Below are 91,227 nucleotides of genomic sequence, written 5' to 3'. Positions count from 1 at the left end.
AGACCAGCGTGCACGAGGATACTCAGAAGCAGGGAGCTGGCACCGGCCTTGCGCCACATCTGCACGAACTTGTTGGGCGGCGGCCCCACTTCGATGTGGGTGAGCGCCGGGGGATGGTAAACCTCTCCCTCGTGGTGCTCTGCCACGACGGGGACAGGGCCGTCGTCGGTCCCTTCTAGAGAAACGGCGATGGCTGCGCTCGGCACGGGCATCACGGGCGAAACTCCGGATGCTGGAGCTGGCACCGCAGGCACGGGCATGGCAACAGGGACGGCAGCGCTGGCGGGCTTGGGGGCGGCCGGAACGGCTCCGGTGGAGGGAGCGGGCGGAGGCATCATCGCCGGCATGGGCATCGTCGGCACATATCCTGGTGGATAGCCGGGCATCTGAGGCGGATAGCCTTGGGGCGCCGGGTAGCCCTGAGGGGGATAACCCTGGGGCATCGGATAGCCCTGAGGATAACCGGGCATCTGTGGCGGATAGCCCTGGGGTGCGGGGTAACCCTGCGGGTAGCCCGGCATCTGTGGCGGATAGCCTTGAGGAGGTGGATAGCCCTGCGGATAGCCGGGCATCTGCGGCGGATAGCCCTGCGGAGGCGGATAACCATGAGGCAACGGCTGCGTGGCACCTGGGTTTCCTGGTGGTGGCGGATTCTGCGGCGTTCCTGGAGGCGGAGGATTCATTGCGGTAATGGGCTAATAGTCTATATACGCGGTAGCCCCACCTCCCTACAAGGTTAATTTGTGTCCAAAATTAACGGGTTATGGATGCTTTTGGTCCGGTTTTGGGGCGGGCTTATGGGGGCAGAGGGCGGCTGGGCGCAACGTAAGCCCCCCAAGCCAAGGTGGATCCTCAGGCTTTGATCACGCCCTTGAGCACCTTCATCTGCGACGCGGCGCGTTCTTCCACGAAGGCCATCGCTTTTTTGACCTTGGCCTGAGCCGCGGGGTAGTCTTTGTGGATGCTCATGAGGATCTCGAACATCTTGGTGGCGGGCGTGGAGTCGAATTCGGGGGCCCATTCTTCGAGGCCGATGTCCTTGAACATCCAGCACTTGGGCGAGTGGAACTCGGAGAAGGTGTGCATCATCGGCGTGCCATTGGCCAGGGCCATGATGGGTGTGTGCGGCTCGTGGCAGATGACGGTGTGGGCACGGGCGTAGAAGGAGCAGGCTTCGTCCACGTTCCAGAACTCGTCGAAGTTGACCACGTAGGGTTTCAGATCGTCGGACAGGGTGTCGTAGATGAACTTCTTGTTGTACTCCATCTCCTTGCGCGCCTCGGGGGCGATGACGACTTTGAACCCGGTTTCCTTGACCCACATGGCGATAAGGTCCTGATAGACTTTCGCGCGGCGGGTGTCGTCGGCGATGTTTTCCGGGGTGGGGTGCAGCGGGTTGAGCTTCTGCGGGCGCTTGTCATCCACGCCCGGGCTGGTGGGGGTGTGGGTGCGGAGCTGGATGGTGATGAACTTTTTCTCTTCCAGGCCGTGCTTCTTCATGCGTGCCAAGGCTTTCGCCTCATCGCGCACGTCGATGCCGAAGCAGCCGTCGGGGCCGAACTCGAGGACGGGTGGTTTGACGCCGGTGTCTTGGAGGAGCTTGAGTGTTTTGGAATCGCGACAGTAGATGTAAGCGGCGCTGTTCAGCAGCGCGATGCGCTTGTCTGCATCCTTGCCGGTGACCATGTCCGGGAAGTACGACTGACCCTGCAAGCCCCAAGGCTTGCCGATCTTCTGGCAGTAGATCATGAAGTCGGTGCTCTGGCCCATGCCGGGGCCTTGGAGGAAGAAGTCGCTGCGATTGATGGCCTGCTGCACCGCTTCACCCTCTTTGGAAAGATAGCCCTTCACGATCTCCAGCTTGGGAAAGCGCTTCATCAGCATCGCATCCACCGCCTCATTGGTGTTCGCGGCCCAGAGGATGACTTTCGCTTCGGGGAGATATTGCTCCAGAAAGCGAAGTGTGCCTGGGGTGTGGCCGATATCGCCGATGTTCTTCGTGGCCCAGCCGCAGTGGAGGAGGACGGTTTTCTGCGGGGAGGTGGCGGTTTGCGCGAAGGTGGAGAGGGCAGGGGAGCCGAGGGCGAGGGCGGAGGTGCGGAGGAAGGATCGGCGGGTAGGCATGGGGTAGCTAGATAGAGAATAAAGGTGCGGAAGGTGCCTTCAAAATGTAACTTGGATCGTATAAGGTGTGCGAGTGACACCAAAGAGAATGTTTCGCAGTGTGGCTATAAGACTCTTTAGCCTGCATGTTCTTTATTGTTGTCGTGTAATATTTTTTTATGGTTACGACTGGAATCCGTAACTGCCGAGCCGCAGCTAACTCAAGACACACCCAAGGGGATTGCATGATAAATGGTGACGAAATCAAAAAAAAGACATCCGCTTGACGAAGCGCTGAAAAAAGAGTGCATTGATGACCGCCTCTGGGATGCCAAAGCAAATCAATAAAGGGCTCACAAAATGGCTCAAGGTGGATCATGAGATCGCTAAGAACCCCTCGAGTGATGTAGCCGTCCCGGAGCGTATAACTGACAAAGGCTCTCATGGCTTGGACGCTATAATTTGGAAGTGATAAAGTGCGGAGACGACTACTACAAGGGCAGTCAGGCCGCCATAAAATGTCATTGACCAGTTGAAGGCGGCATGGAAAACTCGCTGCCGATGTGAGCGAGTTGCACGCTCTGTGGTGATCGGCATGCCTACGCCATCTAAAAGTCTGGAACCTGCACTCCTGGATTGGATGCCATCCTGGAGATCCTTCATGCGAATACGGACCTTCTCTTGATAATAGTAACTCTGAGCATCCGCGATCCAGAAGAAAGCGATCACCATCATAGCGCCAACAAATAGTGATGGATCAAGTGACTGCTTGGTGAAACTTGCAATCAGGGTTATGGAAGAACCGAGGACTGTCGCACACAGTTTCTTCAGTTCGAAGCAACTTTTGCTCATCTCAAGCGCCACGGAATGAAGCTGGTTGATGCTTTGTGTGTCCAGTTCGTTCTGTGTCATATTCTGTTTCGTTTGTATGAGAGGCCACATGCTTTTCAGTGGCAAATTTTCACCTCAAAAATTATTCCTGCCTGCGCTGTAGATTCGCCACGATGCGCATTACGCCATCCGCGACACTTTTGGCGGCTTCATCTTGGTTGGACCAAGTTGTGAGTGGCTTCCCGTCGGTCGGGAGCGCCAGAAGATGACCAAAGGGCGCTTCCATCCAACCGCAGGGCCGGAGTATAACCGGAACAACGACTGATCGCCCTGCTGCGTGCTGATCGAGTGCTTGCCTCATCTCAATATCGTAACAATAGTCAGAAGCTAGGAAACTGGAACTCACAAAAAGCAGGATTATATCGGATGAAGCTAGGTAACTTGTGATTTCACTTTTTACAGTTGAGCCTCCGAGAAGCTTGCGGTCCCACCATTTGCGAATCTTGCTCATTCTGTCGTATAGAACAAGGTGTTCGCGCACTAGGCTCATCAAAGATTCATCAGCGTGTGAATACGACAGAAAAATGTCGTACGGCCTAGAGGGTATTTCAGGAGGCTCCGGAATAAAGGTGACAGTGGGCATGCCATGGGGTGAGTAATCAATGGAATGAGGAGCCAATACTGCCGCATTCCCCACTTCGCTCGATATTGGGTTACCCAAATGTGAATAGCGTTGCTGAAGCAATGCTTGAAATTTTTGCACTGGTTCGTTTTCAGCAAGCCTTGAATCGTCGCACAATTCCATCAAGAGCCTGTATTGAAGATGTGCCGGGAAAGCCCGCAGATTTTCAATTAGCGCTGTCCGTTTGTTCGAGGCTTGAAATGGATATGTCGCATGTGGAATGTCCACATTGTGATCCACAGCAAAAGCGTTGCAGTGCAATAGAATTTGTGGCCCCGTGAGCCCTTTATAAGTTTCAGCGATCACGTCAGCTGCTCGGCTCAGAAATGACACAGGTAAACTATGTTCCATAAACGTATGCGTGGGCACAATTCAGATGTCGTCAAGTCATCCTTCCTGGAGGTGGGTGAGAATTCATTTTTTAAACACACTTCGTGAGAGTGGTTCGGCGACCACTAAACTCTCCCATCTTACTGCGCCGCCAGCGCCGCAGCAGCCTTCGCTTTCGCAATCTCCGCCTTCTTCAAAATCTCTTCCGCATTTTTTGCGTTCATCCAGGGCTTTGTCGGGGCTGCGTTCTTTGCTGAAGCGGGATTTGGCGGCGGCGCTGCGGTCTTTGAGGGCGGAGTAGATGTCGCCGCCGAGGAGGGAGGAGATGTCCACTTTGATCTTTTCGCGGCCGGCTTCCTGCTCATTGATTTCGTCGCCGTTGATGGGGCCGGCCTGATACTTGGGGAACATGATGGCTACTTCGGGGCAGACGCGGGAGCAGGCGGGGCAGTTGGTCTTGCAGTTGTCGTTGTTTTGCACCTGGATCTTGTGGTCCTCGCTGACGCCATAGACATCGAAGAGGCAGAAGCTGAGGCACTGCATGCAGTTGGTGCAGCGGGAGTAGTCGATCACGGGGAACCAGGGCTTCCATTTGCCGGGTTCGTTCATGGTTTTCTCGCCGCGGGATTTGTCCACCAGCGCAACGATGGCGTCGGGCTCCAGGCCGGTGATGTCGCAGGTGTCGATGGTGATCTTGCCTGTGGCGTCTTCCAGCGCGGGGGCTTTGCCTTCAAAGGCGCCGAGCACGAGGAGGTTTCGCTCGTCATGTGGCATAGCAGGGGCGCTGGCGCCCTGGCCGCTGCGGGTGACGGTGTAGCCTTTGTCGAGCAGGGCCATCATGACCTTGGCACGAGACTCGGCGGGAAGCTGGATGCTGCCATTTCCTTCGTAGAGGACGACGCGGAGGGGGCGGTGGGTGTGGGTGATCATGGCTCTGAAAAGGTCAAGGGGTCAAGAGACGGTCAAGGGGGCGTCAAGAAATGGTCAAAGGATCAGGCGGCGGTCACAGGGGCGGCGCTCAGAAGCGCGTCGGCGATTTCCTGGGCGGTCTGGGTGCGCATGTTGAGGATCTCGGTATCGGCGGGGAGGGGGGAGCCGGCTTGCTGGAAGAGGCCTTTGACGGCGCGGGGGTAGCAGGCCGCGATACGGAGGCTGCCGCAGGACGCGATGGCCTGGAGGCGGGGATCGCGGTGGGCGGCCATTTCGCAGAGGTCGGAGACGGTTTCAAAGCTGGCGCTGGAGTCGCAGAGCTTTTGCAGGACTTCGTTTTTGACGCCGGAAGGAACGACCTGGGCGTAGGCGCAGCGGCAGTAGAGGATGGTGGCGGAGGTGCTCAAAAGCAGTGAAAAAAGTGGAGCGTGATTGTGGGCGCAGGGAAGGGGCTCTGCAACCTTCGGAAATGATGTTGGATGAGAACACTGAACGGTCTGAAACACCGCAGAGATTCGGTTAACGCAGAGAAAGAATTCAAAAAATCAAAGAGGCTTGCTGAAAACGGTGGCTGCGCTTTCGAGCGTTAGATCACGTTTGCTTGCTGGCCCGCCTGCGGAAAGCGGCAGCTGCGCTCATTCTTCGCTGCGCGACCACACTCCAAATGGCGCCTTGTCGTTCGTTGAAAAACACAAAGCCGACCCGGAGGCCGGCTTCATGCCCTGACTGAATGTTTTTTTCCGAGCGCTACGAGGTGGTCTTGCGCTCGACGTTGAGGCCCATTTTGCGGTAGAGGGTTGCGATGGAGACGCCGAGCATGCTGGCGGTCTTTTCGCGGGAGCCGCTGTTGTACTTGAGGGTTTCCTGAATGAAGGCGCGCTCCTGGCCTTTGATGAAATCATCCAGCGTGGAGCCGATGGGGAGCTTGGTGATGCCCTCAGAGGTGGAGGGGGTAGGCACTTCGATCTGCTGGGTGACTTTGGCTGGCAGGTCGGAGGGGCGGACGCGGTCGTTTTCCGCGAAGGCGCAGGCGCGCTCGATGGCATTGCGCAGCTCGGAGACGTTGCCGGGCCAGGTGTACTTTTCCAAGAATTCGATCGCGCTGGTGTCGATGGTCTTGGGCTTGGCATCGGTGCGGTCGGCGAGGTCTTTGAGGAAGTGCTCGACGAGGGGACGGACATCCACGCGGCGCTCGCGAAGCGGCGGGATTTTGAGGGGGACGACGGAGAGCTTGTAGAAGAGGTCTTCGCGGAACTTGCCGGCCTTCACGGCATCTTCGAGGGATGTGGTGCTGGAGACGACGAGGCGGAAATCCGCGGCGTTGGAGCTGTTTCCCCAGCCTTTCTTGGACTGGGCTTCGTCGAGAAAGGTATTGAGCTGGGCCTGGATGCGGGCTGGGAGCTGATTCACCTCGGCGAGATGGATGGTGCCGCCTGAGACGCGATTGAAGATGGCGGTCTGGCCGAAAAGCTCGGTTTCCAGTGCATCCTCCGGCATGGCGCTGCACTGAAGCTCCTTATAAGGAGCACTGCTGCGGCGGCTGGCCTCGTGCAGGGCGCGGGCGACCATGTGCTTGCCGACGCCGAATTCACCTTCCAAGAGGACGGGGCTGTCGTTGTTGGCGACGCGACGCACGATGTCAAAAATGCGCTGGATGGCTTCGCTGTGGCCGATGAGCTTGGATGCTGAAGCGGAGCGGAGCGTGGCGCTGGGAATGCTGGTAGGAGTGGCGGCGGCGATGCCGTTGCGCTGCAGGGCCTGGTTCACCGTTTTGATGAGATCCCCGAGGTCGAATGGCTTGGTGAGGTAGTCGAATGCACCGAGACGCATGGCCTCCACGGCGGTCTCGACACTGCCGTGGCCGGTGACCATGATGACGGCGGTGCTGGGAAACTGATCGCGGCACATGCTGACGAGGTCGAGGCCGTTTACATCGCCGATGCGCAGGTCCACGATGACGAGGTCGGGCTGGTTGGAACGAATGGCTGCGATGCCGTCAATGCCGGTGGTGCAGCCGAAAACCTGATGACCGGCCGCTTTGCAAAGCTTGGTCATGAGTTCCAGAATGGCGGCTTCGTCGTCTATGATTACTAGTTTAGCCATATTATTATCGTAAAGTGAGAGGCATGGTTGATTGTTAATTAAGCTAAACGGTTCTCAGGATTGCGTCAATTTAAGATTCTCAAAAAGGAGAATGACGGGGTGCATGAGGTGTTTTGTCCTGCTTTTGGCAACCTGCTCTACCCTGCAGGTGGATGCTTTTGGTCTCCTCGGAGAGAAGGAGGAAGGCGTTCAATCCTTGGATTCCCACACGGGATCATTGGCGGCGAAACATTTCGCCAAGGCGGGGGTTCTTCTTTCGCGGTTTGAATTCAGCAAAGAGGAAAATAAAGTCTATTTTCAGGGAAACTCTTGGTATTCAGCCGTGTTTTACCCTTTGTAGTCAACTTAAACAAGACTTTCACATGACATCTAAATCCAACCGTATTACATGGCTCTGGGGAGCCCTCACTCTCACTGCTGCGGCGCTGCAAGCGCAGGACGTCAAGCCTGCGGATCAGCCACCCGCTTCACCTCAGGCTCCGGCCGCTACTGCACCCTCGCCATTGCCTCAGGCCGCGCCACCGCCTGCAGCAGCGCCGAGACCGAGCGCACCGCCGGCTCCTCAGCGTCGCCCGGACGCCCAGCCGAGTAACAGTGGCCCACGCCCCGAAGGCATGCGTGACGGGCAGCGTGGTCCGGTGAATCCCCCGAATTCGGGAAATCGCAATCCTGATAACGGACCGGGTCGCGACGGTTTCCGCCGCCCTCCAATGGATGGCCAGCAGGGAGATGGCCAACGCCGTCCGCAAGGCGACGCCCAGCCGCAGCCACAGAGCAACCCGCAGCACCGCCAACATGGGGACAATCAGGCGCAAGCGGGGCGCCCAGAGGCAGGCCGACATCCCCAAGGCCCGGGCTCCAGTGAGGGGCAAATGCATCGCGGACCCGGCTCGCAGCAGTTTGGAGCGCAGCGTGGTGGAGAGCATCGCGGACCTAGTCCGCAGCAGTTTGGAGCACAACGAGGTGGAGAGCATCGCGGACCTGGTCCGCAGCAGTTTGGAGCGCAGCGTGGTGGCGAGCACCGCGGACCTGGTCCGCAGCAGTTTGGAGCGCAGCGTGGTGGAGAGCATCGCGGACCTGGTCCGCAGCAGTTTGGAGCGCAGCGTGGTGGAGAGCATCGCGGACCCGGCCCGCAGCAGTTTGGAGCGCAGCGTGGTGGACGGCATCATGGACCGGGGGCCCAGCGTTTTGGAGCGCACCGTGGTGGACGTCATCATGGACCTGGTCCGCAGCAGTTTGGTTCTCAGCGTCGTGGTGAGCAACCCAGGCCTGGTCCGCAGCAGTTTGGCGCGCCACATGGTGGTGAACATCGCGGACCTGGTCCGCACAATAGCGCACCACGTGGGCGTGAGCATCGGGGGCCTGGCCCGCAGGGGATCGTAGGGGGGGCACCTCATCATCCCCAGCATGATGGCATGCGTGGAGGGGAACATCGTGGACCCGGCCCGCAGCAGATTGGAGCGCAGCGTGGTGGAGAGCATCGTGGTCCGGGCCCACAGAATTTTGGGCGTCCGATGAATTCGCCACAGCATGAAGGCGGACGTGGGGGCGAGCACGACCGGGGCCCAGGACCGAGGGACGTCGCAAACTTCGGTCCTCCTGGGCAAGGCGGACAGGGCCATCACGGCTCAGCACCCTCCAATCATGAGCATGGCCCGCGCGGGCCTGTGGCGATGAACCATGGGCATGAGACGCAAGCGCAGCCACCGGTAAATCATGCGCCAGGTCCTCGCGGTCCGGCGCCCATGAACCATGAGCACGGTCGTCAGGGGCAACCGCAAATGAACCACGCACCGGGCCCTCATGGTCCTCCTCCGGCAAACCATGAACGCGGCCGCGAAGGTCAGCCTCGTGACCGCAGCGTGTGAGCGGGTGCGGATTGGAAAATAAATCTGTGAAAGGCGGCTCGGGCAACCGGGCCGCTTTTTTGTGCGCATTGAAGGAGGCATTCGCTTCTCGTTTGTTGTGTTTGTGCAAACGAACTCCATAGTCGGCACCGCCGGACAGGACCTCAGACGGCCTGCCAAGACATTCACCGCATGAGCCTGGTCAAAAAACTCGTCAAAAAGTTCGCCCCAAACTCGCAGATTGCTGCGAACGGAGAGCCTGACCCGGCAGCGCTGCCCTGGTGGTCGCCGGACAGGTGGTCACATCTTTGGAACGGGCAGCCGCAGGTGTCTGCGGCTGCGGCTGCCACGGCGAATACCATGCTGCCGGTGCTGATCGAGGTCTTTGCCGCATTCAGCAAGCTGGACGGCAACATTGAAGAGGAGGAAGTCGAGTCCAGCCTGGGCTACCTGCGGTATGACTACCCCGAGGCGATCTATGCCGACATGCGCCGCCTTTACTTTGAGGCGCTGCAGGAGCCGCAGGACCTGACACAGCGCGCCAAGGAGCTCAGCCACAAGCTCACGCAAGAGCAGAAGATCCTCCTCGGCGTGCAGCTGTACCTGCTGATCTCCCGTGCGCAGCAGAATCAGCGGCAGATGGTGGAGTTCTATCTGTTCATGACGAATCTGGGCATCGCCGCCCAAGCCATCGACATCGTTTATCAGCTCAATGCGGGGGACAAGCCGCCGGAGGAGGGGTTTTCCACGAAGGGCGGCCAGCCACTGGACACGCTGCGGATCGGCGCCACGAAGAACTGCGATGTGCTACTGCGCTCGCTTTCGGATGACTGCTCGGTGGTGGCGTTTCGCTTTCAAAATCTGGTGCTGCTGAAAAACACGGGCAGCATTTCCATTCTGGTGCGCAGCCGCCGGCAGCCGCCGGGTGAGTTTTCGCGTTTGTATCCAGGCGAGCGCGTGGTGATGGAGGATGTGACGCTGGATTACAACGACCTGATCACGTACTTCAATTCCAAGAAGACGCTGTCAGGAACGCAGATCTACCTGACGCTGACCGAAAGTGGCAGCGCGGAGATAGCTCCGCAGCGCACACGCGGCACCAACCTGCGCCTGAGCTTTGGCCTGGGCGTGACGGTGGAGGCGCTGCGCACCACCAAAGCGACGCTGAACGGAGTGCTGCTGAGCAGTGGCACGGTGGTGGAGGCAAGCATTGAAGACAGCATCATCGCGCACGGGGAGGTGGAGATCGCACTGCGGGATCTGCGCGTGCGAGCGCAGGAGTTTGGCGGCCAGTTTCGACTGGAGGGCAGCCGCAATACCTATCTGGTCTCCAACAAGCCCGAGCTGCTGGATGAAGGGGACATTCTGCTCTCCGAGGATACCGATGGTGAAATCCTGCTGCGGATTGAGTGCAACTACGCGCAGAAAACCGGGGTGCTGGAAGTGCTGCGTTCCTCGCGACCGCTCTACATTGGTCTGATTCCCGTGCGTGACCGCATCACGCTGAATGATGGCGACACCATAACGCTGGGGGAGGGGCAGTACCTGCGCTGCCATTTTGCAGACCGCATCATTGAAGAGGAGCGCAATACGGTGCGGCAGATCGAAGTGCGGGAGCTCAGCCACCGATTTGACGGACGTGACACGGCGCAGGATGGCGTGAGCTTCCTGGCCCGCCGTGGTGAAATGATCTGCGTCATGGGGCCGAGCGGCTGCGGCAAGAGCACGCTGCTGCGCATCCTCGGCGGCCAGCTCAAGCCCAAGGGCGGCGAGGTGCTGATGAATGGCATGGCGCTGTACGACAACCTGCACAATCTCACGCCCTACATCGCCTACATTCCGCAGGAGGATGCCTTTGATCCTTTGCTGAAGGTGCAGGAAAATCTGGATTTCTCCGTGGCGGTGCGCTGCCCACATTTGAAAACGGAAGAGCGGCGCAAACGGGTGGACGCGAAGCTGGCGGAACTCGGCCTGGCCGATCTGCGCGACCGGCTGGCGGGCACACCGCAGCAGAAGTTTCTCAGCGGTGGTGAACGCAAACGTCTCAACGCCGGTCTCGACATGATCGGCATTTCGGACGTGTATCTGTTCGACGAGCCGACTTCCGGCCTGTCCTCCAAGGACAGCGAGCATGTGCTGGAGATCATCCGCAGTCTGGCGCGCAACAAAATCGTCATCACCTCCATTCATCAGCCGAGCTCGCGCCTGCTGCAGATGTTCGACAAGGCGCTGCTTTTGGACAAGGGCGGAAAGCTGGCCTACTTCGGCACGCCGCAGGGCATGATCGAGTATTTCTGGCGTGTGTACCATACGGAAACGGGCCAGGCTGGCGATGCGGATGCGCAGCCGCCGGACAAGCTTACGCCGGACTTTGTTTTTGACGTGCTCGAAACACCGCTGCGAGACATCAGCGGGGACATCATCCATGAGCGCAGCGCGGACGGACATCTGGTGGCGGCGCGGCGTTTCCCGCCGAATTTTTGGCGGGACTCGTATCAGCGGCATCTCATCATGGAGAGCATGGCCAAACAGAAGGCGGCGCCGGGGAGCACCAGCCTCATCGCAAGGCCAAAGAGGGATGAGAGCCAGAGCGCCAGCCGCATGCGAAACACTCCCAAGCCGCCGAAGCATACCTTTCGCGAGGAAAGCATTCTCTTCTTCACCCTGCTGAAGCGTGCCTTTCTCAGCAAGCTGCGCAATCGCACCAACCTTCTGACGACCCTTCTCGAAGCCCCGCTGCTCGCCTGGCTCATCTCCAGTGTGCTGAAGTATTCAGAAGAGAAGCACTACACCTTTGCCACGGCCTTCCACATCCCGACTTACCTCTTCATGAGTCTCGTGGTGGCGATGTTCCTCGGGCTGACCAACAGCGCCGACGAAATCATCCGAGACCGCCATACGCTTAGCCGGGAACGAAACCACAACCTGCGCACCTTTTACTACCTCAGCGGCAAGATCATCTCGCTCTCCACCTTTGCGCTCGCGCAGTGCGTGATTTATTTGCTCATCGGCAACTGGGTGCTCGAGATCCGGGACATGTTCCTGATTCACCTATGGTGGATGTTCCTCACCTCGCTCACAGGCGTGTGTCTGGGCTTGTTCATTTCCAGCATCGTGAGTGACAACCGCACGGCGGTGAATGCCATTCCGCTGCTGCTCATTCCCCAGATCATTCTCGGCGGGGCGCTGATCAAGTACGAGGAGATGAACAAGAACCTGGACCTCGTGTACTCCGTGGGCAAATGGCTCAAGAAATCTGGCAATGACGAGGAAAACGCCAGCAAGCTCAAGGTGCCCTTCATCTGCCAGTTCATGCCGCTGCGCTGGTCCTACGAGGGCATGGTCATCTCGCAGTCCAAGCTGAACCCGCTGACGCGTAACCAGGACTTTCTGGACGAACGCATCCAGTCGCTGCTGCCACCCTCCGGGGCGGACATGAGCGACAGGCAGCGTCATGAACTGGAGCTGACCAAGCAGTCGCTGGCGGTCGTGTCAGGACTCTATGCCGAAAACCCTCGGGAAATCTCCAAACGTCTCGGCTCCATCCGGGATGCCGTGCTCAGCGGCCGCATCGAGCCGCCGATGCTCGACAGCATGCTGCAGCAAAACGACGGCGTGAGCGCCGAGGAAATCTACGTGAACCGCAAGGTTCTCGATCTGGTGACCAAGGCCGAGATGGAGCGTGAGGACTACCGCCGCAAAGCCAGCCCTAACGTCTTCTTTGGCACACGTAAAACCTACCTGGGGACCAAGTACAACACGCTTTGGATCAACAGCATCGTCATCCTTTTCTCCCTGGCGCTCATCATTACCGCGGTGGAGATCAGCTTGAGGAGACAGCTGACGAAGGTGTAGGAGGGCGGCTTTTTACCTGCCCGGGAGCTGTTCGTAGCAGGCGGCGTCGGGTTCCGAAGTGTAAACGAGACCGGCCTTCTGGCGCAATTTCTTCCACCGTGCGTTGGAAGCATCCGCTTCATCGTCCATAAACGCGTGGGCAGACACCTCGATCTGCTAAGCCACTGCATGACTGCAGAGAATGCGAACGCCAACAACGAATGCGAGTTTCATGGTGATGAGTTCCGTGGGGTGGCCGGACAGAACTCATCATTCAACCATGCGGCCGGACCGCAAGACGCTTGATTTCAGGTTGGCGCGGCGGGGCCGGAGACACTTACCTGGCCGCTTTCTTCAAAGCGGCGGTGACATTCTCCACCGTCAGCAGTTCGGGCAGGAGCAGCGGTGCTTTTTCACCTGGGATGTAGAGGACGTTCACCGGAATGGCGCCACGACCGAGGGCTTCGAAGGATTTTTTGATGATCTCATCCTCGTTGGTGTAGTCAGCACGCATTGTGACGACGCCGAGGCTTTTGAAGAGGGCCTGAAGCTTCTCATCAAAGTAAACGCGCTTGTTCACCTGGCAGGTCAGGCACCACTTGGCGGTGTAGTCGATGTAGACCGGTTTTCCTTTGGTGAGATAATCCTGAACCGAAGCCTCCGTCCACGGCTCCCACATGAGGCCGAATTCAAACACGGTTTTCGGCTGGTTTTTCTCCACTTTTGGATGCGGCCACCCGAGTGAGAGTCCTCCGACGACCGCGAGCAGGGTCAGCAAGACAGCCTTGGCGCGTGTGCCTGCCGGCTTGTGAGGCAGGGACCAGCGTCCGTAAATCCAGCAGCCAAGCGCCACAAGCACGAGGCCGAGCATAAGAAAGAGCAGGGGAAGGCCATCGATCATGCCAGTCAGCACCCACAACATGTAAATGACGGTGCCGAAGAGCAGAAAAGACATGCCCTGCTTGAAGCTTTCCATCCAAGCGCCCGGACGTGGCAGGGCAGAAACGAGCTTTGGAAACGCAGAAAGCAGCAGGAAGGGGCTGGCAAGGCCGAGACCGATCAAGGTGAACAGCAGCATGGCCTGTGGTGCGGGAAGCTTGACCGCCACGCCAAGCGCGGTGCCCAGAAATGGAGCGGAGCAGGGAGTGGAGACAACGGTGGCAAGCAGGCCGGAGAAAAAGGATCCGCCGAACCCGTGCTTTGCCTGCAGGTTGGCTCCGACCCCCACAGCAGAGGCACCGATCTCGAAGACGCCCGCCATATTCAGGCCGAAGATGAGGAAGAAGGCGGCGAGCGAGTAATTGACACTCGGAGACTGCAACTGAGTCCCCCAGCCTTTGCCCAGGACAACCACGAGGGCGCCAAGCACCCAGAAGGAAAGAAGGATGCCGAGGGTGTAAACAAGGCCATGCAGCACGACTTTTTTGCGATCCGAGCCTGCCTGCTGCACGACACTGACGACCTTGATGCCCAGCACAGGAAACACGCATGGCATGATGTTCAGGATCAGGCCGCCGACGAAGGCGGAAAACATGATGAACAGAAAGCTCTGCGGGGCCGCGTCAGCCGCCGGCGCGGCCTCAGGGATTACGGCTACGGGAGCCGTTTTTTTTTCCGCGCTGGGCGCGACGATGCTGACGCTCATCCCGGCTTCTTCCGTGAAAGGCAGGCAGGATTTGTCATCGCAGACGAGGCCGTCCACCTTCACCTGAATATCCACCTTGGAGCCAACGGCAGCATTTGCCGCTGGGATGATCTTTGCAGGCAGCTCCACGGTGCCTTCGTAGCCCTCGCTGGGGGAGCCATCGACCGCTTTAAAGGCATGCACGGCAGGCCAGGGGAGATCCTCGGCCTTCCAACCTTCAGGCAGCGTCCAGATCAGTTTGGTTGGCTTGCCGACGACTTCGGGGGGCAGCTTTTTGCCGTAGATGTGGAAGTTTTTTTCGATCTCCACCTTCACTGTGACCTGCAGCGCAGTCTCGGGGGCGGCGGTGGTGGATTCCGAAGTCAACTTGGCGGCGACCGGTCCCTTTTTTTCGCCGCCGCCACCCAACCCGAGAGGATCAAACGGAATGCTCTGGCTGAAGGCAGGGAGGGCGAGCAGGCACAGGCAGAGGATGAGCAGGGACTTCATGGTGGGAGACTTCATTGGCAGGTAGGAGAACGCGCCGGGCGGGTTATTCCCATCACGGCGCGTTATGCAGAACGAATATGTCAATACGGCTTAGAGCGTCTTGTGGCTGCCATCGCAGAAGGGCGGGTTTTTGGTGTGCTTGCAGTTGCACAGCCAGACCTTCTTCGCCTCGGGCAGGTTGAACTTCTTCGGTCCAAATCCGGTGCCCTTATGGCTGCCGTCACAGTTCGGCTGATGTCCGCTCAAGCCGCAGGCGCACCACCAATGGTCTCCAGCAGGCAGTTCGACAGCGACGGGTTGTTTATCGTGGATTTTGGGAAGTGGTGTTTCCATGGGGGAAGCTTGGCAGTGGAGAGAGTGGGCGTCAAGGAGGTGCCTAGATCACCGATTCCAGCACCTCACGCACAAGGGCTGGGCCACGATAGACGAGACCGCTGTACACCTGCACGAGCGAGGCGCCTGCTTTCATCTTCTCTTTTGCATCGGTGCCGTGGACGATGCCGCCCACACCGATGATCGGGATCTGCTCCTTGAGCAGCATGCGGAAGGCCTGCAGAACAAGGTTGGAGCGCTCGCGCACGGGGGCGCCGCTGAGACCGCCAGCTTCTTTCTCGAGGCGATGGCCGGCGACGGCGGTGCGATCGATGGTGGTGTTGGTGGCGATGACGCCGTCGATGTGCTGTTCATTGAAGACACGGGCGAGCGCTTCGATCTGCATGTCATTGAGATCGGGGGCGATCTTCACCAGCAGCGGCACGGTTTTGCCGTGTTCTTTCTTCAGTGCAGCCTGTTCGTTTTTCAAAGCAGCGATCAGTTCGCGCACGGCTCCCTCGGCCTGCAGATCACGCAGGCCTTTGGTGTTGGGGGAGGAAATGTTGACGGCGATGTAATCGGCCACGCGATAGGCGGCCTTGAGGCAGATGAGGTAATCCTTCACGGCGTCCTCATTTGGTGTGTCGAAATTTTTGCCGATGTTCACTCCAACAACGGCTTTGGTACGGCGATTTTCGAGCTTCTTCACCGCGGACTGAATGCCGGGATTGTTGAAGCCCATGCGATTGATCAGGGCCTCATGCTCGGGCAGACGGAAGAGGCGTGGCTTCGGATTGCCGGGCTGTGGCCGAGGCGTGAGCGTGCCGACTTCCACGCTGCCAAAGCCGAGTGAGCCCCAGGCTTCCACGGCGCTGGCCGATTTGTCCATGCCTGCGGCGAGTCCGAGAACGTTGGGAAAAGTGAGGCCCATCACATCGCGTGATTGCGGCGTGCCGCTGACCACGGACTTCAGCATGCCAAGACGATGCGCGATGATCATCATCTTCACTGTAAACGTGTGCGCCCGCTCGGCATCGAGCTTGAACAGCCAAGGTTTAAGAACGGGATAAAAGGATTCGATCAAGGTCATGCGTCTGGCGGAAGAATGGATTTCACAAGCGCTGCCACGGCTTTGCCGAGACGTCCATGGGCTGCTGCATCCAAATGAATGCCATCGCTGCCGGGCTCGATCAGTGTCTGGGTATTGAGAAAGCCGCAGCCGAGTGAGCTGGCGAGTGCCTCATAATACTTGGGGAGTTTGCGGCTGTCCTTTTGCCCGTTGGGAAACTTCGCGGCCACATCCGGCAGGTGCAGCTGATCGCCGACAGCAGGCGGGCAGAGAAGCAGGAGTTTGGGGGCTTTGTTGCCGATGCCTGAATCGCTGCCCAAGATCATCTGGGCCAAGATTTTGACTCCGGCGGCGATTTCCCCGGGGGATACGCCATAAACGGCTTTGAGGTCATTGGTGCCGAGCATGAGCACCACGAGATCCAGCGGCTTGTGGGATTCCAGGATCGCGGGAAGGACGGCTTTGCCGTTGCGTGCGAGGGCGAAGGGATCGTCATGCACCGTGGTGCGGCCGTTCTGGCCTTCTTCGATCACACGGAAGCTGGTGCCGAGTTCGGCGGCCAGAATGCCTGTCCAGCGTACGTTATGAGGGTGGCGTTCGGGGAAGGGGGCGGAAATGCTTTCGGGCATGAAGCCCCAGGTGTTTGAATCGCCAAAGCAAAGGATGTTTTTCATCAGGCTGGCATGTTTGGCGTGGCCTGAGGCCGGGGCAACTGGTCTCAACAAATGTGAATAACTCATCAAAATCCAGCTTGCGCGCCTTTTCGTCTGTGTTAGACATCCTGCCCCCCGCTCCAAAAGCGGGGTTTTGAGTTCCCCCCGACTCACCCTCTTTTACTACTCCTGTATGCGCGTCCGTACCTCCGTTAAACCTCTCTGCGAACTTTGCCGTGTAATCCGCCGCAAAGGTGTTGTCCGTGTTGTCTGCAAAAATCCACGTCACAAACAGCGTCAGGGTTGATCCTCATTTTTTAAATCCCAACTCACTGAATTATGGCACGCCTGCTTGGAGTCGAAATCCCGAACGAAAAGAAAATCGAATACTCACTGCCTTACATCTACGGCATTGGTCTTCCTGTCAGCCGCAAGATTCTTGCGGCCACCAACATTGACCCCAACATCCGTGCAGGTGAGCTGAGCGATGAACAGATCGCCGCGATCACGCAGACCGTTCAGGCGATGAAGATTCCGATCGAAGGCGACCTTCGTCGTGAGCTGCAGATGCACATGAAGCGCATCCTGGGCATCAACTGCTACCGCGCCCATCGTCATCGTCGTGGTCTGCCAGTGCGCGGCCAGCGCACCCACACCAACGCCCGCACCCGTAAAGGCCCGCGTAAGACCGTCGGTGCTCAGAAGGCGAAGTAATCTGAATTTTAAGCAAAGCACGTTCTACACACCATGGCTGACGAAACGACCCCCGCCGCACCTGCCGCAGCAGCTCCTGCTCCTGCCGCACCTGCAACCCCTGCTGCTCCTGCCGCACCCGCAGAACAGCGTCCCTCCACCAGTGGTGACAAGCAGGTCTCCCAGAGCGTCTGGCTCGAGATCGGTGGCGAAAGCGCCGAGCAGCAGAAGGTCGTCAAGGCCAAGGGCTCCAAGAACGTTTCCCAGGGCATCGTCCATGTGTATGCCACCTTCAACAACACCATCGTCACGATCACTGATCGTATTGGTGGCGTGATCGGCTGGTCCACCGCTGGCAAGATGGGCTTCCGTGGCTCCCGTAAGGGTACCGCATACGCCGCCCAGGTCGTTGCTCAGGACGCCTGCCGCCAGGCCATGGGCCATGGTCTTCGTGAAGCTGAAGTCCGCCTTCGCGGCCCAGGCTCCGGTCGTGAGTCCGCCGTGCGTGCCGTGCAGGCCCTCGGTGTCGAAGTGACCACCATCAAGGATGTGACCCCCATCCCGCACAACGGCTGCCGTCCGCCGAAAGCCCGTCGCGTCTAATCTCTCAGCTTTTTTCTACCACCTACTATGGCTCGCTACACTGGTCCTCGCGAAAAAATCAATCGCCGCTTTGGCATTGCGCTTTTCGGTCCCTCCAAATCCCTCGAAACCCGCAATTTCCCACCAGGACAGCACGGCGCTCGCAACACCCGCCGCAAGACTTCCGAGTACGGCACCGCCCTCGCTGAAAAGCAGAAGCTGCGCTATCAGTACGGCCTCATGGAAAAGCAGTTCCGCCGCTTCTTCGCAGAAGCTCAGCGCCGCAAGGGCGTGACCGGTGAGAACCTGCTGCAGATGCTCGAACTGCGCCTCGACAACGTCGTGTATCGCATGGGCTTCGCCAACACCCGTTTCGCTTCCCGTCAGCTCGTCAGCCACCGCCACATCACTGTGAACGGCAAGGTCGTGAACATTGCCAGCTATCAGGTGAAGCCCGGTGACGTCGTCGCCGCCCGCGCCAGCAGCCAGCGCAGCCAGCAGCTTGTCGGTCGTTTCCTCGAAATGACCCAGGGCACTCCTGCTTCCGACTGGATGACTGTTGATCGCGACAAGATGAGCGGTGTGGTCAACCGCGTGCCAGTGCGCGAAGAGATCAACCCGATCGCCAACGAGCAGCTCGTCGTCGAACTCTACTCCCGCTAATCCTTCCGGATCAGCTTCAAATTCTCAAAAGGGACGCTTTCGAGCGTCCCTTTTGCTTTTCCATCCAGCACCCTTAAGCTTTCCCCATGACCCCGACCCGCCTCGAACTCATCGGCAAAGAAGTCGCCCTCGTTTGGAACGATGGCACCGAGCAGTACATCCCCATGGAAAAGCTCCGGGCTGCCTCGCCGAGCGCCGAAAATACTGGGGAGCGCGATCTGCTGGGCAAGAAGATCGGCGGCACCGATCAAAAGCACTTTCCCGGCGTCACCGTGAAGGACTGGCGCATGGTGGGAGGATACGCGATTCAGTTCGATTTTAGCGACGGGCACAACACCGGGCTATATACCTTCGACTACTTGCGGGCTTTGGATGGGGTGGAATGATTGGGGCTTGAACAGGTCTTATAGGACCTAGGCGACCTATTGATCATTCTCCCACTACACTCACCAGGATGCTGCGCGTATGCGGCGCCCGGCGGTGCTCGAAGAGGAAGATCCCCTGCCAAGTGCCCAGGGCGAGGCGGCTGTTGACCACAGGAATGACTTCGGAGGTTCGAGTCAGCGCCATGCGCAGGTGGCTTGGCATGTCGTCCGGGCCTTCATAAGTATGGACGAAATACGGTGTGTCTTCCGGCACCAGATGATCAAAGAAACTGTGCAGATCGGTGCGCGCTGAGGGATCGGCATTTTCAAAGATCACCAGGCTGGCGCTGGTGTGCTGCACAAAAACCGTGGCCATGCCTGTGCGGATGCCGCTGGTGCGCACGATTTCCTGGCAGCGATCCGTAATTTCGTAGGTGCCTTTGCCACGAGTGGAAAGCGAGAACTGTTCAGCGTGGGCGGCCATGGGAGAGAAGGGGATGCTGGGGATAGATACGAAGATGCCATGTGACTCATCATCACATGGCATCTGAATTTTCGCCGAGATGTGCGGATTACGCCAGTTCGGCCAGCTTGGCCTTCACGGCTTCAAAGTTCGGCAGATCCTTTGGAGTGGCGGTCTGTTCGGAGTATTGAATGGTGCCGCTCTTGTCGATGACGAAGGCCGCACGGGCGGAAGTGTCGCCGATGCCTGCGAGTCCAGGGAAGAGCACTTCGTAGGCCTTGGTGGTTTCCTTGTTCAGGTCGCTCACCAGAGTGATGCCGATTTTTTCCTTCTGCGCCCAGGCTTCCTGAGCAAAGGGGCTGTCCACGCTGACGCCGATGACTTCGGCGTTCAGGTCGCTGTAGGAGCCGAGGCCGGCGGTGATGTCGCAGAGTTCCTGAGTGCACACGCCGGTGAAGGCGAGGGGGAAGAAGAGCAGGACGGTGTTCTTGCCGGCGGGCAGCGAAACATCGCTGAGACCAGAGGCGGATTTGGATTTCAGAGTGAAGCTGGGAGCTTTGGAACCGACGGGGAGTGCCATGGAGGTTGTGTGGGTGTGGGTTGCGTTCAGGCCGGGTGGCCAGGAGTACGGACATCAAGGCCAGACTGGCCCTCAGGTCAAATCTATCGTTGCTAACTGCTGGGACGGATGCTCGCGGTTTATGCCAGCGGCAGCAGCTCCTTGATCGGCTCGCCGAAGGGAAGAATGGGCATCGGGCGGCCCTGAAAATCATCAAACGTGTCATTCGGGTCGATGCCCAGATGCTGGTACACGGTGGCCCATAGGTCGTTCGGACTCAGGGGGCGTTCGATGGGAAACTCGGCCCGCGGATTCGTTGCACCGATGATTTGACCCGTTTGCATGCCGCCGCCGCTGACGATGAATGACATGGCATTGGGCCAGTGGTCGCGGCCGGGCTGGCTCACGCCTGTCTGGGTGCCGATCTGTGTGTTGATGCGGGGAGTGCGGCCAAATTCGCCGGTGATGATGACGAGGACGTCCTTGTCCAGTCCGCGCTGGTGAATGTCTTCGATCAGCGCGGACGCTGCCTGGTCATACACCGGCATGCGCCAGCGGGCGTCTGCATACATGTCGCAGTTTACGGCATGGCTGTCCCAGTTGTAGGTGCAGTTTTTCGGGATGGTGGTGGAGAAGGGATTCTCCCACACCATCGTCACAAAGCGGCAGCCTGCCTCCACGAGGCGGCGTGCCATGAGGCCGCGCTGGCCGTAGGTGCTGTAGCCGTAGCGCTCGCGAGTTTGCGGCGACTCTTTGGTCAGATCAAAAGCATCCCGAACGGAAGGAGTGGTCAGCATGCCAAAGGCGCGCTGGCTGAAGCTGTCCATGGCCTGCATGAGGCCGCTGCGGTCCATCTCGCGCTGGAGGTTGTCCATTCCCTGCAGCAGATGCATGCGGTCGTCCATGCGTGAAGCCATGTCCGGTGTCAGGCCGATATTTTCGACTTTAAAGTCCTTCGCACTGGGATCTCCCACGACCATGAAGGGCGATGAAGACGGGCCAAGGTAGGCGGGCCCCATTGAAAATACATCGATGCTGCTGCGACCGCGGTCCACCCCCGCCACGCAGGTGGGCATGGCCTGCCCGGCGCGCTGGAGCTTGCGCGTGATGATGGACTGCACCGAGGGGGCGTCATTGACGAAACCCACAGGCAGCGCGGGATTGCGTCCGGTCATGAAGCGCTTGTGCCCGCCGCCGTGATCCGCGAACTCATGATGCACGCTGCGGATGATGTTAAACTTGTCCGTGATCTTCGCCTGCTTTGGAAACAGCTCGCAGATGTGAGTGCCCGGCACCTTGGTGCGGATGGGATTGAGGACACCGCGGTATTCCACGGGTGCATTCGGCTTCATGTCATAGCTCTCCAGCTGAGACATGCCGCCCGGCAGCCAGACGAAGATGACTGATTTGTCCTTCAGCCTCTTTCCGGCAGCCTTGGCGATCGTCTCAGCGCGCAGCGTGTCAGCCAGGCTCCAGCCCGTGAGCCCCAGCGTGCCCATGCTGAGAAAACTGCGGCGCGACATGGGGCCTGCGCAGCACTGCGGATGGGCTGAGGTGTGGAGTGGCATGGTGAGACGTGGACAGGTGGATATACGCCGCAGGCAAGGCATGAACTTTCACGACGCGGTTATTGGGCCTGTCATCTACTTGCTCAGCAGCTTCATGAAACGCTGCATAGCCGGAGAGGCTGCGCCTGCTGCATGGGCAAAAACATGCGAGATCTTTGGTGCATCGCGGATGGGCACCACCGCTGCCGCGCCATCCACCACACGGCGCAGAGAGGCTGGCAGCAGGGCGATGCCAGCACCCGCCGCCACCATGACCGCCACCGCCTGAGCGCGTGGAGACTCCAGCACGATGCGTGGGCGGAAGCCCGCGCTGCCGCACACCCGGCGCAGATACGCGGCAAAGGCGGGCGCGGCCTCGCAGGACACCGCCACCAGCGCCTCGCCTGCCAGTGCGCGCAGGTCCATACGCTGTCGTTTTGCCAGAGCATGGCCAAAGGGTACAAAGGCAGCCAGGGCCTCCTGCCGCCATGGCAGAAGATCGATGCCCGGCGTGCGCTCCTCCGGCGACAGGCCGATGAAGCCGCCATCCAGCGTACCTTGGCGCAGCGCCGCCAGCTGCTCTGCCGGCGGCAGATCCTGCACCAGCAGCTGCACCTGCGGATGCATTTCCCGGAACGTGCGCAGCACCTCCACCAGCTCCGGGCTGAGCACTGCGCTCACAAACCCAAGACGCAGGCGCTCCGTCTGCCCGGAGGCAAAGCGCCGCGTCGTCTCCCCTGCGCGGATAAGCTGCGGCATGACGCTGCGCGTTTCCTCATAAAACACCGCACCCGCCGCCGTCAGCGCCACCTTGCGTCCGCTGCGGTCAAATAACACCGTGCCCAGCCGCTGCTCCAGAGCGCGGATGTGCCGGGAGAGCGGCGGCTGCGCCAGATGCAGCCGCTGTGCCGCACGGGTAAATGACAGCTCGTCCGCCACGGCGGTGAAGCACTCCAGTTCGCGCAAAGAGAAGTCCATACCGAAAAGGTATCATAAACCAACAAAAGCGGTAGTTTTGTCATTGAGTGCTGTGGCTTACCTCAGCCCATGGCCATCAGCGACACCATCAAACGCGGCACCCTCCGTGCCCCCCACCGAAGTCTCCTCCGCGCCACCGGCGCCATCCAGTCTGAGAGCGACTGGGACAAGCCCTTCATCGCAGTGGCGAATTCCTTTGTGCAGATCATTCCCGGCCACGCGCATCTCGATGTCGTGGGGCGCAAGGTGCGCGCCGCCATTCGTGCTGCTGGCGGTGTGCCGTTTGAGTTTAACACCATCGGCGTGGACGACGGCATCGCCATGGGGCACGGCGGCATGAACTACTCCCTGGCCTCGCGCGAGATCATCGCCGACTCCATCGAGACCATGCTGCGCGCCCACTGCTTTGATGGCGTGGTCTGCATTCCCAACTGCGACAAAATCGTGCCCGGCATGATGATGGGCGCAGCGCGGGTGAACATCCCCACCGTCTTTGTCTCTGGTGGTCCGATGGCGGCTGGGCGCAACCCGCTCACCGGTCAGGCGCTGGATCTCGCCTCGGTGTTTGAGGCCGTGGGCAGGCATTCCAAAAACGACATCACTGAAGGCGAGTTGGGCGAGATCGAGCGCAGCGCCTGTCCCACCTGCGGCTCTTGCTCCGGCATGTTTACCGCCAATTCCATGAACTGCCTCTGCGAGGCGCTGGGGTGGGCGCTGCCAGGAAACGGCTCCATCCTGGCCGTCGATCCGCAGCGCGATGCGCTCTTTGAATCTGTGGGTCGCGCCATCGTCGATCTCGTCGCGCGCAACATCCGCCCGTCCGACATCCTCACACGTGCTGCGTTTGAAAACGCGTTGGTGCTGGACATGGCCATGGGAGGCTCTTCCAACACCATCCTGCACACGCTTGCCATCGCACGCGAGGCTGGAATGGATCTTCGCCTGGAGGACATCAATGCCATCTCAGAGCGCGTGCCGCAGCTCTGCAAAGTCGCGCCTTCGGGTCTGCACCACATGGAGGACATCGATCGCGCCGGAGGTATCTCCGCCATCCTGCGCACGCTGAGCACTCGCCCCGGCCTGCTGCATTTGAATGCTATCACTGTCACCGGCCACACGCTCGGCGAGACCATCGCCCACGCTGAAGTGCGCGATGCCGATGTCATCCGCCCGCTGGAGAATGCCTACTCGCAGCGTGGTGGGCTGGCGATTCTCTTTGGCAATCTGGCTCCCAACGGTGCCGTGGTGAAAGCCGCTGGCGTTGCCCCATCCATGATGACCTTCAGCGGCCCCGCCGTGATCTTTGAGTCCGAGGAGTCCGCACGCATCGGCATCCTCGTCGGTCAGGTGAAAGCGGGCGATGTCGTCGTCATTCGCTACGAGGGCCCTCGCGGCGGTCCCGGCATGCAGGAGATGCTGGCCCCCACCGCCGCACTCGCGGGCCGTGGTCTGGCGGAATCTGTGGCGCTCATCACCGATGGGCGCTTCTCGGGTGCCACACGAGGCGGAGCCATCGGTCACGTCTCACCGGAGGCCGCAGCGGGCGGCCCCATCGCACTCATTGAGCCCGGAGACATCGTGGAGATCGACATCCCTCAACGCCGCCTCTCCCTGCGTGTGAATGAAGCCGTGCTGCAGCAGCGCGCCAGCCAGTGGAAACCACGCCCTCATACCGACCTCGGCCGAGGCTACCTGGCCCGCTACGCCAGCATGGTCTCCAGCGCGGACGAGGGCGCGGTGCTGAAGGTGGTGTAATAGGTTTTGGAGCGCGGGCTGCGGTTGCAAACGCACAGCAGCGCCTCTCACCCAAACTTCAATTGCTGCAGGAAGTAATACAGCGCCTGCTTCCACTCCGGGGCATCATGGCCGTGGTCGGTCACATGCCACACATGGGGCACGCCTTTGCCCTTGAGCCATGAGTGAAAATCCTGGCTGATGTGGATGAGGTCGTCCTTGCTGCCACAGGAGAGCCAGAGCAGGTGCAGATGCTTGGCTGCGGCGGCCGTGGGCATTAGGTCCTCCGATTTGCGGGTGTTCGGTGCGGAGGAAAAGCCTCCCACCCAGGTGAAGAGTTCAGGATGGCCCAGTCCGAAATTGAGCGACTGTCCCCCGCCCATCGAGAGACCTGCCAGGGCACGATGCTCGCGGTCTGCCAGCACCGCGTAGCGTGCCTCGATGGTGGGGATCACGTCTTCAATCAGATCGCGCTCAAAGAACGAAAACGCGGGCGCGTGCTTGAAGACATCGCCCGTGGGATGGTCGTCTTTCTGCGCGCGACCGTTGGGCATCACCACGATCATGGGCACCGCTTTTCCGTCGGCGATCAGGTTGTCCAGCAGCACCTCCGGCTGGGCAAAGCGCTGCCACTCGGTCTCATCGCCACCGATGCCGTGCAGCAGATAAAGCACGGGCAGTTTTTTCTCCGGCGTGTATCCCGGTGGGGTGTACATATTCATGTGCCGCCGCGTGCCCACGCTCTTCGAGTCATACTCGATCATCTCCAGCTTTCCATGCGGGATGCCCTCCCGCCGCGCATCCCACCCGCTGGGTGGCGGAGGGAAGGCGGGTTTGTCATCCTCATGCAGCACAATGGGGCTCCAAGCCTTGCGCGGCTGTCCAGGCGGCTCCTGCGCAGGCAGAGACGTCAGTATTAATAGCAGGGCGCAGGCCGCGGGCTTCATCGCGTTTTACTTCAGGCTCATGATGAAGGCTTTCACATCGGCGAACTCCTGCGGCTTCAGGATCAGGTTCATCGGCGGCATCGGCGAGATCGGCGTGGCGGTGTAGCCTTCGGCAAGCTTGGCATTCGGATTGACGAGGCTCTCCAGAATGTAGGCTGCATCCTTCCGCGTGGCGATGCCGTCCAGCGCAGGCCCGACTGCACTGCCCTGGCCTTTGAGCATGTGGCAGTTTTTGCAGGCAGCCACGGGGTGCTCCCAGAAGATCTTTTCACCGCGCTTCACATCGCCGACGAGTTTCGATTCATCGTCTTCTGCTTCGGGAATCATCTCCACCAGTTTAACGTCATCAAAGTAGGTGTCGCCTTTGCCCACGTGCAGGAGGTTGATACTCGCCTTGTTGCGGTTCTTGCTGTTGAAGGTAACTTCCACCTCCGTCCAGTCCTGCGTGCGTTTGAGGCTGCTGGTTTCCGCGCGGCCGATGTGGTCATTCAGGCTGGCCTTGCCACGGAAGCCATGGGTCTTGATCCAGGCGCTGAGTTTGTACTCGGTATTGGGCTTCAGCGCCACATCGGCAAAGAAGCTGGTGTCTGCTTCATCCCGGGTGATCACGCGGAAGGCGTTTTTGCCGCTGTGCACCATCTTCGGATCGGAGACGATGGTCCACTCCGCGCCGGCGTTGCCGGGCTTTTTGCCGTAGTCGCGGTGCATCCAGCCAGTGGGTGTTTTGGCGCCGTCTGCCACTTCTTCGAAGCCGGCGTTTGGCAGGAGGTTGGGGCCTTCCTTGTAGTTCAGCGCCTGGTGTTTCTTGCCCAGCATCTTGGCGGCCTCGGCCAGCCATTCGTCGTTCTTTACCACAGGATCCGCCGCAAGCTTTTTCACCAGCGTCTGGATTTCTGGCGTGGTGGGGAAGTCTGCAAGTTTCACAAAAGCGGCGAGGCGAGTGTGAAGGTCGGGATCGCTGATGACACCGGCACCGAAGAGCAGGGACTGAGCCTTGGCATCGTCCCCCAACGCACGAACTGCATTGCGTCGCAGTCCAGCGTCCTTGCTGAGCAGCGCGGCTTTGTGAATGGATTCGTCCAGAAGCCCCATGCCTTTTAGCGTCCAGAGCGCATGAATGGCGGCAGGGCCGGCATCAGGCTCGGTCACCGTGCGCTGCAGGCCGCGGTCGATGTGAGTAACGTCCACAGTTTCCGCGCTTTCCACCATCTGCCGCTGGGCGGTGAGCCGTGCATACTGTGTGCTGGCGTTCAGGGCGGGCTTTTCGGCCTGCGGATTCGTACCCTTGGCCACGATGCGGTAAATCCGCCCGCGGCTGTGATCGCGCAGATCGTTCTCATGCGCGCCGCCCTTGCCCGTGGTGGCCACAAAGCCGCCTCGCTCCATGCTCGGAGTGGGATTGTGCTGGATGATGAAGTTTTGGAAATCGGCGACCCAGACGGCGCCATCGGGGCCGACTTCGGCGTGGACGGGGGAGTTCCATTCATCGCTGCTGGCGTAAATGTTCATGAAGTCCAGCGCCTTCCAGCCTGCGCCGTCCGGCTGCACATCAAAGAGGGACACCACCTTCATCGTCGGCTCGCACACCATGGCCTTGCCCCGAAAGCGCTTGGGCAGGTTGCCGCTGTAGATGAAATTGCTGCCGGCCGCTGCGGTGTAGCCGCCAAAGACATCGACCTGGCGGAAGTTGGGCGTGATGGTGTGGCACATTTCGACCACGTTGATCTTCTTAGCCGTCATGCCGCGTGAGTTTTCTGGGAAGGCCGTAGCCGGGATGCCGCCGAAGAAAATGGGCGCGCCATTGGCCGTGCCGCCGAACTGGTCTCCTTCAGCGTTCATGCTATGCGCCCAGGCGTTGTTGGTGAACTGGTGGAGGAACTCGATGGCGCTGCCGTCCGCTTTGAACCGATACGTTCCCATGGCGAACTGGTGCTTCTTTCCACCCACGTAACCTTCGATGCCGCTGTAACCCACGCAGCCGTAGAGCCAGTTGTCGAAGCCGTTATGGAGGTTGCTGGCCTGTGCATGCGTGTCGCGGATGCCCCAGCAGTCGATCACCGTCTCGCGCACATCGGCCTTGTCGTCGCCATTGGTGTCCTTGAGGAAGATGAATTTCGGCGGCTGGCTGACAATGATGCCACCGCGTGCGAAGACCATGCCGGTGGGAAGGTTCAGCTTGTCGGCAAAGACGGTGAACTTGTCAGCCTTGCCGTCGCCATCGGTGTCTTCGCAGATCTTGATGCTGTCCTGGCCTTCGCCGCTGTCTGTCACGCCGTGCGGGTAGTCGCGTGTTTCCACCACCCAGCAACGGCCGCGCTCGTCCCAGGCGAAGGCGATGGGTTTGGCGATGTCCGGTTCGCTGGCAAAGAGCTTCAGTTCGCAATCCGCCGGCACCTGCGTGCGCTCCATGCTGCCCTTCACGCTCATGGGCAGCTGCAGCGTCAGAGGTTCCGGGCGCTTTTCGTAGTTGGCCACCTGGGGGTGCTTTTTGCGTTCTTCGGGATCGCGCTGCTTGAGGTAAGCTGAGTAGGCGGCCTTGCGCTCGACGCTGAGTTTGGAAAGGATGCCGTCGCGGCTCAGGTCACTGCCGGGTTTAAGAACGAGGTCATAGTTTTCGGCAGGCAGTGGTTCTGTGGCGTAGTCGAACCAGATGGCGTCACGTCCAAGACCGCTCATGGCATCGTGCAGCTGACCCACGGCATTCTGTTCCTTGCCAGCGGCATCAAGATAAAGAACGCGGATGGGGCCAGTTGGTGCCGCATGGGCTAAAACGGCGGAGGTGAGGAGGAGCAGGAATGCTTTCATGGTTGGATGTCTGAATTATCACTCGAAACAACGGAGTCTGGCGAGGCAGATATGCGGACAACTTTTGGGAGGAATCGGACAGAAGCTCTGTCCGTGGCCATCTGGATTTGCGAGGCGTGCCGAGGGTGCACATCTGCATTCAAAGCCTTCGATATGCGTTGATCACTCCTTTCTGCCACGCCATGGATGCCTCTCTCGGAGCGAGAGGAGTGAGGCCCAAAAATCACGCAATGCGCATTTGGCTTTTCCCCCACCGGCGGCATGATCCGGTTCCGTGACTGACACCAAACGACTGCGCCTTTTCCTGCTTATCGCTCCGCTGCTCAGCGGCATCCTTTTGACGTTCGCCTTTCCGGGCTGGAACTCCAATCTCGTCGTCTGGCTCTGGCTCTTTCCACTGCTTGCCGTGCTCTGGCCATGGAAAGATGCGGAGCATGTGAAAGTGCGGCCTTTCTGGCGTGGCTACCTCGCGGGGCTGGCCTTTTTCCTGATCAATCTCAAATGGGTGCATCATTCCGCACGGGTCAGACTGGGAGGAGCGCGCGATGATTCATGGGTGGGCCTGCTGCCAGAGCTGACGGGGTGGGGAGCGTTGATCGGACTCGCTGGTTACTGCGCTGTTTACTTTGGTCTGTGGGCCTGGTTCACCCACCGCTTCGCACGACCGCGTCTGAGCACCTTGACGAAAGACGCATGGTGGCCCAGCACGCTGCATTCGCTGGCGTGTTCGTTTCTTGCGGCGGCGGCGTGGGTTGGCTGTGAATGGCTGCGCAGCACCACCGTATTCACTGGCTTTGGCTGGAACGGCCTCGGCGTGGCCATGCACGGCATGCTGCCGCTGATTCAGGCGGCGGATCTTGTGGGCGTCTTTGGCCTGTCATTCCTGCCCGTCTTCGTGGCATGCACCGCCTGGAATACGCTCACACGCCTCGTCCTTGCTTATCGTGGCGAGGGCACCTGCAAGACACGGCTTGACCTCACTCTGGCTTTGATCCTCCTCCTGATCGCTGGCACCTACGGCATTCTCAAGCTGAAGGAGGAAAAGGAAAAAGAAGCCACAGGCATCACCGTGCGCACCGTGCTGGTGCAGCCCAATGTGGCACTGGTTGATGCTGGCAATCCAGACCTGGCGCAACGCAGCTACCAGCATCTCGACCAGTTTACCCGCATGTATGGGACGGCGAAGGAGGGCAAGACAACCACTGATCTCATCATCTGGCCGGAGAGCGCCCTGCCGGTGAATTTGGAGGACCGGTATCACTATCTGCCCCAGGACTGGAACAAGCACTACTTCAGTGACATGCTCCAGGCCGGAGACTTCAGCCTGATGTTTGGCACCGAGCTGTTTGAAAGCGACAGCATCGGCCACGTCTCCGCCGTGCTGATGCGGGGAAGTCCTGACCATCGGCAGGACTACAACAAGGTGCATCTGGTGCCATTCGGTGAATACCTGCCGCTGAAGAACATCCCGCCCTTTTCCTTTTTCCAAAGCATGTTTGAGGGAGCCTTCACCCCAGGCACCAAAACCGAGCCTCTGCTGCTGGAGCAGCCGCAGGTGCAGATCATCCCGCTCATTTGTTTTGAAGACACGGTGGGCCGTCTCTCACGCAAATTTGCGCGCGAAGCTCCGCAGATGATCGTGAACATCACCAACGACGGCTGGTTCCTGCAAAGCGAAGAGCCCGAGGTACACATGATCAATTCGCTCTTCCGTGCCATTGAGCTGCGCCGCCCCATGGTGCGAGCCACCAATACCGGCGAGACCTGCTTCATCGACACCTGCGGCCACGTCCTCTCAAAGCTCACCGATCCTGAAACCGGCAGCTTCTTCATCACAGGCACTCTGCCCGGCGAGGTCAAAGTGCCGCGTGTGGGTCACCTCACGCTTTACGCACGATTTGGGGACTGGTTCGCGATCATGCTGCTGGGCATTTGCACGCTGGTGTGGCTGTTGCGCAGAAAGAAACCTTCTGCTGCGTAGCTGGCAGGAGTCAGTCAATCCCCCCGCCACCACGAACGCCATGATGAGCGTGTTTTGGGTTCTGCGGGGATCTCCGGCTGGCTGGGAATCAGGGCATCCTGGGCAGCCACGGCAGGCGGAGTGTCGAAGCTTTCGGCAAAATCCTTCTTGATGGTGAGAAGCGGACTGGGTTTTGCTTTGGTGGTCACGGTATTCTGCGTCGGCGCGCGTGGCCGCAGAATGATCTCGGCTTCTATTACGGGGTGCGTCAATGCAGAGTGTGACGGAACAACGCTGTGAGGCGGAGGCAATTCGAGCTCACTCTCCCAAGGGTTTTGCTGGGCAGCGGCAAGGGGCGGATCGAAAGATGCCTCGCCTTCGCCGGGAGCTGCGAGGTGAACATCAATTTCCTTGGGGGCATCCGCGACCGTTTCCGCGGCCAATGACGGTTCTGTTGCTCGGAACGGCTCAGGCTCCGGGGATTTTACTGTTGGAGAAAAACCTTCCACCACGGACGGCGTCAAATGGACCACAGGCTCGATCGAGGGAATGACATTGATCTCATCCGGAAATGCTGCGCCTTCAAAGACTGCGGCAGGTGGCAGTTGCTCGACCGGTTCCTCCTGCACGGGGGCGGCAAAGAACATGCTGCTGGTCGGGGACGGGCAGGAAAAAGGAGCGGCAACGTTGAGGCTGGGCAGCGGTTCGACACCGAGGGCCCATGAAGAATCCTCAGAAGGAGGAACAGAATACACTGACGAAGGAGCCGAATAGACGGGAGAAGGCGCAGAGAAGACGGGCGAAGGAGCTGAATAGACCGGCGGTGGAGGCGAATAAACGGGAGTGGAGGTAAAATAGACGGGTGGAGGAGGGGAAGGGGCTGGGGGCTCCGCCTGCTCCTCATTTTCCAGGGCCACCACAGGCACATGCCACTCCACCGGGTCTGCAAGCTGGGCAAAGGAGTGGTCTGCTGGAGAAAGGGCAGGGAAGTCTTCCAACTCATCGAGCAGGAACGCAGGTGGCTGGTAATCGTCCTCCGGCGCAGGAGCGGGATCAACGACTGCGGATAGATCGACAGCCGGGGCGAGTTCGTCCCGGGAAAGCTGTTGGGAAAGCCATTGCTCAACCTGGCTCTGTGCGAGGTTTTCAACGGGTGGCACTGGGACAGGATCCGGATCAGGCGGAGGCAGTGACGCCCCCGGCTGGCTCGCGGGCCTTTTTTGCTGGAGAAGGGCAAATGCGGCGATGCCTGCGGCCAGAAGCAACGGGGTTTTGCCAACGCGTGTTGCAATGACGCCACCCACTGCCGTAGCCGTCAAAATCGCCAATGCGCCAGGCTGTTGACTGGTGCATTGCGGCTGGTCTGACGAGGAGTCTTCTGCGGCCGTACTCATCCTTGGATGCCGACGAGGTTACTGCACCGCAGGTGATGCGGCAAGACGCAACTGCTCAAGAGGAGCAGCCGAGTTATTTGTTGGCATCGCCTCCACCGGCGACCGCCACATTCGCATCCTCGGGAGGAAGGAAGGCTTTGAAGCGGTTTTTGTCGATGGCCTTCATGTAGGCCTCCATCGGTGTGACGTAGCCGTCACGCAGCTTCTGCCAGATGGCTTCGTCCATGAACTGCATGCCCTGGGCTTTGCCACCAATGATGACGTCGTAGAGCTTCTGCGTGGCACCTTCACGAATGATGGCGCCCACGGCGGGATTGGACACCATGATTTCATTCACGGCGGCACGGCCTCGGCCGTCGGATTTCTTCATGAGCAACTGGGCCACCACGCCTTTGAGGGAGGCGGCCAGCATGGTGCGCACCTGGCTCTGCTGGTCCGAAGGGAACACGTCAATGATACGGTCAACGGTCTTGCGGGCGTTGTTCGTATGCAGAGTGCCGAAGACGAGCAGTCCGGTCTCAGCAGCCGTGAGGGCGAGCGAGATGGTTTCAAGGTCGCGCATTTCCCCCACCAGCACGATGTCAGCATCTTCACGCAGCGCAGCGCGGAGGCCGTCTGCGAATGACGGAGTCTGGATGGGCACCTCACGCTGGGTGATGATGCTCTTCTTGTTGCGGTGCACAAACTCGATCGGTTCCTCGATCGTGATGATATGACGGCGGAAGTTCGTGTTGATGTAGTCGAGCAGGGCGGCCAGCGTGGTGGATTTGCCCGATCCGGTCGGACCGGTGACCAGCACCAGACCGCTGCGCATGTGGCCGAATTCCTTGACCACCGGCGGAATCCCAAGCTGCTCGAGGCTGGCGATCTTGGTGGGGATGATACGAAACACAGCGGCGTAGCCATGCTGCTGACGCAGGTAGTTGCAGCGGAAGCGGTTGTCCGCGTCCATCTCGTAGGCGAAGTCAAGGTCGCCCTTTTCCTTGTAGCGATCCCAGGCGCGCGGCTCGCAGATTTCACGCATCATGGTCTCCATGAGGCGCTCTTCGAGGATCTGGTCTGAGATGGGCTTGATGCTGCCATGCACGCGCACTTTGGGCGGCTGCTTCTGGCTGAGGTGGAGGTCGGAACCGCCCAGTTCAATGAGCTTTTGGAAATATTGATCGATGATTGGCATGAGACGTACGCAGTTGGCGGTGGGCGTGGAGGATCCTCAAGATTCAAAAAACTTTCTCATAATGACCTTGTCCTCGGCGCGGGATTCACATTCTTCACGGCTGATCTGCCCAGACGAGTATAGATTTCGCAATGAATCATCCATCGTGATCATGCCGACACCTTTGCCAGTCTGCATCACGCCCGCGAGCATGTAGGTTTTGCCTTCACGGATACAATTGCCGACGGCGGGATTGTTGACGAGAACCTCGAGCGCCATCACACGGCCGTTGCCATCAAGTTTTGGCACCAGCTGCTGGGAAAGGATGCCGCGGAGGGATTCAGACACCATGATGCGGATCTGATCGCGCTGATCGATGGGGAACACATCAAGCACACGGTCCAGTGTGCGGGCGGCGCTGCTGGTGTGGAGGGTGCCGAGCACCAAGTGGCCCGTTTCAGCGGCGGTGATGGCCAGCGAGATGGTTTCAAGGTCGCGCATTTCACCGATCATGATGACGTCCGGATCTTCACGCAACGCACCGCGCAGCGCGGCGGCAAACGAGGCTGTGTGCGTGTGCACCTCACGCTGATTCACATGGCAGCCTTTGGGCTCGATGACGTATTCGATCGGGTCTTCGAGAGTGATGATGTGGTCCTCACGCTCTTGGTTGATGGAATCGACCAGAGCTGCGAGGGTGGTGGACTTTCCGCAACCGACCGGACCGGTGACGAGAATGAGGCCGTTGTGGAAACGGGTCAGTGTTTTGGCGGTGGGGGGCAGTCCAAGATCTTCGACTGATTTGATCTGGGTTTTGATCACACGGAAAACCATGTCGATCCCGAGACGTTGCTGTACGACGGAGGAGCGGAAGCGGCCATAGTTTGGCGAGTAGGCGAAGTCCACGTCCCCACGAGATTCGAGGTGCTTGATCTGGGCTTCACCGAGGAAGCCGTAGGCGAGGCGGCGGGCGTCTTCGGGAGTCAAAATCGCAGCATTGTCCCAGATGGGCTGCAGGTTGCCATAGCGCCGCCAAACAGGCTGGGCACCGGTGGCCAGATGCAAGTCGGACGCATCGTACTCCATGCAAAAGCGCAGGTAGTCGTCCACTGAGCCTAGGACTGGAAGTAAATCTTGTGGGGGTTGGTTGGGTTCGGACATGAAGATTAATGGACACTAGACTGCTTCGGCATGTGGGTCGTTCGGAGAAACTTTCTGACGAAGGTATGATTCAAACAACTGGGCGCCGTAATTGAATGCTGATTTACGGGCCAAGGCAAGAAGGGGGCTGAGGAGCAAAGCGAACATGCCGCGATTTTTAGCTCCGGCGAAATGACCGTCCTGCCTGCCGCCGGATCCGCCTGAAGGCCACAAACTTTTCAGCAGCACAACTCCGGCCACTGCGGCGGCGCCGAGCCATACGGCACGATGCTTCTCCACGCTGCGGGTAAAAATGGCCTTTGGGCTCCATTCTTCCGCCGCATGAGAGGCATGATAGACCAGAGACGCACGGGCGTCGTCCAGATCACGCAAAGCCTGCTGCTTCGGGGTCAGTCGTTCTTGTTGCTGGCCAGCCATTCGCGATCGCGGCGGAATTGGTTAAAAGTTTCCTCAAAGAGCTGCATGCCATGCAGCCTGGTTTTGAGTCCGGCGAGCAGAAGCAGACCGATAAAAAGATGGATGGCGGCACCTCCCAGAGCCACCCGCGTCCAATGCCAGCCGTTGGATTCAGCGATGATCCACACCAGCGCCGGAGCGGCGAGAATCCAGCCGATGACGAAAGCAACCAACGCCAGCACGAACATGACGGTGATGCCCGAGAGACGGCTGCCAGCTTCCTTGCCTTCGATGTGGAACAGGCGGCCACGTGCCTCGAAGTACAGGGCCACGGCGCGCAGCAAACCTGCTGCGCTGGCGCGTTCACCGGGAGCGGGTGGAAGGCCTGGATTCATGACAAAAGGATCGCGATGGAGAGTCAGCGACGCACAATCGCACCTACCACAAAACCAATGCCAAACGCAGTGAGCAAAGCCTGGAGCGGCTTTTCACGGGCAAATTTTTCGGCCTCGGCGCGCAGATCTTCAAAGCGGACGCGGGCCTCATTGAGGGTGTTGTCGGCAAACTCGCCGGCTTTCTCTTTGATGTCGGTGGCCTTCTGCTCGGCTGAACTGCGAATTTGCTGCGCACGGGCCTCCGCTGCAGAGCGGAATTCAGAGGCTTTCTGGGCGGCAGCGGCGCGCAATTCTTCAGCGGCTTTCAAGGCGCTGGCTTTCGCGGCCTGAAAGGGATCTTGCGGCGCACTGGCGCCGAAGGGAGATTCTGCGGTGGGGTTCTCAGTCATGAAGCGAAAGGGGGTGAGGGCTGCAACCGCAGCACGAATGGAGCGTGTTGCTTCGCACTAACGAATTAATACGTTTCTCGCCACGTTGGCGAGTGGAAAAAACGCCACAGTGATTTCTTCCTTCAGGCGCCGCGAGCGTTGTTCCGCAGGTGGCTTTTCCGCATGGCAGGCGCTGGTCTGCGCCGTGCGAGCAGCAAGCCGCGCTGAAGCACGGCGTTCTGCTGTTTGCTCAAGGACAGTTCGGCGCGGGCTGAGGCAAGCTCCGACTCCAGCGCCTGGATCCTCAGGGTTTCCATGGCTGGCAAGGCTGGAAGTGAGGGCGGCTGCAGAGGCGGCGGCTTGGGCAGGGCTGCAGCCACAGTCGCGGGAGAGGGAGCCGATGGTGCGGGTTTTGCCGCCAGAGCTGCCTCCAGCTCGGAAATCTTGGCGAGAGCTTCCGAAAGCGCCGTCTGGTGGGTCTTTTCGAGCTCCGCGAGAGCTCGTACGCCGCCTTGGTCAGCCTGCGCCAGCCGATGGGAAAGATCGCTGCGGAGGGCATCGAACTGCCTCTGGTTTTTGGCCCTCCAGGACATCGCGTCGTGGTGGATGGAGGTGATCTCAATCTGCTGCAGGGCCGTCTGCTTTTCCATTTTCGCGCTTTCGACGCGCATGCGGCGGTTGGAGCGGGAGAGCAGCCAGATGCGCACCAAGGACAGCAAAAACAGGCCGACTAAGATGCTGAAACCTATGATCAACATCTGAACGTCCTGAGGCATGTCACTCTTCATGAATATCTATTCAGCAAATATTGTTCCAAATCAATCAGGTGTGCAGTCCTTCGCTTTGGCGAAATTTCAACGGCGAGGTGCTATCTATGCAAACGAGAGTGTCAGGAGATGTTCAGTGCTGGGACAGGCAGAACGGCTTTCTCCACCGGTAGAGCGGCAGCCTCTTCCAAGGTCGCGGCGATGGCAGCCGGAGGACTGATCAAGGTGATGGCGGGTTTGGCGGTCTTGGTGGCGGTTTCCGTGCGCTGCTGAATGTCCAGGTAACGCTGCTCAGACTCCATCAGCCGTTTGGAAAACTCCGCGCGAAAGGCGTCAAACATGCGCTGGAGTTCGCCACGCCAGGCATTGGAATCTGAGCGCACCGAGAGGATTTCCTGATGCTGGATCAGGACTTGTTTTTCCATCTTGGCGGTGCTTTCGACCAGACGGGAGTTGGTGCGCAACAGAAACACAATCCGTACCATGGCGATCAGCAGAAGGCCGCTGACTATGGACAGGCTCAGCTTGAGGGTGGGAGCATCAAGAGCGATTTGGGATAGGTCCATATCCCACTGACGGGAGCATGTTTCGTTCCAAAATCAATCCTCCGCGCTCAGTTTTTCTTACGTCCTGCCTTCGCAGGCTTGGCGGTGTCCGGCTGCTTCCATGCACCGAGTGGCAGCACATTAGCCCTGGCCGCCCATGAGTCCCAGGCCGCCGCCATTGATTTAACCCGATCAGGCTCGCTGAGCGCGAGGTCGTGCTGCTCCGCCCGATCTTGATCGATGTTGTAAAGCTCCCAAGGCTTGTTCTCCTTGGCCACAAGTTTCCATGGCCCGGAACGGTGGGCGCGGTTGCCCTCGTGCTCCCAGAAGATCGAACGAGGCAAAAGGCTGCCGCCCTTTAGCAGTGGGAGCAGGCTCACGCCTTCCATGGGCTGGATTTCCCGGCCATTCACTTCCGCGGGATATCTGGCGCCGGCCACATCGGCGCAGGTGGCCATGAGATCAATGAGATGACCGGGCTGCGCTGCGATCTTGCCGTGGCGTGAGGCAGAAATTGCGGCAGGCCAGTGGGCGATGAGAGGGGTGGAAATGCCGCCTTCATGCACGAAGTGCTTGTACTCCCGGTGCGGTGTGTTCGAAACATTGGCCCAGGCTTCACCATAGCCGATGTAGTCATTCGGACCGCCTGGGGAGATTCCCACGCCCTGCTTCACCGGTTTGCCATCCCGCGTCTGCTTGGGAATGACGTCGAGGCGGATGGCGTCCTGCGCGATGACAGGAAAAGTCTTTTCATTGAAAGCTGGCGGCTGTGCCTGACGGCCGATGCCTTCCTGACAGCCACCATTGTCCTGCAGAAAGAGGATGAGAGTGTTTTGCAGAACGCCATTTTTTTCCAACGTGCCCACCACACGGCCGATGCCCTGGTCCATGCGGTCAATCATGGCGGCAAACACCTCCATGCAGCGTGCCTCCCAGGCCTTGTCCTTGACCTGGGTCCAGTCACCCTTGGTGGGGGAAATATCGGCATCTTTCGCGATCAGCCCCATTTGCTTCATGCGCAGCAGGCGTGCCTGCCGGACGGATTCGTATCCCGCATCGTACTTGCCGCGGTATTTGGCCACGTCTTCTTCCAGTGCGTGCATGGGCCAGTGGGCCGCGGTGTAGGCCATGTAGAGAAAGAAGGGCTTCTCTTTCTGATCACGGACATGCTCATCGATAAACCGGATGGCGTGATCGCTGATCGCATCCGTGTAGTAATACTGCTTTGGCTGGTATTGCGGATCGGCAAAGGGGGAGATCATCGTGTCATCCCGTGTCAGCGTGCCCGGATCATAGAAGCTGCCCGCACCGGTGATGGTGCCGTAGAAGCGGTCAAAGCCGCGCTGCAGGGGCCAGTTGTGCTTTGGTCCTTCCGGCACCGCGTGCTTCGTGACATGCCATTTGCCCACGGCGTAGGTGCGATACCCCGAAGGCTTCAGAACTTCGGCGATTGTCACGCTGCGTTTGTTCAGATCTCCGCGATAGCCATCATGGCCGCGATCTTCCATCATGTGGCCAATTCCTGCCTGGTGCGGATACAACCCTGTAAGCAGAGAGGCTCGTGTGGGGCAGCAGCGCCCGGTGTTGTAAAACTGGCTCAGCCGCACGCCGCCCTCTGCCAGACGGTTCAAATGGGGCGTCTGAATCTCTCCTCCGTAGCAGCCCAGGTCGGAGAAGCCCATGTCGTCTGACATGATGAGGATGATGTTGGGCGCAGCGGCATGCAAAGAGACGGCGGCAAAGATCAGGCTGGAAAGCAAAAGGCGCGATAACATGGCAACCCCAAACGAGATGCCGCAGCCGATCTCACACGCGAATCACAATCTTCCCGAAATGCCTGCCGCTGGCGATTCTTTGAAAGGCTGCGGTGGCCTGGCTGAATTCAAAGACTGAATCGATCACTGGCTGCATTTTCACGCGTGACATCTCAGCAAGCATCTCGGCAAACATTTCGCGGGAGCCGACGTAGATGCCGTCCAGGCGGATGCCTTTGCGCAGAATCTGTACGGTCTGCACCTCCGCGCTGGTGCCGGTGAGCACACCGATGAGTGCGATGTGCCCTCCGAAACGCGTGGCCTTGAGAGACCGGTTCAGCGTTTCCGCGCCGCCGATCTCGATGACCTTGTCCACGCCGAGGCCGCCGGTTTGTTTCACCGCCCATTTGTCCCAGTCGGGATCGGTTTTGTAGTTGTGCACGGCATCGGCGCCGAGTTCGAGGAGGCGCTTGGCTTTGAGGTCGCAACTCGTTGTGGCGAGGACACGAGCGCCGGCCAGTTTGGCGAATTGGAGTGCAAAGATCGAGACGCCGCCTGTGCCGAGAATGAGCACGGATTCTCCCGCCTTCAACCGGCCCCGGCAGTGAAGAGCGTCCCAGGCTGTGACGGCGGCGCAGGGCAGGGTGGCTGCCTCCTCCAGAGAGAGGTGGGAGGGCACCGGGAGCAGACTTGCGGCAGCGATGACCGCGAGTTCACGCAGCAGGCCGTCCACCGCGCCGCCGAGCGCCTGAGACGCATGATGCTGACTGTACTCGCCATCCAGCCAGCTCGGCATGAAGGGACACACCACGCGGTCGCCCGGCTGGAAGTCGCTCACACCTTCGCCAACCTCCGCCACCTCACCAGCACCATCAGAGCAGGGGATGCGGGGCACGGGGCCAGTCACGCCCTTGATGCCCATGACGTTCATGTAGTCCCGATAGTTCAGGCAGGTGGCGCGGATCTTGATCAATACTTCTCCGGGGCCCGGCTTGGGATCGGGCAGGTGCACGGCGTGCAAGGAAGTGAGGCCGCTGGTCCCGGTGATTTGATACGCATTCATGGTTGGAAATGGATTTTGGAGGCTAACCAAAGCAGGCGTTGACTCAAGTGCTTCGCACGCGGTCCTATGCGCAGTCGTAGTGGGTTGCCGTTGTCTCTCGGTCTTTCATGGTCACGGCTTCCCCGCTTTCAAAATTGGCGCAGGGCTGATCTTGAGCACCAGCGGACGGTGGTCGCTTGCCTTGTTCACGTCGCGGTCGGAATAGATGTAGCTCTCGCGATAGTCGATGTGGGGGCGGAGCAGGCGGCTGGCGAAGCAGTAGTCCAGGCGTGAATACACGTCTGCAATGTCCCAGAAATGAGTCCAAACCTCGCCATTTGCATCGCGCAGCAGGACGTCCTGCATGGCGGTGTCACCGGTGCGCGGACCGCCCATGACCTCCGCCACGGCGGGTTCGTTGCGGTGCTCATTGAAGTCACCGTAGGCCAGGATGAAGGCGTCCGGCTCGCGGGCAAAGATGGAGTCGATATGCCGGCGCAGCAGCAGCGCTTCATTGCGGCGCATCATGGCCTGATCGGCGTCCGCGACTGCGCGCATGGACTTCAAATGCACTCCCAGCAGATGGAGGTCAAAGGTGGGAGTGATGGAGATCGTCACATCCAGAATGCCCCGCTGAAACGGCAGGGTGTGCTCGCCCAGCTGGTAGGTCAGAGCATTTTGCGAGTTACGTGCCTTGATGGGCAGGCGCGAAAGCAGAGCGAGCCGGCGTGTTTCGTCGCCCCCATGGGCCATCTCCGTGTGCGGCAGGTCCAACCCCGCCTGAAGAAGCCGCTGCTGAAACTCTTCAAGGTCCTCCGAAGTTCCGATTTCGCAGACCCCGAGGATATCGGGATGGATGGCTGCCAGGATTCGCACCACCCGCACGCGCTCGGCTTCTGGTTTGGTGGTGCCAGATGGCTCGGCGACCGGGTCTGCCGTCACCCAGTTTTTCAAATTGTAGGAGCAGAAGGTGAGACGCTCCGGCTCGGCTGCGGCCAGACAAGCCACCAGGGCAAAAAAAACGGCGGGTCCGATGACCCGCCGCGTGAACTGTGGAGGTGGCAGCATGCCAGCAGCGGGATGAAGCCGACTAGGAATCTTCGACGTTGGCCACGGGCTGGCGCTTCTCCTGAGGTGGGGTGATCTTCGGGCGCTCTGCTTCTTCCTGGGCGTTTTGGAGTTCGTTTTCGAACTCGGTACGTGCTTTCTTGAACTCACCCATGCTCTTGCCCAGACTGCGGGCAAAGGTGGGCAGTTTTTTCGCGCCAAACAGCACGAGAATCAGGATGGCGATCATGACGATCTCCATGTTTCCAAGGGATCCGATAGCGAGGTTGATAGGGGTGTTCATAATGGTACTAGGTTTGCATTGTTCGTAGTGACGTGCAACGCGGACTTTCAGTCGTTCCCAGTGGGGCCATCGTCCTTTGCGCGGAGGTGAAAACGACCGGGCTGGAAAGCTGCGGCGTTGTCTTCAAAACCTTTAACGCACAATCTTGACCTAGGTTAGCAAAAAATCTTCAATTTTTGCGTGAATAAGCAGCCTCCCAGCCCCGGTGACTGCCCCTGATCGGTCTGGTCTTAAACTGAACGTTTGCCGATTGCACACGCCCGCTCGCCGCGTACCCATTTGCTCACCATGATTCACAACGTTTATTTTTGGCTCAAACCTGACCTTTCCGCGGAACAAATCGCCACTTTCGAGACGGAGGTAATGCATCTGCTGGAGATCGACTACCTCGTCCATGCCTGGGTCGGAAAGCCGGCAGACACGGAAAAGCGCCCGGTTTGCGATCACTCCTTCAGCTACTCCCTCACGCTGCATTTCAAAAACTTGGAGGACCATGTGTTTTACCAGAAGGACTGTCCGAAGCACAAACGCTTCGTTGACGCGTGCAAGACGTTTTGGGAACGAGTGGTGATCTACGACAGCTCGCCGATTCATTGATATTCATTTTCCACGGCAATGTCTTACACCTTTCCGAAATCCGCCGAGCTTTTCGCCCGGGCGCAGAGCAGCATCGCAGGCGGCGTCAACAGCGGCATCCGTAAGATGGAGGTGCCTGTGCCTCTCTACTTCGACCATGGCAAGGGCTCGCGCCTGTTCGATGTCGATGGAAATGAGTACATCGACTTCCAGATCGGGCAGGGGGCTATCCTCTATGGACACGCGCCGACCGGCATGGCTGACGCCATTTCCGCGCAGGCTCACAAAGGGACGCACTGGGCGGCGCAGAGCGAACTGGAGATCGAGGTGGCCGAGAGGCTGCAAAAGATGATCCCGGGCGCGGAGCGCGTGCGCTTTAACAACAGCGCCACCGAAGTGGTGCTCTCGGCATTACGTCTGGCGCGTGCGCATACGGGGCGCTCGCTGATTTTGAAATTTGAAGGCCACTACCACGGCTGGGGAGATGAAGGCCTTGTGGGCTATGCTCCTCCTCCGGACAAATGGGGAACGGAGGAAGACCCCACGCGTCTGCACCCCAGCAAGGGCGTGATCCCCGAGGTGCTGAACACCTTTGTCGTGGCACGCTGGAATGATCCCGCACACCTGCGCCAGCGCGTTGCGGAGCATCATGATCAAATCGCCGCCATCATTTTCGAGCCCGTGCTGTGCAACACTGGCTGCATGCCTGCCGCCCCGGGCATGCTCGACACCATTCGTGAATTGTGCGATGAAAACGGCATCGTCATGATCGCCGATGAAACCATCACCGGTTTCCGCTTTGGCGCCGGCTGTGCGCAGACGCATTATGGCTTCGTTCCGGACCTCACCATCCTGGGCAAGGCGATCGGCGGCGGTGTGCCCTTTGCCGCACTGGTGGGCAAAGAGAAGTTCTTCGCCAAAATCATGAGCGGGGAAGTCGTGCACGCTGGAACTTTGAATGCGAACCCTCTCTGTCTTTCCGCCGCGAAATGGTGCCTCGATCAGGTTATCGCGCTGGGCGAGAAACACCCTGCGGGCTTGATCGCTCTGGGTGAGCAACTGATGGCAGGCCTGAACAAGCTGGCCGCGCAGCACAACATTCCGCTGCAGCCCCAGGGGCCCGGCCTGGTTTTTCATGCCACCATGCTGAAGCAGGGCGCGCCCGCCGGACCCATCACCAGCTATCGTGACTACGTTCTGCGTCAGGATGCTCCGCGCTGGGCGCACCTGCGCCGCTGCCTGCTGGAGGAAGGTGTGCGCGCCATCGAGCGAGGCCTTTGGTTCATCAGCCTGGCGCACACGCAGGCGGATATCGAGGAGGCGCTTCAGCGCGCCGCCCCTGCCTTTGCCCGCCACGCGGCGGAGTGGAAAGCCCCATGCTGATCTCCGAGACCTTTTACTCTGTGCAGGGCGAAGGCTCGCTCGTGGGCGTGCCTTCGGTTTTTGTGCGCACTTCCGGCTGCAATCTTCGCTGCATCTGGTGCGACACTCCCTACGCTTCGTGGAAACCCGAAGGCACCGAGATGAGTATCGCGGAAATCATGGCCATCGTCGAGCGCGAGCCGACGCGCTACGTCGTCGTCACCGGCGGCGAGCCCATGGTGGCCAGGGGCATGGCGGAATTCCTCGGGCAACTCCGCGCCGCAGGCAAACACATCACCATCGAAACGGCGGGCACTGTGGTTCCAAACGGTGTGGCTTGTGATCTGGCCTCCCTCAGCCCGAAACTGGCGCATTCCACGCCCGACGAAGCCAGGGCAGGGAAGACCTGGGTGGAAAAGCACGAGCGCACTCGTCTCCAGCCGGAGGTGCTGCGTGAGTGGTGTACCAACTACGACTACCAGCTGAAGTTTGTCATCGCCACGGAGGCGGATGTGGAGGAGGTGCGCGCCGTCGTCGCCTCCATGGGCGTGACCGTTCCGCCGGAAAAAATTCTGCTCATGCCGGAGGGCATCACTCAGGAAGCGCTGCGGGCACGGCAGGCCTGGCTGGTGGATGTGTGCAAGCGCACCGGGTGGCGCTACTCCCCACGTCTTCACATCGATCTGTTCGGCAACAAACGCGGCACATGAAGCGGCGGGGAAATCTGGCGCGGAATTTGTGGGTGGTGTTTTGGGCGGTCGTGGCGTTGCTGCAGGTGTGGGATCATAACCGCGTCAAATCACCGCTCCCGGCACCGGTTCCGGACGTTTTTTTCGTCAAACTGGACAATACAAAGATCGTTGAAGATGCAGGCAACGATGGCGACAGCTTCAAAATCGTGGATGAGAAAGGTGCTGAGCACGTTCTGCGGTTGTACTTTGTGGACTGCCCGGAAAAGCGTGAGTATGCGCTGGTGAAGAACCGGTTGAAGGATCAGGCCAGCTACTTTGGCGGACTGACCATCCCGCAAACGGTGAAGGTGGGGCTGGATGCGAAGTCCTTTTCCGAAAAACTGCTGCGGGAAAAACACTTCACCGTGCAAACACGCTGGCAGCGAGTGTATGACAGCCAGCGCACTTACGCCCTGGTGTTCTTTGATGACGGTGAGGAGCTCTCCGAGAAACTGGTAAAGGCCGGACTGTGCCGGATTCACACCCGTGGCACGATGTTGCCGGACGGACGGCGGGAGTACGAATTCGAAAACCATCTGCGTGAACTCGAGCATCAGGCTCGGGCCGCAAGACGGGGAGCGTGGGGAATTGCCAAGTAGGGGCCGGTTTCACCACGCTCCGAGCAGTGGCACATCCGCCGGCGCAAGTTCGTAGGCACTCAACTGCTCACGCGTGACCCACGCCAGCGCCGCATGTTCATGTGCATGCGGCTCGGGACTGTCCCGCGTGAGTTCACACACAAAAGGGATCAACCGGATGCTGCCCCAGGAGTAGGCGTGGTCGAATGGCGCGAGAGTCTGCGTGATCCGCACCGTGCAGCCGAGTTCTTCCTGAAGCTCCCGATGCAGTGCGTCCTCGGCGGATTCTCCGGTCTCGACCTTGCCGCCCGGAAACTCCCAGAGGCCGGCAAGCGTTTTGCCCGGTGCGCGTTGAGCGAGCATGACGCGATCTTCACGCAGGATGATGGCACATACGACAGGAACCGGCGCGGACATGGTTCAGGAGGAGGCCACGCTCAGAGCGACCCTGGCAGTGCGAATAGCGGCATCGGGCATGCTGATTTTGGCCATGCTGGCACGCATGCGGCGACCGACGGCGCAGTTGTTGATGAGGATGCTTTCCACCGCCGCAGCGGTCTCTCCGGCGTTCTCGGTGACGACACCGCCGTCGTGTTTGACGAGCATCTCGGCATTTCCCTCCTCCTGTCCGGGTACGATGTAGTCGATGACAGCAGGGATCTTTGCCGCCAGCACCTCATGCAAGATGGCACCGCCGGCCTTGCAGATGACGACGTCATGCGTGCGCAAAAACTCGGGGATGCGCTTGGTCCAGCCGATGATTTCGACGGTTCCTTCTGGCATGGAATCCGTAAAGCGCCGCAGCACGTGGTAGAGCCGTTTGTCATGCTTGCCCACGGGCAGGGTCATTTTCACGCCGCTGCGGAAGAGTGGCTTGAGGGCCTCCAGCGTGGCGGCCACGCGCCTGCCCGTGGTGGAGGGAAGGTAGAGAATGCGGGCATGCGAGACGGGAGGCTGCGGAGCCAGCGGTTCGGTGAAAGCAAGGTCCACGGGGAAGCCCGAGACGCGAATTTTGGCCTCAGGCACTCCGAAGCCGGTGACGACTTTTTTCGTTTCTTCATCCGCCACGCAGAAGAGATCGCTGCCGGACATGACCCAGACGCGATTCACGCTGATGGAGTCGGTGATGACGGTGCATAGCGGCGGAACGGCCTGCTGTTTCGCCAGAGACTCCAGCAGGATGGCATACAGGGGGTAGGTGCTGATGATGAGGCGCGGCCGCCGGCTCTCAATGCGCTGCTTCAGGGCGTTTACGAGGGCCATCTGCCACACGGCATCCGGGCCGGTGACCGAGCGCCTGCCCATCAGGTCATACGTCATGCGCCAGCCCGCGGGCCAGTGGGTGATGGCAAACTGGTACAGGCTTTTGCACACGTCTGAGAGCAGCGGGAGCGCCTCGCTGATGAGATCGGTCATCTCGATTTCTTCATCGGGGCACAGGCGTTTCAGCGCCTCCGCCACGGAGCGTGCGGCGGTGTTATGCCCATCGCCAAAGCCTGCCGTAAGGATCAAAATCACGGCCCATCGCTGGCTGATAAACCGGTGAAAACAAGCAAAAAGGGCGGCCAAACTCGTCAGTTGACATTATTTTATAAAAGTTAAATAATGGCAGGCATTAATGACTCGGCAACGTGCCAGAACCACGAGCCAAATGCTCGCCGCCACCGTGACACTCACCGCGGTGCTGATCATGCTCACGCCATTGCGGCGCGGGCCTCAGGTCAACCCCTCCCGCCAGGCGGCATGGACGCCGCTGCTCAATCTGGGAGGAATGGCTGACACGACCGCCTTCCACCGTTTGCACACCTCAGACACCCAGTTTGCCGCCAGCGTGAAACCGCTCAGCCGCCAGCCCTCCGTGAACTCCGCGCCATGAGCGACCGGTTCAAGCCTCCAGGGCAGTGCCCCGTGTGTGGCGAATGGGTGCCCCGTGGAGCGGCCGCCTGCAACGACTGCGGAGCCTGCGCCAAATCAGGCTGGAGCGGAGACACCCATGAGGATGGACTGGACCTCCCGGACGATGAATTCGACTACGACGACTTCGTGGCGCGTGAGTTTGGCGGCCGAAGCTCCAAGCAAGCTCTGACGAAGAACCTCTGGTGGTGGGTGGCCCTCGTGCTGCTGATCGTCCTGGTCGTGGCGGCCATCATGCCGCTGCTGCGGTGAGGGGGGCGCTACTTCTTTAACTTCTCCTGCAGGAACGAAAACAGGTTCGGGTACTTCATGTGCCCGTAGTCGTTGTTGTAATTGATCTCGTGCTCGATGCCTGCGGTCTTGAGCGTGTCTGAGATGCCGGCGCCGAAGTTGCCGGAGTGGACCGGGTCCTTGGCTGGGGGCTTGCCTAGATCGGGTGTGCTGTCATAAAACAGCAGCACGGGCGGATCATCCGCGCTGGCGAGGGCGTAGGGGGAGAACTGTTCGATCCAGGGCATGAGGCTGTCCCGCTTGGCCAGAAACTCCTGCATGCTGCCGAGTCCGAAAGCGTGGCTGCCGTATTCGAGGTTGGGAATCCAGGCCAGCATCTGCTTCGGGTCCAGCGATGTCTGTGGCACAAAGGCGAGGACGCAGCGCAGGCGGGTGGATTCCCGGGCGATGGGATCAGCGCTCTTCGGGTCCGCCATTTCAGGGTGAAAACCAAGATAGAGCACGGTAAAGCCACCGGCGGAACCTCCGCAGCCGCCGATGCGGTCTTTGTCGAAGTGCCACTCGGAGGCTCTGCTGCGGACGAACTGCAAGGCACGTGCGGAATCATCCAAGCAGGCTTTCACGGGAGGAGTGATGCCTTCGGCCTGGGCGTCGGGGATGAAGCGATAGTTGATGGAGACGACGGAGATGCCGTCATCCAGGCACTGCTTGAGGAAGTCTGGGTTCACCTTGTCTCCGGTCATCCACCCGCCGCCATGTACGAAGAACAGGAGAGGTGTGGGCTTGTCAGCCTTGGCCTGATAGAAGTCGAGCACCTGCTTGGGATGCTTGCCGTAGGGCACATTGGCCTGGGTGGGGGCCGGGGTTTGGGAGAAGGCGGAAGCAGCAGCCAGAAGGCAGAATGCGGAAAGGAGAAATCGGGACAAAATCATGGCAGCATCATTTTCAAAGCCAGCCCTGCCTACACCTCCAGCTGAATGCCGAGCTCGATGACCTGACGCGGCGGCAGATCAAAGTAGCCGGTGGCCGGACGGCTGAGGCGGGAGAGGGTGACGAAGAGTTTTTTACGCCAGGCGGCCATCTTGCCGGGGCCATTGGTCAGCAGCACTTCACGGCTCTGGTAAAAGGTGATGCCATTGCGCTTCACTTTGGTTTTATCAGTCAGCGCCTTGCAGAGATCATTGAATACATCTGGCGACTCGGCGAAACCGTAGCGCAGCACGACGCGGTAAAACTCCTCGTAATACTCACTGATTTCATGGCGGGATTCCTCGCAAACGTATGGGGCATCCTCGAATTTGACGCTGAGCAGGACCACCTGCTTGTGCAGCGCTTTGTTGTGTTTCAAATGATGCAGCAGCGCGAGAGGCAGGCCGTCGGCGCTGGCAGACATAAAGACGGCGGCTCCCGGTACGCGAATGATGCGGTCTCTTTTGATTTCATCGACCAAATGCACCACAGGCAGGCGTCCGCGCTGCATGGCCTGAAAGAGAATGGCGCGTCCGTCTGTCCACGTCTTCATGATGACCCAGATGCAGGCCGCAACTGCGAGCGGAAACCATGCTCCCTGCATGAACTTGATCAGGCTGCCGGAGACGTAGCCTGCCTCAATGCTGCTGAAAATGAGCACCGGTAAAAAAGACTTCCAAAACGGCCAGCCCCAGATGCGCCGGGAGACGAAGAAAAACAAAACGCTGGTGAGAAACATCTCCATGGACACCGAAAGACCGTAGGCGGAGGCGAGATTGCTGGAGGTCTCAAAACCGATCACCAGGGCGATGCAGGCGACCATCAGCAGGAAATTGACCTGCGGCATGTAGATCTGGCCGCGCACATCTGGATTGGTGTGAATGATTTTCAAGCGGGGCAGGTAGCCGAGCTGCACGGCCTGCTGCGTCAGTGAGTAAACGCCGGTGATCATGGCCTGTGAGGCGATGATGGTGGCGGCCGTGGCCAGGATGATCGTGGGCACCAGCAAGGCTTGCGGCACCAGTCTGAAGAAGGGATGCTCCAGCGCTTTCGGATCGCTGATGACGAGAGCGCCCTGGCCGAGGTAGTTGAAAATGAGGGCCGGATAGACGAGCAAAAACCAGGCACGTTTCAGGGGCGTTGCGCCAAAGTGGCCGATGTCCGCGTAGAGGGCTTCGCAGCCGGTGACGGCCAGCAGCACCATGCCCATGATGACAATCCCATGGTAGCCGTGGTGCATGAGGTAGTTGATGCCCCAGTGCGGTGAGAGCGCGGCCACGACTTCAGGATGCTGGACAAATCGATAAAAGCCCAGGCCGGCAAGCGCGCCGAACCAGAGAATCATGATCGGACCGAAGGCGACCCCAATCCTGGCCGTGCCATACTTTTGCACCATGAACAAGGCAAAGATGATGGCCACGGAAATGTACACGATGACATGTGGCGGGATATCCTCCTTGATCTGCTTCAGACCCTCCACAGCCGAGAGCACCGAGATGGCGGGGGTGATCATGCCATCGCCATACAGCAAGGCGGCTCCGAACAGGACCACGAGCACGACAAAGGCGCTGGCTTTGGGGCTGAGCGCCTCCTTTTTGGACCGCAGCAGGGACAGCAGGGCAAACATGCCGCCCTCGCCCTGCGCAGTCGCATGACTGAGGAGACTGAGGTACTTGACGGAAACCATCAGGGTGAGGGACCAAAACATCAGCGAAATGGGTCCGTAGATCATTTCCACCCCGTCACGACCAGGCGTGTAGCCCGCATGGGTGAGACATTCCCGCAATGCGTAGAGCGGACTGGTGCCGATATCCCCAAATACCACCCCCAAAGCCACGAGGGCCAAGGTCCAACTGTTTGAGTTTTTGTGTTCTGACATGAGGTGTCTTCGGGACGCTCCCCGAAGCCCTGTTTTCATCAGGGACCTTTGTTGTTATCCAGCAGGGGTGGATATGCAAGAGACAGTTCGGCGCACTGGGCTGTGTATATGAACAGGTGCTCAGGGCTCACTTGAGATTGGAAATCTCGGCGGTGGTTAGCGCCCGATCAAACACGGCGATCTCATCCAGGCGGCCCTCCCAGTTCGAATCGTTGTCACTGCGGCCGCCGAAAAAGCAATCATAGGCAGGCTCCATTCGGGTGAGGTGGGTTTCTGTTTCCAGTTCCAGCGCGCCGTTGAGATACGCACGAACCTTGTTCCCATCACGCACCAGCACGAGATGCTGCCACTGCCAGCGCGGGATCTCCGCCTTGCCAACCACCACGTTCTTGTCGCTCGTGCCGCTAAAGAAGATCAGTTTGCCTGTGTTGCCGCTTTTTCCGCCAATGCCGATGTGGTCGCCACTGACGCTCAGCCCGTGATCGTCGCCGCGTGAAAACAGCCAGCCGCAGGTGTCTCGCCCATCGTTAGGCATGCCGTTCCAAAACCAAAGGGAGACCGAATACTGAGTGCCGAGTTCTGCAAAACGCGAGCGGATGCGGGCGCCCACAAGATGCGGCGCACGGTTGACACTGCCTTCGGCGCAAAAGCCCGCTGAATTCGGTCCCTCAAGATAGTAGGCGACATCGCGCTCGTAGATGGCGTGGTGGTCGTGCGGACTTTCATCCTCTGCCACCGGCCCGGTAAACTCGTTCAGACGCCAGTATGCCGACGGTTTCAATGCCAGCACCGCCTTGGCGGCCGGACCAGCGGGAAGCTTCCATGGCCTGCGCTGCTCCCCTGAAACTTTTTCCAGAGCTTCGATGGCTGCACCGGTGATCTTAGCCTCCGCATTCACTTCCAGCCCGGCAGACCGTGCCGCCCACGTATTGTAGCCGCCCCAGGCATGCATCTCCGGTGGCGGGATGTAGCCATCTCCGCCGTTGGCGAGTTCGATGACCATGTTATGGAGCAGGGGACTGGCCGCTTTGATCTTCAATCCGGTGATGGCATAGGTTTCATTCGGCGTCGTGGCGATGCCGATGTCTCCGATGCGCAGTCCCTGCACCACGATTTCCGTTTGCTGCCGCTCATTGAGGATGATCTGTTCTCGCGCATAGACTTCCGTCGGCGTCTTTGCCAGCCGGTCGCCCATCTCGGTCACCACACGCTGGGCCCATTCGAGGCGCTGTTTGTCAGGCGTGCGGTATTTTAAGGTCATCCGCGTCTCGGTCATCGCCAGGTCCGCATGGTCGTTGTACTGGATTCCAGCATAGGCCTTCATCGCGATATCGAGCAGACCGTTTGTGTACTCTTCGATGGTCACCTTGGGGCGATCCTTTTCAGGCACCTTGTAATCAACGCGATAAATGTCCCCGCTGCAGCCGTGGGACATGATGCCCACCATTTTGCCCTGCGGATCGATGCGCTGAGTCAGTCCGTCTGAAAACAGACCGAAGTAATCTGCGCTGATGTCCTTGTCTCCGAAGTAGTGCATCGAAAAGTTCGCCAGCACAGCGAGTGGTTTGCCATCCTTTTTCTGAATGGAGATGAGCGAGAGGTCGGGATCTTCCGGACCGGACTCACCCGTGACGTCGTCCCAGTTGCGGCCTGCGTGCATGTTGGCCCGCACAGACTTGTTGCCAAAGGGATCTTCAACCACGCGGTCCGGCCTGCGAATCCATTGCCGCAGAGCGGTAAACTCATTGGCGTCCGCCTTGGCGAAACCGATCCTGGCAGGTGCCATCACGGACTGGGCAGTCGCGATGGCTTCGACGAGCTTCTCTTTCAAATACGGTACGTAGCTCGGGTCGGGATCGGTGCCCAGGCAACCCATCGAAGCCGGTGTCGAGTGGGCGTGGGTGGCGGAAATGAGCATGCGATCCGCCGGGATGCCGGTCTTTGCTGCTGCCATCTTTTTGGCGTCGTCCAGCACATCTCGGCTCATCATGCAGCTGTCTGCCACCACGATGGCAATCTCCGTTTTGCCATCGCTGGCCACAATCGCCCGTGCATGCACGCGGGTGTTGATCTTGTCCACATAGCGGCTGAGCATTCCTCCATTGACCAGCACCGGCAGCTTGGGCGGAGAGATGTCGATCACGGCAGCGCCCGCTTTGAATTCGGCGCGCAGTGAAGTCGTGAGCAGCAGGGCAAGGAGCGGAAGAACAGGGCGCATCATGGTGCGTGAAGGTACGGCGCACAGTCCACCTGTCCCCACTCCTTTTGCGCCCATTTCTGGGACTTTTGTGCTTAAAGATTCACCGCGCCATTCACGCCCGACGCTGGCGTCTTACTTCGTCAATTTTAAGTAGGCTGCGGCATAGCGTTTGCCAAGTTCACGATAGGCCGCTGCGTCGAAGTGCACTTTGTCGCCTTTGTGTTTCAGGCCCTCTGCAGTCACAAATGCAGTGTGCGGCACGTGCTTTGTCAGGTCACGCGACGCCTGATCCACCATCTCTTTCTCAGGCGACCAAGGTGCGTCTTCAAACTTGCCCATCTGTCCGGCGATGAAGGGCGCGTCAGGAGATTTCACGAGTTCACGAAAGCGCTTCACCAGATCCTGCAGCTTCGCGGCGTACGCCGGGGCAAGTTCCTTGTTCGAATCGCTTTCTCCCTGATGCCAGAGGATGCCCTTGATCGTACCTGCGGGCAGGGCGAGTTCCACGCGTTTCACCATGTCATCCCAGGGATGGGTCTTGGTGCCGGAATAAAATGCGCCGGGCTTCCAAGTGTCGATGGGGGAGCCACCCACCGCGCATGGAATCAAACCAATCGTCACCCCCGGACTGGCCTCGGCGATGATCTGGCCGAATGTTTTTCCCAAACCGACGCCCGCCGCGGTTTTGTCGAAATGCAGAGGATCGACGGCGGGTGTCCACTGCCCCTCTTTGGTGAGCATCAGCACACGCGGATTCACCGCCTTGTCCTGCGCCTCCACGACACCACGCCCGGCCATATTGGACTGACCCACCAGCAGGAAGAGGTGAAACTTGTCTTTGGAGGGTAGGGGGGAATCTGCGGCAATGGAGAAGCTGGTGGCAAAAGCTGCCACGAAGAGGAGGAAGGAACGGATCATGGTTGGAAATAAGGGAACGTTGTGAGGAACTTGTTTTTGCGGCGAAACCTTCTACTGCAGGGTCTTGCGCAGCCATGCGATCAACCGGGTCTGATAGTCCGACCCGAGTTTCTCCCAGCCTCCCATGCCGTGCGCTCCACCGGGCACGACGATTGTCTCACAGCGGTTGCCTGCGGCTTTGGTTTTGGCTTCAAAATTCACGCTTTGTGAAAGGGGCACGGTCTCATCCTTGTCGCCATGGATTTGCAGGAAGGGGGGAAGACCTGGTTTGATGTGATTCAGTGGCGAGATGTCTGCCAGTTTTTTCAATGCCGCATCATTGAGCTCTTCCGTGCCAATGAGACCTCCCAGTCCGCCGAGTGCCTTGCGGCGCTCCACTTGGACGACGAGATCGTGGGGTGCATAAAATGGCACGACGGCGGCGACACGCGTCTCGCCTTCACCCGTGACTCCGGCCCAGGAAACGAGATGCCCACCCGCTGATTCGCCGATGAGCGCGATGCGGTTCACATCCACTTTGTACTCTGCGGCATGTGCTTTCACCCACTTGATTGCGCTTGCAACATCCGTGGCGCAAGCGGGCCATGCGTGCTCTGGCGCGAGGCGGTAGTTGATCGTGAACCAGGTGAAGCCTGCCTTCGAGAGCGGCTCAAACAGCGGCTTGATGAATGAATGCTTGTCCCCCTTGGTGAAGCCGCCGCCATGCACGAGGATGCAGGTCGCAAAAGGACCGGCTCCCTCAGGCACGAATGCATCGAGTGTGAGGCTGACATTTCCCGCCTTCGCAAATTCGATGTCCTGCTTGAGCCCCGGCATGTTGAAGGGCTTGTCTGCGGCGTGGAGAATGGAGAAGGCGAGAAGGCTGAACAGCAGGATCAATTTCATGGCCCGATACAACGGACCATTTGGAGAGGCTTTTCAAGGGCCTTGCGGTGGGGGAATACAGCCTGGAAGGCAAGCTGCTAGTGTGGTTTGTTCACCCAGTGGCAGTCAGCGATGTCTTCTCTGCCCTGTTCCGCCGAAACCTGTGTGATCTTTTCCCGCCAAGTGCCAAAGGCCATCTCCATAAAGTAGGTTTGATTGGGTGCAATGTTGAGAGAGGGCTGATCCTTTTTGATTTGGTTGATCAGGTTGAGTCCGGCAAGGGAGGCCCAGTTCCAGCCCTGCTTGGTCTCGAGTTTCAAAGGTCCGGGCTGAGCCTGGATGCTGCAAAAACCACCGCGCCGCATGCCGTGGGTCACGAGTTTGTCATTAGCATAGAGATCCCAGGTCGTTGCCGTTCCTGCCATGCCGCTGTCCCAATAAACAAGCACCAGGCCTTTGCCCGGTGCTGGCTTCAATCCAGGCGAGTTCACGCTGGAAGAATAGGTGGGGCCGCTGGCGCAGGAAGACATCAGCAGCGCGCCAATGAATGCGAGAACCGAGAGAAATATGCTTTTGTTCATGGTTGGATGAATAAAGATTTGCCTAAACTCCAGCCCGATAAACGAGCGGAAGGGCAGGCTTCTCTCATCCCCCCCGCCGGGGCTGGCGGGGGATCGAACATGGCATGGTTATTTCTTCTTCAAGATCACATCGCCGAGGCTGAACATCGGGCCATAGATCGCGTAGATGAGGAAGCCCACCATGACGCCGAGAATAAGCATGGTGAGAGGTTCGATCATCTTGTCGAGAGTAGCGGCGAGGTTGTCCAGATCCTCTTCATAATCGTCTGCGATTTCGGAGAGCATCTCCGTTCCTGAGCCGGTTTCAGAGGCGAGTTCGATGAGGCCGCACAGGTTTCGCGCGTCAGGGCCAAGCCAGTGGGACTCCATGAGGAAGGCCTCATGCAGGGTCCGGCCCACGGCAATGTGCTCCCGCAGACGCACGAAGAGCTCCTTGTAGTGATAATGCCAGCTTGCCTGGGCGGTGATGTCCAGTGCGCTGCTAAGGCGCACGTTGGACTCGGTGAGCATGGCCAGGGTGCGGAAGCCTGTGGCGGCGGCGGATTTGCGCACCAGCACGCCCACGGCGGGGATCTTGAGGAACAAATCCTGTACGGGACGACGAGAACTGATCCATCCCCAGTTAGCAAAGAAGACATACAGGCCAATAAAAGGAAGAATGGCGAGGTATGGGCGGTGCAGGAAAAGGTCCGAAAGCCAGATGAGCACCTTGGTTCCCATGGGGAGATCGGTCTTGAAGGAAGCGAACAAACCTGCCATGGCCGGAACGAGCGTGAAGCTCATGACGATGACGACGCCCACGCCAAGGACGATAACCACTGCGGGGTAGATGAGGCCGCCCTTGAGCTTCTTGATAACCTTGGAGGATTTTTTCTGCGAGACGGCGATACGTTTGCAGACTTTGGAAAGCTGACCGGCTTCCTCACCCGCGAGGATGAGGGAGAGCATGTCATCGGGGAAGAGCTTGGGAAATTTGGCGATGGCATCGCTGAATTTGTCACCGACTGAGATGGCATGCACCACCTCGGCGATCATGCCTTTGTAGGTGGCGGACTTGACGCGGTTCGTCTGCAGAAGCAGGGATTTGGTCAGTGAGATGTTGCGCTCGAGGCATCGGCCGAGACCTGCGAAAAAGGCGGCGCTGTCCTCAGTGTTAGGCTTCGGACTGGTCAGGCGGTGCAGCTTCTCATCGACGCCAGTGATGGTCTGAATGGTCGAGGTTTCATTCTGCGCCACGCCGGCGCCGATGAGGGCCTTCTCATCGGTGTCCGTGTCCACAAGGGCTTCGACGAACTTTCCGGAGTGGACGTTGGTGATTTTAACTTTTTTAAGCATAGGGCCGGAGGTTGAGCGGGTTCAACTTGGATGCAGCAGAAGTCATGGCGGAGGTGTGCGCAGGTCCGTAACCAGATGCGGACGGTAGGCGGTGATGGTGAAGGAGGCTCCGGCGGTTTTGACCGTGGGGTTTTGCGAGCTGTTCACCACGGCGGTGCAGAGCGCCGTCTCCATCACGACGCCGTTGACGGTGGTCAGCCCGCTCTCCACCAGCACCGGGTTTGTGTAAATGGCCTGCTGCAGCAGGGCGTTCTGCGTCAAAGACGGCATGAGCGCGGTGATCTGCACCGTGGACAGGCCCAGCTGCCAGAGCCTCACGGTGTTCTCCTGATAGTTTCGGGTGATGCTGACGCGGTTGGCCATTTCCTCCTGCAGCATCAAAGTCGCGGAAAGGCTGACCATGGCGGTGGTGCCGATGGAGATGATGGATGCAGCAGCGAGGACCTCGATCAGCGTGTAGCCGCGTGCCTTTCGGGTGGTCGGGGATGTCGCGCCGGGTTTGCCGAGCCATCTCAAACAGCGGGCGACCACCGGAACCTGCGATAAACTCTGGAGCTTCGTGTGCTTCATGGCGGGGCGACAGGAAGGAAGTAGGATTCCAGCCAAGCGTCACGAGGCAGGAAGGTGGCGAAAGCGGGGCCGCCGTTGGTGGCCGCGGGGACGGCTGGGTCGCTGTCGCTGGTAAAGAGCAGGCGGCTGGGGTTGGTGCCGCCGGAGGCGCGGCGCTTGACGGTCCAGTTCGTCATGACCCCGCCAATCCAGCGCACGCTTTGAGTCAACGTGGCAGGCATGTTGAACATGAGGGTCTGGTATTCGTTCACCAGCACGCAACGCCAGCGAAATTCCGTGCCACTGATGGGATTGTTCACCCAGGAGAGTTCGATAGGGCGGCCATTGTCGTCCTGGAAGGCAAGTACATGCCGCCGGTTGTTTTCACGCTCAAAGCGAATGTCACGCACCCAGCGTCCTTTGGACCCATTGGGCATGATGGTGATGATGACCGGCTTCAATGAAGCGGCATTCTCAAACGCGGTGGCATTGCTCTGGCCGACAAAGATGATCTGATCGACCACCCCATAAATGCGCATGTTTTTAAGGTAGGCGCTGTCCAGCTTGATGAAGAGCACCTTCAGCTTGGTGTCATAGCCCGACGGCCAGCCGGGTGGTGTGTAAGTAGGCGTCGCCTGTTCGGCGATCCAATAGGCTTCAGTGGCGGAGTTGAAGACTTTCTCCACGTCGATCGTGATGGTGGGAGTGCGGCCGGCAGCGGCTTCACGGTCCTGGAAGTGCCAGAGGGAGTTGTCTGGATTGTTGTTGTTGCGCACCACATTAAGGCTGCCGACGAAACTGCTGGTGCCGCTGCTGTCGACAGGTCCGGTGGTGCTCGGAACCACGGGCATGTTGGATGGAACCAGGGCCTTGCCATTCAAGTCCGTGCCATAAACAGGGTAGGGGATGGATGGCGGTTCCACCGTCGAGTGGGACTGAATGTAGAGCGATTTGGTGAGGAAGGGCAGCTGCAGCGGGCTGGGCGTGCTCCGGACAAAGAGCGAGGGCGGATCATGAAGCACGGTGCGGCCCTGGACGGTCCAGTTGGCGTTGTGACCAGCACTGCCGGATCCCGTGTTGGCATAAACGTCGAGCTCAGTTGAAACTCCATCGGGTTTGCGATAGATGCAGAAGACGTCTCCATTAAGCACCGGCGGCATGGTTTTGAGAAACTGCCATGCGTTGTAGTCGTCGATGTTTCCGGCGATGTTGGAGGCGGGGCGGGTCAGCTTTTCCACGCTCAGGTAGGTGGCGCCCGGGCGCAGCCCCGTGTGATTGTAAGGAAACACCGTGGTCATGCCTCCAGCTGTGTTGGCGGAAGTATAGACGTTCAGGTTGTTCCATCCGGTGCCGCTGTTGAAGCTGCCGATGTCGGTGCCAAGAGTGGTGTTCTGACCAGCGGCGAGGGTGTTGTTTACATCGAAGGCTTTGCTGGTGACATACTGCCAGCCCAGCAGCCGTGAGCTTTCGACTCCGACGTGGCGTTTGCAGACATCCTCAAGGTAACTGACCTGTGAGGCGCGGGTGCTCATGAGAGTCACCCACGCGGACATGAAAATCCCGCACACAACCATGAGCATGAGCGCGGCGGCCATGAGGGCTCCGCGATTCGTGCGATGATTTAAAGGGACTGTGCGCATGACGAGACTTCAGAGCGCCGGAAACATCGGCACGGTAAACATGAAGGCGGTGCGGCCTCCCATTTGGTTGTAGGCCTGACGCGGATCCGTGGAAGCCAGGGTGTTTGCCACGGGACCCAGATGACGCGTGGCAGGATCCGGCCACCAGATAAAGTAGAACGGACGTTCGTACGCACGCTTGAAGCGGTCGATCGTGGTGGGCGTCTCACGCAGGGCCAGCCGGGTGGCGCGCTCAAAAGTGACGAAAAGGGGAGTGAGCCCGTCCGTGGACCACTGGGTCGAATTCGTCGGGTTCTGCACGGATGGCGGATAAAACACATCATAGCCGCCCATGTAGGTAAGCGTGGCCGGTGATACAGACGATGTGGAGTCTGCATACCTTTTGACCGAGGCGTAAATGCCATTGGGCTCCGTGGCGCCAGTGAAGCGAATGACATCAATGTCATAGATGGCATTCACCTTGAGGTAGCCGGCATACTTGCTGTAGCCGAGCACGAAGATGCTGGCATTCATGGGCACCGTCGTGCCGTCATTGAGCGGATTGCGGTAGTCCCGATAGAGAGAACTCGCCACGCCTGCGCGTGCGATGACGTGGGCGCGGAACTTCTGCGGGGTGTCGAGTTCGCCGTCCTGCGTTGAATTGTATGCAATCACCGACGGCCTCCAGGTGTTCATCCCGTCGCGGGGCAGGCAATAAACGGCTGTGGCGCTGAGTGTGTCCGTCAGAAACTGCTCACGAAGCTCCTCCGCCAGCGACAAAGCACCGTATTGTGGGGCCATGGGGACATTGACGGAATCGCTGACCAGACTGTAAAAGTTCTGCATGCGGGCAACACCGAGCGGCACACTGACCGCCGAGGAAATGCTGGGCTGGCTGCGCACGAGCGTGCCATAGGACACAACCGCTCCTCCCAGGATGACGGCGGAAAGCGCGAGCACCAGCAGGAGTTCTACGGAGGTGAAGCCTCCTGGCTGATGGACGCGGCGGTTCATTTCGGACTGGGTGTTGGATTGCCGAACAGCATGCGCACCATCGACTCCACGGCAGGTGAAGGTGGATTGGCTGCCGGCGGACTTTCAGCTGGTTTGGTCGGAAGAGGTGGTGCCTTGGCCTGCATTGGCTCGGGCGTGGAGGGCGCGGCCGCAGCGGGCTCTTCGGGCTTGACCACACGCGGAGGGGAGAATGGAGCTGGATCGTCCGCGACGAGCTGTGCAGGCAGTGGCTGTGGAGTTGTTTCGTCGGTGGCGGCAGGTGCAGCCGCAGCAGAAGCCGCAGCAGGAGCTGGCGGCGGAGCCTGCGGATTGGTGGCGATCTCGCGCAGGGGCAGATCCATCTTAGCATTGGTTCCACCACCCTTGACGCTTTTTGCATCCTCGCCTGTCTGCCCTAGCAACTGATAGCGCACCTGGGGCGAAATCTTGATCGGAATGAGCATGAGTTTCGGAGGCAGGCCGGTGAAGCGCTTCTCCTGCCATTCGAGTTCAACACATTGTGCGGTGATGTTTTTAACTTTCAGCTCCACCAGCTGCTCTGGAAGCACAGCAGGCACAAGACTGCCGGTCTCAAGAATGATGTCTCCCAGCAGAACCCGCATGCGGCCGTCCGGCATGCGTTTGACACCCACCACGGGCAGTTTGAGGAGTTTGTCACGCACGCGGTTTTCTTCTGTGTCTCCCGGTGCCTGGCGGATCATGGCATCATTGGCGGACTCGAAGGGGTTGTGCTCCTCCGGCTTTACATTCTCGGGGGTTTTTTCCTCGGGCAGCACGAGCTGGTATTGCACGCGCTTTTCACCCGGTTCGCCAGTCGCTGCATCCTGAGCATTCCCGGAGGTGGCCATGATCAAAACCATCAGGGCTGGCAGCAGCAGTCTGTATTTGGAGTTCATGGGCTAGGATTTCGTGGTTGGCTTCCCTGCGCTGCTGGGTTTGGGAGCCGGTTTCTTCTTGTCAGCATCCACCGAGGCGAGGTCAAAAATCGGTGTTTCAAAAGACACATCCATCTTTAGCTGGGCGCCGGTGCTGCCGCCTGTGATCTGCACCACCTTCATGCGCGCGGTGGGCAGCCTGCGCTCGATGTCTCCCAACCAGTTGAGGACCTTGGCAAATTCTTCCTCGATGGTGAGCGTGGTGACGATGGATTTCGGAATGATCTTGTTTCCAGCGGCCTGCTTGGGTTCGGTCTTGCGAGAGCGCACCAGATTGATACCGCGTTCGCGCAGACTGAGCTCGATGGTCTGTTCGGCCTCCTGCTGGGTCTGCACATGGTCAATCGCCGGCAGCCATGAGCGGAGAAAGCGCCGGATGTCGTCGGTTTCGGTTTTGAAAACGGCGGTTTCGATCTCGGCTGTGGAGCGCTCGTTTTCCGCGGTGACGGCAGCCGTTTCGGCGTCCTCCGCCTCAGTGCGCGTGGTGGTCACCTTCTTGTGAATCATCTGTGCCGTGTATGTCATGGCGCCAATGATCAGGAGCAGGACTACGCAGGCGATTTGCTTGGGATTCATGGCAGTGGAGGTGAGGGTTAGTCCGCCTGGCGGACGAGGGTGGAGTGGTATTCAACGACATCTCCGTTCTTGGTCTGCTGGGGCGAGTAGGATCGGTAGAGCAGCTGCCCGAGCGCTGATTCAATAGCCGCCAGTTCTGTGGACACTTTGGATCCATTGAGATGAATGGTGAGTGCGATGTTGGAAGGCACCTGTTCATTGCGCTCAAGGGCCACCTGGGTGATGCGGGTGTCCGCCTGCACCGCACGGGCAATCTTCACGGCGATGGGCTGGATGTTGCGTGCGCCCTCCATCCACTCGGCGACCTTTTCGGCCTTTGTGGCTTCGGCCTCGAGATCGCCCTTCTCTTTCCGGAATGCCTCGGTGGAAGCCTCGCTGACTTTCTGGCGTTCTTCGGCGTCTGTTTTTTGTTTGAGCGCCCTTTTGTAGCCGAAGTAATCCATCGTCATCACATAGGCGCTGCCAACCAGAGCCACGTAAAAGATGACGGGAATGGCGCGGAAGCTGGATGGCAGACGGCGCGAAGTGTCAGTGCGCGGCGTCTTGAAGTCATGACAAAGATATTCGTTCATAGGGGATGGGAGGGCTAGTGTTCTCCGATGATGGTCCAGAGCAGGTCGTCCTGCGTAAGATCTGCGGCGCCGACCTTCTCCAGGTGCAGCATCAGTTCGGTACGGAACTTGTTGTCGTGGCCGTCACCGACGAAATAGACCGGGCTGCCCTGGGGGATTTTGGCCAGCAGCGGGCTGATGATTTGCAGTGCCGTTTCCACCGCCTCAGGCCCGAGGCCGCTGCGGCAGCGAATATCCCGCCACTGGCCTTCCTGTTGCACCAGGACCGCAAGAGAGCCTTCGCATGCGGCGATCAGCACGAAGTCCGAAGGCGTGCCTCCGGAGCTTGCGCGGTAGATGCTCAGGATCGCATGCTCAAGCATGGCAAACAGGCCGCAACAGACGCGTCCCGGCTTCAAATTGACGGTCTTGAGGACGTCCTCCGTGACCTTGACGAGGGATTCCTCCACAGCCAGGAGCAGGCTCGCGGTGGTCTCGGGATGGTGGCAGATGGCGTAACGCTTGCCACGGTCATATTTTGGCCCCAGCACGGCGCGTGGATTGGTGCGCAGCAGGCTGACGCAGTTGTCACCACGCATCAGGTTGTTTTCGAGGCTGATGATGAAACGGTGGTTCACGGAGACGGAGCACCAGCCGCCCTCCACCATGCCGCGCCATTCCTCAGCGCGCTGCGGAGCCGCATCGGCGAGTTCGCCTTCTTGAAAACCGCCCTCTTCAAAGCGGCCGCGTTTGTTGATGGAACGCCAGCTCACCGCGCCGCGGCTGACATTGAGAAGAAGAGATTTGCGCGCTTCGTAGCGTTTTCCCCACGGCACGGCAGAGTCGTCGGGATCGGCTTTGAAAGCGGCAAAGCTCAGGACAGATTTGATTTCATCCAACAGCATAAATAGAGGTCAGTTGTTCTTTTGAAAGGAAGTCGTACACCTCGTGTTCGGTGTAGCCGGTTTTGCGCGCGGTGGAAGGCTTCCAGCCGTCCGCCATGCGCATGTTCAGACAGCGCTCAAAACTCACCATCCCGCGGGTGAAGCCCGCCTCCAGCTCCTGGTCGAGGTTCTTGAACTCGCCACGGCGGATCATGCCGCACACCGAATCATACGGCAGAAGCAGTTCGTGAATGGGAAAGCGTTTGCCGCGGTTTTCATCAAACAGCAGGCGCTGGCATAGAATGCCGCGAATGGAGTCTGCGAAGGACAGCATGGCGTTTTCCATGCGATCGCTCGGAATGAGCTTGAGATAGCGCTGCACGGTCTGCGCAGCGGAAGAGGTGTGCAGGGTGGCTACGACCACGTGGCCCGTTTCCGCCGCCTGCAGGGCGATTTCCGCTGTCTCACCGTCTCGAATTTCTCCCACCAGAATCACGTCCGGCGCCTGACGAAGAGCAGCACGGAGGGATTTGTTGAAGTCCAGCTCATCCGTGCCGATCTCACGCTGAGACACGAGGGAGGGAATGCCGGAAGGATAGACGAATTCGATGGGGTCCTCGAAGGTGAGCACATGCTCCTGACGGCGTTTGGCCCGTTCAAGAATCATGGACGCGATGGTGGTGGATTTGCCGGACCCGGTGGCACCGCAAACGAGGAACAGGCCGTTTTTTGCCTCCAGGAATGCCTTGATGGCTGGAGGAGGCACCATCAGCTTGCTGATGTCGGGAATGCTTTCTGGCAGCAAACGCAGCACCCAGCGGGGACGTCCGCGCGTGACCATGCGGTTGACACGGTAACGCCGGGGACCCAGCTGCAGGGCGTAGTCAACGCATCCGGGGGTGAACTCCAGCGGACGCTCCGGCTGGTAGATGAAGGAATCGTAAAAGAGCTTGCCGTTGCGCTTGTAGGTCAGCGCCTCCCATGGCGTGACGTAGAAGTCACTCACACCCGAATCCTTCGAGAGGTGAAGCATCCGGTAACCAAGCTGACTGCGTTCGTGAATGTCTTCCATGGTGTGCTAATAGTTGCTGGTGAATCTTGCCCTCAGCTCCACAGCTGCAGTGGCGCCTTCAAAGACGAGGAGGTTGTTTCCCTGCACGACGCTGGAGCTTGGATCGAGGGAGACCCATTGCAGCTCCAGGCGATACTGCACCCCGTCGATGTTTACGGTGAAGTCCGTGGTGGGATTGAGCAGTTGCACGATGTCCGCGCTGGCCAGGCGGTCGCTGGTGTTCGTGGTGCTGACGAGGCCCAGGTCAACGTGGGTGGTGACGTTGACCGAAGGCTGGGTCAGATTCAGATTCACAGAGAGCGTGACTCCTGAAGCCTCGCTGTTGTAAAACGTGGTGCCGTTCAGGATCTGCATCGCGCCAAAGTCGAACCACGTGTTTGGTGCGATGCTTCCGAACGTTGCCGGAGTAAAGGTGAGCGAGTTCTCCACGCCGGCGTCAAGATACTCCCCGTTGCCGAGGTCGAGCTTGGTGTTCCCCGATTTAAATACGGACGTCGTCCCGCTGTTCTGGATGCTGGTGACCAGGTTCGCTCCACCGATGGCATTGCCCCAGGTTCCTTGCCCCGCTCCGCTAAAGCCGCTGGTCAGACGGTAATAGGTTTGGGTGTTCGTGCTGCTCGTCGCGTATTCAGCCGGGCGGGTGGTTTCGTTCCGTGCCTGGATGACCATTGCGGGTGTCACTGGGATGCTGGTGCCTGAATAGGGCTGCCAGCTGCCGCCATTGATGCTGTAGACCAGGTTGGAGACATTGTCCGGAGCCCCTCCGGTGCTCAGAGTGAGTGAGGTGGGAAAGCTGTTAAAAGCAAAAGTGCCGCCCAGCGGGCTGATGAGAGGCATGGGCAGAAGTGCAAGAGTGGGCTGAGAAGGGGAGCCGCTGCCACTGCCATCTCCGCCGCCACTGCCACCGCCAGAGTCCGCGGGTGGTCCTGATGAAGCCGTGGTCGTCTCGTCAGGATCAAAGGCGGTGGTGGGATTGGGAGACGAGAACGGCTGCGGATCGAGGTAGTTGGCCGCTGGACTTGCCACCGAGGTTCCCCAGACCCAGCCCGAACTGCTGGAATTGAAAGCATAGGCCGACTTGGTTCGTGATTCGGTGCCGAAATCCGCACTCACCAGGCTGTCGTCCAGATAGAACTCTGACACTGCGTTCCCCGTGGCAGTATTCAGCACAAAGCGTTGCTTCGTTCGGTCCCAGGCTGCCCTCGGATTGTTGGAATCATCCGGCTTGGAAGTCATCCGGGCGCGCAGGCGCACATCCAGCAATCGGCCCGTGACATCCCCCGAATGTTGCTGCCATTCCGACTGAGGGCGTGTGCGCTTCATTTTATCGAGCACCGCCTGCGGCGTGGTGAGGCCCGCCAGGCTGCCACCGTCCGCCAAATAGAGCGACACCATGTGGTTCAGGGTCGAAACGTCGGATTGAAGCTTTGCCACGCGAGTTGAGTTTGAATCGCCTGTGAGAAGAGAGGCGCTCACACCCACAAGGATCCCGATGAGGGAAATCATGATGATCAACTCGAGCAAGGTAAACGCAGCCGTGCAGACGCATCTGCACGAGCCTCCGTTCCTATTGCTGGCTCTAGTGGTTATCATTAATGCACAACTAAATAGTTAAAAGCTCCTAAATTCAAGGCGAAGATATGGAAAATATGAAAAAGATGGTCAAATGATTCAAATGCGTGAATATTTAGTCGAAATCATAAAATCAAGAGAGATCATTGATAAATGTCATTTGATTTGTATTTCCATTTCAAGTATAATTACCATAATATGCGTCCTTTTTCCGCACATTTCCAGTTTAAAATCTTGCTTTGCCTCTTGGTGACGGTGCTGGCGGAAGCCCCGCTGCGCGCCCAGTTTAACCAAGGCGCAATGCATCAGCTCTCTCCGGAATATGAGGCGCAGGCGGAGCGGTTGCGGGCTGCGGCACCCAACCAATACGACTTTTCCAAAGCGATGCTCAGCGATGTCCTGCGCTTTCTCGCTACGGATGCAGGCATCTCCTTCTTCTCGCTGCCAGATGACAGCACGGAAGGCGGCAGGTTGATCACCTTCTCCATCAGGTCCAGCCCGTTCCAAGTTCTGGAGACGCTGTGCAAAGCCAACGGACTGGCCATCATTCCAGACAACGGCATCTGGTACATCCGCCCTGCGGATGACCGTGAACTCATCGGCAAATCCTATGAGATCCGAAACAACGCGGTCGAACTCGTTGAGCGTGTGAACTCGAACGGCGGATCTTCACGGAGCGGCGGGGGGGGCGGTGGCGCCGCTGGCGGCGGGGTCAGTGGAGCGGCCGTGGGCATGGACCTTCAAGGCACGAGCCAGACCTTTTCCGTCAAGCGCAGTGAAATCATCAATGACATTCGTATGCTGCTGGGGCTGCCTCCTGAGGAGATGGATGGCGGGCAGATGACCGGGGGAATGCCCGGCATGAGCAGCTCTGGAACCGATGAAAATGCCGCGCGAGCCATGAACTCCAACGAGCTGAGTTCCGTGCGGAAGCCCAAGGTCATCTGGAAGTCAGACTCCAACACTCTCTATATTGTGGCCACACGCCTCCAGCACTTGTGGGTGGAGGGCTACATTGCCGCCGCGGACAAGCCTCAGACCCTCATTGCCATCGAGGTGAAATTCATCGAGACGTCGCGTGATCCCTCGCGGGAATTTGGCATTGACTGGACGGGGACGCTCGAAACTGGAAACTTCCGCCAGGTCAAAGATCTGACCACCACGACAGATGCAACCACCGGCCAGGACAAAGTCACCGTCAATTACACCAACACGCCGACGTCGGGCGGCTATCGGACCGACCTCGCCAATCTGCTCACCGGTGCTGACCTGAACAACGTGGGCGCGTCGCTGGGGTTTCCCGCAATGAGCGTTCTCAGTGCGCAGGACGTGAACGTCAAGCTGCGGGCCATGATGCGGGACCAGGAAACCAACACGACATCTTACCCCCGCATGGTCACCCTGAGCAATCGTGAGGTGGCCATTCGCGCCGTGGTGAACCAGCCGGTGCTGGATGCCAGCTCCACCGCAAGCTCCGGCTCCGTCGGCGCCACCACCACCACCAAGGTCGCCTACCTGCCGATTGGCACGGTGCTGAACATTCTGCCCAAGCGCATGCAGGCGGAAAAGGTGCTGCTCAATGTGGCGGTCACCGTTTCCAGCATCATCGGAACTCAGGTCATTTCAGGCAATCCCTATCCCGTCGCCTCGTCACGTGTTTACAGTGCGCCGGTGGAGATTGATTCGGGTTTCACCGTCGCAGTTGGCGGGCTGGATGAGGCCACTGAAAAGGAAGCCGAGGCAGGCGTTCCCTTCCTCAGCAAGATTCCAGGACTTAAGTGGCTCTTCGATTACAAGAGCCGCAGCAAGAACCACAAGAGCCTCATGCTCTTCATCACGCCGACGATCATTGATGCACGCAATGGCGGCCTGCCATCGGAGCCGCAGTCGGTGGTGCCGCTGCGTCCTCATCTGGCCAACAAGCCCAAAGTGGACAGCACCACGGGCGCCCTCATCGGCGGCAGCGCCGCGCTGCCCAAAGCCGTGGACTATTTCACCCGTGAATCCGAAATCCTCGGCAACACCATCAAGGAGAGCCGGATCACGCCTGAAGTGAAGCAGAAGCTCAAAGAACTCAAGATCGCCGTGCAGCGAGTGGATGAGCAGTGCGAAAACATGAAGCTCTCCGAGCCGGCGAAGTTTGTCCTCATCGATCAGCAGCAGCATTTGCTCAGAAACATCCTGAAACGCCTCGAGTCTTTCGGAAGCATTCTGTTCAAGAAGGAGCACCTCTGATCTGATCAGCGCTGGGCCACGCGCTGAAACACACGGGGTGTCTCCATGCCGGCATTCTTGGGCTTTGGCGCGGCTTTGGGGTCCATGTTCTGTGTCAGCTCTTCGGGGGTGACGGTGGATTCCACACCCTTTTCAGGCACATCGACTTTCGTCACCCACAGCAGGGCATTGAGCACGGCTTTGCGGACATTGTCGTTGCCCCAGTTGGCATGGAAATGGCCGCCGGTGAAGCCAAAACCACGGCCGCCATCGGCGCGCTCGATGCTCCACATCATCGTTTCAGGGCTGCCTTTTTCCGCCTGGATGTGCGGGTAGGGGCCTTTGGGGGCCACATAGGGGCCGTCGCGCGTCGCATCGCTCGGCGGGGCCACCAGAATGGGTACAAACTTCGCGGCACCGTCTTCTGCAGAAGCGACGCCATGACCAAAGGCGGGACGGAAGCGCATGTGGATGTACCATTCATCTTTGGTGGTGAAAGGCTGCACACCGCTGGTGATGGGGTGCTCGGGAAGGGAGGTGTAACTGGCATCCCAGATCGGGTTGCAGGAGTAAGCATTCTCATAGTATCCGCCGATCCATTCCTGAAATTCTTTGCCCGCCTGGCCGGCCACCACTTCCACGCCGTAGTGCATGCAGCCAAAACCCACTCCTTTGGCGGTCAGTTTGCGCAGCGTCTCCAGGTGCCCGTCCACCACGGCGGGGTGTTTGCCACCGCCGTCTGCGTAAATGACCACCGCGTCTGCGTCGTCAAAGGTCTTTTCATCGGTCACCCATCCCATCTCATGGCGGTCCACCACCAGGTTGGGCACGCTCTTGAGGCATTTTTCCAGCAGCATGGTGCCCGCGCGGAACTCATGCATGCCCGGCGGGTGCGAGGGCTTTCCAGCGATGAGGACGAGCTTCTTTTTGCCATCTGGCGTGACGGCCTGCAGTGAAACAGCGGTGGCGGCGAGGAGTGCGAGCAGGAGGACGGGCTTCATAAGGGTTGGAGTGGACTGGACCGCATCATTCCCGGCCTCGGTGCCAAATCAAGAGCCGAAGCCGGAGATCAGCGCCTCGGCTTCACCGCACCACCTGAAACTCTGGTAGCATGCACACCGCCCACAGCAGATCTTCCAGGGACTGCTGGGTGGGTTTCTCCCCGATCAGGCTCTGCGCAGTGGCGAGTTCGGTCGCTGAAGGGCTGCGGCAGAGTGCCTGCAGGTACAAGTTCGTGATCAAGGCAGAGGGAGACGAATCTTTCAATGCCAGCAACCTCTGTGCTCCCTTGGCGATGGCTCCTGCGAGAACGCTGCCGTTGGCCAGATCGATGGCTTCCAGGGTGGTGAGATCGTTCGGGCGGGCGGTGACGATTTGGTCACGGTTCGGACGGCCGAGGGTGCGCATCAGGAAATCAGACTTCATGAGCGAAGCGCGGATCATGTGGGTTGAACCAGAGGCTCCCTGGGCCAGAAGCGTGGGGGCCTGTGTCTGGATGGCCTGCTGCCATGAGCCCAGGGCTTTCACAACGGTGACGGGCTTCCAGTCCTTCGGATCAAAGGCGGCGATGCGTCCTTCTTTGGCGGGCGGAGCCTTGGCGGTCCATTCCCAGGCGGCATCGCTGCTGATGGCGGTTTCCTTGCCCGCCGCATCGCGCACGCGGGCGTCGAAGAAAAAGCCGGCGGGGTTGGGGCCTTTGCCCGCGTTGGTGGCTATGACGAGGACTGTGTTCGCGCCTTTGCGCAGCGCCGTTTGCAGCGGCACGGCGGCGAGTTTGGTCCAGTCGTCCCCTGCGCTGACTTTGCGATTGTTCACAAACAGGGTGTAGCCGTTGTCGCAGGTCACGACGGCGCTGGCGCTTGCCGGGTCGGCGTCCAGCTTGATCGTCTTGCGCAGGGTGATCGTTTCTCCCGAAGGCGGGGTGCTGCCGGGTTTGGCGCTGTCACCCCAGATCCATTCGCCTTGGATCTTGATCTGCTTTGCAAGTTCCGGATCCACTTTCCCTCGCAGCACGCCCGCATCCATCTTCGACGGTGCGGCGCCTGTGATCTGCCAGATGGCATCCACAAACTGCTCCGCCGTGAGCCGCTTCGTTCGCGGACCTGCATAAGTGTAGCCGCGGTCGTCGATGCCCTTGGTCATCACCTGTGCATGAGATTGATAAGCCTGCGAGGTGGCAATAAGCGCGATCGTCTTTTTCAAATCATAGCGGTGCTCTGCAAAATCCGCCGCAATGTAATCGAGCAGGTCCGCATTCCACGGTTCGGTCTGCATGGCATCCACCGGATGCACGATGCCGCGCCCCATCAGGCGCTGCCACAGGCGGTTCACGATGGTTCGCGTGACACGGCCGTTTTTCGGATGCGTCATCAGTGCAGCCAGTTGTTTCAGTCGCTCCGCCGGCGCAGCCTTCGCATCCACCTGGCCGATCTCCGGGAACAGCCACGATGCCACCGCCTGCTGGCCGATAGGCTTGTCGCAGCGGTTGATCTCCAGCGGGCGCGCCGAATAAATGGCGGCCAGTCCGTAGGCCTCGCTCAGCTTCCAGCGGTCGATGAAGCTGTCGTGGCATGAAGCGCACTTCATGTTGATGCCAAGGAAGCTTTGGGAAACACTTTGCGCGAACTGGATCTCCACCGTCTGTCCGGCGCTGACATCGCCGCGCCATTTGATGCCGTCGATGAATCCGCGGCTCTCATCGTTCGGTGGCGCAATGAGTTCGCGCACAAACTGGTCGAAAGGCATGTTTGTGACAAGCGCATGGTACAGCCAGTTGCTGATCTGCTTGCGCCCGCCGGTGATGAAGCCGGTGCCGCCGTAGTCGTTGCGCAGCAGGTCGTTCCAAAACGTGAGCCAGTGCTCGGTGTAGTCCACGTCGCGTTTTAAGAGCGAGTCTATCAGGCGCGCGCGCTTGTCTGGAGACGCATCCTTCGTGAAGGTCTCCAGTTCTTGAGGTGTGGGCAGCAGGCCGACGAGATCAAGACTGGCACGACGGGCGAAGGTGGCATCGTCGATGGCTGCGGGGCGGGGGAGTTTTTTTTGCGCCAGGTATTGATCGAGAATGCGGTCAACCGGGTTGCTTCGTCCATCCACCGCCGCTGGCAGCGCGGGAGTGCGCGGCAGCAGGGGTGGCTCATAGGCGGGCTTTTTGAAGGCAAACCCCTCCTCCCAAACCAATCCCTCGTCGATCCATTGCTTGAGCAGGGCGATCTGGTCCGCAGGCACCCGCTTGCCTTTCGGCGGCATTTGTTCATCTGGATCGGAAGAAAGGATGGCTTTGATCAATTCGCTTTCAGCGCTTTTGCCCATCACCACCACGGCGCCTTCTTCGCCGCCCTCCATCAAGGCGGCACGATCATTGAATGAAAAGCCGCCTTTCTTTTTTTCGCCCGCGTGGCATTCAGCACAGTGTTCACGCAGAATCGGTACGATCTGGTGAGAGAAATCGACAGCGGCCGGCGCGGCCAGCGTGGTGGACAGTAGAAGGAGAATCGGGAAACGCATTCAAAGAGCACGAACGTTCGAAGAAGCGGAAATCTCACGGGGCATCACGCTCATGGCGTGAATCTCCCCTCACCGCGGCGTTACGCGGCCATGCTGCTATTCAACATCCAGTCGCGACCCCTCAAGCACTCCTTTGTGATCGGAGACGTCGCTGATCAGGGGACTGAATCCACCAGTACAGAGCTGAGAATGCTCTCAGCGATTGCACTTCCGCCTTTGGTCTTGTTGGAGTAAATGACCTGGATCATCCACATTTTTTCTCCGTTGTAGATGAACAGGCTCTCGGCAAACATTTCCCCGCCGCCACGCTTGGCGGAAAAGGAAAGCCTTTTGGCGGTGAAGTCGGATACCTTGAGGTCCTTGATTTGCTGCTTGGGACTGGACATGCCTGGCAGGGCGGAGATCGATTTCACGGTTCCTGCGACGGCGGCGTCCAGATTTATAGTGGTGCCCGGGACGTAGCGAATGGATGCAACGCTGACTTCCATTTCATCCGCGACTCCGCCTTCAAACTGCCTGGCTTCCGCCACAACGGGCAGTTTCACCGGATAGGGTTTCTCCGTCAGCGGGAAGGGGCATTTCAGGCTGATGCCACCCGCATGGGAGGTCCCGGCGAAGATGTCTGTGGCAGCAATGGTGATCACTCCCGCGAGGCTGTTTGGCCCGATGTCCAGCCGCTCAAGAGTCTCAGGAGGAAGCAGGCTGATCGGCACGGTCCCAATGCCATCCGAGTGGGTGAATGAGATCTGTGTTTCCTCAAGCTTGCGGATCTGGGCGTTCTTCAGCACGCGGCCGTCGGAGAGCTTGAGTTCAGGAATGACCAGACTGGAAGCATTGGCCCGGACTTTTTCCACGGCTTCGCCCCCGGAGTCCACCAGTGCTTTGAATGCAGCAACGGAGGCTTTGATTTTATTCTCCAGTTCTTCCTTCTGCTGTTTGAGGGGCGCTGTTTTCGCAGCCGCTGCAGCGGCCTTGACCTTCAGTGCCTCATAGGCCTCCCAGTCTGTTTTTCTGGCATCGCGGAAAGTGTGCATTTCCGCAATCTGGAGCTTTAGACTCTGGATTTCGGTCTTCGCTTCCTGGACCTTGAGATTGTGCTGGTAGTATTGGTAGCCCGAATAGGCGCAGCCCACAACGGTGAGGAGGATGCTGACTTTCCAGAAGGTGCTTGATTCCATGGTGGAGGGAAATGGGAAAAAATTAGGGGAGGTATTTTGCTTTGTACCCTTCGATGACAGGACGGTACTTTTTGAGCCCGGCATCCAGGCGGGCCAGCCGGGTGTTCAGGTCCACCATCTCCTGCGCGAGCTCGGCATTGGTCCTGTCAGCGGCTTTGATCTGAGATTCCAAGGCAGCTCTGGCATTGGGAAGTGTCTGGCCGAGAGCACTCAATTTGGTGTCAAATTCGGTGATTTCCGCTCTGGCCGTCTGCAGTTCGTTTTCCAAGGCCTCCTTTTCAAGGAAGACAGCCAGATCCTCCTTGCACGAAGTAAGTAGAAGCGGAAGGGCGAGGACACACAGCGCGGCACCTCGGGAAAGTGAAATTCTCATGACGGGGGCGGTTTTAGTACATCCCGCCAGTTCGTGCAAGCATTCCTAGAAAAAGGGTGGAAAAGTCTTCTGAAAAGCGGGCATGGTCGCATCTTAGTCGTTCTGGCGAAAAATACGCCCGCGTGTTGCGCCGCCCCGGTGCTTCATGGCTGCAAGATGTTCAGTCCTCCCCCCGTTCGGATTCGTTCCATGAAGTTTCCCTCTCTTGTTGCCGCCTCGTTCCTGCTCGTCGCCTTCGTCCATGCCGCCCCACAGGATGATCAATATGTCCTTGGTCCCGATTCCCAGGTCAAAGAAGGTGTGCCACAGGGAAAAGTGACTCAGATGCCGGCATGGACGAATTCGAAGATCTATCCGGGCACCACGCGCGACTGGTGGGTGTATGTGCCCGCGCAGTACAAAGCCGACCAGCCTGCCAATGTCATGGTGTTTTGCGATGGAGGCGGCTTCGTGAAGGCGGACGGTCAGTTCCGCGTGCCGGTCGTGTTTGACAATCTGATCGCGAAAGGAGAGATGCCGGTGACGATTGGTATTTTCATCAATCCCGGCGTGTTTCCCACATCTAATCCCAAGGAGAAGCCACGCAGCAACCGCAGCTTTGAATACGACTCCCTCGGCGATCAGCATGCCCGTTTCCTGATCGAAGAAATTTTGCCCGAAGTGTCCAAGACCTACAAACTCACCGAAGATCCCGAAGGCCGCGCTATTTGCGGCAACAGCAGCGGCGGCATCTGCGCCTTCACCGTGGCATGGGAGCGTCCGGATGCCTTCCGCAAGGTGGTCAGCCACATCGGCAGTTTCACCAACATCCGCGGGGGCTATGTGTATCCCGCACTCATCCGCAAGACGGAGAAAAAACCGCTCAAAGTCTTTCTGCAGGACGGCAGCAATGATCTCGACAATCAGTTCGGCAACTGGCCCCTGGCCAATCAGGACATGGCGGCATCGCTGAAGTTCGCGGGCTATGATTTCCAGTTTGTCCTCGGTGAAGGCACGCACAATGGCAAGCACGGCGGTGCGCTGCTGCCGGACACGATGCGCTGGCTGTGGAAGAAGGCGGAATAAACAACAGACCCTTGAATCTCCAAATGATCATGAAACGTGTGCTGCTGGCTGTGAGCCTTTTTTCAACGGCGTTGTTTTCTCAGGATACTTCGCTGCACGACTACCTCATTGAGGGCGAGCCCTGGCGCGAGGTCGCCGGTGGGTATGTCTTCACCGACGGCCTGTGCTGCGATGCGGCGGGCAATCTGTTTTTCACCGATGTGAAAGGCGGGAAGGGCATCTACAAGCTGGATGCCACCACGGGGAAGGTGGATCTGTTTCTTGACAACCTGCCCGGCATCAGCGGCTTGCAGATCGGGCCGGACGGTCGCTTCTACGCCTGCCACAACAAGGAGCAGCGCATCATTGCCATCACGATGAAAGGCGAGGTGGAGGAACTGCTTGCCGGGGTGAAATGTAACGACCTCGTCGTCAGCAAATCGGGGAACCTGTATTTCACCGAGACGCCCACCCAGCGCATCCACCTCATCACCAAGGACAAGAAACATCTCGTGGCCGATGAGGGCCACGTCGTGAAGCCCAATGGCATCACCATCTCGACCGATGAGCGCACCCTGTTTGCCTCCGAGTACGGCGGCAAGCACGTCTGGGCATGGCGCATCGAGGACGACGGCACTCTCACGGGTGGCGAGCCTTACTCAACCATGTGGCTGCCCATTGGCAAAGAATCCGCTGCAGGCGATGGCTCGACCACGGAAGCCGCAGGCCGCGTTTTCGTCACCACCGAACTCGGTGTGCAGATCTTCGACACCGCGGGCCGACTGGCCGGCATCATCGCCAAACCGGAAGCGAACGGCAAAGTCGTCAGCGTCGAGTTTGCCGGGAAGGATCACGACATGCTTTACGTGGGCGGCGGCGAGAAGATCTATGGCCGCAAAGTGAAGGTGAAAGGGTATTTCGGGAAATAGCTCTTGAGTGAGTCCCGTGCGCGTGCCTGTATGTTGGACTCATTCCCATTCCATGTTCGGGTTCTTTAAAAAGAAAAACGAGGTGCCGTCACAGGCCAAATGGCCGGTTTCTGAGTCACGTGCGAAGGCGGTGTTCAAGCAGTTTGAGGAGTTTGCAGAGGGAGAGATCGATCCGCTTGAGGGAGCGCTGACCATGTTTCAGCTCAACCAGGAAAGATATCTTGAGCCAGTGATCGTGGCGCTTGCCAAGGCGGAGGTGGAACTGCTGCTTTGTGAAAATGATCCTTCTACCGCCCCACTGATGCTGCAGAGCGATGACGGATTTGCCATGATGCCGATATTTTCGCAGAGACGACGCAGTGAGAAATGCCGCTCTCAATTTCCTGAGTATCAGTTTTTTCTGCGTGCTCCATTCACGGTCATTCTCGAAAGACTCAAGCCGGGAGCTGGACTTGTCATCAATCCCTTTGAGGAGGTCGTGACTTGGACGATGCCTCCTGAAATAGTGGAGCACTTGAAGGATGCCCTGGGAATTCCAAAGGACCCGGATTTATCGGTCGAGAAGCTGACGGAACGGGAGTCACCGCCTGCTGCCAAATACCTGCCCGGGCAGGTTTGGAAAATCAGTGGGCTGGAATCTGGCTTCGAAGCAGAGCTGACTGTTCTGTATGTTGAAACAAAGGAGCAGACGGGAACCATCGTTCACATTGCCGTTTCCGGACTTAATCTCCCCAATGGTGGAACCACCATCAGCCACATGCCTTTTACTGAGGACGCCCTGGATCGCAGCGGTATAGTTTTATGCAGGTCGTTTGGGCCTGTTCCAAGTTTTTTTGAAGGATACAAGCAATGGAGCGAAGCCAATGGAGGCGTCTTCTCGGTGACTGTGGCTGAAGGGGTGGAGTGTATTCGGACGGCCCTGTCCGCCCAGCTTTGACCGGACTGGAGGCAAAAAGAAAGCGGAGTGCGCACTTGGAGTTAGTCTGCCGTCATCCTTGCTCCCCGGTCTGCATTCGTTAGCTTTGCATGCATGTCCCTCGACACCATCAACTCCCTCATTCATTCCGAATCCGCACGGCCCGGCATCGTCGCGCGAGGCTGGGTGCGCACGAAGCGTGACTCCAAGGCCTGCTCGTTTCTAGAGATCACCGACGGCTCCTGCTTCAAGGGGTTGCAGGTGGTGGTGGATGCCGCGCTGCCTTCGGCGGAATTGCTTCCGCGCATTTTGACGGGGGCTTCCGTTGAAGTGGTGGGAGATCTGATCGCTTCGCCTGCCGCCGGGCAAAAGTGGGAGATGCAGGCGAAGGAATTGCGACTTCTAGGCGAGGCGGATGCGACCTATCCGCTGCAAAAGAAAGGTCACACGCCTGAGTTTCTCCGCACCATCGCGCATCTGCGGCCGCGTACGAATTTGTTTGGCAGCGTCTTTCGCGTGCGCAGCAAGATGGCCTACGCCGTGCATCGCTTTTTCCAGGAGCGCGGCTTCTTCTATGTCCATACCCCCATCATCACCAGCAGCGACTGCGAAGGGGCAGGGGAGATGTTTCAGGTGACGACGTTGAAGCCGAACACGCCGACGAAGCCGGAGCAGGACTTCTTTGGCCGCCCGACCTACCTCACCGTCAGCGGCCAATTGCAGGGCGAGGCCTTCGCCTGTGCGCTGGGAAACATTTATACGTTTGGCCCCACGTTCCGTGCCGAGAACAGCAACACCACGCGACATGCGGCGGAGTTCTGGATGATCGAGCCGGAGATGGCCTTCTACGATCTCACCGCAGACATGACGCTGGCGGAGGAGCAGGTGCGCTATCTGGTTCAGGCCATGTTCGATGAGTGTCCGGACGAGCTGGAGTTCTTCAACAAGTTCATCGACAAAGGCCTCATCGACCGCCTCAAGCAGACGCTGGCCAAGCCGTTTGAGCGAATCAGCTATACCGATGCCGTGGACATCCTGCTGAAGAGCGGGCGCACCTTTGAGCATCCGGTGGTGTGGGGAGACTCCCTGCAGACGGAACATGAACGTTTCCTGGCGGAGGAGCACGTCAAAGGTCCGGTGACGATCTTCAACTACCCCAAAGAGATCAAGCCCTTCTACATGCGCCAAAACGACGACGGCAAAACCGCCGCCGCCATGGACCTGCTCGTCCCCGGCATCGGCGAGATCGTCGGCGGCAGCCAGCGCGAGGAGCGCCTGGATGTGCTGGAGTCGCTGATGGCCAAGCAGGGCCTCGATCCTGAAAATTACGCCTGGTACGCCGACCTCCGCCGTTATGGCAGCGTGCCTCACGCCGGCTACGGCCTTGGATTTGAGCGTCTCCTCATGTTTGTCACAGGCGTACCCAATATCCGCGATGTGATTCCCTTTGCGCGTACGCCGGGACATGCAGCTTATTGAGCAATGACGAATGCAGAATGTAGAGCCAAGAGAAGCGAGACAGACTGCCAAAGGCAGCCCGAAGGGAAGCGAAGCGCATCAATGACGAATGTTCTGAGCCGCCGCCTGCTGCTGTTCGCGCTTCTGCTTTTCTCTTTCGTCATTCGTCATTCGTCATGGGCTCAGACGGGTCTGAAAATCCAACTCGTCTCCGAGCAGTCCGCCATCGTCCCCGGCCAGCCCTTCACCGTCGGACTTTGGTTGCAGCATGACCGCGGCTGGCACACCTACTGGCGCTTTCCCGGCATCGTCGGTGTGCCCACGCAGATGAAGTGGAAACTGCCGCAGGGCTGGAAGGCCGGGCCGCTCGTTTACCCGGAGCCCGAACGCACCTTCATGTTTCAGATCAAGGCCCAGGGCTTTGATCGCGATGTCATGCTGCGCACCGAGATCATTCCGCCCGCAAACCTGAAAGTGGGAGACTCAGTTACCCTGACCGGCAATGCCTTGTGGATGTGCTGCGGCAGTTCCTGCCATCCCGGGTCCGTGGATCTCAGCCTGACGCTGCCCGTTTCGGCCACCGCGGAGCTGAACTCGAAATGGCACAAGCTGCTCGATGCCGAACGCGCCCGTGCTGAAGAGCGCAGTACGGCATGGACCTCCACCGTTCGCGAAAAGGGCGATCAGATCACCCTCGTGCTTACGCCTGCCACTCCGGAGGCCCGTGCCTGCAAAAATCAGCGCGAAGCTGACAAGATAATCGCCTTCACGGAAGATGGCTGGTTCGACAGCGACAAGCCCCAGGCCATCCTCCTCCACTCCGACGGCACACTGACCATCACGCTTCTCAAAGCTGAAACCTACATCGGTGGTCCCACTCCGCCCAAAACTCTCCGCACCATCCTCCGCAACGACGAAGGCTGGCTGCAAGGCGGCAAGCTAAGGTGTTTGCAGATCGAGCCGAGGATTGTGCGGGAGTGATCGGAGGTTAGGCCTCCGGCCTGACCATGGCCTGAGGCGTCTCGCCTACAGCTCTGATCCCAGCGCGATCACTGTCCCCACAGGACGGGCCGGAGGCCCATCTCTCGTTGACAGCCGGGACGGCTATCCTCCTTTCTTCAATCCCTTATACACCCCGAAGTCATTGAAGAAGAACTTCTTCGCGAGCCAGTACATCCAGTGCTTTTCAGGGATCTCCTCACCTTCGCGCCACTGGCTGGTGCGCGGGGTCATGCTTTCGATCTCGGCCATGGCGGTCTGGCGGATGGTGGAGTCTTTGGCGGTGTGCTTGGTGACGACGGCTTTCACCAGATCTGGGCGCTCGAGGACGATGCAGCCGCGGGTGTTGGCGGAGGCGATGTTACGGAAGTCGCGGAGGAATTCGGAGCCGGTAAAGACGTCGAAGAGGTCGCGCTCCGTGCGCACGCTTTCCTTGGCAAACTGGATGATGGGGCAGGGCTCGATGGCGCCGGTGGGGCTGATGTGGTGGCTGATGCCGTTGGCCATAGGGCAGAGCGCCTGGCCGTTGTGGTCGTAGTAGGCATCCACGATGGCGATGGGCATCTTGGCGCGCATGTTGACGACGAATTTGCGCACCTGCGTGATCTGCTCGGGCGTGAGGGCGAGGTCGGCGCTGATCTTCGGGCCGACGGGGCGGTAGGTGTGGTACCAGGCGTAGTGCACGCCCATATCAATGAGGCGGCGCAGCCATTTCTCGGTGAGGAGATCGTCGATGTTCGTTTTGCAGAGGCTGGTGGCCACGCCCGTAAGCACGCGGGCGTCCAAGCAGTTTTGCAGGCCGCGCAGAGTGCGGGTAAGCACGTCCTTGTTGCCACGGCGCTCGTTGCTGACGATCTCGGTGCCCTCGATGCTGACCAGCGGGGTGATGTTTCCCAGCTTGCGCATGTTCTCAGCAGCCTTGGCGGTGATCATCTGGCCGTTGGTGAAGACCTGGAAAAAAGCATCCGGGTGCATCGAGAGGAAATCGAACAACTCCGGGTGCATGAAGGGCTCTCCACCCAGGATGCCGAAAAAGGAATTTCCACGCCGTTTGCTGTCGTGCACGATCTTGTTCAACTCGTCGAGATTCAGCGATTCACGCGGCTTGTCCACGTCCACCCAGCAGCCCTGGCAGCGCAGGTTGCAGGAGTTCAGGATGGAGATGTAGAAAAACGGCGGAAAATACTGCCCCTGCTTCATGCGCTGCTTGTGCAGCATGACGGACCGCGCACCTTTGAAACCGAAATTCCAGCCGATTTTGGCGAGGCAGAGGGGATCGACCGTTTTAAGGATGCGAGAGGTTAGCGAAAAGATCATGAGGTTGTCGATCAAGGAGTCAAAGAGGACGTCAAGGGGCAAGATGGGGGCAAAGTGGCGAGTTTAAAGCTGCAACTTCAAACTTCCATTGGCTTCATTGATACGCTTCGATAGTCTGAACGGGTGAGTTACCAAGTTTTTGCCCGCAAATACCGCCCCAAGACCTTCGCAGACGTGCTCGGCCAGGACCACGTGGTCCGTACGCTGCGCAATGCCATCGCCCAGCAGCGGCTGGCGCATGCTTATTTGTTTGTGGGGCCGCGTGGCACGGGCAAGACCTCCACGGCGCGCATCTTTGCCAAGGCGCTGTGCGCCAAGAACGGGCCGACGATCGATTTTGATCCTGAAGACGAACTGAGCCTGGAGATCGCCGAAGGCCGCTGCATGGACGTGCTGGAAATCGACGGTGCCAGCAACAACGGTGTGGAGCAGGTGCGCGAACTGCGGGACAACGTCAAATACGCCCCCACGCGCTGCCGGTACAAGATCTACTACATCGATGAGGTGCACATGCTCACCACCGGGGCCTTCAATGCGCTGCTCAAGACGCTGGAGGAGCCGCCGGAGCATGTGAAGTTCATCTTTGCCACCACGGAGGCGAACAAGATCCTGCCCACCATCATCAGCCGCTGCCAGCGCTTTGACCTGCGCCGCATTCCGAATGCGGTGATCGCCAAGCACCTGCTGCACATCGCCCAGCTTGAGGGGGTGAACCTGGATGAGAAGGCTGCCTACGCCATCGGCAAAGGCGCGGAAGGCGGCATGCGCGATGCGCAGTCCATGCTGGATCAGCTCGTGGCTTTCTGCGGCGAGAAGATCACCGAGCAGGATGTGCTGGACGTCTTTGGCTTCACTTCCGGCGAGTCCGTTGCGGCGCTGGCGCGGCACATTCTGGAAAGCGACACCGTCAGCGCCTTGCGCGCTGTGTATGAGCAAAACGAGGCGGGCAAGGAGCTGGGGCGCTTCCTGGCAGACCTGATCCAGCACTTCCGCACGCTGCTGGTGCAGCAGGCAGACCCTGAGGCTGCCGCGGAGGATCTGAGTCCGGAAGTGGCCGAGGAAGTCGTGGCCCAGGCGCAGATGGCCAACACCGAGCAGCTGCTGCGGGTGGTGGACGGTCTTGCGGACGTGGATGCACGCATGCGATGGGCCAGCAATAAACGCCTGCATTTTGAGCTGGGGGTGATCGCTGCGGTGCAGAGCCTGAATGAAGTCTCCATCAGCGATGTGATCGAGGCGCTGGATTCTGGAGACGCCTCCGGATTGGGCCGGCCGGCAGCTCGCCCACAGGCGGCACCACCACCCGCTCGGCGTGCGCCAGAACCGCTGTTGAGGCCTCAGCCTGTGGTGAGAGAGCCGGCTCCGGTCGCCGCGACCGCCCCGCCCCCTGTCGTGCAGAGAGTGGCGGAGCCTGAGCCGCAGCCAGCGCCTGCACCGCGCGTGGCGGAAGCAGCGCCTTCACCAGCCGTGGAAAAAGCGCCGGTGCCTCAGCCCATGGCGGAGGTGAAGGTGAAAGAGCCTTCGCCCGTGGCGGACCCGGGGGAGCTTTTTAGCGAGGACGTCTTTTGGTCGAAGTTCGTGGGGCAGGTTCAGGCGCGGCGCCCGCTGGCCGTGTCATGGCTGCAGTCGGCGACGCTGCTGGGCATCGCGAAAAACACGATCAAGGTGGGCTTTCCGCCGAGCGAAAGTTTTGCGCGTGACAGCCTCATGCGCCCGGCCCAGATCAGCTTTCTGGAAGGTCTGGCCCAGGAAATGACGGGACGGGCGATGAAGTTTGAGTTCGTGCTGGATCCGAGCCTCAAGGCTCCGGCGTTTGCCGACATTGATCTCGGTCTGCTGAATGAGCCTGCTCCCTCACAAGCTCCCAAGCCCGCCGAGGCCCCGAAACTGGAGGCCGCCCCCGCTGCGCCCAAAGTGGAAACACCGAAGGCCCCCGAGCCAGCCAAGGCCACCGCACCAGAAACGCCCGCGAGTGGACCCAAGCCCCCGGATGACTTCTACAATGATCCGCTGATCCAAAGCGCGATGGTGAAGTTCAGAGCGAAGCTGGTTTCCGCAAACTGAGTAAAAAGCTCGCATTACGGCGTGTGCTGTCGTTGGATGGCGGCTTTTTCACGCCATGACCACTGCATCTTCCGGACATCCTCGCGGTCTTCGCACCTTGTTCTTCACAGAAATGTGGGAGCGTTGGAGCTACTACGGCATGCGGGCGCTCATGGTGCCGTTCATGACGATGGCCAGTGGCGGAATCGGTTTGGAAAAAAAGCAGGCCATGGCCATTTACGGTCTCTACCTCGCTACGGTGTATGCTGCTGCGTTTCCTGGGGGATGGGTAGGAGATCGATTGCTGGGAACAAAACGCGCTGTGTGGTGGGGAGGTGTTGCCATTGCACTGGGGCATCTCATTCTGGCCATGCACGGGAGGACGACCTTCTTTCTCGGCCTGCTGATCATCGCGCTCGGGTCTGGGTTGTTGAAATCAAACATGAGCGCGCTAGTCGGCCTGATTTATCCCGAAGGAGGCCAGCGCCGGGATGCAGGCTTCACGATCTTTTACATGGGCATCAACCTGGGTGCATTCGTTGGGCCTCTGATCAGCGGCTGGTTGCAGCAAAGGGAGGGGCTGGGGTGGAGCTGGGCTTTTGGATCTGCAACGGCGGGGATGTTTCTCGGGCTGGTACAATGGCAGCTCACCCGCAAAGCTCTCGAGGGAGTGGGGGATCGGATTGCTCATCCGGGGCAGAACTTGAAACGTGAATGGTCAATCTTCAGTCTGGCACTGGCAGGTCTGGCGACGGTGGTGATCCTATGTGTTTCCGGTGCCATCACGCTGGATCCCGTGTGGCTGGCCCACGCGGTTACCATGGTCATCTCGGTGGTGGCAGCGTTGTTTTTTGCGTGGCTGCTGCTGTTTGGAGGGCTGAATGGTGACGAGCGGGCGCGTGTCGGGCTCATCATCATGCTGTTTGGAGTCTGCGCCCTGTTCTGGGCCGGGTTTGAACAGATGGGCTCCTCCTTCAACGTGTTTGCCGAGGAGCATACGGTTCGTGAGATCGGTTCATGGGTGATTCCCACGGCCTGGTTCCAATCCGTCAATCCGCTGTTTGTGATCCTGTTTTCGCCGGTCGTGGCGCTGCTCTGGCAGGTGATGGACAGGCGCGGCATCAGCCTCTCAATGACCACAAAAATGGGCGTGGCGATGCTGCTGCTGGCCCTGGGGTTTGGCCTGGCGGTGCTAGCTGCTCATCGTGCACAGGATGTCGGCAAAGTGTGGCCTCTGTGGCTGCTGGGCATTTATCTGTGCCACACTCTCGGCGAACTCTGCCTCAGTCCGGTGGGGTTGAGTGCGGTCACCAAACTTTCACCGCATCGCTACACAGGCCAGATGATGGGCATCTGGTTTCTCGGAACGAGCCTCGGTGATGTGCTCTCCGGCATCATCGCTGGCGAAGTCTCTGGTGATGCAATGACGGCCATGCCGGTGATCTTCACCCGCGTGGTTTGGATCTCCTCCATTGCAGGACTGCTGCTGCTGATCTTTGCGAAGAAGCTGCAAAAGCTAGCGCGTGGTGTTCAGTGAGGGACGGAGGTCAGGCATCCTGCCTGAAGGTCTGTGGCGGCGCAGCATGCGCAATGCGCCCATACCCCCATGCCGACAGACTGGAAGCCTATCCTCCGAGGCTTTTCGCGCGCAAGGTTCGGGACGGAGGTCAGGCATCCTGCCTGACGGTCTATGGCGGCGCAGCAGGCGAGTGTGAGATGAATGTGCAATGCTCCCATACCGACAGGCTGGAAGCCTATCCTCCGAGTTGACATTTGACGCGTCACTTCAGAAGTGTGGCATGAATTTTCGCGACGGGCCTCCCGACTTTTCTCCGCTGGACCGGAACCGCCCGATTCTCAAACACCGGCGCAAGCTGCCGCACTGGACTCAGGAAGGCGCGACGTATTTCATCACGTTTCGGCTAGCGGATTCGCTGCCGGCGGAAAAACGGCATGAACTGGAGCGCTTTCGCGAAGAATGGCTGCAGAAGCACTCGGCGAGTGATGAGGAATGCTGGCGTGAACTGGATCGAGAAACCATGCGCCGGGTGGAGGCATGGCTTGATGCGGGCAGCGGCGAGTGCTGGCTGCGGGATCGGGCCTGCACCGATGTGGTGAGCAGGGCGCTGCACCACTTCCATGAGAAGCGGCATTTTTTATCGAGCTACTGCATTATGCCCAATCACGTGCATGTGCTGGTGCGTCCGTTTGAGGGTTTTGATCCAGCCGGTCTACTGCATTCTTGGAAGAGCTTTACGGCGAATGAGATCAACCGGCTCCTCGGACGTAACGGAGAAGTGTGGGAGGCAGAAAGCTATGACACGCTGGTGCGGGACTGTGAACATCTGCGCAAGGTGATTCGATACATAGGCAAGAATCCGGCGAAGGCTGGATTGCCCGAAGCTCAGTGGATGCGGTATGTGCATCCCGAATGGGAAGCGGCAGGCTGGGGATTTGAGACGGAGGTCAGGCATCCTGGCTGAGGGGATGTGCGGCGCAGCATGAGAGTGTGCGATGAATGCGCAATGCTCCCATATCCCAATACTGACAGGCTGGAAGCCTATCCTCCGGTGCTGTGCGGCGCGCACGGCTCGGGACGGAGGTCAGGCATCCTGCCTGACGGTCTGTGGTGGCGCAGCATGCGAGTGTGCGATGAATGCGCAAGGCGCCCATACCCCATACTGACAGGCTGGAAGCCTATCCTCCGAGGCTGTTCGCGCGCGCAAGGTTCGGGACGGAGGTCAGGCATCCTGCCTGACGGTCTGTGGTGGCGCAGGATGCGAGTGTGCGATGAATGCGCAATGCGTCCATACCCCAATACTGACAGGCTGGAAGCCTATCCTCCGGTGCTGGAAGCCTGTCCTCCGAGAAACCGATCAATGGTTGAAGTAGAACTCCTTCGAGTTCAGCAGCGCCCAGAAAAGGTCTTCGAGGACGCTCTGCCTTGCGGCTGGGTCTTCGGCGATGGCCTGCTGCACGTTGGTCCATTCCTTTTCCAGAGGCATGCGGCCGAAGACGCGGAGGAAGAGGTCTTCCACGATCTCGCGGTCATTCTTCTTCTCGGTGATCATCTTGGCCACCACGCGGCCCTGTTTGATGCGGTCGTTCACGGCGTCTCCGTTCATGAGGTGAAGGGCCTGGGAGAGGGTGGGCTCCATCTTCACTTCACAGGAGCAGACGGACTCGCGCTTGGCACGGCCGAAGGTGGTGAGGAAGTAGTTGGAAACGGCACCGTCGGCGATCTGCACGGCGCGGGCTCCGAGGGGCAGGCCCTGGAACTTGTTTGGCGTGTCGGTGATCTGGGAGATGGCGTCCAGCAGCACTTCGGCGCGCACGCGGCGGACCTGGGCGTGGGAGAAGTTGCGTTTGTCGCCTGCATTGGTCTCGTTGACCTTGGTGCTGCGCTGGTAGGTCTGGGAGGTGCACACGTCACGCACGAACTTGCGCATGTCGTAGTTGTACTCGGTCAGGTGCTCGGCCATGGCGGCGATGAGAGCGGGGTTTGACGGAGGATTCGAAACGCGCACGTCATCGACGGGTTCCACAACGCCGACGCCGTTGAAGTGCGACCAGACGATGTTGGCGATGTTGCGGGCGAAGAAGGGGTTCTTTGGCGAGGCCATCCATTCGGCCAGCACTTTGCGGCGGTCCTCGCCGGGCTTGATCTCCGGGGTGTCTCCACCGAGGAACTTCGGCTTCATCACGGCCTGGGTGAGGAAGTGGCGGGATTCACCGCCCTTGCTGTTGTAGATGATGACTTCCGCCGGGTCATCGGTCTGCTTGCGGCCGATCTGGGAGAAGAAGGCCTTGAATCCATAGTAGTCGTCCATCGTCCAGCGGTCGAAGGGATGGTTGTGGCACTGGGCGCACTGGATGCGCATGCCCATGAACACCTGGGCCACGTTTTCGGTCAGCTTGAGCTGGTCCACTTCCGTCTGGTAGAAATTCACCGCAGGGCTGGAGACGGTGCCGCCGGTGGCCGCGAGGAGTTCCACCACGATCTCATTGATCGGCACGTTTTTGCCGATGCGCTCGGAGAGCCAGTTGTAGTAGAGCAGCGCGTTCTTGTAGAAGGGCGGCTGGTTGTTGTTGATGGCGGAGCGGATCTGCAGCAGTTCGGCCCACTTCATGACCCACAGTTCGGTGAACTCTTTGCGCTCCAGCAGGCTGTCCACCAAGGCGGCGCGCTTGTTGACGTTGGTGTCGGCCATGAAAGCGCGGATGTCCTTCGCTTCAGGATAGATGCCGGCGATGTCGATGAATGCGCGGCGCACGAACTCCTCGTCGGTGCAGATGCCGGAGGGCAGGATGCGCAGCTTGTGGAGGTTTTCGTCCACCAGGGTGTCGATGTAATTCGTCTCGGCGAGCTTCGGCCGCTCATACTGGAGCTGGGCAGGAATGACGAGCACCTGGGCGGTGACGGAATACACATTGAAGCGGGCCAGCATGAAGGCCGCACCACGGTCTCCGGAGGTGACCAGGCCGCTCTTGTCGATGGTCGCCGTCGGATCGTTGTTGGACATGAAGAGCGCGAGGTTCGTCACGTCGCGGTCGGTGCCGTCGGAGTAGGTGGCGCGCACGGTGATCTGCTGGGTGGCGTTCTTGCCTTCCATGACGATCTGGCTGGGGAAGACTTCGATGCCGGTGACCTTGGCCACGTCGGCAGGATCGTCCGGAGCGCCAGCGCTGATCCATTCGAGGAGGGCCTTGTTATAAGTGGAGTCAGGCTCGAAGCACTGGTTGCCCGAGTGAGGCACCGCGCCCACGGCTTTTTCGATGAGGGAGCTTTCTTCGGGGATGGCGAGATTGATGCGGCGGCCGGGCATTTCACGCGTGATGCGGATGTAGTCGCCCGCAGGGTCCATTCCGAAGAGGGAGGTGCGGAAGCCGTCCTTGCCGCGTGCGGCACCGTGGCAGCCACCCTGATTGCAACCACCGCGCATGAAGACCGGCATGCAGTCCAGGCGGAAGGAGATGGCACGGTCCTTGGTGCCGTTTTTCACTTCGACCGGAGCTTTGACCGTCTGCCCGCCGATGGAGGCGACGAGTTCGGTGCTGCCCGCGTCAGCCACGGGTTTCAGCGTCAGATCGTCCAAGGAAGCGATCTTGCTGTCCGCGATTTTGAGGTCGCACACGCTGGTGACGTCCTTGGTGGTGGCATCCTGAAAGGTCGCCAGCACGATCACGTGGTGAAAGTCGCGCTTGGTTTCCAGGGAGAACTTGTCCGGAAGGATCTGCAGGTTCTTCAGAGTGGGCAGCTTCTTCTGCAGCTCGGCCAGGGCCTTGCGCTGTTCGGGAGTTTTGTACTGCAGGGTGAGGTTCTGCGGCCACTGGGCGCCTGCGGCGATCCAGCGCTTGAGCACGTCGATCTCATTGGCTGCGAGGGGGCCGCCTTTCGGGGGCATGATGTCATCGTGGTCTTTGGGCAGGACGAGGCGCTTGATCATCTCGCTCTCATCCGGCTTTCCGACGACGAGGGCCGGGCCGCTTGAGCCGCCTTTGAGCAGGGCGGCGGAGGAATCCATCAGCAGCTTGCCCTTGATCTTGGAAGGGTTGTGGCACTCCAGGCACTTGTTTTCCAGCAGCGGCTGCACATCACGCACGAAATCGACAGCGGAGGCTGTGGCGGTGGGCGCTGCGGGATCAGCAGCAAAAGCGTAGGATGTGATGGCGAGGGAGAGGAGAGAAGCTCGCAAAGGGCTTTTCATAAAAGGTAGGATCGAGGGGTTAATCAAGCTACGCCCTTGGGGGGAGGCATTTATCACGGATGCGAAAAAACACTGTGAATAAACTCTTTACGCCTCCAAGGCCGCCAGCCGCTGCCCGATGGGCGGGTGGGAGTAGTGCAGCCAGACCGTGAGCGGATGGGGATTCGGGTGCGTCAGGTGGTCCACCGAAAGCTTTTTCAGCCCGTCCATCAGGGAGGGGCTGCCGCAGGCGGCGCGCGCGTAGGCGTCTGCCTGGAACTCATGGCGGCGGCTTAGCGCACTGCCAAGGAGGCCCAGCAGCAGGCTGGCGGGCTGGTAGATGATGCTGAAGAGCACCAGTCCCAGTCCCAGCGGCTGTCCTGAAACTCCGAAGGCGCGGAAAAACTCCGGCGACTGCAGCGCCACGTGCAGCAGGTAAAACATGAGCCCGCTCTCCAGCAGCCCCAGGGTGAGCTGCTGCGGCACATGGCGGCATTTGTGGTGGCCGATCTCGTGCGCCAGGATGGCCTCCAGCTCTGCCTGTGTGTGTTTCTCGATGAGGGTGTCAAACAGCGCGATCCGCTTGTTTTTGCCGAAGCCGCTGAGGAAGGCGTTCGCCTTGCTGGAGCGGCGGGAGCCGTCCACCACCGAGATGTCCACCACGGGAAACTCCAGCCTGGCGGCCAGCGCCAGCAGACCCTCGCGCAGCGGGCCATCATCCAGGGGCTTGAACTTCAAAAACAGCGGCATGAGCAGGCGCGGCGAGAGCCAGGCCATCACGATGCTGAAGCCCGCCACGGTCAGCCAGGTGTAAAGCACGGCGTGGATTTGCGTCTGGAAAAACCACAGGATCAGCCCCAGCAGCGGCCCGCCCAGCAGAGCGGTCAGCAGCAGGCCTTTGACCCGGTCGCCGATGAAGGTGCCCACCGTGGTGCGGTTAAAGCCGTACTCAGCTTCGATTTTAAAGGTGTCCCAGGCATCAAAGGGCAGGGAGAGAAGATTCTGCGCCAGCAGCAGCACGCCGATCACGCCCACGCCGGTGTACACCGCGCTCCAGCCCCACCCGGCGCTCCAGTGCTGCAGCCAGTTAAAGCCGCCGCCCCACCAGAAGCACAGCAGCGCCGCGAGAGAGACCGCGCTGCGCAGCACATCAAGATGCGAGGACCTGCCGGCATACTCGCCCGCCTTCTGCACCGTCTCGTCTGGAAAAATCTCCCGCAGACGCTGCGGCAGCGCGTGGCGGAATTGCGCCAGATTCAGAAACGTGGAGATGATCTCCAGATGAAAGACGCCGAGCACGCCGATGACGGCGGCCATGAACCAGGGATTGGATAAAGACATGCGGTTGGGGGTTGGGGCAGGGAAGGCGGCCAGTATCTCCTTTTTCTAATACGTGCCGAGGGGCAGGTCTTGGTACAGCTTGGGGAACCAGGTCTCAAGCACCTTTGTACTGAAGCGAAGGCGCAGGGGGCCTTTGGGGGTGGTGCTGGTCATGAAACCTTCGTCCATGAGGCGGTGAATCAGTCCGCGCGCCGTGGTGTCGCTGATGCCCGCCAGCTGGCTGACGCGACCGCGCTCGATCTCGTCCACGATCAAGCCTTCGCGCAACACGCGGGCGGCTTGCTCGCGCTTTTTAAGACTCCAGTCGCCATGATGGAGATGCAGGTGGGCCTCGATGCGCGAGACCAGAGCCGGCAGTTGCAACAGCTCCGACATGAACTCGATCTGATCCAGCATACTGCGGAGAAAGAATACGCAGAACTCGGCCAGCCCGCGGTCGCTGAGATTGCCGCGCCCGTCGAAGTCGCCCTGGCGCTGCTGATCGGCCGTGCGCAGGTGGAGGTAGTACCCCTGACGTTGACGGGCGAGACCGCGTGAAATGGTCCAGAGACCTCCTGCATCTGCCTGGCAGCGGATGAGCCATGCGTGGGAGTGCAGCCGGGCGACGCGTCCGTTGCCATCGCCAAAGGGGTGAATCCAAGCCAGCCGGTGATGTCCCGCCGCCAATGCCATGAGCTGGCTGGTGGCCGGCAGGGTTTTACTGGAATAAAACTGCTCAAACCGGCGCATGAATTCCGGCAGTGCGCTGGAAGCAGGCGGCTGGTGGGCCCCGACGGTGACTTCGTGGTCGCGCAAAACGCCGGGCTGCAGCCGCTGCTGTCTGCCGCGATGGGTCTCCGTGAACTGCAGATGATCCGGCAGCCGCTGGTAAAACTCGCGGTGCACCCAGCAAATGAACTCGGGGGAGTGGATCGACCACTCAGGCTCGTGCAGCAGGCGCTCGCGCATGAGTTCTTCCACCTGGATATGCGCGGCGGCTAGGTGCTGGTTGTCGCGTTCCGTTGGTTTGTCTGAGAAGTCGCTTTGAAGAGCGCTCTCAATGTCGCGTGGCAGCGTTTTGTGGCCTTCGATCAGGTTTGAGTAGTAGCTGTTCATCCCCCGGACCAAATGGGCGATGCCACGCCTGGCCGTGTGCGAGGGGATGTATTCAAGCAGCCGGTTGGAACAGCGCAAAATTTCGCACGACAGCTCCGCCAGCTCCGAAAGCCTGCTGGCAGGCAGGAGCGGTTCCATTGAACTGGGACGTGTGTACAGCTCCATTTGTGGATGACAATCGGCTGATCTTGATTGATGCGCAATCCCTTATATTATAAAGGATTCAGCGTTTTAAGTGCTAAAAAACGCTGATCCTTTTGCTGATCATTGGTGGTGGCGTGTCACATGGGCAAAGGGTCTTGGCGCGGCGGGCTTCGGGCGTTTTTGACATTTTGTGTAACCACTTAGCTTCCGTGGCATTTCAGCCTTTGAATCCGCATAGGCCTCCCCACTTTCAACCCCATCCCACACGACATGATCCGCCCGCTGCTCTTCCTCCTCGTCCTTCTCAGCATCACCCCGGCCTCCGCCCAGATCGGCAGCAGGCTGCGTGATCTCATCGCGAACCGCAGGCAGTCCGGCTCGGGTGCCACAACGCAGGGAGCAAAGGAGGAGCTCAGCTATGGCAGCGATTCGATGCAGAATCTCGACTACTGGCGGCCCACCACGCCGGGCTCTCCGCTGGTCATCTATGTGCACGGCGGCGGCTGGAAGCGCGGGGACAAAGGCCTGGCAGCCGGTGAAAAGAGTGTGCACTACCTCCAGCAGGGCTACGCCTTTGCCTCGCTCAATTACCGCCTCGTGCCCTCCTGCAAGGTGGAAGATCAGGCCAGCGACGTGGCCCACGCCGTCGCCTTCCTGATCCGCCGCGCCGAGCAGCTTGGCTTTGACGGCAAGCGCGTGGTCCTCCTGGGCCACAGCGCCGGGGCGCATCTGGTGGCGCTGGTGGGCACGGACATGAGCTACTTCAAGCAGGCAGAGGTGGACCCCAAGGCCGTGCGCGGCATCATCCCGCTGGATGGCGCGGCCTACGATGTGCCAAAGCAGATCGCGGAAGGCGGCGACTTCATGCACTCCACCTATTTGGAGGCCTTCGGCACCGACCCAGCGCGCCAGGACAAGCTCTCGCCCACGAAGCAGGCGGCGGCACCCAATGCCCCGGCCTTCCTCATCCTGCACGTCCAGCGCGTGGACGGTACCGCCCAGTCCATCGCCCTCGGCGAAGCACTGCGCAAAGCGGATACGCCCGCCGAAGTGAAAGGCTTCGAAGGGCATGGTCTCCAAGGCCACGCGGAGATCAACCGCCGCATGGGAGATCCCACCTACCCGGCGACTCCGGTGGTGGATGCGTGGTTGAAGAAGGTCTTTGCGAAATAGGGCACGCGTCCGCTGCCGCGAGAGCGTTTTGGAGTGCGGTCGCGAAGCGAAGCATGAGCGCAGCTACCGCTTTCCGAGGGACGGTCAGCTTTCTACTACCATGAAGCCTGCGAGAGGCACCAGTGCGCGTGCGCGAGAAGGTTCTCGCGGATCTGTCACCTAGCGAAAACCATCAGACGCTGGAAAGCGGCAGCTTCGCGTGCCGCACTCCAAATTCGCGCCGCCCCGCTCGTGCGCCTTCCTTCAAACGCCGCTGCTTCGACTGCTACTCCCCATTCGCTTCCGCCTCCACCTCGACATTCACTGCCACCTCATGCCCGTGCTCGGCCTGATGAACGAGATACGCGGCAAAGATGTCCTCCAGCTCCATCAGGCTGCCAATGTGCGAAAAACGCTGGCGCAGCCATTTGCCGCCGGGGATGGACTTGGTGTAGTTCATGAGGCGGTTGCGCATGGAGCGCAGCGTTGGGAGTTCGCCCATGTGCGCATTGCGCGCGATCGCCATCTGGCAGTGCCGGCGCATGAAGCTGAACCGCTCCTCCACCGTGGCATGCGGTGCATGGGTGCCAGTGGCGAGGTAATGCTTGGCCTCTTTAAACACCCACGGATTCGTCATCGCCGCACGGCCGATCATGACGCCCTTCACGTTTGTTTGCGCGCGGCGGATCTCCACATCCATGCCGCTGGAGATGTCGCCATTGCCGATGACCGGCACCTTCACGGCATCCGCCACCTGGCCGATCACGTCCCAGTCCGCCAATCCGGTGTAGCCCTGCGCGCGGGTGCGTCCATGCACGGCGATGGCCTGCATGCCGCAGTCTTCCAAAATGCGGGCGACTTCGACGGCATTGACGTGGTTGGCGTCCCAGCCGATGCGCATCTTTGCCGTCACAGGAATGGGCACCGCCTTGGCCACCTCCCGCGCCACGCTGGCCAGCAGCGGGCAGTCTTTGAGCAGGGAGGAGCCGCCGTTTTTAGACACGACCTTGTTCACCGGGCAGCCGAAATTGATGTCGATGAAGTCGGGCTGCTTCCAGTCGATGATCTTGCGCGCGGCCTCGCCCATGCGGACGCCGTCAGAGCCGAAGAGCTGCACGCCGAGCGGGCGCTGGGAGTCGTCAAAGTCCGTGTAGTGCCGGGTGCGGTCGTCCCGCTGAAGGATGCCCTCGGCGCTGACGAACTCCGTCATCATCACATCCGCGCCCTGTTCCTTGCACAGGCTGCGGAAGATCACGTCCGTGACCCCGGCCATGGGGGCCAGATAGAGGGGGAAGCGGTCATTTTCGAACCAAGGAAGCATCTTCGAGCATAGCCGCACTGGCAGAGTGCGGCAAGTCGTGTCACATTTGCCGATGGCAAGACGCCACCGTAATCGCAAACCCCTCCTCCCCGGCCGCTGGACCGTGCTGGCGGCGCTTGTCCTCATCGGTAGCATCGGCGGCCTGTTCTGGCTGCTGGGGACGAAGACGAAGATCAGCCGCGTGGCTCCCACACCGACTCCCGCGGTGGCAAAGCGGAAGTGATGGCCGCAAGGAGGTCAGGCATCCTGCCTGACGGTCTACAGCGTCGCAGCATGCATGCATGCGAACACCCAATACGCCCAACCCGACAGGCTGGAAGCCTATCCTCCTTTGCTGTGTGGCGCGCGCGGTTCGGGAAGGAGGTCAGGCATCCTGCCTGACGGTCTGCAGCGTCGCAGCATGCATACGTGTCCTCAACTCACCCCGGAGACAGGCTGGAAGCCTATCCTCCTCCTCCTCCTCGTGCCGCTCTACACGGCAGGCCGCACCACCACGATCTCTCCCAGCAGCTGCTCCTGCTCCACCTGCAGGTGGTTCAGCTTGATCAGCTCCAGCATGGCCAGGAAGGTCACGATGACCTCGCCACGGCTGGCGGCGGTGGTGAAGAGGTCTTCAAACTTGATGCGGCTGCCCACGGGCACGGTCTGCAGCAGGTGCTCGATCTTGTCCGCCACCGTGTAGCGGTCATTGACGATCTCGCGGAAGTCGCTGGCGTTTTCAAACCGCTTCAGTATGCGCTGGAAGGCGCGGATGAGGTCAAAGATGCCCACCTGACCGATGGTTTCCACGGGGGCTTCGAGGTCTGGCAGCTCCGGCGTGGTGACGAACAATTCATCGCCCTTCACCTCCTGCGCTCCCAGGAAATGCGCGGCCTCCTTGAACTTCTTGTACTCTACCAGCTGGCGGATCAGCTCCCAGCGCGGGTCGTTCTCCTCCGCATCTTCCTCCGGCGGCTGCACGGCCTGCGGCAGCAGCTCGCGGCTCTTGATGTACATCAGATTGGCCGCCATGACGATGAACTCGCTGGCCAGCTCAATGTTGAGCGCCTTGAAAGTGTCGATGTAATCCAAATACTGCCGCGTGATGCGCTCCAGCGACACGTTGTAAATGTCGATCTCCTCCTTTTTGATAAGGTAAAGCAACAGGTC

82 protein-coding genes and 1 pseudogene (1 of these 83 running past the window's edge) are annotated in these 91,227 nt (G+C 59.6%); 26 read left to right on the top strand and 57 right to left on the bottom strand.

Features of this window, described 5'->3' with window-relative positions; all coding sequences use genetic code 11:
• The 7 genes and pseudogenes from ACILSR_RS24715 to ACILSR_RS24685 all read right to left on the bottom strand — a co-directional run.
• Nucleotides 1-683: pseudogene (locus ACILSR_RS24715) on the bottom strand (hypothetical protein); the annotation flags it as partial.
• A gap of 169 nt (nt 684-852) precedes the next feature.
• On the bottom strand, nt 853-2,124 hold the full coding sequence (locus ACILSR_RS24710) for a polysaccharide pyruvyl transferase family protein (RefSeq protein ID WP_395752480.1): 1,272 nt from the start codon (nt 2,122-2,124) through the stop codon (nt 853-855).
• A gap of 420 nt (nt 2,125-2,544) precedes the next feature.
• The gene (locus ACILSR_RS24705; protein WP_395752479.1) at nt 2,545-3,015 is read right to left on the bottom strand and encodes a hypothetical protein; all 471 of its coding nucleotides are present in this window, start codon (nt 3,013-3,015) and stop codon (nt 2,545-2,547) included.
• Nucleotides 3,016-3,076: 61 nt separating this feature from the next.
• A complete protein-coding gene (locus ACILSR_RS24700; RefSeq protein WP_395752478.1) occupies nt 3,077-3,922 on the bottom strand; it encodes a toll/interleukin-1 receptor domain-containing protein in 846 nt (281 codons plus the stop codon).
• 108 nt (nt 3,923-4,030) lie between these two features.
• Nucleotides 4,031-4,876: a ferredoxin family protein gene (locus ACILSR_RS24695; protein ID WP_395752477.1), complete on the bottom strand. Its 846-nt coding sequence runs from the start codon at nt 4,874-4,876 to the stop codon at nt 4,031-4,033.
• A 62-nt stretch (nt 4,877-4,938) separates the two neighbouring features.
• A complete protein-coding gene (locus ACILSR_RS24690) occupies nt 4,939-5,283 on the bottom strand; it encodes a hypothetical protein (RefSeq protein ID WP_395752476.1) in 345 nt (114 codons plus the stop codon).
• Nucleotides 5,284-5,623: 340 nt separating this feature from the next.
• Nucleotides 5,624-6,979, bottom strand: a complete 1,356-nt coding sequence (locus ACILSR_RS24685; RefSeq protein WP_395752475.1) for a sigma-54-dependent transcriptional regulator — start codon at nt 6,977-6,979, stop codon at nt 5,624-5,626.
• 795 nt (nt 6,980-7,774) lie between these two features.
• Here ACILSR_RS24685 and ACILSR_RS24680 point away from each other — a divergent pair.
• Entirely contained in the window at nt 7,775-8,362 is a 588-nt protein-coding gene (locus tag ACILSR_RS24680) for a hypothetical protein (RefSeq protein ID WP_395752474.1), read from the top strand.
• A gap of 656 nt (nt 8,363-9,018) precedes the next feature.
• On the top strand, nt 9,019-12,681 hold the full coding sequence (locus ACILSR_RS24675; protein ID WP_395752473.1) for an ATP-binding cassette domain-containing protein: 3,663 nt from the start codon (nt 9,019-9,021) through the stop codon (nt 12,679-12,681).
• A gap of 316 nt (nt 12,682-12,997) precedes the next feature.
• Here ACILSR_RS24675 and ACILSR_RS24670 read toward each other — a convergent pair whose 3' ends face one another.
• The 4 genes from ACILSR_RS24670 to ACILSR_RS24655 all read right to left on the bottom strand — a co-directional run bounded on the left by ACILSR_RS24670 (nt 12,998) and on the right by ACILSR_RS24655 (nt 16,849).
• On the bottom strand, nt 12,998-14,794 hold the full coding sequence (locus ACILSR_RS24670; RefSeq protein WP_395752472.1) for a thioredoxin family protein: 1,797 nt from the start codon (nt 14,792-14,794) through the stop codon (nt 12,998-13,000).
• 90 nt (nt 14,795-14,884) lie between these two features.
• Entirely contained in the window at nt 14,885-15,127 is a 243-nt protein-coding gene (locus ACILSR_RS24665) for a CDGSH iron-sulfur domain-containing protein (protein WP_395752471.1), read from the bottom strand.
• A 43-nt stretch (nt 15,128-15,170) separates the two neighbouring features.
• Nucleotides 15,171-16,196, bottom strand: coding sequence for a quinone-dependent dihydroorotate dehydrogenase (locus ACILSR_RS24660; RefSeq protein ID WP_395752470.1), 1,026 nt, complete (start codon nt 16,194-16,196; stop codon nt 15,171-15,173).
• On the bottom strand, nt 16,193-16,849 hold the full coding sequence (locus ACILSR_RS24655; protein WP_395752469.1) for an SGNH/GDSL hydrolase family protein: 657 nt from the start codon (nt 16,847-16,849) through the stop codon (nt 16,193-16,195). Before ACILSR_RS24655 ends, ACILSR_RS24660 begins: the two co-directional genes overlap by 4 nt.
• A 172-nt stretch (nt 16,850-17,021) precedes the next feature.
• On the opposite strand from ACILSR_RS24655, the gene rpmJ reads away from it, so the two are divergent.
• From rpmJ to ACILSR_RS24630, 5 genes are all read left to right on the top strand, one after another.
• Nucleotides 17,022-17,135: a 50S ribosomal protein L36 gene (gene rpmJ / locus ACILSR_RS24650; protein ID WP_133796336.1), complete on the top strand. Its 114-nt coding sequence runs from the start codon at nt 17,022-17,024 to the stop codon at nt 17,133-17,135.
• Nucleotides 17,136-17,167: 32 nt separating this feature from the next.
• Nucleotides 17,168-17,542, top strand: a complete 375-nt coding sequence (rpsM, locus tag ACILSR_RS24645; RefSeq protein WP_395740251.1) for a 30S ribosomal protein S13 — start codon at nt 17,168-17,170, stop codon at nt 17,540-17,542.
• 33 nt (nt 17,543-17,575) lie between these two features.
• Complete coding sequence (rpsK, locus tag ACILSR_RS24640; protein WP_395752468.1) at nt 17,576-18,124, top strand: 30S ribosomal protein S11; 549 nt, start codon at nt 17,576-17,578, stop codon at nt 18,122-18,124.
• Between the two features lie 27 nt (nt 18,125-18,151).
• Nucleotides 18,152-18,766, top strand: a complete 615-nt coding sequence (rpsD, locus tag ACILSR_RS24635; RefSeq protein WP_395731179.1) for a 30S ribosomal protein S4 — start codon at nt 18,152-18,154, stop codon at nt 18,764-18,766.
• An 86-nt stretch (nt 18,767-18,852) separates the two neighbouring features.
• On the top strand, nt 18,853-19,152 hold the full coding sequence (locus ACILSR_RS24630; RefSeq protein WP_395752467.1) for a gamma-butyrobetaine hydroxylase-like domain-containing protein: 300 nt from the start codon (nt 18,853-18,855) through the stop codon (nt 19,150-19,152).
• Nucleotides 19,153-19,195: 43 nt separating this feature from the next.
• Here ACILSR_RS24630 and ACILSR_RS24625 read toward each other — a convergent pair whose 3' ends face one another.
• The 4 genes from ACILSR_RS24625 to ACILSR_RS24610 all read right to left on the bottom strand — a co-directional run bounded on the left by ACILSR_RS24625 (nt 19,196) and on the right by ACILSR_RS24610 (nt 22,678).
• On the bottom strand, nt 19,196-19,615 hold the full coding sequence (locus ACILSR_RS24625; RefSeq protein ID WP_395752466.1) for a secondary thiamine-phosphate synthase enzyme YjbQ: 420 nt from the start codon (nt 19,613-19,615) through the stop codon (nt 19,196-19,198).
• 88 nt (nt 19,616-19,703) lie between these two features.
• A complete protein-coding gene (locus tag ACILSR_RS24620; RefSeq protein ID WP_395752465.1) occupies nt 19,704-20,174 on the bottom strand; it encodes a redoxin domain-containing protein in 471 nt (156 codons plus the stop codon).
• A 119-nt stretch (nt 20,175-20,293) separates the two neighbouring features.
• The gene (locus ACILSR_RS24615) at nt 20,294-21,721 is read right to left on the bottom strand and encodes a DUF1501 domain-containing protein (RefSeq protein ID WP_395752464.1); all 1,428 of its coding nucleotides are present in this window, start codon (nt 21,719-21,721) and stop codon (nt 20,294-20,296) included.
• 75 nt (nt 21,722-21,796) lie between these two features.
• Nucleotides 21,797-22,678 (bottom strand): LysR substrate-binding domain-containing protein, encoded by an 882-nt coding sequence (locus ACILSR_RS24610; RefSeq protein ID WP_395752463.1) that lies wholly within the window; start codon nt 22,676-22,678, stop codon nt 21,797-21,799.
• 69 nt (nt 22,679-22,747) lie between these two features.
• Between ACILSR_RS24610 and ilvD the strand changes: the two genes are divergently transcribed.
• Complete coding sequence (gene ilvD / locus ACILSR_RS24605) at nt 22,748-24,433, top strand: dihydroxy-acid dehydratase (protein ID WP_395752462.1); 1,686 nt, start codon at nt 22,748-22,750, stop codon at nt 24,431-24,433.
• A 47-nt stretch (nt 24,434-24,480) separates the two neighbouring features.
• Here the strand turns inward: ilvD and ACILSR_RS24600 are convergent, their stop codons facing one another.
• Both ACILSR_RS24600 and ACILSR_RS24595 read right to left on the bottom strand, forming a co-directional pair.
• Nucleotides 24,481-25,359, bottom strand: a complete 879-nt coding sequence (locus ACILSR_RS24600; RefSeq protein WP_395752461.1) for an alpha/beta hydrolase — start codon at nt 25,357-25,359, stop codon at nt 24,481-24,483.
• A gap of 6 nt (nt 25,360-25,365) precedes the next feature.
• A complete protein-coding gene (locus ACILSR_RS24595) occupies nt 25,366-28,164 on the bottom strand; it encodes a PVC-type heme-binding CxxCH protein (protein WP_395752460.1) in 2,799 nt (932 codons plus the stop codon).
• Nucleotides 28,165-28,438: 274 nt separating this feature from the next.
• Between ACILSR_RS24595 and lnt the strand changes: the two genes are divergently transcribed.
• Entirely contained in the window at nt 28,439-30,145 is a 1,707-nt protein-coding gene (gene lnt / locus ACILSR_RS24590; RefSeq protein ID WP_395752459.1) for an apolipoprotein N-acyltransferase, read from the top strand.
• A 14-nt stretch (nt 30,146-30,159) separates the two neighbouring features.
• Here lnt and ACILSR_RS24585 read toward each other — a convergent pair whose 3' ends face one another.
• The 12 genes from ACILSR_RS24585 to ACILSR_RS24530 all read right to left on the bottom strand — a co-directional run bounded on the left by ACILSR_RS24585 (nt 30,160) and on the right by ACILSR_RS24530 (nt 40,453).
• Nucleotides 30,160-30,771: a hypothetical protein gene (locus ACILSR_RS24585; protein ID WP_395752458.1), complete on the bottom strand. Its 612-nt coding sequence runs from the start codon at nt 30,769-30,771 to the stop codon at nt 30,160-30,162.
• An 820-nt stretch (nt 30,772-31,591) separates the two neighbouring features.
• Nucleotides 31,592-32,695 (bottom strand): type IV pilus twitching motility protein PilT, encoded by a 1,104-nt coding sequence (locus ACILSR_RS24580; RefSeq protein ID WP_395752457.1) that lies wholly within the window; start codon nt 32,693-32,695, stop codon nt 31,592-31,594.
• 36 nt (nt 32,696-32,731) lie between these two features.
• Complete coding sequence (locus tag ACILSR_RS24575; protein WP_395752456.1) at nt 32,732-33,835, bottom strand: type IV pilus twitching motility protein PilT; 1,104 nt, start codon at nt 33,833-33,835, stop codon at nt 32,732-32,734.
• Nucleotides 33,836-33,850: 15 nt separating this feature from the next.
• Nucleotides 33,851-34,252 (bottom strand): hypothetical protein, encoded by a 402-nt coding sequence (locus ACILSR_RS24570; protein ID WP_395752455.1) that lies wholly within the window; start codon nt 34,250-34,252, stop codon nt 33,851-33,853.
• Nucleotides 34,225-34,626, bottom strand: coding sequence for a phage holin family protein (locus ACILSR_RS24565; protein ID WP_395752454.1), 402 nt, complete (start codon nt 34,624-34,626; stop codon nt 34,225-34,227). The genes ACILSR_RS24570 and ACILSR_RS24565 overlap by 28 nt, the downstream gene beginning before the upstream one ends.
• 23 nt (nt 34,627-34,649) lie before the next feature.
• Complete coding sequence (locus ACILSR_RS24560) at nt 34,650-35,015, bottom strand: hypothetical protein (RefSeq protein ID WP_395752453.1); 366 nt, start codon at nt 35,013-35,015, stop codon at nt 34,650-34,652.
• 122 nt (nt 35,016-35,137) lie between these two features.
• Nucleotides 35,138-35,770 carry a hypothetical protein gene (locus ACILSR_RS24555; RefSeq protein WP_395752452.1) on the bottom strand — a complete coding sequence of 211 codons (633 nt, stop codon included), beginning with the start codon at nt 35,768-35,770 and terminating at the stop codon, nt 35,138-35,140.
• Nucleotides 35,771-35,883: 113 nt separating this feature from the next.
• Nucleotides 35,884-36,327, bottom strand: coding sequence for a hypothetical protein (locus ACILSR_RS24550; protein WP_395752451.1), 444 nt, complete (start codon nt 36,325-36,327; stop codon nt 35,884-35,886).
• Nucleotides 36,328-36,374: 47 nt separating this feature from the next.
• Nucleotides 36,375-38,081, bottom strand: a complete 1,707-nt coding sequence (locus tag ACILSR_RS24545) for an arylsulfatase (RefSeq protein ID WP_395752450.1) — start codon at nt 38,079-38,081, stop codon at nt 36,375-36,377.
• A 31-nt stretch (nt 38,082-38,112) separates the two neighbouring features.
• Entirely contained in the window at nt 38,113-39,123 is a 1,011-nt protein-coding gene (locus ACILSR_RS24540; RefSeq protein ID WP_395752449.1) for an NAD(P)-dependent alcohol dehydrogenase, read from the bottom strand.
• Between the two features lie 111 nt (nt 39,124-39,234).
• Nucleotides 39,235-40,170: an endonuclease/exonuclease/phosphatase family protein gene (locus ACILSR_RS24535; protein WP_395752448.1), complete on the bottom strand. Its 936-nt coding sequence runs from the start codon at nt 40,168-40,170 to the stop codon at nt 39,235-39,237.
• A gap of 22 nt (nt 40,171-40,192) precedes the next feature.
• The gene (locus ACILSR_RS24530; RefSeq protein ID WP_395740231.1) at nt 40,193-40,453 is read right to left on the bottom strand and encodes a twin-arginine translocase TatA/TatE family subunit; all 261 of its coding nucleotides are present in this window, start codon (nt 40,451-40,453) and stop codon (nt 40,193-40,195) included.
• Nucleotides 40,454-40,741: 288 nt separating this feature from the next.
• On the opposite strand from ACILSR_RS24530, the gene ACILSR_RS24525 reads away from it, so the two are divergent.
• From ACILSR_RS24525 to ACILSR_RS24510, 4 genes are read left to right on the top strand one after another with little or no spacing between them, the layout of a single operon-like run.
• Entirely contained in the window at nt 40,742-41,050 is a 309-nt protein-coding gene (locus tag ACILSR_RS24525; RefSeq protein WP_395752447.1) for a Dabb family protein, read from the top strand.
• An 18-nt stretch (nt 41,051-41,068) separates the two neighbouring features.
• Nucleotides 41,069-42,412, top strand: a complete 1,344-nt coding sequence (locus ACILSR_RS24520; protein WP_395752446.1) for an aspartate aminotransferase family protein — start codon at nt 41,069-41,071, stop codon at nt 42,410-42,412.
• On the top strand, nt 42,406-43,101 hold the full coding sequence (locus ACILSR_RS24515; protein ID WP_395752445.1) for a 7-carboxy-7-deazaguanine synthase QueE: 696 nt from the start codon (nt 42,406-42,408) through the stop codon (nt 43,099-43,101). The genes ACILSR_RS24520 and ACILSR_RS24515 overlap by 7 nt, the downstream gene beginning before the upstream one ends.
• Nucleotides 43,098-43,721: a thermonuclease family protein gene (locus tag ACILSR_RS24510; protein ID WP_395752444.1), complete on the top strand. Its 624-nt coding sequence runs from the start codon at nt 43,098-43,100 to the stop codon at nt 43,719-43,721. Before ACILSR_RS24515 ends, ACILSR_RS24510 begins: the two co-directional genes overlap by 4 nt.
• A 9-nt stretch (nt 43,722-43,730) precedes the next feature.
• Here the strand turns inward: ACILSR_RS24510 and ACILSR_RS24505 are convergent, their stop codons facing one another.
• Nucleotides 43,731-44,117 carry a (deoxy)nucleoside triphosphate pyrophosphohydrolase gene (locus tag ACILSR_RS24505; RefSeq protein WP_395752443.1) on the bottom strand — a complete coding sequence of 129 codons (387 nt, stop codon included), beginning with the start codon at nt 44,115-44,117 and terminating at the stop codon, nt 43,731-43,733.
• Between the two features lie 3 nt (nt 44,118-44,120).
• A complete protein-coding gene (locus tag ACILSR_RS24500) occupies nt 44,121-45,218 on the bottom strand; it encodes an MGDG synthase family glycosyltransferase (RefSeq protein WP_395752442.1) in 1,098 nt (365 codons plus the stop codon).
• Nucleotides 45,219-45,351: 133 nt separating this feature from the next.
• On the opposite strand from ACILSR_RS24500, the gene ACILSR_RS24495 reads away from it, so the two are divergent.
• Together ACILSR_RS24495 and ACILSR_RS24490 are read left to right on the top strand one after the other, a co-directional pair.
• Nucleotides 45,352-45,576, top strand: coding sequence for a hypothetical protein (locus tag ACILSR_RS24495; protein WP_395752441.1), 225 nt, complete (start codon nt 45,352-45,354; stop codon nt 45,574-45,576).
• On the top strand, nt 45,573-45,866 hold the full coding sequence (locus ACILSR_RS24490; RefSeq protein WP_395752440.1) for a hypothetical protein: 294 nt from the start codon (nt 45,573-45,575) through the stop codon (nt 45,864-45,866). The genes ACILSR_RS24495 and ACILSR_RS24490 overlap by 4 nt, the downstream gene beginning before the upstream one ends.
• An 8-nt stretch (nt 45,867-45,874) precedes the next feature.
• Here the strand turns inward: ACILSR_RS24490 and ACILSR_RS24485 are convergent, their stop codons facing one another.
• The 16 genes from ACILSR_RS24485 to ACILSR_RS24410 form a co-directional block, all read right to left on the bottom strand.
• Complete coding sequence (locus ACILSR_RS24485) at nt 45,875-46,777, bottom strand: alpha/beta hydrolase fold domain-containing protein (RefSeq protein ID WP_395752439.1); 903 nt, start codon at nt 46,775-46,777, stop codon at nt 45,875-45,877.
• Between the two features lie 29 nt (nt 46,778-46,806).
• On the bottom strand, nt 46,807-48,693 hold the full coding sequence (locus ACILSR_RS24480) for a potassium transporter Kup (RefSeq protein WP_395752438.1): 1,887 nt from the start codon (nt 48,691-48,693) through the stop codon (nt 46,807-46,809).
• Between the two features lie 127 nt (nt 48,694-48,820).
• On the bottom strand, nt 48,821-50,914 hold the full coding sequence (locus ACILSR_RS24475) for a LamG-like jellyroll fold domain-containing protein (protein ID WP_395752437.1): 2,094 nt from the start codon (nt 50,912-50,914) through the stop codon (nt 48,821-48,823).
• A 111-nt stretch (nt 50,915-51,025) separates the two neighbouring features.
• Complete coding sequence (locus ACILSR_RS24470) at nt 51,026-51,811, bottom strand: sialate O-acetylesterase (RefSeq protein WP_395752436.1); 786 nt, start codon at nt 51,809-51,811, stop codon at nt 51,026-51,028.
• A gap of 51 nt (nt 51,812-51,862) precedes the next feature.
• On the bottom strand, nt 51,863-52,696 hold the full coding sequence (locus ACILSR_RS24465; protein ID WP_395752435.1) for an alpha/beta hydrolase: 834 nt from the start codon (nt 52,694-52,696) through the stop codon (nt 51,863-51,865).
• Between the two features lie 77 nt (nt 52,697-52,773).
• Nucleotides 52,774-53,256, bottom strand: a complete 483-nt coding sequence (locus ACILSR_RS24460; protein ID WP_395752434.1) for a hypothetical protein — start codon at nt 53,254-53,256, stop codon at nt 52,774-52,776.
• Between the two features lie 108 nt (nt 53,257-53,364).
• On the bottom strand, nt 53,365-54,591 hold the full coding sequence (locus ACILSR_RS24455; protein WP_395752433.1) for a type II secretion system F family protein: 1,227 nt from the start codon (nt 54,589-54,591) through the stop codon (nt 53,365-53,367).
• Between the two features lie 42 nt (nt 54,592-54,633).
• The gene (locus ACILSR_RS24450) at nt 54,634-55,161 is read right to left on the bottom strand and encodes a prepilin-type N-terminal cleavage/methylation domain-containing protein (RefSeq protein WP_395752432.1); all 528 of its coding nucleotides are present in this window, start codon (nt 55,159-55,161) and stop codon (nt 54,634-54,636) included.
• A complete protein-coding gene (locus ACILSR_RS24445; RefSeq protein ID WP_395752431.1) occupies nt 55,158-56,780 on the bottom strand; it encodes a hypothetical protein in 1,623 nt (540 codons plus the stop codon). Before ACILSR_RS24445 ends, ACILSR_RS24450 begins: the two co-directional genes overlap by 4 nt.
• Before the next feature lie 9 nt (nt 56,781-56,789).
• Complete coding sequence (locus ACILSR_RS24440; RefSeq protein WP_395752430.1) at nt 56,790-57,773, bottom strand: hypothetical protein; 984 nt, start codon at nt 57,771-57,773, stop codon at nt 56,790-56,792.
• A complete protein-coding gene (locus ACILSR_RS24435; RefSeq protein WP_395752429.1) occupies nt 57,770-58,669 on the bottom strand; it encodes a hypothetical protein in 900 nt (299 codons plus the stop codon). The genes ACILSR_RS24440 and ACILSR_RS24435 overlap by 4 nt, the downstream gene beginning before the upstream one ends.
• Before the next feature lie 3 nt (nt 58,670-58,672).
• Entirely contained in the window at nt 58,673-59,284 is a 612-nt protein-coding gene (locus ACILSR_RS24430; RefSeq protein ID WP_395752428.1) for a hypothetical protein, read from the bottom strand.
• A 17-nt stretch (nt 59,285-59,301) separates the two neighbouring features.
• A complete protein-coding gene (locus ACILSR_RS24425) occupies nt 59,302-59,856 on the bottom strand; it encodes a hypothetical protein (protein ID WP_395752427.1) in 555 nt (184 codons plus the stop codon).
• Between the two features lie 14 nt (nt 59,857-59,870).
• Nucleotides 59,871-60,740, bottom strand: coding sequence for a hypothetical protein (locus ACILSR_RS24420; RefSeq protein ID WP_395740211.1), 870 nt, complete (start codon nt 60,738-60,740; stop codon nt 59,871-59,873).
• Nucleotides 60,727-61,791 (bottom strand): type IV pilus twitching motility protein PilT, encoded by a 1,065-nt coding sequence (locus ACILSR_RS24415; protein ID WP_395740210.1) that lies wholly within the window; start codon nt 61,789-61,791, stop codon nt 60,727-60,729. The genes ACILSR_RS24420 and ACILSR_RS24415 overlap by 14 nt, the downstream gene beginning before the upstream one ends.
• A gap of 6 nt (nt 61,792-61,797) precedes the next feature.
• A complete protein-coding gene (locus ACILSR_RS24410) occupies nt 61,798-63,297 on the bottom strand; it encodes a choice-of-anchor K domain-containing protein (RefSeq protein ID WP_395752426.1) in 1,500 nt (499 codons plus the stop codon).
• Nucleotides 63,298-63,597: 300 nt separating this feature from the next.
• Between ACILSR_RS24410 and ACILSR_RS24405 the strand changes: the two genes are divergently transcribed.
• Nucleotides 63,598-65,598, top strand: coding sequence for a type II secretion system protein GspD (locus ACILSR_RS24405; protein WP_395752425.1), 2,001 nt, complete (start codon nt 63,598-63,600; stop codon nt 65,596-65,598).
• A gap of 5 nt (nt 65,599-65,603) precedes the next feature.
• On the opposite strand, the gene ACILSR_RS24400 is transcribed toward ACILSR_RS24405, so the two are convergent.
• The 4 genes from ACILSR_RS24400 to ACILSR_RS24385 form a co-directional block, all read right to left on the bottom strand.
• Nucleotides 65,604-66,578, bottom strand: a complete 975-nt coding sequence (locus ACILSR_RS24400) for a ThuA domain-containing protein (RefSeq protein WP_395752424.1) — start codon at nt 66,576-66,578, stop codon at nt 65,604-65,606.
• A gap of 82 nt (nt 66,579-66,660) precedes the next feature.
• Complete coding sequence (locus ACILSR_RS24395) at nt 66,661-69,081, bottom strand: DUF1549 domain-containing protein (RefSeq protein ID WP_395752423.1); 2,421 nt, start codon at nt 69,079-69,081, stop codon at nt 66,661-66,663.
• A 155-nt stretch (nt 69,082-69,236) separates the two neighbouring features.
• Nucleotides 69,237-70,259, bottom strand: a complete 1,023-nt coding sequence (locus ACILSR_RS24390) for a hypothetical protein (RefSeq protein ID WP_395752422.1) — start codon at nt 70,257-70,259, stop codon at nt 69,237-69,239.
• 22 nt (nt 70,260-70,281) lie between these two features.
• Complete coding sequence (locus ACILSR_RS24385) at nt 70,282-70,632, bottom strand: hypothetical protein (RefSeq protein ID WP_395752421.1); 351 nt, start codon at nt 70,630-70,632, stop codon at nt 70,282-70,284.
• Nucleotides 70,633-70,821: 189 nt separating this feature from the next.
• Between ACILSR_RS24385 and ACILSR_RS24380 the strand changes: the two genes are divergently transcribed.
• From ACILSR_RS24380 to ACILSR_RS24360, 5 genes are all read left to right on the top strand, one after another.
• Nucleotides 70,822-71,697 (top strand): alpha/beta hydrolase, encoded by an 876-nt coding sequence (locus tag ACILSR_RS24380; RefSeq protein WP_395752420.1) that lies wholly within the window; start codon nt 70,822-70,824, stop codon nt 71,695-71,697.
• A 29-nt stretch (nt 71,698-71,726) separates the two neighbouring features.
• Nucleotides 71,727-72,605, top strand: a complete 879-nt coding sequence (locus ACILSR_RS24375) for an SMP-30/gluconolactonase/LRE family protein (RefSeq protein WP_395752419.1) — start codon at nt 71,727-71,729, stop codon at nt 72,603-72,605.
• A gap of 52 nt (nt 72,606-72,657) precedes the next feature.
• Entirely contained in the window at nt 72,658-73,542 is an 885-nt protein-coding gene (locus ACILSR_RS24370; protein WP_395752418.1) for an SseB family protein, read from the top strand.
• Between the two features lie 93 nt (nt 73,543-73,635).
• A complete protein-coding gene (gene asnS, locus ACILSR_RS24365) occupies nt 73,636-75,000 on the top strand; it encodes an asparagine--tRNA ligase (RefSeq protein ID WP_395752417.1) in 1,365 nt (454 codons plus the stop codon).
• Between the two features lie 81 nt (nt 75,001-75,081).
• Nucleotides 75,082-75,960, top strand: a complete 879-nt coding sequence (locus ACILSR_RS24360) for a protein-disulfide reductase DsbD domain-containing protein (protein WP_395752416.1) — start codon at nt 75,082-75,084, stop codon at nt 75,958-75,960.
• A gap of 123 nt (nt 75,961-76,083) precedes the next feature.
• Here ACILSR_RS24360 and ACILSR_RS24355 read toward each other — a convergent pair whose 3' ends face one another.
• A complete protein-coding gene (locus tag ACILSR_RS24355; RefSeq protein ID WP_395752415.1) occupies nt 76,084-77,337 on the bottom strand; it encodes a radical SAM/SPASM domain-containing protein in 1,254 nt (417 codons plus the stop codon).
• Between the two features lie 81 nt (nt 77,338-77,418).
• On the opposite strand from ACILSR_RS24355, the gene dnaX reads away from it, so the two are divergent.
• From dnaX to ACILSR_RS24340, 3 genes are all read left to right on the top strand, one after another.
• Nucleotides 77,419-79,359 (top strand): DNA polymerase III subunit gamma/tau, encoded by a 1,941-nt coding sequence (gene dnaX, locus ACILSR_RS24350; protein WP_395752414.1) that lies wholly within the window; start codon nt 77,419-77,421, stop codon nt 79,357-79,359.
• Nucleotides 79,360-79,414: 55 nt separating this feature from the next.
• Nucleotides 79,415-80,875 (top strand): peptide MFS transporter, encoded by a 1,461-nt coding sequence (locus ACILSR_RS24345; protein WP_395752413.1) that lies wholly within the window; start codon nt 79,415-79,417, stop codon nt 80,873-80,875.
• Nucleotides 80,876-81,137: 262 nt separating this feature from the next.
• Nucleotides 81,138-81,821, top strand: coding sequence for a transposase (locus ACILSR_RS24340; protein ID WP_395752412.1), 684 nt, complete (start codon nt 81,138-81,140; stop codon nt 81,819-81,821).
• 393 nt (nt 81,822-82,214) lie between these two features.
• On the opposite strand, the gene ACILSR_RS24335 is transcribed toward ACILSR_RS24340, so the two are convergent.
• The 3 genes from ACILSR_RS24335 to ACILSR_RS24325 all read right to left on the bottom strand — a co-directional run bounded on the left by ACILSR_RS24335 (nt 82,215) and on the right by ACILSR_RS24325 (nt 87,599).
• Nucleotides 82,215-85,046: a DUF1549 domain-containing protein gene (locus tag ACILSR_RS24335; RefSeq protein WP_395752411.1), complete on the bottom strand. Its 2,832-nt coding sequence runs from the start codon at nt 85,044-85,046 to the stop codon at nt 82,215-82,217.
• Nucleotides 85,047-85,133: 87 nt separating this feature from the next.
• Nucleotides 85,134-86,366 carry a M48 family metallopeptidase gene (locus ACILSR_RS24330; protein WP_395752410.1) on the bottom strand — a complete coding sequence of 411 codons (1,233 nt, stop codon included), beginning with the start codon at nt 86,364-86,366 and terminating at the stop codon, nt 85,134-85,136.
• A gap of 45 nt (nt 86,367-86,411) precedes the next feature.
• Nucleotides 86,412-87,599, bottom strand: a complete 1,188-nt coding sequence (locus tag ACILSR_RS24325) for a Fic family protein (RefSeq protein WP_395752409.1) — start codon at nt 87,597-87,599, stop codon at nt 86,412-86,414.
• 276 nt (nt 87,600-87,875) lie between these two features.
• On the opposite strand from ACILSR_RS24325, the gene ACILSR_RS24320 reads away from it, so the two are divergent.
• The gene (locus ACILSR_RS24320) at nt 87,876-88,778 is read left to right on the top strand and encodes an alpha/beta hydrolase (protein ID WP_395752408.1); all 903 of its coding nucleotides are present in this window, start codon (nt 87,876-87,878) and stop codon (nt 88,776-88,778) included.
• A 265-nt stretch (nt 88,779-89,043) separates the two neighbouring features.
• Here ACILSR_RS24320 and dusB read toward each other — a convergent pair whose 3' ends face one another.
• The gene (gene dusB / locus ACILSR_RS24315) at nt 89,044-90,078 is read right to left on the bottom strand and encodes a tRNA dihydrouridine synthase DusB (protein ID WP_395752407.1); all 1,035 of its coding nucleotides are present in this window, start codon (nt 90,076-90,078) and stop codon (nt 89,044-89,046) included.
• A 52-nt stretch (nt 90,079-90,130) separates the two neighbouring features.
• Here dusB and ACILSR_RS24310 point away from each other — a divergent pair, with 52 nt between their 5' ends.
• Nucleotides 90,131-90,301, top strand: a complete 171-nt coding sequence (locus ACILSR_RS24310) for a hypothetical protein (RefSeq protein WP_395752406.1) — start codon at nt 90,131-90,133, stop codon at nt 90,299-90,301.
• A gap of 248 nt (nt 90,302-90,549) precedes the next feature.
• On the opposite strand, the gene ACILSR_RS24305 is transcribed toward ACILSR_RS24310, so the two are convergent.
• Nucleotides 90,550-91,227 carry the 3' portion of a segregation and condensation protein A gene (locus ACILSR_RS24305; RefSeq protein ID WP_395752482.1) on the bottom strand. 51 nt of this gene lie beyond the right edge of the window, so 678 of the gene's 729 nt are visible here — the last part of the coding sequence; its start codon lies beyond the right edge, outside the window; the stop codon is at nt 90,550-90,552.

This window comes from Prosthecobacter sp. (genome assembly GCF_044222565.1).
Taxonomy (GTDB): Bacteria; Verrucomicrobiota; Verrucomicrobiia; order Verrucomicrobiales; family Verrucomicrobiaceae; genus Prosthecobacter.
Note: the sequence above shows the minus strand (reverse complement) of the source record. Positions and strands in the feature narration are given on the sequence as shown.

Coding starts and splice junctions, on each gene's coding strand:
- ACILSR_RS24575 (WP_395752456.1), bottom strand. CDS start 33,835: ATGTCCGAACCCAACCAACCCCCACAAGATTTACTTCCAGTCCTAGGC.
- ACILSR_RS24435 (WP_395752429.1), bottom strand. CDS start 58,669: ATGAACTCCAAATACAGACTGCTGCTGCCAGCCCTGATGGTTTTGATC.
- ACILSR_RS24555 (WP_395752452.1), bottom strand. CDS start 35,770: ATGCCTCAGGACGTTCAGATGTTGATCATAGGTTTCAGCATCTTAGTC.
- ACILSR_RS24535 (WP_395752448.1), bottom strand. CDS start 40,170: ATGCTGCCACCTCCACAGTTCACGCGGCGGGTCATCGGACCCGCCGTT.
- ACILSR_RS24480 (WP_395752438.1), bottom strand. CDS start 48,693: ATGTCAGAACACAAAAACTCAAACAGTTGGACCTTGGCCCTCGTGGCT.
- ACILSR_RS24655 (WP_395752469.1), bottom strand. CDS start 16,849: ATGAAAAACATCCTTTGCTTTGGCGATTCAAACACCTGGGGCTTCATG.
- asnS (WP_395752417.1), top strand. CDS start 73,636: ATGTCCCTCGACACCATCAACTCCCTCATTCATTCCGAATCCGCACGG.
- ACILSR_RS24395 (WP_395752423.1), bottom strand. CDS start 69,081: ATGCGTTTCCCGATTCTCCTTCTACTGTCCACCACGCTGGCCGCGCCG.
- ACILSR_RS24485 (WP_395752439.1), bottom strand. CDS start 46,777: ATGATTTTGTCCCGATTTCTCCTTTCCGCATTCTGCCTTCTGGCTGCT.
- ACILSR_RS24705 (WP_395752479.1), bottom strand. CDS start 3,015: ATGACACAGAACGAACTGGACACACAAAGCATCAACCAGCTTCATTCC.
- ACILSR_RS24660 (WP_395752470.1), bottom strand. CDS start 16,196: ATGACCTTGATCGAATCCTTTTATCCCGTTCTTAAACCTTGGCTGTTC.
- ACILSR_RS24625 (WP_395752466.1), bottom strand. CDS start 19,615: ATGGCCGCCCACGCTGAACAGTTCTCGCTTTCCACTCGTGGCAAAGGC.
- ACILSR_RS24610 (WP_395752463.1), bottom strand. CDS start 22,678: ATGGACTTCTCTTTGCGCGAACTGGAGTGCTTCACCGCCGTGGCGGAC.
- rpmJ (WP_133796336.1), top strand. CDS start 17,022: ATGCGCGTCCGTACCTCCGTTAAACCTCTCTGCGAACTTTGCCGTGTA.
- ACILSR_RS24425 (WP_395752427.1), bottom strand. CDS start 59,856: ATGAACGAATATCTTTGTCATGACTTCAAGACGCCGCGCACTGACACT.
- ACILSR_RS24615 (WP_395752464.1), bottom strand. CDS start 21,721: ATGCCACTCCACACCTCAGCCCATCCGCAGTGCTGCGCAGGCCCCATG.
- ACILSR_RS24665 (WP_395752471.1), bottom strand. CDS start 15,127: ATGGAAACACCACTTCCCAAAATCCACGATAAACAACCCGTCGCTGTC.
- ACILSR_RS24525 (WP_395752447.1), top strand. CDS start 40,742: ATGATTCACAACGTTTATTTTTGGCTCAAACCTGACCTTTCCGCGGAA.
- ACILSR_RS24320 (WP_395752408.1), top strand. CDS start 87,876: ATGATCCGCCCGCTGCTCTTCCTCCTCGTCCTTCTCAGCATCACCCCG.
- ACILSR_RS24595 (WP_395752460.1), bottom strand. CDS start 28,164: ATGAAAGCATTCCTGCTCCTCCTCACCTCCGCCGTTTTAGCCCATGCG.
- ACILSR_RS24410 (WP_395752426.1), bottom strand. CDS start 63,297: ATGATTTCCCTCATCGGGATCCTTGTGGGTGTGAGCGCCTCTCTTCTC.
- ACILSR_RS24565 (WP_395752454.1), bottom strand. CDS start 34,626: ATGAATCCAGGCCTTCCACCCGCTCCCGGTGAACGCGCCAGCGCAGCA.
- ACILSR_RS24390 (WP_395752422.1), bottom strand. CDS start 70,259: ATGGAATCAAGCACCTTCTGGAAAGTCAGCATCCTCCTCACCGTTGTG.
- ACILSR_RS24420 (WP_395740211.1), bottom strand. CDS start 60,740: ATGCTGTTGGATGAAATCAAATCTGTCCTGAGCTTTGCCGCTTTCAAA.
- ACILSR_RS24710 (WP_395752480.1), bottom strand. CDS start 2,124: ATGCCTACCCGCCGATCCTTCCTCCGCACCTCCGCCCTCGCCCTCGGC.
- ACILSR_RS24620 (WP_395752465.1), bottom strand. CDS start 20,174: ATGGCACTCCCCGTCGGTTCCAAAGCTCCCAGCTTCACTCTGAAATCC.
- ACILSR_RS24440 (WP_395752430.1), bottom strand. CDS start 57,773: ATGAACCGCCGCGTCCATCAGCCAGGAGGCTTCACCTCCGTAGAACTC.
- ACILSR_RS24505 (WP_395752443.1), bottom strand. CDS start 44,117: ATGTCCGCGCCGGTTCCTGTCGTATGTGCCATCATCCTGCGTGAAGAT.
- ACILSR_RS24495 (WP_395752441.1), top strand. CDS start 45,352: ATGCTCGCCGCCACCGTGACACTCACCGCGGTGCTGATCATGCTCACG.
- ACILSR_RS24445 (WP_395752431.1), bottom strand. CDS start 56,780: ATGCGCACAGTCCCTTTAAATCATCGCACGAATCGCGGAGCCCTCATG.
- ACILSR_RS24580 (WP_395752457.1), bottom strand. CDS start 32,695: ATGCCAATCATCGATCAATATTTCCAAAAGCTCATTGAACTGGGCGGT.
- ACILSR_RS24345 (WP_395752413.1), top strand. CDS start 79,415: ATGACCACTGCATCTTCCGGACATCCTCGCGGTCTTCGCACCTTGTTC.
- ACILSR_RS24570 (WP_395752455.1), bottom strand. CDS start 34,252: ATGGCTGGCCAGCAACAAGAACGACTGACCCCGAAGCAGCAGGCTTTG.
- ACILSR_RS24370 (WP_395752418.1), top strand. CDS start 72,658: ATGTTCGGGTTCTTTAAAAAGAAAAACGAGGTGCCGTCACAGGCCAAA.
- ACILSR_RS24450 (WP_395752432.1), bottom strand. CDS start 55,161: ATGAAGCACACGAAGCTCCAGAGTTTATCGCAGGTTCCGGTGGTCGCC.
- dusB (WP_395752407.1), bottom strand. CDS start 90,078: ATGCTTCCTTGGTTCGAAAATGACCGCTTCCCCCTCTATCTGGCCCCC.
- ACILSR_RS24330 (WP_395752410.1), bottom strand. CDS start 86,366: ATGTCTTTATCCAATCCCTGGTTCATGGCCGCCGTCATCGGCGTGCTC.
- ACILSR_RS24455 (WP_395752433.1), bottom strand. CDS start 54,591: ATGCTTAAAAAAGTTAAAATCACCAACGTCCACTCCGGAAAGTTCGTC.
- ACILSR_RS24335 (WP_395752411.1), bottom strand. CDS start 85,046: ATGAAAAGCCCTTTGCGAGCTTCTCTCCTCTCCCTCGCCATCACATCC.
- ACILSR_RS24675 (WP_395752473.1), top strand. CDS start 9,019: ATGAGCCTGGTCAAAAAACTCGTCAAAAAGTTCGCCCCAAACTCGCAG.
- ACILSR_RS24475 (WP_395752437.1), bottom strand. CDS start 50,914: ATGATGCGCCCTGTTCTTCCGCTCCTTGCCCTGCTGCTCACGACTTCA.
- ACILSR_RS24325 (WP_395752409.1), bottom strand. CDS start 87,599: ATGGAACCGCTCCTGCCTGCCAGCAGGCTTTCGGAGCTGGCGGAGCTG.
- ACILSR_RS24340 (WP_395752412.1), top strand. CDS start 81,138: ATGAATTTTCGCGACGGGCCTCCCGACTTTTCTCCGCTGGACCGGAAC.
- ACILSR_RS24310 (WP_395752406.1), top strand. CDS start 90,131: ATGGCAAGACGCCACCGTAATCGCAAACCCCTCCTCCCCGGCCGCTGG.
- ACILSR_RS24380 (WP_395752420.1), top strand. CDS start 70,822: ATGAAGTTTCCCTCTCTTGTTGCCGCCTCGTTCCTGCTCGTCGCCTTC.
- ACILSR_RS24695 (WP_395752477.1), bottom strand. CDS start 4,876: ATGATCACCCACACCCACCGCCCCCTCCGCGTCGTCCTCTACGAAGGA.
- ACILSR_RS24630 (WP_395752467.1), top strand. CDS start 18,853: ATGACCCCGACCCGCCTCGAACTCATCGGCAAAGAAGTCGCCCTCGTT.
- ACILSR_RS24460 (WP_395752434.1), bottom strand. CDS start 53,256: ATGAACAAAAGCATATTTCTCTCGGTTCTCGCATTCATTGGCGCGCTG.
- ACILSR_RS24530 (WP_395740231.1), bottom strand. CDS start 40,453: ATGAACACCCCTATCAACCTCGCTATCGGATCCCTTGGAAACATGGAG.
- ACILSR_RS24600 (WP_395752461.1), bottom strand. CDS start 25,359: ATGAAGCCCGCGGCCTGCGCCCTGCTATTAATACTGACGTCTCTGCCT.
- rpsM (WP_395740251.1), top strand. CDS start 17,168: ATGGCACGCCTGCTTGGAGTCGAAATCCCGAACGAAAAGAAAATCGAA.
- ACILSR_RS24360 (WP_395752416.1), top strand. CDS start 75,082: ATGACGAATGTTCTGAGCCGCCGCCTGCTGCTGTTCGCGCTTCTGCTT.
- ACILSR_RS24545 (WP_395752450.1), bottom strand. CDS start 38,081: ATGTTATCGCGCCTTTTGCTTTCCAGCCTGATCTTTGCCGCCGTCTCT.
- ACILSR_RS24490 (WP_395752440.1), top strand. CDS start 45,573: ATGAGCGACCGGTTCAAGCCTCCAGGGCAGTGCCCCGTGTGTGGCGAA.
- ACILSR_RS24515 (WP_395752445.1), top strand. CDS start 42,406: ATGCTGATCTCCGAGACCTTTTACTCTGTGCAGGGCGAAGGCTCGCTC.
- ACILSR_RS24550 (WP_395752451.1), bottom strand. CDS start 36,327: ATGGACCTATCCCAAATCGCTCTTGATGCTCCCACCCTCAAGCTGAGC.
- ACILSR_RS24470 (WP_395752436.1), bottom strand. CDS start 51,811: ATGATCCGTTCCTTCCTCCTCTTCGTGGCAGCTTTTGCCACCAGCTTC.
- rpsK (WP_395752468.1), top strand. CDS start 17,576: ATGGCTGACGAAACGACCCCCGCCGCACCTGCCGCAGCAGCTCCTGCT.
- ACILSR_RS24400 (WP_395752424.1), bottom strand. CDS start 66,578: ATGAAGCCCGTCCTCCTGCTCGCACTCCTCGCCGCCACCGCTGTTTCA.
- ACILSR_RS24430 (WP_395752428.1), bottom strand. CDS start 59,284: ATGAATCCCAAGCAAATCGCCTGCGTAGTCCTGCTCCTGATCATTGGC.
- rpsD (WP_395731179.1), top strand. CDS start 18,152: ATGGCTCGCTACACTGGTCCTCGCGAAAAAATCAATCGCCGCTTTGGC.
- ACILSR_RS24385 (WP_395752421.1), bottom strand. CDS start 70,632: ATGAGAATTTCACTTTCCCGAGGTGCCGCGCTGTGTGTCCTCGCCCTT.
- ACILSR_RS24680 (WP_395752474.1), top strand. CDS start 7,775: ATGGGGACAATCAGGCGCAAGCGGGGCGCCCAGAGGCAGGCCGACATC.
- ACILSR_RS24375 (WP_395752419.1), top strand. CDS start 71,727: ATGAAACGTGTGCTGCTGGCTGTGAGCCTTTTTTCAACGGCGTTGTTT.
- ACILSR_RS24510 (WP_395752444.1), top strand. CDS start 43,098: ATGAAGCGGCGGGGAAATCTGGCGCGGAATTTGTGGGTGGTGTTTTGG.
- ACILSR_RS24560 (WP_395752453.1), bottom strand. CDS start 35,015: ATGACTGAGAACCCCACCGCAGAATCTCCCTTCGGCGCCAGTGCGCCG.
- ACILSR_RS24585 (WP_395752458.1), bottom strand. CDS start 30,771: ATGTTCTTTGCCGCCCCCGTGCAGGAGGAACCGGTCGAGCAACTGCCA.
- ACILSR_RS24465 (WP_395752435.1), bottom strand. CDS start 52,696: ATGAAATTGATCCTGCTGTTCAGCCTTCTCGCCTTCTCCATTCTCCAC.
- ACILSR_RS24685 (WP_395752475.1), bottom strand. CDS start 6,979: ATGGCTAAACTAGTAATCATAGACGACGAAGCCGCCATTCTGGAACTC.
- ilvD (WP_395752462.1), top strand. CDS start 22,748: ATGGCCATCAGCGACACCATCAAACGCGGCACCCTCCGTGCCCCCCAC.
- ACILSR_RS24670 (WP_395752472.1), bottom strand. CDS start 14,794: ATGAAGTCCCTGCTCATCCTCTGCCTGTGCCTGCTCGCCCTCCCTGCC.
- ACILSR_RS24540 (WP_395752449.1), bottom strand. CDS start 39,123: ATGAATGCGTATCAAATCACCGGGACCAGCGGCCTCACTTCCTTGCAC.
- ACILSR_RS24415 (WP_395740210.1), bottom strand. CDS start 61,791: ATGGAAGACATTCACGAACGCAGTCAGCTTGGTTACCGGATGCTTCAC.
- ACILSR_RS24520 (WP_395752446.1), top strand. CDS start 41,069: ATGTCTTACACCTTTCCGAAATCCGCCGAGCTTTTCGCCCGGGCGCAG.